Source organism: Microbispora oryzae, from assembly GCF_017896165.1.
Classification (GTDB): domain Bacteria; phylum Actinomycetota; class Actinomycetes; order Streptosporangiales; family Streptosporangiaceae; genus Microbispora; species Microbispora oryzae.
This window is the reverse complement of the sequence record NZ_JAFCNB010000002.1, coordinates 455416-570758: the sequence shown is the minus strand read 5'-3', so window position 1 is coordinate 570758 and position 115343 is coordinate 455416. Positions and strand designations below refer to the sequence as shown.

Genomic DNA, 115343 nt, shown 5'->3' with positions numbered 1-115343 from the left:
ACCATCGAGGAGCAGCTCGCCCTGGTCGCCGAGCGTCCCGAGGTGTTCGAGCCGCAGTTCACCGCCGGACGGTTCGGCTGGGTCGTGGTCCGTCTCGCCGGGATCGACGCCGACGAGCTGCTTGAGCTGGTCACCGAGGCCTGGTGCCTGACGGCGCCCAGTGATCTCGTCGAGGCCCACGAGGCCCGGGTCTGGCCGGGCATCCGGGGCGTCGCCGGCTGAGCGGGCCGCCCCGGGATCGGGCCGCCCGGGAGATGGGGCCGCCCGGGAGATGGGGCCCGCTCACAGCACCCGGCGCAGCCACTCCTCGACGTCGGCGATGTGGACGGTGGCCCACGAGCGGGCGACGTCCGGGCGGCGGGCCGCGATGGCCTCGTAGATCGCGATGTGCTGTTCCCTCGTCCGGCCCTGCGAGCCCTCCTGGGTGAGACCCCGCCACACCCGCGCCCGGGCCGTCGGCCCAGACAGGCCCTCGATCAGCGAGCGGAGCACGGGATTGCCCGACCCGGCGGCGATGCGCTGATGGAACTCCAGGTCGTTGGCCATGAGCTCCTCGGCGCTCGGCTCCTCCGGCAGGGAGTCGAGGATCTTGCGGAGGTCCTCGATGTCGTCGTCGGTCATGGTGGTGGCCGCCATGGCCGTGGCGGCCGGTTCGAGGATCCGCCGCACCTCGAAGAAGTGCAGGACGCTGTCGTCCCGGTGGAAGTCCACCACGAACGACAGCGCGTCGAGCAGGAGGTGGGGCTCCAGACTGGTGACGTAGGTGCCGTCGCCCTGCCGTACGTCCAGGACGTTGATCAGGGCGAGGGCCCTGACGGCCTCACGGAGCGAGTTGCGGGACAACCCCAGCCGCTCGGCGAGGTCGGCCTCCTTGGGCAGGCGGGCGCCGGGGCCGAGCTCGCCCGAGATGATCATCTCTTTGATCTTGTCGATCGCCGCGTCCGTGACCGCCACGCATGCACTCCCAGATTCCGCCGCTGACAGGGATAGCCCGGCCGTCTCGGCTCGTACATCGGATGTTCACGAGTCTACGGCGACTGGTCCTCGGGAGCTCATCCCGCGGGTGAGCGATCTCGTGCCGACTGCCCGGCGGCACGGCGCGGGCCCCCGGCTCCCCGCCGGAACACAGCCGGAGCACGCCCCGGAACGCGCCCCTGAAACGGGACGCGGAATGCGGGCGGGAGCACCGCCCGGAATGCGGGGCGGAAGGAACTGTAATCGGTTCTCGTCAGATGCCCGGCGGTCCTTCCCTGTCCCGTGGCGGATGGGGCTGCGGCCGTACCGGACGGTGGCGCGAAAGGCGGCGCGCCCGGTGAGCGGGAGGAAACAGCCCGATCAGAAATCGGCGAGCAGCCGGGAGGCCGCCAGCTCGATCCGGCGCTGGATCTGATCGTAGGTCCGGCGGCCGTGCAGCATTTCGAGCAGCTCCTGCACCCACACCCCGGACAGCGAGCTTGCCAGCCCGAACTGCTCCTCCGAGGCGTTCTCGACCATGAGTCCGCCGCCCGCGACCCGCAGCAGCAACCCCGCCATGCGGTCCCCGAAGGGGGCCTCGACCTCGGACATGACCAGGGATCGGATCAGGGCGTCGGCCAGTTCCGGCTCGCGCATCAGGCCGCGGGTGGCCCGCATCAGCACGTCGACGGCCCGGCCGGCCGGGGTGGCGGCACCGGGCGGGCGCCGCTCGATGCTCGCCTCAAGCAGGTCGATCTCCTCGCTCACGACCGCCACCACCAGGTCCATCTTGGACGGGAAGTAGCGGTAGAGCGTGCCGAGCGCGACGCCCGCGCGCTCGGCGACGGTGCGCATCTGCATGGCCTCGACGCCGCCACGCGACGCGAGCGCGGCGGCCGCCTGGAGGATGCGCCGCCGCCGCTGGCGCTGGCTCCTGGTGCGCACGACGGGGGCGCCCGGCGGGCCTGAGGCGGGGGATGCGGCAGGGTTCGGATCGGGGGCCGGGGCCGGGCCCGCGGGCGGGACGGCGTCCCCGTCGGAACGCTCCCGCGGCAGTGACGCGGGGAGGTCGGCGACGCCGTGTGAGCTGGGCATGGGAACACGCTATCCGATGCCCGCCCCCGACCGGTTCGTTACTCACCGGTCGGAAATAGGGGCACGTCGGCGTTTTCGTGGTTTCGCCGCGCCGCCAATGCCACGCCGTCAATGGTGTGTGGCCGGGGTATCGGCGGGAATCGGTATTGGAACGCGTTCTAGTTGAGGTGAAGCGGTTCTCAGTGGCTGACGATCGTGGGTACGGCGAAGAACACGATGAGCGCGATGGCCAGGCAGATGAGGAACCCGAGCAGCTCCCACACCCAGTCGTAGTGCCGGTCTTTCCCGCGGTGGCCCGGCTTCCTGGCCGTGGCGGCCGACGCCGCGGACGCTCCCGGCGCGACCGGTGTGGCCTGGCTCGGTGAGCCCTGCCCATTTGGCCCCTGACGCGGCGGCGTGCTCCGGCGCGGCGAGCCCTGGCCCGTCGTCCCCTTGACGGCCGCGCCCTTGCCCGCTGTCCCCTTCGCCCGGTGCGCGGCTCCGGTCGCCCGGCCCCGCTTCCCGCCGGCCGTCCTGTCCCCGGCCGTCCCGCCGCCGGGAGTGCCCGGCGCGACGGGCGGGGGCGTGAGGGGCGTGGGTGAGGGAGACGCGAGGGGTTCGGCGAACGAGCCGGCGGGCGGAGCCGAGAGCGGCATCCCGCCGCCGATCGCCGGGAACGTCTCGGTGTCCCGGCCGCTCTCGCCGCCGTCCAGCGGACTCCTGACGTCCGTGTCGGCGGCCCGGCTGCCGGCGGTGCGGCTGCCGGCGGGCCGGAACAGGTCGGAGGCGCTGAACGCGTCGGGCTGCCTGACCGGTTCGGAGGCGCTGAACGCGTCGGGCTGCCTGACCGGTTCGGAGGCGCTGAACGCGTCGGGCTGCCTGACCGGTTCGAAGGGGCTGAACGCGTCGGCCTGCCTGACCGGGTCGGAGGGGCTCACCGGGTCCGAGGCGCTGACCGGGTCAGGCGTCCGGAAGGGGTCGGACGTCCGGAACGGGTCGGCGGGCCGGAACGCGTCGAACACGTCGGTCGTGGGCTCCGGCGCCGGCTCGGCCGAGCCCTGGCCGGCCGGAGGCGTCGCGCCCGGTGCGCCCGCCGCACCGGTGGTCATGGCCGCGCCTGCCGTGGGACCGGCCGCTCCGGCTGACGTCGAACCGGCTGCCGCGGCTCCCGCTGTCGTGGGACCGGCCGCCGCGGGTGACGTGGATCCGGCGGGCGACGGCCTGGCCGGTCGCTTGCGCCGGGGGAGGCTCTCGCCGAGCGCGCTGAGCACCGAGCCCCGGAGCTTGGGCAGGGGCTCGGTCGCGGCCTCGTGCCGCGCCCTGCGCCGCCGGTCGGAGGAGCCGTCCGAGGTGGTCCCGCGACCTTTTATGACGTCGGCCTTGACCACGATCGTGTTGCTGACCTGATTGGGGTCGCTCAGCGGCAGGGGCCAGGTGGGCGAGGTCGGCCAGAGCTTCCGGTCGGCGCCGCCGGGGCCCGTGGCCGTGCCCTGACCCTCGTACGGCAGCGCGGACAGGACGCGGTCGCGCACCGAGGCGGCGGGGCGGCGCCAGGGCAGCCGGGCCAGCACGTCGTCGACGGGCGCGACGTTGATCGCGTCGTAGACCTCGGCGACCTCGGGCGTCATGTACGGCGCGGACCGCGCCGCGGCGACCGCCGTCTCCAGGGTCTGGGCGAAGCGGCGGCGGGCGCCGTACGTCAGCTCCTCGGCCGTGTCGCGGGCGACGTCGAGCACCGCCGACAGCTCGGCGGTCTCCAGGCCGCACACCGCCGACAGCAGCAGCACCTCACGCTGGTGCGGCCGGATGTCGCGGAACACCCGCTCGATCAGGGCGGTCGCGGGATCGGCGACCGAGTCGACCGCGGGCAGGGCGTAGCTCACGTCGCGGCGGTAGATCTCGCGGCGGGCCAGCGTGTACAGGGCGGCCCGCGACGGCGGCTCCGCCGGCGGGGCGGAGGTGAAGACGGCGACCACGGCGTCACCGGCCGAGGAGGTCTCGCCGAGCTGGTCGTGGCAGTACGCGAACAGCCCTGCGGCGTGACGCTCGTAGAGCTCTGCGATCAACTCGCTCCGGGAGCGCTGACCGGTGAGTGGTGCAGTCACGACCGGCTCCTGGGGTTGGTGACGAAGGGTGTAGTGAGACGTGAGGCCCATCATGCCAAGACAACAGGTGGCAGCGCACCACTGGATGCCCTTTTGATAGATATTCGGGCCTGACTTCGCGCAGCGTACGCCCTGCTTGGTGTCGGGGCGCTGCGGACAGAAGGGATGTTCCCCCCGTAGGCTGGCGGGCGAATCGTCCGGCCCGCAAGGGGGAGGCGAAGGGGTAGGCGCGGCCGTTCGGGGAAGCTGCGGGACGCTCGCGTCGTTCGCACATCCGCCGGAATTCGAGAACGAGGATCCCTTTGATCACATTCGAAGGCGTCACCAAGCGCTACCGCGACGGGACCGTGGCGGTCGACGACCTCGACCTCGAGGTGCCCACGGGAGCGATCACCGTGTTCGTCGGACCGTCGGGGTGCGGCAAGACCACCTCGCTGCGGATGATCAACCGCATGCTCGACCCCACCTCGGGGCGGATCACCCTGGACGGCCGGGACGTGCGGGAGATCGACCCGCCCACGCTCCGGCGCGGCATGGGGTACGTGATCCAGCAGGCCGGGCTGTTCCCGCACCGCAAGATCGTCGACAACGTGGCCACGGTCCCCTACCTGCTGGGCTGGGACCGGAAACGGGCCCGCGCGCGGGCCATGGAGCTGCTCGAACGCGTCGGTCTCGACCCCAAGCTCGCCGGGCGGTACCCGTTCCAGCTCTCCGGGGGTCAGCAGCAGCGGGTCGGGGTGGCCCGGGCGCTCGCCGCGGACCCGCCGGTGCTGCTCATGGACGAGCCGTTCAGCGCCGTCGACCCGGTCGTCCGGACGAGCCTGCAGGACGAACTGCTCCGCCTGCAGGCCGAACTCCGCAAGACGATCGTGTTCGTCACCCACGACATCGATGAGGCGATCAAGCTGGGGGACACCGTGGCCGTCCTGCGCGTCGGCGGGCGGCTGGCCCAGGTGGCCGGGCCCGCCACGCTGCTCGCCGAGCCCGCCGACGAGTTCGTCCGCGGCTTCCTCGGCCGCGACCGGGGCATCAGGAGGCTGTCGTTCATCTCGGCCAAGGAGGTGCGGCTCGGCCCGGTGCCGCCCGATCTGGTCCTCGACGAGGACGGCCGTCCCCTCGGCTGGCGCTCCGGCGGCGGGCTCGCGCCGTACGGGACGTTCGATCCGGAGACCGACTCGCTGCGCGCGGCGCTCGACGCGGCGCTGCTGGCGCCGAACGGGATGGCGATCGCCGTGGACGGCGAAGGCCGTGCCCGCGGAGTGGCAGGACGCGACGCGCTCGACGAGCTGTTCGCGGCGTACGCGGGCGGAGCGTCCGGGCCTCGCGCCGACGGGGACGCGGAGCGGGCGGACGCGTGAACGGAGAGCCAATCGTCCGCTGGGACTGGGTCGCGCGCAACTGGGCCAACGGGAGCCCCTCGGCCATCAGCGCCCTGCTCGGCGGGCATGTGGTGATGGCCTTCCTGCCGGTGGTGCTCGGCCTGGCCGTGGCCCTTCCGCTGGGGCTGGCCTGCGTCCGGTGGCCCCGGCTCTACCAGCCGACCGCCGCCCTGATGAACGTGACCTACTCGCTCCCGTCGCTCGTGCTCTTCTCGATCTTCCTGTCGGTCACCGGTCTGACGCAGGCCACCGTCGTGATCCCGCTCACCTTCTTCGCGCTCGCCGTGCTGATCCCGGCGGTCGTGGACGGGCTGACGTCGGTGCCCGAGCACGTGCGGCAGTCCGCCGTCGCGATGGGTTTCCGGCCCGTACGGCGGCTGCTGCTGGTGGAGCTGCCGGTGGCGGTGCCCGTAGTGCTGGCCGGGTTGCGCGTGGCGACGGTGTCGAGCATCAGCCTCGTCAGCCTCGGCGCGCTGATCGGCCAGGGTGGCCTCGGCAACCTGTTCATCGACGGCTGGCAGCGGCAGTTTCCCACCCCCATCGTCGTGGGCATCTCACTCGTCCTGCTGCTCGCCGTGGCCTCCGACGGAGTGCTCGTGCTCGCGCAGCGGCTGCTCACCCCCTGGTCCCGGGCACGGAGGTCGGCGTGAACTGGCTGTCCGGCTTCTTCGGCGATCCCGCCAACTGGTCGGGGCCCGACGGCATCCCGGCGCGGCTGCTCGAACACCTGGAGTTCTCCGCCGCCGCCTTCCTGATCGCCGCGCTGATCGCGGTGCCGCTGGGCATGCTCGTCGGCCACACGGGGCGGGGCGCCCTCCTCGTCGTGGTCTCGGCGAACGCGGCCCGCGCGCTGCCCACGCTGGGCCTCCTCGTGCTCGTGGTGCTGCTCATCGGCGTCGGCACGGTGCTCCCGGTCCTGGTCCCGCTGGTGGTGCTTGCCGTCCCGCCGATCCTGGTCAACACCTACGAGGGCGTGCGCGGTGTCGACCCCGACCTGCGCGACGCCGCGTACGGCATGGGCCTGCGCGGCCGTCAGGTGCTGCTCAGGACCTCGGTCCCGGTCGCGCTGCCGCTGATCCTGCTCGGCCTGCGGCTCGCCGCCATCCAGGTGGTCGCGACGGCGACCGTGGCGGCGTTCGTCGGCCTCGGCGGGCTGGGCCGGTTCATCATCGACGGCCTGGCCACCAAGGAATACCCCAGCGTCATCGGGGGAGCGGTTCTGGTCGCGGCACTCGCCCTGGCCGTCCAGTTCGCCTTCACGGCGATCGACCGGATCGCCGTGTCCCCCGGTGTCCGGGCGCGTCCCGGCCGGGACACGGAGATCGCGCGTTAGGAAATCCCAGCCGGGCCGCCGTGGTTGGGCCTTACCGTGTCCGGCTCCGGCCACATGTCCGGGTTCTGTCGGTCCCGTGTGTTAGTTCTGGGGGGCCGGCAAGGCATGGCCGTGTGAAGCGGCCAAGGGGTGAAGAGGAGGTGGGCCGGGATGGGTCCGCTAATCTCCTATTTGTCCCCAAGAAATGAAGGGAACATGATGAGACGCTTCATCGGCGCCGCGGCGGTCTTCCTGACCGCGGCGCTCGCGCTATCCGCGTGCGGCGGGGGCTCCGACCCGCTGTCCGCCACTCCGTCCTCCGCTCCGGCGAGCTCGGGCGGGGCCTCCGCCAAGGTCGTCGTGGGCTCCTTCAACTTCCCCGAGAGCGTGCTGCTCGGCTCGATCTACGCGCAGGCCCTGACCGCCAAGGGCGTGCAGGTCGAGGAGAAGCCCAACATCGGCAGCCGCGAGGTCGTCTACGACCAGATCAAGAGCGGCGGCCTGACCGTGCTGCCGGAGTACATCGGCTCACTGCTGGCCTTCCTCGACAAGAACAGCACGGCGAAGACCAAGGAGGAGATCCTCGCCGGGCTCACGGCCAAGCTCCCCCCGGAGCTCGAGGTCCTCGACCCGGCCGAGGCGCAGGACAACAACTCCCTGACGGTCACCAAGGAGACCGCCGGCAAGTACGGGCTGAGCACGATCAGCGGCCTGGTCAAGGTGGCCAAGGACTTCACGGTCGGCGGCCCGCCGGAGTTCAAGAAGCGCCAGGAGGAGAACTTCAAGCAGGTCTACGGCCTGGAGTTCAAGGAGTGGAAGTCCACCGGCGACACCACGGCAGACGCGATCAAGAGCGGCACCGTCCAGGTGGGCAACGTCTTCACGACCGACCCCAAGATCGTCCTGGACGACCTGGTGGCGCTGCAGGACGACAAGAACGCCTTCGGCTCCGACAACATCACCCCGATCGTCTACAAGCCGGGAGTGAACGACACCGTCGTCTCCACGCTCAATGCGATCTCCGCCAAGCTCGACACGGCGACCCTGCTGTCGCTGATGAAGCGGATCTCCGTCGACAAGGACGACCCGCCGGCGGTGGCCAAGGACTGGCTCACCCAGAACGGCCTCGTCTGATCGCCGCCGGGGGCGGGGGCGCGCGGCGCCCCCGCCCCCGGGCGCGATCTCCCCGTCCCGCCGCGCGGCGGGACGGCCCGCTACGGTCGGGTGGGAGGCCTCGGAGCGGACGGCGGCTGTGGCAGGACGAGGGCCGCGGCGGGACGAGGGCCTGACAAGGCGAGGGCGTGAGGCGGAGTGACCGGTCTTTTCACGGAGGCGATGGGTCAGCTGGCGGCCGGGGTGGCCGTGGTCACGGTCAGGGACGACCGCGACGACGTCGGAACGACGGTCGCGACCCTGATGTCGGTGTCGCTCGACCCGCCCCTGGTGCTGGTCAGCCTCGCCTCGTCGGGCTATCTGGCCGAGGTGCTCCTCCGCCGCGACCGCTGGGCCGCGAGCCTGCTCGCCGACGGCCAGCAGACGGTCGCCTCACGGTTCGCGACCCCCGGCCGTCCCAGCGCCCGGCTGCTGCTCGCGGGCGTGCCGCACCATCGCGGGGCGCACAGCGACGCCCTCGTCGTGGACGGCGGGACGGCGGCGATCGAGGCGGAGACCACCCAGGTCGTCCCCGCCGGCGACCACACCCTCTTCGTCGGGCGACTGCTCGCCGTCGACTACGTCGACGCGGCCCGGCGCCCGATCGTGCGGCTGCGCTCCCGCTACCGCCCGGTCCCCTGAGCTCCGGGAGCTTCTAGCGGATGGTCCAGGTGCCGGGGAGCACGAGCGGTCCGTGGGAGGGCAGCCCGAGCTCGGCGGCCAGGCGGGCGAGCGGGCCCCACGCCTCCAGGCGCAGCCGCGCGGCGGCCGAGCGGTCCTCGCTCGACTCCGGCGGGCGCAGCCGCTCCAGCGGATGCATCCGGGGGTGGCTCCGCACGGGCGTGCCGGCCGGGAGCCCCGCCTTCTTGCGGGCCAGGACCAGGGCGTCCTCCAGGCCGCCGAGCTCGTCGACGAGGCCGGCCTCGGCGGCGTCCGCGCCGGTCCAGACCCGGCCCCGGGCCAGCTCGTGGGCCCGTTCGCGGCTCAGCCCCCGCCCGTCGGCCACCTTGCCGACGAAGTCGTCGTAGACGCGGTCGAGCCAGGCGTTGACCCGCTCCCACTCCTCGGCGGAGAACGCCCGCGCCGGGGAGAACATGCCGGCGTTCGCGCCCTCGGACACCGACTCCGTCACCACGCCGAGCTTGCCGAGCAGCTCACCGACGACCGGCTTGCCGCCGAACACGCCGATCGATCCGGTCAGCGTTCCCGGCTGGGCCACGATCGCGTCCGCGGCCATCGCGACGAAGTATCCGCCGGACGCGGCGAGGTCGCCCATCGAGACGACCACGGGCTTGCCGGCCCGGCGTGCCAGCACGACCTCCCGCCAGATGGCGTCGGAGGCGACGTACGACCCGCCGGGGCTGTCCACCCGGAAGACGATCGCCTTGACCCGCTCGTCCCTGCGGGCCGACCGCAGCGCGGCGCCGATCGTGTCGGAGCCCATCGCGTCGCCGCCGCCCAGCGGCGAGCGGCCGCTGCGGCCGAGACGGATCATTCCGGTGCCGTGGACCAGCGCGACGACGTCGCCGCCGGGGCGCGGCAACCGCCTGGTCCTGGCCGTCTTGGCGTACCGGGAGACGTAGAGCAGGTGCGTCCCCTCGCCGGCGGTCTCCGCGTAGACCTCGTCGCGATACTTCAGCGCGTCCACGAGCCCCGCCTCGACCGCCTCCGGGCCGATGAACGGCCCCTGGTCGATCAGCTCGCGCACCCGGCCGGGATCGAGCGACCGCCCCTCGGCGATGCCGGCCGTGATCTGCTCGGTCACCGACTCGGCGATCCGCGCGGTGGACTCCCGGTGCGGCTCGGTCATGTGGTTCTGGGTGAACGTGTTCGCGGCCGTCTTGTACTCGTGCCGCTGGCCGAGCTGATACTCCACGCCCGCCTTCGCCAGCGCGTCGCGGAGGAACCGCTGCTCAAGGGTCACGCCGGTGAGGCCGACGTCGCCGGACGGCTGCAGGTAGACCCGCTCGAAGACGCTGGCGAGGTAGTACGGCACGGTGCCGGCGCCGAACTCGCCGAACGTCTCCGCGTACGCGACCGTCCGCTTGCCGGCCGCCCGCAGCCGCAACACGGCGGCGCGCAGCTCCTGCACCATGCCGAGGCCGATCGGGTGGCCGCCGATCCGGACGATCAGGGCGACGACCCGGGGATCCTGCCGGGCCCGCCGGAGACCGGACAGCACGTCGGCGAGGCGCGGCTTGCGCATCGACAGCAGCGCGCCGACCGGGTCGGCCGGCGGTCCCTCCGCCAGGCCCTCGGTGAGATCGAGCTCCAGCACGAGCGGAGCGGTACGGCGCTGCCGCAGCTTGTCGACGGTCTCCACGATCGTCCTCGTCGCGTCCATGAATGCCACCATAAGCGACGGTTTCCGGGGTGCCGCTCGTCAGACGGGTTCTGCCACCCCCTCGTCGTCTCCCCGGACGATCTCCAGCGGGGTGGGGGCCCCGGCCTCGGTCTCCTGTTCGATCTCCTCCACCAGCTCTTCCACCAGCATGCTGGTCGGCTCGTCGGCGAGCTCGGCCGGCGGCTCCACCCGCGAGCGCAGCCACACCGCGCCCAGCGGGGGCACCCGCAACCGCGCCGAGTACGGCAGGCCGTGGTGGGGGACCCCGGCGGCCTCCACGCCGCCCATGTTGCCCACCCCGCTGCCCGCGTACTCGTACGCGTCGGTGTTGAGCACCTCCTCCCAGTGCCCGCCGACGGGCAGGCCCACGTGGTAGTCCTCGTGCGGGGCGCCGGAGAAGTTGGCGACGCAGGCGAGCACCGAGCCGTCCGTGCCGTACCTGAGGAACGAGAAGGTGTTGCCGGGGGCGTCGTCGGCGTCGATCCAGCGGAAGCCGTCGGGCGTGAAGTCCTGCGAGTAGAGGGCGGGCGTCTCCCGGTAGATCCGGTTGAGGTCCTTCACCAGGCGCCGGACGCCCTGGTGGAAGTCGAAGTCGAGCACCCACCAGTCGAGGCCGTTCGCCTCCGACCACTCCGAGCCCTGGCCGAACTCGCCGCCCATGAAGAGCAGCTGCTTGCCGGGGTGCGCCCACATGAACGCGTAGAGGCACCGCAGGCCGGCGAAGCGCTGCCACTCGTCGCCGGGCATCTTCCCGAGCAGCGACCCCTTCAGGTGGACGACCTCGTCGTGCGACAGCGGCAGCACGAAGTTCTCCGAGAAGGCGTACATCAGCGAGAACGTCAGCTGGTGATGGTGGTACTGCCGGAAGATCGGCTCGTGGGCCAGGTAGGCCAGGGTGTCGTGCATCCAGCCCATGTTCCACTTGAACCCGAACCCGAGGCCGCCGAGATGCACCGGCCGAGAGACGCCGGGCCAGGCGGTCGACTCCTCCGCGATCGTCACGATCCCGGGCGCCTCCCGGTAGACGACGCTGTTCATCTCCTTGAGGAACTCGATGGCGTCGAGGTTCTCCCGCCCGCCGTACTCGTTGGGGGCCCACTCGCCCGCGCGCCGCGAGTAGTCGAGGTAGAGCATGGACGCGACGGCGTCGACCCGCAGGCCGTCGACGTGAAACTCGGTGAGCCAGTAGAGCGCGTTGGCCACCAGGAAGTTGCGCACCTCCTTGCGACCGAAGTCGAAGACGTAGGTGCCCCAGTCGGGGTGGGTGCCCCGGCGAGGGTCGCCGTGCTCGTAGAGGGGCGTGCCGTCGAAGCGGGCCAGGGCCCACTCGTCCATCGGGAAGTGGGCGGGCACCCAGTCGACGATCACCGCGATGCCCGCGCGGTGCAGCTCGTCCACCAGGTGGCGGAAGTCGTCGGGGGAGCCGAAGCGCGAGGTCGGGGCGTAGTAGGAGGTCACCTGGTAGCCCCAGGACCCGCCGAACGGGTGCTCGGCCACCGGCAGGAACTCCACGTGGGTGAAGCCCATCTCCTTCACGTAGCCGACCAGCTCGGTCGCGAGCTCCCGGTACGACAGGCCGGGCCGCCACGACCCCAGGTGGACCTCGTAGGTGCTCATCGGCTCGTCGAGGGCGTTCCGCCTGGCCCGCGCCTCCATCCACTCCGCGTCGCGCCACTCGTAATCCGAGATCTCCACGATGGACGCCGTGGCCGGGGGCACCTCGGTGCGGCGGGCCATCGGGTCGGCCTTCTCCCGCCACACCCCGTCGAGCCCGAGGATCTGGAACTTGTAGCGGGTGCCCGCCGCGACGCCGGGGATGAAGAGCTCCCACACCCCCGACCTGCCGAGCGAGCGCATGGGGTGGGCCGCGCCGTTCCAGTGGTTGAAGTCGCCGATCACCCGCACGCCCTGGGCGTTCGGCGCCCAGACGGCGAAGGCCGTGCCGTCCACGTCCTCATGGCTGAGCGCCCGCGCCCCGAGCACGTCCCACAGCCGCTCGTGCCGCCCCTCGCCGATCAGGTGCAGGTCGAGCTCGCCCAGAGTCGGCCAGTGCCGGTACGGATCGCCCGTCTCGTACGGCGGAGACTGGGGATAGGTGATCCGGAGCCGGTAGTCGGGGATCTTGTCGACCCCGGGGAGCCGGGTCTCGAAGACGCCGAAGGCGAGGTGTTCCATCTCGTGGGCCGAGCCATCGATCAGCGCCTCGACCTTGTCCGCGAAGGGTCGCAACGCTCTTATGGTCACTCCGTCGGGCCCCATGTGGGCGCCGAGGATCGAGTGGGGGTCGTGGTGCGCGCCGCCTGCAAGCCGGTCCAGATCCATTTTCCAACCCTGCCCTAGAACCATCCCACAACCCAACAGAACCCGTCCGACAGGACAATGCCCCGGAACCCGGCGGCGTCACCCCCGAAGACGCGATGAGCGCCGGAACACCCTCGTGTCCCGGCGCCCCCGCTGGGTCGTCAGCCCTCGTCGCCGAAGGCGGCGAGGGGGATCGGCAGCCACGAGGGCCGGTTGCGGGCCTCGTAGACCACCTCGTAGACGGCCTTGCTCAGCTCCAGGGCGCGCAGCAGGACCGCGTCCGCGCCCCGGATGTGGCCGCCGCCCTCGGAGTAGCCCGCCAGGAACGCCGCCTTGTTGCGGGCCGCCCACTCCCGGGCCCGGCCTTCCAGCCGTTCGGCGCCGGGCCGGTCGGCCAGCAGGTGCCGGGCCGCGTAGTCGAACGACCGGAGCATGCCGGCCACGTCGCGCAGCGGCGAGTCGAGCGCCCGGCGCTCCGCGAGCGGCTGCCCCGGCTCGCCCTCGAAGTCGAGCACCACCCAGTCGCCCGTGGTCCGCATGACCTGGCCGAGGTGATAGTCGCCGTGCACCCGCTGGACCGTGATCTCGTGCTCGAGGTCGGCCATCCGGTCGTACGCCCGGGCGGCGACCTCCGCGTGCCGGGCGAGCGGCGGCACCTCGGCCACCGCCCGGTCGAGGCGGCGGCGGAACCGCTCGGTCATCCGCTTGATCTCCGGCGGTTCGACGACCCCGGTGGGGAACGACTCCGCCAGCTCGCGGTGGACCTGGGCGGTGGCCTGGCCGAGGCGGCCGGCCTCCGCGGCGAAGTCGCCGCCCGCATCCTCGGCCGGCATGGCGTCCGGGCAGGCGTACAGGTCCCTGACGCTGGTCAGCGCCATGGTCCAGCCGTCGTTGGCGTTCGGCAGGTACTCCTGCATGATCGCCAGCGTGGTCGGCTCGCCGTCGAGTCCGGTCTCGATCCAGCCGTACGGCCGGGCCACGTGGGCCGACCCCGCCCCGGCCAGCGCCGTGATGATCTCCAGCTCCGGATTGACGCCCGCGTTGAGCTGCCGGAAGAGCTTGAGGATGTACGCGTCGCCGTAGACGAGCGAGGTGTTCGACTGCTCGGCCGTGAGCACCAGGCTCCGCTGCGTGGTGTCGATGGACACCCCCGCGACGCGGTGGAAGGCGACGCCGTTCACCCGCCGGTCGGCGTCCATCCCGCGCAGCAGGTGCTCGGTCAGCGACGCGTCGTGCATGGCGTCGTAGACGTGGCGCTCGCGGCCGCCCCACTCACAGGTCCCGATGCCGACGTGTTTCAGCCGGTCGGGCAGGTGGTCGCGGAGGCCGGCCAGGATCTGGTAGCGCGTCCTGCGCTCCTCCTGTCGTACGGACACGATCAGGTGGACCAGCCCCGGATCTCCCGCGACGATCTCGGTCAGGGTCTCGACGGACAGGTCATCGATGGCGCGGCCCTTGCCGGCGAACCACCGCTGTCCGGTGATCCAGCCGGCGAGGAGCCCGTGAAGTGAAGTGATTACTCCTCCTTCGTGCCGGCCGTCCTGCTGTGCGTGACGGGCAAGGTGAACCAGTAGAACCCATGCCCGGGGAGCGTCAAAAGATACGGAAGCTCGCCGATCGCCGGGAAGGGAACTCCGCCCATGCACTCCACCGGCGTCGATCCCTCGAACCTGCGCAGGTCGAGCTCCACCGGCTGGGGGAAGCGCGACAGGTTGTTGACGCACAGGACGCGGTCGTCGCCCAGCTCCCGGACGAACGCGAGGACGCTGGGGTTGGAGGAGTTGAGCTCGGTGAAGTCGCCGAGCCCGAACACCGGGTGGCGCTTGCGGATCTCGATCATCCGCTTGGTGAAGTGGAGCAGGGAGCCCGCGCTCTTCTGCTGCGCCTCGACGTTGATCGCCTGGTAGCCGTAGATCGGGTCCATGATCACTGGCAGGTAGAGGCGGCCGGGGTCGCAGGAGGAGAAGCCAGCGTTGCGGTCGGGCATCCACTGCATGGGAGTCCGGACGCCGTCCCGGTCGCCGAGCCAGATGTTGTCACCCATGCCGATCTCGTCGCCGTAGTAGAGGACGGGAGAGCCGGGCAGGCTGAGCAGCAGCGCGGTGAACAGCTCGATCTGGTTCCTGTCGTTGTCGAGCAGCGGGGCGAGGCGGCGGCGGATGCCCACGTTGGCACGCATCCGGGGGTCCTTGGCGTACTCGGAGTACATGTAGTCGCGCTCTTCGTCGGTGACCATCTCAAGGGTCAGCTCGTCGTGGTTGCGCAGGAAGATGCCCCACTGGCAGTTCTCCGGGATCTTGGGGGTCTGGGCCAGGATCTCGGAGATCGGGTAGCGCGACTCCCGGCGGACCGCCATGAAGATGCGCGGCATGAGCGGGAAGTGGAAGGCCATGTGGCACTCGTCGCCGCCGGTGACGGGGTCGCCGAAGTACTCGACCACGTCGGCGGGCCACTGGTTCGCCTCGGCCAGCAGCACCCGGTCCGGGTAGAGGCGGTCGACCTCGGCCCGGACCCGCTTCAGGTACTCGTGGGTCCTCGGCAGGTTCTCGCAGTTGGTGTCCTCCTGCTCGAACAGGTACGGGATGGCGTCCATGCGGAAGCCGTCGATGCCGAGGTCGAGCCAGAAGCGCAGCACCTCCAGCATCGCCTCCCGCACGGCCGGGTTCTCGTAGTTGAGGTCCGGCTGGTGGTGGAAGAAGCGGTGCCAGTAGTACTGCCCCCGAACCGGGTCATAGGTCCAGTTGGACGACTCGGTGTCGACGAAGATGATCCGGGCGTCGGTGTACTTCTCGTCGGTGTCGCTCCAGACGTAGAAGTCGCCGTACGGGCCGTCGGGGTCGCTCCGCGAGGCCTGGAACCAGGGGTGCTGGTCGCTGGTGTGGTTCATGACCAGGTCGGCGATCACGCGGATGCCCCGCTTGTGCGCCTCCTCGACCAACCTCACGAAGTCCCCCAGGTCGCCGAACTCCGGGAGGATCTTCATGAAGTCGGATATGTCGTATCCGCCGTCCCGGAGAGGGGACTCGTACAGGGGCAGCAGCCAGAGACAGTCGACCCCCAGCCACTGGACGTAGTCGAGCTTGTCGATGAGGCCACGGATGTCGCCGGTGCCGTCGCCGTTGGAGTCGGCGAAGCCACGGATCAGCACCTCGTAGAAGACGGCCCGCTTGTACCAGTACTGGTCCCGCGGCTTCTCGTGCGTGAAGGTGTTCGGGATGGGCTGGATGTGGCTGGGCTGCGGCGTCGAGCTCACCTGTGGACTCCCCGGGTGTGCGGAGCTGCGCTCACGGGCGGTGCGCTGACCCGTGGCGGAGCGTGAATACGTGTGCGGGATTGATGTGCGGATCGAGGCGAACGTAGTTGGCCTGCCCCCAGCGGTACGACTCGCCCGACAGTTGGTCGTCCACGACGAACTCGGCTTGCCAGTCGAGACCGAGGGCGGGCATGTCCAGCCGGACCGTCGCCTCGTGAGTGTTGTGCGGATCAAGATTGACGACGGCCAGCACGACATCGCCTAGGCCGTGCCGTCGTGAGGCCGTGTCGTAGGCACCGGGCAGCCGCTTCGAGAAGCAGATCAAATCCGGCTGGTCGACGTTGTGAAACCGTAGGTTACGCAATTCCTGGAGCGCCGGGTGGGCTCTTCGCAACAAATTGAGATGCGTGATGAAGGGGGCCAGGCTCCGGCCCTCACTCTCCGCGGCGGCCCAGTCACGCGGCCTGTACTGGTATTTCTCGCTATCGAGGTACTCCTCGCTGCCCGGCCGGACCGGCACGTTCTCGGCCAGCTCGTACCCCGAGTAAACGCCCCAGGTCGGTGCCATCAGGGCGGCGAGCACGGCGCGGATCTTGAACGCCGGCACCCCCCCGTGCTGCAGATACTCGTGCAGGATGTCGGGCGTGTTGACGAAGAGGTTCGGCCGCAGGAAGTGGGAGGTCTCCCGGGACAGCTCGGTGAGATACTCCTCCACCTCGGCCTTGGAGTTCCGCCAGGTGAAGTAGGTGTACGACTGGTGGAAGCCGATCTTGGCCAGTGCCTGGAGCATCGCGGGCCGGGTGAACGCCTCGGCCAGGAACAGCACGTCGGGGTCGGTGGCGGCGATGTCGCCGATCAGCCGCTCCCAGAACCGCACCGGCTTGGTGTGCGGGTTGTCCACCCGGAAGATCCGCACCCCGTGGTCCATCCAGTGCCGGACGACCCGGCTGATCTCCCGGTAGAGCCCTTCGGGGTCCTTGTCGAAGTTGAGCGGGTAGATGTCCTGGTATTTCTTGGGCGGGTTCTCGGCGTACGCGATCGTGCCGTCGGCCCGGATGTTGAACCACTCGGGGTGCTCCTTCACCCACGGGTGATCGGGGGAGCACTGCAGCGCGAGGTCGAGGGCCACCTCCATGCCCAGCTCGCGGGCACGCGCCACGAACGCGTCGAAGTCATCGAGGGTCCCCAGATCGGGGTGGATCGCGTCGTGGCCGCCCTCCTCCGAGCCGATGGCCCACGGGGACCCCGGGTCGTCCTGGTCGGGCGTCAGCGTGTTGTTGCGGCCCTTGCGGAACTGCGTCCCGATCGGGTGGATCGGGGGCAGGTAGACCACGTCGAAGCCCATCTGGGCGATGGCGGGCAGGCGCTGCGCAGCAGTCCGGAAATTTCCGGACTTGGCGCCGACGCCCTCCTGGACCTCCGCCCCTTCCGAGCGGGGGAAGAACTCGTACCAGGAGCCGAACAGGGCCCGGCGCCGGTCGACCACGACCTGCTGCCGCGCGGAGCGGGTGAGCAGGTCGCGCAGGGGATGCGCGGAGACCAGGGCGGTGGTCTCCGGGAGTCGCGCGACGGCGAAGCGGGCCCGGGGGTCGATGTTCTCGTCCCGCAGGCGTGCGGCGACGGCCTGCAGCGCCGCCCGGTGGCCGCAGGCGCCCTCGTCCGCCGGGCAGTCCGCGGCCCGCACCGCCTTCGCGGCGCGGTCGAACAGCCGGGCGCCCTCCTCGCACATCAGGTCGGCGTCGATGCCGCGGGGGATCTTGATCTCGGCGTCGTGCAGCCACGTGGCGATCGGATCACCCCACGCCTCGACCCGGAAGTGCCACGTGCCCTCGGCGGGCAGCGACACCTCGACGCTCCACCGGTCGGTGCCGGGGGCGATCTCCCGCATGGGCAGCAGGCGCCCGGGCGCTCCGGCCGGGTCGACGAGCACCACCCCGGCGGCCACCGCGTCGTGTCCCTCCCGGAACACGGTGGCGCTGATCTCGAAGGTCTCGCCCGCCGCCGCCCTCGCGGGCCACTGCCCGCAGTCGACAAGGGGATGGATGTCCTGTATGGGAATTCGTCCGATCATCGTCACTCAACTCGGGGTCGGCACACCGGGTGCGACCGGGTTCGCGGGGCCAGCACACTGATCTTTGCGTGTTCACACGGCTGTTCGGTACTGCGGATCCTGCTCAGGCGGGAGCACAAGGGAGGACCGGCGAGGGTCCGCTCGTGTCACTACTGGGGTTGCCCCAATAGTCCACGCTTACCCCTGCCAATGAAAGTGCGCCAGGTGTGTTTGGCGTGTCCGCCCGGGGAGATCGATCATTGCGGGCGCGGGCCCATGGCTTGCCCTCCGCATCACCGCGGGCAGGGTAGTTTTGTGAGGTTTGAGCCGGTTTGCTGGAGGTGAAAGCGCTTATGCGGGATCCGGAAGGATCATCGATCGGTGGACGTGCCCAGGAGGGACGAGAGTGTTCAAGAGTGTTTCGGTCGCGCGTCGTGGCGCTGAGTAACTAGGGTCTGGCCTCGTGAGAGCTATCCGCAGGTTCACCGTCCGAACCGTTCTTCCGCCCCAGCTCGCACCACTCGGGGAGCTGGTCCAGAATCTCCGGTGGTCGTGGCACCCGGAGACGATGGACCTGTTCGCCGAGGTGGACCCCGAGGTCTGGGAGCGTGTCGACCACGATCCGGTCGCGCTGCTCGGCGCTGTGGAGGCCGAGCGGCTGCGCGAGCTCGCGCAGGATCGGCGTTTCCTCCGCAGGCTGGCCGACGCCGCCGACGACCTGCGCGAGTACATGACCGCGCCGCGGTGGTACCAGTCGCTCGACGGCGCCCCCGCCGCGATCGGCTACTTCTCCCCCGAATACGGCATCGCCGCCGCGCTCCCGCAGTACTCCGGCGGTCTGGGCATCCTCGCGGGCGACCACCTGAAGGCCGCGAGCGACCTCGGCGTGCCGATCCTGGGCGTCGGCCTGCTCTACCGCCACGGTTACTTCACCCAGTCGCTGTCGCCCGAGGGATGGCAGCTGGAGCACTACCCCTCGCTCGACCCCGGGGGCCTGCCGCTGACGCTCCTCAAGGAGGAGGACGGCTCGCCCGCGCGGATCAGGATCAATCTGCCCGGCGCCCGGACCTTGCACGCCCAGGTCTGGGTGGCCCAGGTCGGCCGGGTCCCGCTGCTGCTGCTCGACTCCGACGTCGCCGAGAACGACGCGGCCGCCCGCGACGTGACCGACCGCCTCTACGGCGGGGGCGGCGACCACCGGCTCGTGCAGGAACTGCTGCTCGGCATCGGCGGAGTCCGGGCCATCCGGGCCTACTGCCGGATCACCGGCCACCCCGAGCCGGAGGTCTTCCACACCAACGAGGGCCACGCGGGCTTCCTCGGCCTGGAGCGCATCCGCGAGCTGACCGAGGCGCGGCTGTCGTTCGAGGAGGCGCTGGAGGCCGTCCGCGCCGGCACCGTCTTCACGACGCACACCCCGGTGCCCGCGGGCATCGACAGGTTCCCGATCGACATGATCGCCCGGCAGTTCGGCGGCTCCAACGCCTGGCCCACGGTGGCGGTCGACCGCATCCTGGAGCTCGGGGCGGAGCCGGACGGTCCCGACAAGGACCCGTCGGTCTTCAACATGGCCGTCATGGGCATGCGCCTGGCCCAGCGCGTCAACGGGGTCTCCGAGCTGCACGGCCGGGTCAGCCGGGAGATGTTCCAGGGCCTGTGGCCGGGCTTCGACGTGGACGAGGTGCCGATCGGGTCCATCACCAACGGCGTCCACGCGCCCACCTGGGTGGGGCGCGAGATGATGGAGCTGGCCGGCGGCGAGCTGAGCTCGATGATCGACATGGCCCAGGGCTGGGACAGCGTGCAGAAGCTGTCGGAGGCCGACATCTGGCGCATCCGGGGCCAGCTCCGCACCCGCCTCGTGGAGGAGGCGCGCGAGCGGATGAAGCGGTCCTGGCGGCAGCGCGGCGCCAGCGACGCCGAGCTGACCTGGGTGGACGAGGCGCTCGACCCCGATGTCCTGACGATCGGCTTCGCCCGCCGGGTGCCGTCGTACAAGCGGCTGACCCTCATGCTCTCCGACCCTGACCGGCTGCGCAGGCTGCTGCTCGATCCGGACAAGCCCGTCCAGATCGTGATCGCCGGCAAGGCCCATCCGGCCGACGAGGGCGGCAAGAAGTTCATCCAGCAGATCGTCCGCTTCGCCGACTCCGAGGACGTCCGGCACCGCATCGTCTTCCTGCCCGACTACGACATGGCGCTCGGCCGGCTCATGGTCACCGGCTCGGACGTGTGGATGAACAACCCGCTGCGCCCGCTGGAGGCGTGCGGCACGTCCGGCATGAAGGCGGCACTCAACGGCGGCCTCAACCTCTCCATCCGGGACGGATGGTGGGACGAGTGGTACGACGGCAACAACGGCTGGGCGATCCCGACCGCCGACGGCGTCGACGACCCCGGGCGCCGCGACGAGCTGGAGGCGAACGCCCTCTACGACCTGATCGAGCGCGAGGTCGCCGACCGGTTCTACGACCGGGCGCCCGACGGGCTGCCCCGGCGGTGGCTGGAGATGGTCAGGCACACGCTCAGCTCACTCGGGCCCAAGGTCCTCGCCGGCCGGATGCTGCACGACTACGTGGTCCAGCTCTACACCCCGGCCGCCGGCTCCGCCCGGGCCCTCGTGGGCGACGGCTACGAGAACGCGAAGCTGTTCGCCGCGTGGAAGCTGCGGGTCGCCAGGGCGTGGCCGGGCGTGCGGGTGGAGCACGTGGAGGCCACCGGGATCGGCGACACGCCCGAGCTCGGCGCCCGGCTCGAACTGCGGGCCACGATCGCGCTCGGCGACCTGTCGCCCGAGGATCTGCAGGTCCAGGCGGCGTACGGCCGGGTGGGCGCGCAGGACGAGCTGATCGCCCCCAGCCATGTGACGCTGAAGGCCGACTCCGTCGACGACGACGGCCGGGCCCACTACACCGGCGTGGTGCCGCTCGACCGCACCGGGGCCTTCGGATACACGGTCCGGGCCGTTCCGAGCCACCCGCTGATGGCCTCGCCGGCGGAGCTCGGGCTGATCGCCGTGCCCGAGGAGCCGGTCGGGATGACCAACGGCACGCTGCGCTGACCGTCTGAGGGCCGGGAACGACCGGCGGCCGGGCTGTTCCGCCCGGCCGCCTGTTCCGCCCGGCCGCCGATCAGGCCTCGTCCGCGCCTTGATCACGCCTATGGTGTTACCGACCGGCCCAGGGGAAGGACGACGGTGTCATGGGTGAATTCGTCAGCGTGGAGATCGCGGACCACATCGCGACGATCCGGCTCGACCGGCCGAAGATGAACGCGCTCAGCCGCCAGGTGCAGCTGGAGATCGCCGAGGCGGCGGCCCTGGTGGACGCCGACGCGGAGGTGCACGCCGTCATCCTGTACGGCGGCGAGCGGGTGTTCGCCGCCGGAGCCGACATCAAGGAGATGGCCGGCATGTCGTACGCCGACATGGCCGTCCACTCCCGGACTCTCCAGGACTGCTTCACCGCGGTCGCCAGGATCGGCAAGCCGGTCATCGCCGCGATCACCGGGTACGCCCTCGGCGGCGGCTGCGAGCTGGCGCTGTGCGCGGACTTCCGGGTCGCGGGCGAGAGCGCCCGGCTCGGGCAGCCGGAGATCACGCTCGGGATCATCCCGGGGGCGGGCGGCACGCAGCGCCTGCCCCGGCTCGTGGGGCCGGCGCGGGCGAAGGACCTGATCTTCACGGGCCGGCACGTGACGGCCGCCGAGGCGCTCGCGATCGGGCTGGCCGACCAGGTCGTGCCCGACCCGGAGGTCTACACGGCGGCGCTTGAGCTCGCCGCCACCTTCGTCGGCGGCCCCGCCGCCGCCGTCCGGGCGGCGAAGCAGGCCGTGGACCGGGGGCTGGAGACCGACCTCGACACGGGGCTGGAGATCGAGCGGCTGCAGTTCGCCGGCCTGTTCGCCACCGACGACGCGCGGGAGGGCATGACGGCCTTCGCCGAGAAGCGCCGCCCGACGTTCACCGGGCGCTGAGCTCCTGGTCAACGGTGGTCGCGGGTCCTGACATGAAATGTCGTGGATTCGTCCATTACGGCTATCGTGGCCGTTCATGATGCGCTTCGTCGTCCGTCTTCTGGCCCGGGACCGGTTCCGCCGGGCTCTGTGGTCCCGGCTCGACGCCCGGTATGTCGGCAAGGCCGGTCACCGGCAGGACATCAAGGACACCCTGTGGGAGATCCAGATGCTCCGCCGCGAGGTCGTGGCGCTGCGCGACGAGCTCGACCGGCTGCGCCGTACGACGGACCCCACGGGCGCGTCGCGGGGATGGGGCCGGGGCGCGTAAGTGGCACGATCGGTCTGAGGGGCCGGGAAGGGGTGTGCCGGGCGACCGGGGGGACAGCATGAAGATCTACCTGTCGATGGACATGGAGGGCGTCACGGGGCTGACCGACCCCGAGGAGATGCACGCGGGCGGCCGGGGATACGAGCGCGGCTGCGAGCTGATGACGGCCGACGCCAACGCGATCGTCGAGGGCGCGTTCGACGCGGGCGCGCGGGCGGTGCTGGTCAACGACGCCCACGGCTCGACCAAGAACCTCCGGATCGACCTGCTCGACTCACGGGCGACGCTGGTGCGGGGGCCGGGCAAGCCGTACCGCATGGGGCAGGGCCTGACCGCCGACTTCGCGGCGGCCTGTTTCGGCGGCTACCACGCGCGGGCGGGCGTGCGGGACGGCGTGCTCAACCACACGTGGATGGGGCGGGAGATCCACAACGTCTACCTCAACGGTGAGATCTGCGGCGAGACCAGGCTGGTCGCGGGGTTCGCCGGCTCGCTCGGCGTGCCCGTCGCGCTCGTGGCCGGCGACGAGGCCGTCTGCGAGGAGGCGCGAGACCTGCTCGGCGACGTCGAGACCGTCGCGGTCAAGAAGGGCATCGACCGGTTCTCCGCGGAGCTGCTGCCGCCGAGCGTCGCCCACCGGCGGCTCCGCCAGGGTGCCACGCGGGCCCTCGGCCGCCTGGCCGGTCTGCGGCCCTACGTGGTGCCGCCGCCGTACACGCTGGGGGTCGAGTGGAGCTCCACGGCCATCGCGTCGGCCTGCGCCGTGGTGCCGGGGGTCAGGCTGACGGGACCGAGACACACCGAGTTCGCCACGGACGACTACCACGAGATCATGGCGCTGTTCGGGATCTTCTCCATGATCGGCGGCCAGGTGGCCTGCGGCAGCGGGGCCTACGGCTGATTCCCTTAGGGTGGTGATCCCAAGGGTGGTGGTCCCACCCGCCGACCTCGCGATGGAGGGCCGATGACTCTCGACTGGGAGCCCGCCGCCGGACGCCCCGACCTGCTCGCCGACCCCGTCGCCGAGGCGATCCTGAAGGGGGGCCTCACGGGAGGTCCGGAGGGCGGCCGGAAAGTGGACGTCGCGGCCATCGACCCCACCCTCTCCGACACCGCCGCCTTCTGCGAGCGGTACGGCGTGGCCCCGGAGGACTCGGCGAACTGTGTGATCGTCGCCGCCAAGCGGGGCGGCGAGGTGCGCTACGCCGCCGTCATGGTCCTCGCCGTGCACCGGGCGGACGTCAACGGCGTGATCCGCCGCCACCTGGACGCCCGCAAGGCGTCCTTCGCCTCCCAGGCGGAGGCCGTGGAGCTGACCGGCATGGAGTATGGCGGCATCACCCCGATCGGCCTTCCCGCGGACTGGCCGGTGCTGGTTGACGAAAATGTGACCAGGCGGCCCTTCATCGTGATCGGCAGCGGCGTCCGCCGTTCCAAGCTGGCACTTTCCGGCGAGGCCCTGGTGGCCGTCACCGGCGGACAGGTCCTGGCCCTCACCGTTTGACCTGTTTGCGGGAAACCTCGCATCGTTCCCCGACGTTGAGCCGAGCAGGAATGTGGCGTGAGGGTTCAGACATGGGCGATGTTTTAGTCGGTATGGTGCTTACGCGATGAATCACGACGACCGACTGGGCCCCTACCGGCTGCTGAGGCGGCTCGGCGAGGGCGGCATGGGCGTGGTCCACCTCGCTCTCGATCCCCAGGGCAGGCAGGTGGCGGTCAAGGTCCTGCGGTCCGAGGTGACCGGGGACGACGTCGCCCGCAGGCGGCTGTCGCGCGAGGTCGAGACGATGCGCCGGGTCCGCAACCCGCACATCGCCGAGGTCGTCGACGCCGACGTCACCGGCCGGCGTCCCTACATCGTCACGCGCTACGTCCCCGGGCGGTCGCTCGACGAGATCGTCAAGCAGGACGGCCCGCTGCCGCTCGACGCCCAGCTCAAGGTGGCCCGCGGCGTCGCCGAGGCGCTGGCCGCCGTCCACGCGACCGGGGTGATCCACCGCGACCTCAAGCCGGGCAACGTCCTCATGCTGGACGGGCAGCCCGTGCTCATCGACTTCGGCATCGCCCAGGCGGTCGACGCCACCCGGCTGACCCAGACGGGCATGTTCATCGGGACGCCCGGCTACCTCGCCCCCGAGATCATCGAGGGCCATGAGGCCGGCCCCGCCGTCGACGTGCACGCCTGGGCCGGGACGCTCCTGTACGCCGCCACGGGCCTGCCGCCGTTCGGCAAGGGCACGCTGGAGATGATCTTCTACAACATCACCTCCGGCCGGGCCAACATCGAGGGCGCGCCCGAGCCCCTCCGGCCCGTGCTGCGGGCCGCGTTCCACCGCGACCCGGTCCGCCGGCCGACGGCGGCCGACCTCGTCCGCATGGTCGGGCAGCTCATGCCGGGGCACCGGCGGCCGCGGGTGCCCGACGAGATCACCACGGTCCCCAACGTCGACGACCCGTCGGGCGGGTCGGCCCGGCCGGCGACACAGCCCGGGACCCCGCCCGTCACACAGGCCGGGACCTCGTACGGGGCCCCGCCCGTGCCGGGCCCGGCGACTCCTGTGGTGCCCGCGACGCCGTCGACGCCCCTCGTCACGCCGCCGGTCGCCCCCGTGGCGCCGCCCCCCGTCCCCGGGTCGCGGCCGTCCGCGGAGGAGTACGTCTCCCTGCTCGGGGACGGCCCGGCGCCCGGCCAGCAGGGCGACCCGTTCCCGACCGTGCGCGTCACCGGAGAGGACCTGCGCCGGGCCGGGCTCGGGTCCGCCGCACCGGCGCAGGGACCGGCGCAGGGACCCGCGGAGGGCGACATCCCCACGTGGATGGCGCCACCGCAGTCGGCCCAGTCGTCGCCGCAGCAGTTACCGCAGCAATCGCCGCACTCTCCTCTTCCGGGGCAGGCCCCGCCCGGTGGGTCCGGTTCCCACTGGCCGGCCCCCATGCCACGGCCGGAGGGCGACGTGCCGACCCGCCGGGTGTCGCCCGAGGAGCTCCGCCAGGCCGTGCCCCAGGCGTTCTTCGAGCAGGGTTCGGAGATCTACGAGAAGACGCCGCATGTGCACCAGGCACCCCCGTCGCCGTTCATGCCGACGGTGCGGGTGCCCCCGCCGACGGCCCAGTCGCCGCTCCCGGCGGGCGCGCTGCAGCGTCCCAAGACGTACGGCCTGATCAGCGTGCTGCTGCTCGTCGTGATGACCTGCCTGACGGTGATCGCGCCCCTGCTGGTCTGCGTGGTCGCGATCCCGGCGGTCGTGCTGCTGCGGGCCGCCGACATCGCGCAGCCCTACCTCGCTCCCCGCCGTCCGGCGGCGGTGGCCGCGGGCGACGTGATCCGCGTGCTCGGCCGCCCTGACGCCATTGTGAAGTCGATCGCCGTCACGATCGCGCTCGTGCCGTACGCGCTGGTGCTCGGCCTTCCGGTGACGCTGCTGCTGACCGTCCTGGTGGCGTCGATGCCCCCGCTCGCCGCGTTGAGCTGGGGAATCGCGGTCGCGCTGTGGACGATCTGCGCGGGCCCCGGAGTGGAGGGGCCGAGCCGGCAGGCGCGCCGGACGCTGGCGTCGCTGCTCCCCGGCAGCGCCGCCCAGACCGCCGCCGTGGCGGTCGGCGCCCTCGCCGTGCTCGTCGCCGCCATCGCTTTGGGTAGCGTCGTGGGTAGACAGACAGCAGGGCACTTCTGGGGCCCCATCGACGTTCTGTCTGTTGTGCAACGCCTGAGTGATTTGCGAGTCCAGGCGGGAACTCAGTGACGGGGGACGACATGTCGGCTACCGAGGCTCCGGAGAGGATCGGCCCCTACCGGTTGCTCCGGCGGCTGGGGGAGGGCGGCATGGGTGTCGTCCACCTCGGCCTCGACGGCGAGGGGCGGGAGGTGGCCGTCAAGATCCTCCACCCCCACGTGGCCACCGACCTCAAGGCGCGCGACCGGCTCACCCGCGAGGTCGAGACCATGCGGCGGGTCCGCAGCACGCGGGTCGCCGAGGTCCTCGACGCCGACCTGACGAGCGCGGCGCCGTACATCGTGACCAGGTACGCGCCGGGCCGGACGCTGGAACAGACCGTCCTCGATGACGGGCCGCTGGGCCCGCACGACGTGATCCGCCTGGCCCGGGGGCTGTGCGAGGCGCTGGTGGCGATCCACGCCGCCGACGTGGTGCATCGCGATCTCAAGCCCGCCAACGTGATGCTCGTCGGCGGCGAGCCGCTCGTCATCGACTTCGGCATCGCCCACCTGGTGAACGCCACGCGGCTCACCCAGACCGGCATGTTCGTCGGCACCCCCGGCTACCTGGCCCCCGAGATCATCAGGGACACCGAGATCACCCAGGCCGCCGACGTGCACGCGCTGGCGGCCACGGTGTTCTTCGCGGCCACCGGCCAGCCGCCGTTCGGCTCGGGCACGTTCGAATCGGTCTGTTACAACATCCTCGAAGGCAAGGCGCGGATCGACGTGGCGCCGCTGTGGCTGCGGGGGTGGCTGGGGCTCGCGCTCGCCTCCGACGCGGCGGCCCGGCCCACCGCCGCCTCGCTGCTCAAACTGGCGCGGGCGCTCGACCCGTCCGTGACCACGCTGCGGGAGAGCCCGCAGGACGGCGGCACCCGGGTCCTCGACGCGTCCTCCGTGAACGGATCCCGCAACGGGACGTCGGGCCACGGGGAGACCCGGGTCCTGGACGACGCCGCCGCCCCGGCGGGCGTCAGCCGCGACGGCACCTCCGTGCTGCCCGCCGACCACAACGGCTACGCCGACCTGCTCCCTCCGGTGAACTACGTCGAGCCGGAGCGCCCCCGGCGGGAGCCCCGCGCGCCCCGGTCGCGGCGGCCGGTGTCCGCCCCGCCGCCCGCCCATCCGTCCGCCCCCGCGTACGGCGAGGCGGGGTACGGCGCGGCCGGATACGCCCCTCCGCCGCCGTACCAGACGGGGTTAGGCCCGCCCCATCCCGATCAGCGGGTCGCCGGCTACCCCGCGCCTCAGGCCGCCACCCCACCCCACATCATGGCCCGGCCCGACGCGCCGCCGGTGGAGGGCGACCCGTACGCGGCCCGGCCCCACGAGGCCGACCGGCCGCGCTACCGCACCCGGCACCCCGTGCTCGGGGCCCTGCTCCTCATCACGCTGGTGGCGCTGGCGTGCCTGCTCCCCGTGATCGTCGGGCTGTTCGCCGTGGTGGCGGCGCTGTGCCTGCGGGTGGGCCACTACCTGCTGGCCGACCTCTCCGAGCGCAGGTCGGTCCGGGGCAGCAGCGGCGCCGACCCGATCCTCGCCGTTCTCGGCACGCCTTGGGCCTTGATCAAGGCGGTCCTCGCGACCGTGCTGCAGGTGCCGCTCGCGGCGATGTTCGGGATGTGCGTGTGGGGCGGCCTCGTCTACGTGGGCAAGTTACCGACCGACCCCGCCGCCGCGTACGCCGCGGGCGCGTTCGCGGGCGGCCTGTTCGTGCTGCCGGGCGGCGGCGCGCCGCGCAAGGCCGTGGCGCGGGCGCTCAGCTCGGCGATCCGCAGTCCCGGCGCCGGCATGATCGTGACGATCGCGGTCGCGACGGTGGCTCTGTTCGCGGTGATGACCGCGCTTTCGGCCGGCGCGTCGTGGACGCCGTGGGACCCGCCGCACGTGGCCGTCAACCACATCGTCACCGACCTGCGACACAAGGGTCAGGACACCGTCATGAACCTCGTGGGCGGCGTCGTGGGCGACATCATGGACAGGATCGGTCTGGGCTTTCTGACCTTCTGGACCTGATCGGGCCGCCGACGGCGACGACGCGAGGAGGAGCGGATGGGTCCGCCGGAGCACCTGGGTTCCTACCGCCTGCTCTCCTCCCTCGGCGCCGGCGGCTTCGGCGCGGTGTATCTGGCGCTCGACCCCGGCGGCCGCACCGTCGCCGTCAAGGTGCTCCACCCCCACGTGGCGGCCGACGCCGTCGCGATCGCCCGGCTGGCCCGCGAGGTCGAGACCATGCGCCTGGTGCGCGGGCGTCACGTGGCCGAGGTGCTCGACGCGTCGCTCACGGGGGAGCGGCCGTACATCGTGACCCGGTACGTCCAGGGACGGCCGTTGAACGCCGTCCTGTCCGCCGACGGGCCGCTCGCGGGCGACGACCTGGTCCGCCTGGCCCGGGGCCTGGCCGAGGCGCTGGAGTCGATCCACGCGGCCGGTGTGGTGCATCGCGACCTCAAGCCGGCGAACGTGATCGTCTCCGACGGCGAGCCGTACGTCATCGACTTCGGCATCGCGTGCGCGCTGGAGTCCGCGTCGGTCACCGCCTCGGGCGCGGTCGTCGGGACGCCCGGCTATCTGGCGCCCGAGGTGCTGGAGGGGCGCGACGCCGGGCCGGCGGCCGACGTCTTCGCCTGGGCGGCCACTGTGGCGTTCGCCGCCTCGGGCAGACAGCCGTACGGCACGGGCCCCGCGACGGCCGTCGCCTTCCGCGTCGTCCACCGGGAGCCCGACCTGTCCGGCACGCCGTCCTGGCTCGCCCCACTGCTCGCCGAGTGCCTGCGCTCCGATCCGGCGCTCCGGCCGTCCGCGACGGACCTGATCAACCGCCTCGACCTCACCCGGCCGCCCGGGGATCGGCCGGGCCGGCGCGACGCCGACCGGCCGTGGGCGGCCGCCGTCACCTCGGAGGCCGCCTCAGGGTCCGCTGCGGGGACTACTTCAGGGGCCGCCCCTGCGGTCACCCCGGCGGGCGGCCATCAGGGCGGCCATCCAGGTGCGGATGCGGGTGACGAAGCGGTCACCCGCGCATGGCGGCCGGGCGACCCCAGGAGGTCGGTGGACGACCTGCGGGCGCGGCACCGGCGGAAACTCCACCGGCGGTGGGTCGCCGGGTCGGCCGTCGTCGTCGGCCTTTTCGCCGCGGCCGCCCGCGACAACCTGCCCGAGGTGTCGCTCCTGCTGCTCGTCCTGTACGGCATCGGGCTCCTCGTCGACGCCGGGTTCGGGCTGGCGGCGAGATCCCGGGAGAGACCCGCCCTCGACGCGGCCGGCGGCGTCGGCGCGGTCGCCGTGTGGGCCCTGCTCAGCAGCCTGTTCAGCACGGGAACGCTCCTGCTCGCCGTCGGCACCGTGGTGATCATCCTGCTCATGCTCGTCTTCGCGAGCTGACGCCTCCCCGGGGGGCGCCCGGGCCGCCGGCGTCGAGATCGGCCGGGTGGGAAGCCGGCGGAGTGCCAGTGAGTAAAGTGCTCAATACACCTGAAAACATGGCAAATGGGAGAACACCCTCTCTCCCTGGCTGAACGCGCGAACGGGAGATCCCCATGACGGAACGCGGCCAGGCCGCGGGCGTCCACCTGGACGTCCTCGACGAGATCCAGCGGCGGGTGTTGTGGCTCGCGACGCGGATCGTCGACGCTGCCAACCACGACCGGGACACCGGCGACGGGGTCAAGGTCGGGGGGCACCAGGCGTCCAGCGCGTCGCTGGTGACCGCGATGACCGCGCTGTGGTTCGCGCACCTGCGCGCGGAGGACCGGGTCGCGGTCAAGCCGCACGCCTCGCCCGTCTTCCACGCGATCAAGTACCTCCTCGGCGACCTGGACCGCTCGTATCTCACCCGGCTGCGGGCCCGCGGCGGCCTCCAGTCATACCCTTCCCGCACGAAGGACCCGGACGAGGTCGACTTCTCGACCGGATCGGTCGGGCTCGGCGCGGCGGCCCTGCTGTTCGCGGCGGTGACCCGGCGCTACGTCGACGCCCACTTCGGCGCCCGGCCCGGCTCGCGCTTCGTGGCCATCCTCGGCGACGCCGAGCTGGACGAGGGCAACATCTGGGAGGCGGTCGCCGACCCGGCCACGAGCGGGCTGGGCAACGTCATGTGGATCGTCGACTTCAACCGGCAGTCGCTCGACCGCGTCGTCCCCGGCGTGCGGATCGACCAGTGGCGCGGTCAGTTCACGGCGGCCGGATGGCACGTCGTCGAGGTCAAGTACGGCCGGCGGCTCGAGGAGGCGTACGCGCGCCCGGGCGGCGATCATCTGCGGGCCTGGATCGACGCCATGCCCAACGAGCAGTACCAGTCGCTGTTCGGCCTGTCCGGCGCCGACCTGCGCAAGCGGTTCCTGGACGGCGCGCCGGCGGAGGTGGAGGCGTTCGTCGCCGAGGTGTCCGACGACGACCTGGCCCCGCTCGTGACCGACCTCGGCGGCCACGACCTGTCCGCCATGCTCGACGCCTACGCCCAGTGCGACGCGGTGACCGACCGTCCGAGCGTGGTCTTCGCCTACACGGTCAAGGGCTGGGGGCTGCCGGTCGCGGGCAACCCCCGCAACCACTCCGCCCTGCTCACCGCCGAGCAGGTGGACGGCCTCCGCGGGGCGATGGGCCTCGACCTCGACACCGAGTGGGACCGGCTCGATCCGGCCACCGAGGCGGGCACCTGGGCGGCCGCCCGCCGCGACGCCCTCGCCCGCCCGGCCCGCAGCAGGACACTGCCGATCACCGTGCCCGAGGCCACGGGCGTCCGCACGGCCAAGCCCGTCTCCACCCAGGAGATCTTCGGCCGGGTCCTCGTGGAGCTGAGCCGCGACCCGCAGGTCGCGCCGTACCTCGTCACCACCGCGCCGGACGTCGCCACCTCCACCAACCTGGCCGGTTTCATCAACCGGACCGGGGTGTTCGCCCCGGAGGACCGCCGTTCGTGGAACGAGGACCGGGTGCTGCGCTGGGCCGAGAGCCCCTCGGGCCAGCACATCGAGCTCGGCATCTCCGAGATGAACCTCTTCCTGCTCCTGGGCCAGCTCGGCCTGGCGTGGGACCTGTCCGGCCAGCCGCTGCTGCCGATCGGCACGGTCTACGACCCCTTCGTCCTGCGGGGCCTGGACGCCTTCCTCTACGGGACGTACTCCGGGTCGCGCTTCGTCGTCGCGGGCACCCCGTCCGGGATCACCCTCGCCCCGGAGGGCGGTGCGCACCAATCGACGATCACGCCGTCGGTGGGCCTGGAGCTGCCCGGGGTCACGCTGGTCGAGCCCGCCTACGGGGCCGTCCTCGACTGGCTGCTGTGCGACGCCCTGTCGCGCATCGCGGCGGGCGCGGGGGGAGCGGCCGACCGTGAGGGCGCGTACTACTTCCGCCTGACCACCCGCCCCATCGACCAGGCCCCGTTCCAGGCCGCGCGGGAACGGCTCGGGGACGCGGTGCTGCGCGCCCAGGCGCTCGCGGGCGCCTACCGGCTGGTCGACGCGCACCAGGCGCACCCGGAGCTGCGGCGGCAGGGCGCGCCGGTCGTCCACCTGGCGGCGTCCGGCGCCGTGCTGCCCGAGGTGCTCGAGGCCGCGGCCGAGCTCGCTGGGGAGGGCGTCGCCGCCCACGTGGTCGACGTCACCTCGCTCGACCGTCTCTACGCGGCGTGGCGGGGCGCGCTCGCCGAGGGCGTCCGCACGGCGAGCGTCCCGGCCCTGCCCGGCAGCCTGCGCGCCTCCTTCCGCGACCGCGCCCCGATCGTCACCGTCCACGACGCCGCCTCCCACGCCATGTCGTGGCTCGGCTCCGCGCTGGGCGTGCCCTGCGTCCCGCTCGGCGTCGACCGGTTCGGCGAGTCGGGCAGCGTGCGGGAGCTGTACGAGGCGCACGAGATCCTCCCCGGCCACATCGTGAACGCGGCCCTCGCGGCCCTGTCGCTGGCCTGAGGACCGGAGCCCGGGAGGGCGCCGGCTCAGGCGCCCTCCCGCGGCAGCTCCACGGTGACGGTGAGCCCGCCCTCCTCGCGAGGGGTGGCGGCGACGGCGCCCCCATGGGCCTCGGCCACCACCCGCACGATCGAGAGGCCGAGGCCGCTGCCGCGGTTCGACCGCAGCCGGTCACCGTGCAGCCGCCGGAACGGTTCGAAGATCGTCTCGATCTCGTACGGCGGCACGGGCAGCCCGCTGTTGGCGACGACCAGTTCCACCCTGTCGGCCCGCTGCCGGGTGGACACCCAGACCTGGCCGTCGGCCTGGTTGTGCCGGACGGCGTTCTCGACGAGGTTCTGCACCAGACGCTCGACCAGGACCGGCTCTCCCGCCGTCGGCGCCGGATCCAGCAGCCGGTGCACGGTGACCCGCTGCTCGTCCGCCTCCTGCGCGGCCAGGTCGAGCACGTGCTCGACCACGTCGGACAGGTCGAAGGGGCGGGGGTCGAGCACGGCCTGCTCGCCCTCGGCCAGGGCGAGCAGCCCGTCGATCAGCCGCTCGTGCCTGGTGTTCACCACCAGCAGCGACTCGCCGAGCCGCCTGACGTCCTCGCTCGCGTCCGGCCGGCGTACGGCCACGTCGACGAGCGTGCGGTTGATGGTGAGCGGCGTACGCAACTCGTGGGAGGCGTTGGCGATGAACCGGCGCTGGCCGTCGAACGACCGGGCGAGCCGGCCCAGGATGGCGTCGACGGTGTCGGCGAGCTCCCTCACCTCCTCGTCGCGTCCCTCGTAGGAGATGCGTCCGGTGAGGTCGTGTGTCTGGGCGATCCGCCGCGCGCTCGCGGTCATTGGGCGCAGGGGGAGCAGGGTCCATCGGGCGGCCCGCCAGCCGCAGCCGGCCGCGACCACGGTCCCGCCGGCGAGAGCCGCCGCTCCCACGGTGAGCACGTTCTTCACGGCGTCGGCCTGGTAGACGCGCCTCACCTGCGCGACCCGGTTCTGGGCCACCTTGTACTCATGCTGCCACGGCATGTACGGCCCGCCGCCGACGCCGATGAACCCGGGCTGCTGCAGTCCGCTGCGGGGTTCCAGAGTCTGACGGACGATGAGGGCGACGACCGCGAGCAGCAGGCCCCCGGTCAGGAGGAACACCACGCCGCAGGCGACGGCGAAGCGCAGCCGAACGCTGATCTTCACGAGATCCGGTACCCCACTCCGGTGACGGTCTCGATCGGCGGAGGATCGCCCAGCTTGCGGCGGAGTTTCATCATCGTCGTGCGCACCGTGTTGGTGAACGGGTCGATGTGCTCGTCCCACACCTTCTCCAGCAGGGTCTCGGCGGAGACGACCGCCCCGCCCGCCCGCAGCAGCTCGGCCAGCACGCCGAACTCCTTGCGCGACAGGGGCACGTACCGCCCGTCCCGGAACACCTGACGGTGCGCCGTGTCCATGCGGATGCCGGCCCGCTCCAGCATCGGCGGGTCGGCCGGCCGGGTCCGCCGGCCGAGCGCGTGCACCCGGGCGACCAGTTCCTCGAAGGCGAACGGCTTGGGCAGGTAGTCGTCGGCGCCCAGGAACAGACCCTCCACCCGGGAGCGCACGTCGCTCGCCGCGGTGAGCATCAGGATCCGCACGGCGCTCCCCCCGGCGACCATCGCCCGGCACACCTCGTCCCCGTGCACGCCGGGCAGGTCCCGGTCGAGCACCAGCACGTCGTAGTCGTGGAGCGCGAGCCGCTCCAGCGCCGCCTCGCCGTCGCCCGCCACGTCGACGGCGAACGCCTCCTGACGGAGGCCCTCGGCGACGGAGTCGGCGAGCATCCGCTCGTCCTCGGCGACCAGTACGCGCACGGTCCCTCCCCGGATGTGAGATCGCGTCAGGATTCCAGATAGGCCATAACCCTCGCATAACCGATTGCGGTGACGAAGGGGTTAGCCGCCGACGGGTGGACTGCTCCGGACCGCGCCGGCGCCCCGCCGGCGCCCCGGCCCAGGGATCCGCATGCTCACCTCACCCGGCGGCGTCCAGGCCCCGGCCGCGCGTTCGCGTGGCTCCCGGCCGTCCGCCACGCGCCGCCTGCTGTGCACCGGCCACGTCCTGTTCGCCCTCGCCGCCCTCCTCGCGGCCGTGCTGCGCGGGCTCGTCATGCTCGGCTACGACACCGCCCAGCTCTACTGGTACGACTCGTTCACCTACCTCGACACGGCCCTCCACCTCCAGCCGTCCGGGTCGTTCCACCCCGCCGGATACCCCTTCTTCCTGCGCCTGCTCGCGCCGTTCCACAGCGTCGAGCTCGTCGTCGCGGTGCAGCACGTGATGGGCCTGGGCATCGGGCTGACGGTCTATCTGCTGCTGCGCCGCGCGGGGCTGCCGGCGTGGGGCGCCACGGCCGCCACCCTTCCCGTGCTCTTCGACCCGTCGTTCGTCCGGCTGGAGCACGCCGTGCTGTCCGAGACGCAGGTCACGTTCCTCGTCATGGCCGCTCTCGCGGTCCTGGCGCGGCGGGGGAGGCCGTCCGCGAAGGCGGCGGCCGCGGCGGGCCTGCTGCTGGCTCTGGCCGCGCTGACGCGGACCGCCGCGACCCCGCTGCTCGGCCTCGCCCTGGTCTGGGTGATCGTCATACGCGCCGGCTGGCGCCCGGTGCTCGCCCTGCTCCTGGCGGGGACGCTGCCGCTGGCGGCTTACGCGGGCTGGTACCGGGCCCACCACGGGCGTTTCGCGCTGAGCGGCTCCGACGGGGTGGCCCTGTGGGCGCGCACCATGACGTTCGCGGACTGCTCCCGCATCCAGCCGCCTCCCGAGGAGGCGAGGCTCTGCCCGAACGGGACCGTCGTGGACGCCGCGTCCGAGTACGTGTGGGCTCCGGGCGCTTCGCTCAACAGGCTGCCGGGAGACCAGCTCTCCCACAACGACCTCGCCCGGTCCTTCGCGCTGCGGGCCGTCGCCGCGCAGCCGCTCGACTACCTCCGCGACGTCGCCGCCGACGCCGCGCTGGCCTTCGCCTCGCCTCCCGTCCGCCACCCGCTGCGGGTCGTCCCCACCTTGACGTTCCCTCGCGGGTCCTGGGTCCTGCCGGCGTTCCCACTGATCGCCAAGGTGCGCGCCGAGTACGACCCGGCGATCAGGGGGCTGTCGTCCGTGGAGCCGTACGCCGGTGTGCTCGCCGCCTACCGTTACCCGTCGGTCCTGCACGGCCTGCTGTTCGGTCTGGCCCTGCTGCTCGGCGGCATCGGTGCCGTCCTACGGCCGCGCCGGGCCATGCTGCCCTGGGCGACGGCCATGTGCCTGTTCCTCGGTCCCATCGCGGCGCTGGACTTCGATCACCGATACGTGCTGCCCGCCGTGCCGGCGGCATGTCTGGCGGCGGCGCTGGGCGCGGCCGGTCTGTGCCGCCTGCTGCGGCGGGCCCGCGTGCCGTCCCTTCGCCGCCCGGCTTCCCCTCGGCTCTGACCGCGTCGTGAGCCTGACCGGGCGGCCGGAACAAAGCTCGGTATTGTGAGGAACGCGTGCGGGTAGGGAAGGTCCGCCGCGCCGCTCACCCAGGCGTCCGGGACGTGGGGGTTTGCGGTCAAGCTACTCATGGGTAACATGGCGTGCGGGTGGACGGGAACGATCCGGCCCGCTGCCGTCCCGTTCCGCGGGATCCCCGGCAGTGTCCAGCACGTGGGCGTACCCCACGCCACGTCCGCAGAACCGCGGCGTCAGCCGTACGGAAAGGGGAGGTCGGCCACCGGCCATGAACATCGTCGTCTGCGTGAAGCAGGTCCCCGACACGGCGACCGAGCGCAAGCTGAGGTCCGATGACAAGACGCTCGACCGCGACGCCGCCGACGGCGTCGTGAACGAGCTCGACGAGTACGCGGTCGAGGAGGCGCTGCGGCTCAAGGAGGCCCACGGGGGTGAGGTCACCGTCCTCAGCATGGGCCCCGCGAAGGCGACCGAGACGATCCGCAAGGCCCTGGCCATGGGCGCGGACAAGGCCGTCCACCTCCACGACGACGCGCTGCACGGCTCCGACGCGCTGTCCACCTCCTACGCGATCGCCCAGACGCTGAAGAAGATCGGCTTTGACCTGGTCATCCTCGGCTCGGAGTCGACCGACGCCCGCACCGGCGTGCTCGCCGCGATGCTGGCCGAGCGGCTGGGCGCAGCCCAGCTCACGCTGGCGAGCAAGGTGGAGATCGACAAGACGGTCGTCACCGTCGAGCGGGTGACCGACTACGGGCACGACCGCGTGGAGGCGACCCTGCCCGCCGTCGTGTCCGTGGTCGAGAAGATCAACGAGCCGCGCTACCCGTCGTTCAAGGGCATCATGGCCGCCAAGAAGAAGCCGGTCGAGACGCTGGCCGCCGCCGATGCCGAGATCGCTCTCGACCAGGTGGGCCTCGCCAACGCGTGGAGCGAGGTCGTCGACTTCGCCCCGGCGCCCCCGCGCGCCGCCGGCACCGTCATCAAGGACGAGGGCGACGGCGGCGCCAAGGTCGCCGAGTTCCTCGCGTCGAAGAAGTTCGTGTGAGGGGCTTGGGATGAGTGAGGTTCTGGTTCTCGTCGACCACGTCGAGGGTGAGATCAAGAAGGTCACCCTCGAACTGCTGACGCTGGCCCGGTCGCTGGGTGCGCCGTCGGCCGTGTGGGCGGGCCCCGGCTACTCCGACGCGGCCCGGGCCCGGCTCGCCGAGTTCGGCGCGGAGAAGATCTACGTCGCGGACGCCGAGGAGATCGCCCAGTACGTCGTGGCGCCCAGGGCCGAGCTGCTGGCGCGGCTCGTCGCCGACAGGTCGCCCGCCGGTGTGCTCGTCGCCGCGACCGGCGAGGGCAAGGAGATCGCCGGCCGGCTTGCCGTCAAGACCGACTCCGGCGTGATCACCGACGCCGTCGGCGTCGGTGACGGCTTCGTCGCCGATCTGTCCATCTTCGGCGGCGGGGTCAACGTGCGCAGCCGCGTGACCAGGGGCACCCCGATCATCGCGGTCCGCCCGAACGCCACACCGCCGGTCGCGGCGCCCGCCGCGGGCACCGAGGAGAAGGTGGCGCTGGTCCTGTCGGACTCCGCCCGCGCCGCGCGCGTCGTCGAGCGGGTCACCCAGGAGAAGGGCGGCCGCCCCGAGCTGACCGAGGCCGCGATCGTCGTCTCCGGTGGCCGCGGCGTCGGTTCCGCCGACAACTTCGCCATCATCGAGGAGCTCGCCGACTCGCTGGGCGCGGCCGTCGGCGCGTCCCGGGCGGCCACCGACGCCGGGTGGTATCCCCACCAGTTCCAGGTCGGCCAGACCGGCAAGACGGTCTCGCCGCAGCTCTACATCGCGGCCGGCATCTCGGGGGCGATCCAGCACCGCGCCGGCATGCAGACGTCCAAGACGATCGTCGTGATCAACAAGGACGCCGAGGCGCCGCTCTTCGAGATCGCCGACTTCGGCGTGGTGGGCGACCTCCACCAGGTCGTGCCGCGGCTCACCGAGGAGATCCGCAAGCGCGGGTAGCGCCGGTCGCCGCAGGCGCCGCGTCCCCACCGGGGCGCGGCGCCGCCCGTCGCGCCGCCCCTCGCGCCCTCGGCTCCGGCCTGCGCCGTGTCCCCGGCTTTCGCCGGCGTGACCAGTGGCACGGGACACCGGCCCGGGAGCCGGCAGGAGGCGGGCCAGCAGCGCGATGAGCACGCCAAGCACCACCGCGGTCAGCATGGCGGCCCGCAGGGACGTCGCCGCGGACAGAAAGCCCATGACCACCGGGCCGAGCAGCAGGCCCGCGTAGCCCATCGCCCCCGTCTGGGCGATCGCCGGGCCCGGATCGCGGGTCGCCGTACCGGCCAGGGAGAGCGTCATCGGCGAGATCGTGGCGACCGACAGCCCGATGAGGAACATGACGGCCACGGCGGAGGCCGCGGACGGCGCCGCGATCATCCCGAGGAAGGCGGCCGCGGTCGCGGCCCCGGAGAACCCGACCAGCGCGCGGGCGCCGTACCGGTCGCGCAGCCGGTCGCCGCACAGGCGGGCGACCAGCATCCCGCCCTCGAAGACCGGATAGCCGAGCGCCGCCAGCGCCTCGGGGGCGCCGAGCGTGCCGAGCAGGTAGAGGCCGTTCCAGTCGGCGACGACGCCCTCGACCATGAACGCGGCGAAGGTGACGACGCCGAGCAGGTAGACCACCCGGGGCAGCCTGTCGCGCCGAGACCCGCCCTCCGGGCGGGAGGCGGCGGCGGAGCCGGGCAGGTAGGTCCGGCTCAGGGCGAACGAGGCGGGCAGCGACACCGCGGCGACCAGCAGCAGGTGGGTCGTGAAGGACAGCCCCGCCGCGATGGCCGCCGTGCCGAGCAGGCCGGCGGAGATCGCGCCGACGCACCATCCCGCGTGCATGCCGCTCATGATGGACCGGCCGAACGCCCGCTCGACCGTGGCGCCCTGCGCGTTGACGGCGACGTCCACCGCGCCGAAGACCGCGCCGAACAGCGCGGCGGCGGCCAGCAGCGGCGGGAACGACGGCGCGACGGCCACGAGCGCCAGCGTCGCCGCGCTGAGCGGCGTGGCGACACCCAGGACGGCCCGGCTGCCCACCCTCGCCATGACGACCCGCATGGACTGCATGGTCAGCAGCGCGCCGACCCCCCACGCCAGCAGGACGAGCCCGACCGACGATTCGGATAACCCGAGCCGTGCCGACAGCGCGGGCATGCGCACCGTGAACGTTCCACACAGCAAACCGGCCAGGGCAAAAGTGAGGATCGTCCCATAACGGGCGGTCCTCAGGGCGCGGGTCATCACAGCTGCCTTTCGAGATCGTGAGAAGGGGTTTCCGGGCCCGGGGGAGCGGGCACACCTCATCAGGTCGCCCTTACGGCCTTGCGCCGGAAGGGCGACCGCCATGTGCGGGGGGGTAAGAGAAGGGGGCCGCGGCCGCAGGGCCGTCGGGGCGGCATCAGAGCCGCGTCAAGGCGGCGCCGGAGCGGTGGCGGAACGGCCTGGGGGCCGGTGCCAGAGCGGCGTCAGAGTGGTGGCGTGGTGGTGGCGTGGCAGAGCGGCGTCAGAGCGGCGTCAGAGCAGTTCGAGCAGCCGGCGGTGGACGGTGGCGTAGTCGACCGCCGCGGGACACTGGGTGGCGACCTCCCAGACCCCCTCACAGGCCAGCCGGACGACCTGTGACGTAGGGGGGTCGGGCTCGTCCCGCAGTCCCTCCCGGTGCCAGCGCGCCAGTGCCTCACGCAGGGGGGCCAGCAGCTCCGGGTCACCGGCCGCGCCGGTCACCACCGCCCAGCGCCGCAGCCGGCCGCTCTCCACGGCCTCGAACGTGGCGGCGAGGTAGGCCCGGGTGAAGGTCGTCTCCCGCTGGGACTCGATGAGGGCGTCGAACTCCGCGATCAGGCGCTCGACCATGCCCTTGACCAGCGCGTCCTTGCTGGCGAAGTGGTAGAGGAGGCCGCCCTTGCTGACTCCGGCGCGCTCCGCGACGGCCGACAGCGTCAGAGCGTGGGAACCCTGCTCCTGCAGCAGGCATTCGGCCGCGTCCAGCAGTTCGTCCCTCCTCATGACGGTTACTGTACCGGCTGGACGGTTAAGTGGCAAACGAAAGGGGGCTGGCCGGGATCGGACATCCGGATACGCTTGGTGGGCTGAGGGTGCGTCTTGGAGGTGCCGTGGGAACTGCCTATCTGGATCATGCGGCGACCACGCCGATGCTTCCGGAGGCCATCGAGGCGATGACCGCGCAGCTCGCGGAGGTCGGCAATCCGTCCTCGCTGCACGCGGCCGGCCGCCGGGCGCGCCGGGTCGTGGAGGAGTCGCGTGAGACCGTCGCGGGCGCGCTGGGCGCGCGGCCGAGCGAGGTCGTGTTCACCGCCGGCGGCACCGAGGCCGACAACCTGGCGATCAAGGGACTGTTCTGGGCCAGGCGGCGGCCCCGCGTCCTGATCGGGGCGGTCGAGCACCACGCCGTGCTCGACCCGGCCAGGTGGCTGGGCGACCACCACGGCGCCGACGTCGAGCTGCTGGACGTCGACGGCCAGGGCCGCGTCCACCCGGAGACGCTGCGCGCCGCGATCGCCCGCGACCCGGAGAACGTCGCCCTCGTCAGCGTCATGTGGGCGAACAACGAGGTCGGGACCGTGCAGCCGATCGCCGAGCTGGCCGAGGTGGCCCACGAGCACGGGATCCCGTTCCACACCGACGCCGTGCAGGCCGTCGGCCAGCTCCCGGTCTCGTTCGCCGAGTCGGGCGTCGACGCCATGACCGTCTCCGGGCACAAGCTGGGCGGGCCGATCGGCGTGGGCGCCCTGCTGCTGGCACGCGGGGTCGATCCGGTGCCCGTGCTCCACGGCGGCGGCCAGGAGCGCGACATCAGGTCGGGGACGCTGGCCGCGCCCGCCATCGCCGCCTTCGCGGCCGCCGTGGAGGCCGCCGTACGGCGCCGGGCGGAGACCGCGGAGCGGCTCGCGGCGCTGCGCGACGACCTGATCCACCGGGTGCGGCAGGCCGTGCCCGACGTCATCCTGAACGGCGACCCGGTCCTGCGGCTGCCGGGGAACGCCCACTTCTCGTTCCCCGGCTGCGAGGGCGACGCCCTGCTGATGCTGCTCGACGCCAAGGGAGTGGAGTGCTCCACCGGGTCGGCCTGCTCGGCGGGCGTGGCGCAGCCCTCACACGTCCTGCTGGCGATGGGGCAGGACGTCTCCCGCGCCCGTGGATCGCTGCGCTTCTCGCTCGGCCACACCTCCACCGAGGCCGACGTGGACCGGGTGGCCGAGGTCATCGCAGTCGTCGTCGAGCGCGCCCGCAGGGCCGGGCTCGGCTGAGCCGGGCGCCGGCCGGTCGGCTCCGGTCGAGCCCGGCTCAGGGCGGGCTCAGGGCGGGCTCAGGGCGGGCTCAGGGCGGGCTCAGGGCCGGGTCAGGTGAGGAAGTGCGCGACGGCGCTCCAGGAGGGGTCGTCGGACACCTCGACCTGGGCGCGGCCCTCCTCCCAGGTGGCGGCCAGCTCGCGGACGGCCTCGGCGGCGTCGCCCGCCGGATCGGCGTAGACGTGCAGCACCCGGCTCCGGTCGGCGCTGAGGTGGGCCGCCAGCACGGCCGAGCCGAGCGCGCGCAGACGCTCGCCCAGCGCCTCCTCCAGGTCGCGCAGCGTCGCGAGAGAGGTCCCCGCGGGCAGCCCGTCGTCGTCCGCCTGCCGGTACGGCAGGGTGATCGCGATGTGCTGGTCAAAGAGCGGGTGGTCGACCGGCCGGAGGGGATACCGGGCGACGGCGGCCAGCCGGCCCCCCGTCGCCGTGCGGCCTTCGAGCAGCGCCCACTGCTCGTCCTTGAAGCCGTCGGCCACGTCGGCGACGACGGCGGGCAGGTGGATCGCCGGGATGGCGTCGATGGGTTCGAACTCGGCCGCGACGATCTCGCCGACCCAGCGGGCGACCTCGTCCTCGCCCAGGAGCCAGTCGAGGGCCAGCATGGTGGCCTCCAGCCGGCTGTCGTCATCGATATCCGGAAATATCGGGTGGAAGGCGGAGAGGTCCACGCGTGGCGTGCCCGGCGGCACGCGCAGGCCCATGACCATCCGGTCGAGCCCGAACTCACGGCCGCCGACCTCGGCCGTCAGCTCCGCCGGCCGGGAGGCGGGCTGCACGGACGGGTGGAACTCCCACCGGTCGTCCGCAGGGGGCGCCGCCAGAGCCCACCGGTGGGCGAAGGGCCGCAGCTCGGGGTCGCCCGAGGCGCTGACCACCAGTGCGTGCCCCGCCGTACGGCCGGGGACGATCTCCCAGACCAGCGCCTCCCGCATCGCGGTCACCGCGGGCCCGACCAGGTCGGCCAGCGCCTCGGCCTCATCCGCCTCGACCAGCTCGTCCACCCGGGGGCGGTTCTGCCCCCACCACTCCCAGAAGTCCGCGATGGCCTCGGCCGGCTCGGCCGGCCCGCCCTTGCGCCCGAACAGTCGCATGACCCCGCATCCTCGCAGCCCGGCCCGTGCCGTGCCAACGCGGCGCGGTCGCCCCGTCCCACCGGTCGCAGGCGACACCGGACGAGCCGCCGCGCGGGTAATCTCGAAGTGTTATGGGTCCCACACCACGGCTCCGGGTGCTCGCCGCCATGTCGGGCGGCGTCGACTCCGCCGTCGCCGCCGCCAGGATCGCCGATGCCGGCCACGACGTCACCGGCATCCATCTCGCCCTCTCCGCCAACCCCCAGTCGTACCGGACGGGTGCGCGGGGATGCTGCACGCTGGAGGACGCCCGCGACGCCCGCAGGGCCGCCGACGTCATCGGCATCCCCTTCTACATCTGGGACATGGCGGAGCGGTTCCACCGCGACGTCGTCGAGGACTTCGTCAGCGAGTACGCCGCGGGCCGCACGCCCAACCCGTGCCTGCGCTGCAACGAGAAGATCAAGTTCGAGGCGGTGCTCGACCGGGCGCTCGCGCTCGGCTTCGACGCCGTGGCGACCGGTCACCACGCGCGGCTGGAGGGCGGGGTGCTGCGCCGCAGCGTCGACTCCGGCAAGGACCAGTCGTACGTGCTCGGTGTGCTCACCCGCGAGCAGCTCGCGCACGCGATCTTCCCGCTGGGCGGATCGACGAAGGCCGAAGTGCGTGCGGAGGCGGCCCGCCGGGGGCTGACCGTCGCGGACAAGCCGGACAGCCACGACATCTGCTTCATCGCCGACGGAGACACACGGGCGTTCCTCGCCGACCGTCTCGGCGCCGAGGAGGGGCCGGTCGTCGACGCGCTCACCGGCCGGGTCGTGGGCACCCACCAGGGGGCGTTCGGTTTCACCGTCGGCCAGCGCAAGGGACTGAACATCGACCGCCCGGCGCCCGACGGCCGGCCGAGATATGTGCTGTCGATCGAGCCGGTGTCCAACACCGTGACCGTCGGCCCGCGCGGCTCGCTCGAGGTGCGGAGCGTGGTAGGCGAGCGCCCGGTGTGGAACGGGCCGGCGCCCGAGCCGCGGGAGCCGATCGCGTGCGCGGTGCAGCTGCGCGCCCACGGAGAGGTGTACGGCTGCCGCGCCCAGATGTCCGGGGGCGAGCTGCACATCGAGCTCGGCTCCCCGGCCACGGGCGTCGCCGCCGGGCAGGGGGCGGTGCTCTACGACGGCGACGTCGTCATCGGCTCCGCCACGATCGCGTCGGCGTCCTGACGCGACCGGGACCCGGACGACCCCGGAGTCCCACAGGACTCGCGGGGACCTACGGCAGCTCGACCGACTCGCCCACCGGCACCCGGCGGAAGTCGGCCCGCTGCCGTCCGGCCTCGCCCGCGAGGACGTTGTCGATCAGGCCGAGCCCGATCTCGTTGAGCAGCCCGTCGTGGGTGGAGTAGGCACGGGCGGGCCGCACCTCACGCAGGTAGAGGATCGTCTCGGCCAGCCTCATCCACGGCGCGTTGGTCGGCACGAGCAGCGTCGGCACCTCGGCGCCCGGCGGGGTGAACGCGTCGCCGGGGTAGAAGACCTCCTCGTCGACGAGGAAGCCGACGTTCTGCACCTGCGGCACGTCGGGCAGGAGCTTGGCGTGCGTCTCGCCGACGGCCCTCACCTGAAACCCGCCCGCCTCGAACCGGTCGCCGTCCCGCACCACGTGCACCGTGCCGGGAACGCCGGCGAGGACGTCGGCGACCGCCTGGCAGGTCCACACCTCCAGGCCGGGACCGGCCCCCCGCAGCAGCTCGGCGTCGACGTGATCGAAGTGCTCGTGGGTGATCAGCACGGCGTCGGCGCCGTCGAGCAGCGACTCGCCGCTGAAGCTCCCGGGGTCGATGACCAGCGTCGATCCGTCCTTCTCCAGCCGCCAGCACGCGTGCCCGAGTTTGGTGAGTTTCATAATCCCTAAGCTAGTCCCCGTGAACGAGTACCCATGGGGCGAGGCCACGGCCACCGGGGTGGGGTCGTACCCGGGCGACGACCATATGGAGGCGCTCAGAACGGCCTTCGGCGAGCTTCCCATGCCCTACCTCCCCGAGCTTCCCGCCAGGGGCGTCGGCGCCGACATGATCGGCCGGACGGCAGGCCTGCTGGTCGAGCTGCCCGTGGAGGTGCAGCCGTCCGGGTGGCGGGTCTCCGACCGGCCCGGCCGGGACCTCCAGCGCGCCCTCGACCACCTCAGGCGCGACCTGGACGGCCTGGAGGAGGTCGCCCAGGGATACACGGGCCCGCTGAAGATCCAGGCGTGCGGCCCGTGGACGCTCGCCGGCGCCGTCGAGCTCCGGCACGGCGACAAGCTGCTCTCCGACCCGGGAGCCGTACGCGACCTCACCGAGTCGCTGGCCGAGGGGCTGAGCCGCCACGTCGCCGACGTCCGGCGCCGGGTCCCCGGGGCAGAGCCGGTCGTCCAGCTCGACGAACCGGGGCTGCCCGGCGTGCTGGCGGGCACCGTCCGGACCGCCTCCGGCTTCGGCCGGCTGCCCGCCGTCGACCCCCAGGTCGCGCGAGAACGCCTGCGTACGGTGATCGACGCGCTCGCGCCCGCGTTCCCGATCGTGCACTGCTGCGCGCCCGGCCTGCCCTTCGACGTCGTCCGTACGGCCGGGGCGCGGGGCGTCTCCGTGGACGCCGCCATGCTGCGGCGCCGCGACGAGGACCACCTGGGCGAGGCCGTCGAGGCCGGGACCGCCCTTTTCCTGGGCGTGGTGCCGGGCACCGACACCCGCCTCCCGGACGTCGGGGTGGTGGCCAAGCCCGCCGTCGAGCTGTGGCGGCGTCTCGGCTTCGCCCCGGCGCGCCTGGCCGCCCAGGTCGTGCTGACCCCCGCCTGCGGGCTGGCCGGGGCGTCGCCCGCGTACGCCAGGGCGGCGCTGGCCCGCTGCCGCGAGGCGGCCCGCGTGCTGCGGGAGGACCCCGGGGAGTGACCGCGGCCTCCGCCGGACCCCAGCGCGGACCGGGCGCGGAACCCGGTGCGAACCCGGAGCGAACCCCGGCGGAAAACGCGGTGAAAGTCGGTGAAGCGCCGTCTACCGTAGTGCGTGATTCCTTCTCTACGGGGATCCGCGATGGTCTGGAGCGGGTCTCGGGTGGATCGGATCGGCGGGAGCCGCCCACGTCCTCGGCGCGGCTCCCGCACCGTCTCCGGCCGCGGGGAGGCGAACTGTCGGTCGCCGGAGATACGGTTTCCCTGGGTCGTTGACGAGGGGAGACGGGCGACGTGACCGATCACCTGAACGAGGCGGAGGGCGCTCCATCGCAGGCGCGGGAGCGGCACGCCGTTCTCGCCGAGCTGCTGGACGAGGCCAACTGGCGCTACTACGTGCTCGACTCGCCGACGGTGAGCGACGCGCAGTACGACCTGTGGATGCGGGAGATCCTGGAGCTGGAGGAGGCGCATCCCGACCTGCGCACTCCCGACTCGCCCACCCAGCGGGTGGGGGCGCCGATCTCCACGGAGTTCGCCCCGGTGGCTCACCTGCAGCGGATGGAGAGCCTGGACAACGCGTTCAACCACGACGACCTGGCCGGCTGGCAGGCCCGCGCGGAGCGGCTGATCGAGGCCGACCCCGGGCCCTACCTGTGCGAGCTCAAGATCGACGGTCTGGCGGTGGCGATCGTCTACGAGAAGGGGCGCCTGGTCCGCGGCGCGACGCGCGGCGACGGGCGCACGGGCGACGACATCACCCCCAACATCCGCACGCTTGGCGATGTCCCCGCCCGGCTGACCGGCGACGACGTGCCCGACCTGATCGAGGTGCGCGGGGAGGTCTTCCTGCCCGTCGAGGGTTTCCGCAAGCTGAACGAACAGCTCATGGACGCGGGCCGGCCCCCGTTCGCCAACCCGCGCAACTCCGCGGCCGGCTCCCTGCGGCAGAAGGACCCCCGGATCACGGCCCAGCGACCACTCCGGCTGATCGTCCACGGCGTCGGCAAGTGGGAGGGCGCCGAGGCGCCCAAGACGCAGTCGGAGATGTACGACCGGCTCAAGGGCTTCGGGCTCCCGGTGAGCGACCGCTACAAGGTGGTCGGCACCCTCGACGAGATCCGCGGGTTCATCGACTACTACAACGACCATCGCCACGACCCCGAGTACGAGATCGACGGCGTGGTGGTGAAGGTCGACCGCATTCCGGTGCAGCGGCAGCTCGGGTCCACCAGCAGGGCCCCCCGGTGGGCCGTCGCGTACAAATATCCGCCCGAGGAGGTCACCACCGCGCTCCTGGACATCCAGGTGGGCGTCGGCCGCACCGGCCGGGTCACGCCGTTCGGGGTGATGCGGCCGATCGTGGTGGCCGGCTCGACCGTGGAGCGGGCCACCCTCCACAACGCCTCCGAGGTGGAGCGCAAGGGCGTGCTCATCGGCGACACGGTGGTGCTTCGCAAGGCGGGCGACGTCATCCCCGAGATCGTGGGCCCGGTGACCGACCTGCGGGACGGTTCCGAGCGGGCCTTCGTCATGCCGACCCACTGCCCGGAGTGCGGCACGGAGCTGGCCTACGAGCGGGAGGGCGACGCCGACCTGCGCTGTCCCAACGCCCGGGCCTGCCCCGCCCAGCTCCGCGAGCGGATCTACTTCGCCGCCGGGCGCAACGCGTTCGACATCGAGGGCCTGGGATACGTCGCCGCCACCGCCCTGACGCAGCCGCTGCCGCCGCAGGAGCCGCCGCTGCGGACCGAGGCCGACCTGTTCGACCTCACGATGGAGCAGTTGCTGCCGATCAGGTCGGTCGTCCGCGATCCCGAGACGGGCCTGCCGAAGACCGACCCCGAGACCGGCGAGCAGAAGATCGTCTCCTTCTTCGCCACCATCTCCGGAGCTCCCAGCAAGAACGCCGAGAAGATGCTGGAGGAGCTGGAGCGGAAGAAGAAGGAGCAGCCGCTCTGGCGGGTGCTGGTGGCGCTGTCCATCCGGCACATCGGGCCGCCGACCGCCCGCGCCATCGCCACCGAGTTCCGCTCCATCGACGCCATCGCCGCCGCCTCGGAGGAGGAGCTCGCCGCGGTCGAGGGAATCGGCCCGCGCGTCGCCGCCACGATCAAGGAGTGGTTCGAGGTCGACTGGCATCGGGAGATCGTCGACCGGTGGCGGGCGGCGGGCGTCCGGATGGCCGACGAGACCCCGGCCGACGAAGGGCCGCGCACCCTGGAGGGGCTGACGTTCGTCGTCACCGGGACGCTCGCCGCGTTCAGCCGCGACGAGGCCGCCGAGGCGATCACCCGCCTGGGTGGCAAGGTGAGCGGCTCTGTGTCGAAGAAGACCGGCTTCGTGATCGTGGGGGAGAACCCGGGCTCCAAGCACGACAAGGCCGTCACGCTCGGCGTCCCGATCCTCGACGAGGAGGGCTTCCGCACGCTGCTGCGCGAGGGCCCCGAGGCGGCCCGCGCGGTCGCCGTCACCCCTGAGGAGTGACAGCGCGCCCCGGCGTCCCCGGCCCGGCCACATGAAAGGGCGTGCCGCACGGCACGGGGCCGTGCGGCACGCCTGAACTACCCTGAACTACCTACCCTGAACTACACGATGATCAGGATGCGGAGCAGGCCACCGAGGGGGTCCCCGGGGTTCCGCTGGAGTTGCCGAGGAAGCCGAACGTCGTGCTCGCGTTGGGCGCGAGGTTGCCGTTCCAGTTCAGGTTCGTGGCCGTGACGCTGGTGCTGCCGGTGAGGTTGGCGTTCCACGACTGGGTGATCGACTGGCCGCCGGGCATCGTCCAGTTCACGGTCCAGCCGCTGATCGCCGAGGAGCCCGTGTTGGTCACGGCGATCTCACCCTGGAATCCGCCCTGCCACTGGCTGACGATCCGGTAGGTCGCGGCGCACGACTTCGCGCCGCCGGGGGTCGGCGAGGTCGAGGGGCTGGCCGATGGACTGGCCGAAGGGCTGGCCGAGGGACTGGCCGAGGGACTGGGGCTGGGCGAGGGGGAGCGGCTCGGGCTCGGCGAGGGAGACGGGCTGGGCGAGTTGGTGGGCGGCGGCGCCGCGATCGCCAGATCGTAGGCCCGCTGCGGGACGAACTGGCCGGCCGGCGCGATGCAGCCGTCCGACTCACCCGGAGGCTTGACCCACAGGTAGGCGGCGATCGCCGAGTCGCCGGTGTTCGTGGTGCTCCAGGTGCCGGTGGCGCGGCCGCTCGGGTCGCACCACTCGGTGCCGACCGGGCCGTTGCCGTTGCGGCTGGTGTCGATCACGGCCTTCAGCCAGGACGCGCCGGTGGCCGAGAGGACGCTCTTGGCATAGGAGACCGCGCCGGAGGTGTACCGGTAGTTGGAGACGTTGAGCGAGATGCCGTCCGCGCTGTTGGCGATGTCGGCGCCCCGCAACCGGTTGCCCATGTCGGAGGCGCCCACCCAGGCGTCGTTGCCCGCGTCGAAGTAGACCTTGACGTTCGAGGAGGTGGCCCTGAACTTCTTTCCGGCGTACGCCATGGAGGCCTGGACCTCGGCCTGCTGGGAGGAGTTCATGCAGTTCGGCATGATCGCGAGCGCGTCGGGCTCAAGGATGATCGTCGCCGGACGGCCGCCGAGACCGGCCGCGATCTGGTCGATCCAGGCGCGGTAGGACGCGTGGTCGGGCGCGCCGCCCGCGCTCGCGCCGCCGCAGTCGCGGTTGGGCATGTCGTAGACGACCATGATCGGAATCTTCTGCGCGGCCGCGGCGGCTCCGACGTACGCGTCGACCTGCGAGCGGACCGTGCTGGGGTTGTAGCTCGCGAACCACCGGCCCTGCGGCACGGCGGCGATGCGGTCCCGGATCACCGGGGTCCGGCTGTCGCCGGGGTTGGCCGCCACCCACTTCGCCGCGTTCGTCTGCGGATCCACGTAGAACGGGGAGTCGGCGGCCTGCGCGGCGGAGGATGCGAAGACGACCGATCCCGCCGCGGCGGTGGCCGCCAGAGCGAGAAGGGACGCCCACAGGGGCCTTCTGCGAGACATGGAATACTCCGTCCGAGTAGTGTGGGAGCGCTCCCATCATTGCCTCGGATCGTAGGAAGCCCCTCGGGGTCTCCATAGGGCACCCCTGGATAAGTTGGGCAACCAAACGTAATAGGCGCTGCTAGGTGGGCTTATGCCTCGTGGCGCTTAGTGAAACTTTCACCGCAAACTGTGAGATCGGGGATCTCGCACGCCATTGACGAAAAATTGGCGGTAACGGACTGTGCCCAACCGGTTCCGCGAAGTGGTCCAGAGGTCGTACTCTCCCATAGTGACCTCTTGGGGGGTTTCTTACCTATGACGATTACACGCGGCCACCTGCCGCTCACCGGGCTTCCGCGCGCCCTGCTGCCCGCCGCGGACGCCGCCCTGGCCGTGCCGATAGACACGCGCGACACCGGGCCGCGGCCGGGTACGCCCCTGTGGGCCTACCTCACCGCGGTCATCGCCGCGGGCGGCACCGCCCTCGCGGTCGCGCTGGTGCGGTTCGGCGACGGTGAGCTGGCCCTGGTGGTCCGCGCCCCCCTGTTCTGGATGCTCGCCGTCCTGGTGGTCCTGGGCGAGCTGCGGCCCGTCATGGTCAGTTCCTCCACCCTCGTGGGCGGCACCCCGGCTTCGACGATGTTCACGTTCGCCGTGCTCATGCACCACGGCCTGCCCGAGGCGGCGCTGCTCCAGGCCGCCGCCGTCGTCGTCAGCGGCCTCCTCAACCGCAGGGCGTGGCACCGCGTCGCGTTCAACCTGGCGCAGGTGACGCTCGCCTGCACCGCCGCGGCCGTGACGTTCGGCCTGTTCGGCGTCCGCGCCCGGCCCGACGCGCCGTGGACGCCGGACGGGATGGACATCCCGGCCATCCTGATCGCCGGCACCGCCTACTTCGCCGTCCGGGCGGCGCTGGTCTGCGGGGCCGTGGCCCTGCACGAGCGCCGGCCGGTCAGCCGGGTGCTGCGGGCCTCAGTGGGGCCGCAGGCCCTCGTCTACACCGCGCTGCTCGGGCTCGCCCCGCTCGTCGTCGTGGTGATGGCGCACTCGCCGGCCCTGGTTCCGCTGTTCATCGCGCCCCTGGCCGCCGTCTACTTCACCGCCACGCTCTCGCTGCGCCGCGACCACCAGGCCACCCACGACGGCCTCACCGGTCTGCCCAACCGCAAGATGCTGATCCTCCGTACGGAGGAGGCGCTGGCCGAGGCGCGGGGCGACGAGCGGGTGGGTCTGCTGCTGCTCGACCTCGACCGGTTCAAGGAGGTCAACGACACCCTTGGCCATCCGGTCGGGGACCGGCTGCTGCAGCTGGTGGCGCACCGCCTCACGCACAGCGTGCGCCCCGGAGACGTGGTCGCCCGGCTCGGCGGCGACGAGTTCGCCGTGCTCCTGCCGTCGATCAGGGACGCCCACGCGGCCAAGGAGGTCGCGTCGCGCCTGCGGGTGGCGCTCACTGAGCCGGTCCGTCTGGAGGGGATGACCTTCGACCTGGACGCCTCGATCGGCATCGCGCTCTACCCCGACCACGCGCCCGACTTCGAGCTGCTGTTGCAGCGGTCCGACGTGGCCATGTATCTGGCGAAGGAGGGCCGCACCGGGGTGGAGTTCTACCTCCCGGCGAAGGACCGCAACTCGCCGGAGCGGCTGAGCCTGCTCGGTGATCTGCGGCGGGCGATCGACGCCGACGAGCTCGATCTCCACTACCAGCCCAAGGTCAGCCTGGAGGACGGCCGGGTGGAGAGCGTGGAGGCGCTGCTGCGCTGGTGCCACGCGACGCGCGGGCCGGTGTCGCCGGTGGACTTCATCCCGCTCGCCGAGCAGTCGTACCTGATGCGCGAGCTCACCCGGCACGTCATCCAGCGGGCGCTGCGGCAGGCGGCGCGGTGGTGGCACGCGGGGATCAGGGTGCCGATCTCGGTGAACATCTCGGCCCGCGACCTGCTCGACTCCGGCCTGCGCGATCAGCTGGAGACGGGGCTGGCGCGGCTGGAACTGCCCGCGGAGGCCATTCAGCTGGAGGTCACCGAGCGCATCCTGATGACCGACCAGGCCTACAGCGCGGACACCATCCGGACGCTCGCCGGGCTCGGCATCCAGCTCTCGCTCGACGACTTCGGCACCGGCTACTCGTCGCTGGTCCGGCTCCAGCGGCTCCCGGTGGCCGAGGTCAAGATCGACGCTTCGTTCGTACGGCGGCTGGTGGAGTCGTCCGACGACGAGCGGATCGTGCGGTCGATCATCGATCTGGTCCGGTCGCTCGGGCTGCGCTCGGTGGCCGAGGGGGTCGAGTCGCACGAGATCGCGACGCGCCTGCGCGAGATGGGCTGCCACGCCGGCCAGGGGTGGTGGCTGGCCATGCCCATGCCGGCGGACGAGGCGACCACGTGGCTGCGCGGCCGGCTCAGCCGCGCCTTCCGCGACCGCGACACCGGCGGCGCCGTCGCCGGCGCGAGCTCGTTCTGACGGTTGCGGCGGATTCCGTTGACTATCGGTTTGGCGGCCGCTGATCCTGACTATATGAGTGTCTCCTTGTATCGATCTCTGTGAGGACCATGCGGCGTTGATCGAGATGCGCAGTGAGGACCTGCCTGCCGCGGAGCGGTTTCCGTGGTGGTGCGACCTGACCGCGCGGCAGATGTACCCCACCCTGCTCAGCAGCGATCACGCCGGCGATTACCGGGCCGCGGTCAAAGTCGTCGAGCTGGGGCCGGTGACGGTGACGGCGCCGGAGTTCGACTGCATGAGAGCGGTCCGTACGCAGCGGCTCATCCGTCGTTCCGATCCGGAAGTGTGGACGCTGACGCTTATCAGCGGCGGGTCGTTGTGGATCGAGCAGGATCGCGACCGCCATGAGCTCAATATCGGCGACCTGGTGCTGCAGGATCCCTCGCGGCCCTTCCGGTCCGAGGCGCTGGAGGCCGGCGGCCTGGCGCGCACCGTCCAGCTGGATCTGACCCGCAGCACGTTTCCGCTGCCCGAACAACTCCTGCGCCGCCACGCGGCGCGTCCGCTGCCGTCGCGCCGAGGCGTGGGAGTCCTGCTCGCCCGGATGCTGGAAGATGTGGTGGATCAGGCGGACAGCCTGGCCCCCGTGGAGTGCGCCCCTCTCGGCGCCGCGTTGATCGACCTGGCCACCGCCTTCCTCGCCGGGACGATCGACCGGGCCCGCACGGTGCCGGTGGAGACGCGGCAGCGCGTGCTGACGCGGGAGATCAAGGCGTTCGTGCAGCGGCATCTCGGCCGGGCGGACCTGTCACCGTCGTCGATCGCCGCGGCCCATCACATCTCCGTCCGCTACCTGCACCGTCTTTTCCAGCAGGACGGGCTGACCGTGGGCGGGCACATCCGGCGGGAGCGGCTGGAGCGGTGCCGCGCCGATCTCACCGACGGCCGGCTGGCCCGGCAGAGCGTCGAGCGGATCGCGGCGCGGTGGGGGTTCGCCGACGCCGCCTCCTTCAGCCGGACGTTCAAAGCGGCCTACGGGATGCCCCCGGGCGCGTACCGGCGAGCGTTCGCCGAAGCGGAACAGGACGCCCACGGTCAATAAGGCTGCACCGCGGATCAACGACAGGCGCCCGCCGGACGCCGGATGCTGATGAGAAGCGCCGGCGGCCGCCCGTCTCCACCACGGCACACGTCGGCGACGCGGAGGACTCGTTCCCCCGTTCCCCCGGAACAGCAGGAAGGTGATGACCGTGACGAGTGTGACGCTCCGAGAGGCAGGTCTGTTCACGGCGGCCCTGGGAATCGCGGTGGTGTGCGTCCCCGCGCCCGCGCACGCCGCCTCCACCGGCCGGCTCTCCGGGCCCACCTGCCGCCACACGACCAGTTCGATCTCCGGTGCGAGCGCCCGCGGCACGCTGTGCTGGCAGAAGCTGCCGGGCGAGATACGGTTCACCGTCGACGGGCGGCTCACCGACAGCGCGGGGGACGGCAGGTACGCCGTCTTCCGGATCCATTACCGTCTGCGCACCGCCTTCGGCTGGGGCACGCACACGAAGGACATCCGGACCACCAAGGGCCGCAGCGCCCCGGTGAGCCTCTACGTGGACTGGCGCGGCTCCGCGGACCGGGGTCTCAAGGACTTCTGGATGCAGGTGTGCAAGCAGGGCAGCGGCAAGCGGACCTGCGACAGCCACTGGCACTGAACCCGCCCGGCCGGCCCGCCTCGTCGGACTGCCCGGCCGAAGGAGGAGCCGCCTCACGCCGTATTAAGAGCGTGTGACGCGGCGTCGCGGGTCGGCCGTGCCCGGCGACGAGCCCTAGGATGGGAAGGTCCAGTCTCCATTCCATGAAACGGGTTCGACGACTCATGTCCGCCATAACCCGCGATGAGGTCGCTCATCTCGCCCGGCTGTCCCGGCTGGCGCTGGCCGACGACGAGCTCGACCACTTCGCCGCCCAGCTCGACCAGATCGTCGGCGCGGTCGCCCGTGTCGCGGAGGTCGCCGCCGACGACATCCCGCCGTCCTCGCACGCGCTGCCGCTGACGAACGTGTTCCGCCCCGACGAGGTGCGGCCGTGCCTCACGCCGGAGGAGGCCCTTTCGGGCGCCCCCGCCGTGGAGGACGACCGGTTCCGCGTGCCGCGGATCCTGGGGGAGGAAGCATGAGCCTGATCCACAAGACCGCCGCCGAGCTCGGCCGGCTCGTCGCCGCCCGCGAGGTGTCCGCCGTCGAGGTGGCCCAGGCCCACCTGGACCGCGTCGCCGAGGTGGACAAGCAGATCAACGCGTTCCTGCACGTCGACGTCGAGGGCACGCTCGCCCAGGCCCGCCGGGTCGACGAGCGCCTCGCGGCGGGCGAGGCCCTGGGCCCGCTGGCCGGTGTGCCGATCGCGCACAAGGACGTCTTCGCCACCCGCGACATGCCGACGACCGCCGGTTCGAAGATCCTGGAGAACTGGCGCCCGCCGTACGACGCGACTGTCACGCGCCGCCTGCGCGAGGCCGGCCTGGTGATCCTCGGGAAGACCAACCTCGACGAGTTCGCGATGGGCTCCTCGACGGAGAACTCGGCGTACGGCCCGACGCACAACCCGTGGGACCTGACCCGCATCCCGGGCGGCTCCTCCGGCGGTTCGTCGGCGGCCGTGTCGGCGTACGAGGCGCCGCTGTCCACGGGCACCGACACCGGCGGCTCGATCCGCCAGCCCGCCGCCGTCACCGGCATCGTCGGCATGAAGCCGACCTACGGCGGCTCGTCCCGGTACGGCCTGATCGCGTTCGCGTCGTCGCTCGACACTCCGGGGCCGTTCGCCCGCAATGTGCTCGACGCCGCGCTGCTGCACGAGGCGTTCTCCGGGCACGACCCCCTCGACTCAACGTCGATCGACCAGGCCGTGCCGCCGGTCGTCGACGCCGCCCGGCAGGCCGACGTCGCCGGAATGCGGATCGGCGTGGTCAAGGAGTTCGGCGGGGAGGGCTACCAGCCCGGCGTCCTCGCCCGCTTCCACGAGGCCGTCGAGCTGCTGGAGTCGCTCGGCGCCAAGGTCGTCGAGGTCTCCTGCGCGGCCTTCGAGTACGCCCTGCCGGCCTACTACCTCATCGCCCCGTCGGAGTGCTCGTCCAACCTGGCCCGCTTCGACGCCATGCGATACGGACTGCGGGTCGGCGACGACGGCACCCGCAGCGCCGAGGAGGTCATGGCGCTGACCCGGGCCGCCGGGTTCGGGCCGGAGGTCAAGCGGCGCATCATGCTCGGCACGTACGCGCTCTCGTCGGGCTACTACGACGCCTACTACGGTCAGGCGCAGAAGGTCCGCACGCTGATCATGCGTGACTTCGAGGCGGCCTTCCACCAGGTCGACGTTCTCGTGTCGCCGACGACGCCGACCACGGCGTTCCCGATCGGCGAGCGGGCCGACGACCCGATGGCCATGTATCTGGCCGACCTGTGCACGATCCCCAGCAACCTGGCCGGCAACGCGGCGATCTCGGTGCCGTGCGGCCTGGCCGACGAGGACGGCCTGCCGGTCGGGCTGCAGATCATGGCCCCGGTCCTGGGCGACGACCGCTGCTACCGGGTGGGCGCCGCCGTGGAGAAGGCCTTCGAGAGCCGGTGGGGCGGCCCGCTGCTGGCCAAGGCTCCCGCGATCTAGTCGCGGAGGGGAGGGGAACGGCGGCATGATCACCCGCATCGAGATCGACGGCTTCAAGTCCTTCCTGGACTTCCAGCTCGACGTCCCGCCGTTCCTCGCTCTCGTCGGCCCCAATTCCAGCGGCAAGTCCAACCTCTTCGACGCTTTGGATTACCTGAGCCTTGCCGGCTGGGAATTCAAGGATCCGCTCCTGGCATCCCGACGTGGACGGCCTCACGAGTTGTTCCACCGGGTCAGCAAAGGGCAACCGGTGGCTCGGTTCGATATCCGGGCTCGCGTTCTGGGACAGTTTGGACACGGCCTCTTCGTAGAAGCATTCGAGAGCGGTGCTGAACTAGACGACGACGGTGTACCGGAAGCGCGCGGGTTTCTCGCGACCCCCGGAGGTGCTTCTGCCGGACTGCCGGGCTGGGTGAACAACCAGCTGGCCGAGGGGCAAGAAGCGAGGGTCCAGGCGTTGCAGGCCCTCGCGGGGGAGAAAACCGACGTTCCGCGCTACATGAAGTTGTTGAACAGGGAACTCGGCGGTTGGCGTCTGCACCGGCCCGACCCGGATCGCCTCCGCTCCTGGTCGTCGGCGGCGGATCATGGACCGCTGCGGGCGGACGGAAGCAACCTCGCCACTGTCCTCGGACGACTCAAGGCGGAGGGAGCGATCGAGGAGCTCCTCGTCGACATGGTGGCGCTGATCCCGGATATCACCGGGATCGAGCCGATTCTGGACGACCGGCGTCAGGAGTGGACGTTCGACGTCGTCGTGGACGGTCAGGGGGCGATACCCAGCACGCTGTTGTCCGATGGCACGCTCAGGGTCATCGCGTTGCTGGCCGCACTGCACGATCCTGACCACGCCGGGGTGCTGCTCATCGAGGAGATCGAGAACGGACTGCACCCCAGCCGCCTCGCGGAACTGCTCCGCAGGATCCAGGGCAGGGTCACCGATCTCAGCGACCCGGAGTGCGTCAACCGGCCGTTGCGGCAGGTGATCCTCACCACGCACTCGCCGGTGATCGTCTCCGAGCTGTACCGCCTCAGGCCGGACGCGCTGGTCTTCCTCGACACCGCCATACGCGTCGATCCCGAAAGGGACAGGATCTCCAGGGTCACGGTCGCTAAGCCGGTGCGGGCGGAGGGAGAGCCCGGCACGTTCGTTTCTCCGCGCCAGGTGCGTAAGTATCTGAGCGCGGTGGGCGAGGTCCCATGAGCAGGCCGCTGGTGCCCGGACTGATCGCCGAGGGGGAGACCGACGAGGTCTTCCTCGGTGTGGTGATCTCGCGGCAGCTTCGTGAGCTAACCGCGCAGTCCTCTCGGTGCGCGGTCGATGTAGAGAGCACCGAGATCGGCACCTGCCGATCGATCTACGACCACGGCAGGACGACCGACGCGCTGCGCGAGCTGGCGAGCGACTGCCACCTGCTCTTCGTGCACAACGACCACAGGGAGCGGGATAAGGCGGACCGGGTCGTGCGCGACTCGGGATTGCCCACACCGGTGATCGCGCTGGTGCCGGTTCAGGAGACCGAGGCGTGGCTCCTCGCGGACGCCGGCGTATGGCGCCGGTTGAGCGGCAGTGACCAGGGACGGCTGCCCGCCCGGCCGCGGGACGTCGAGAAGATCTTAGATCCCAAGCGGGTCCTCGCCGAGGTGGCGCCACGCCGCGGCAAACCCGTTCGTGACTACTTCGAATACATCGCTCGTAACATCGACCTCGACGTTCTCGCCCAGGTGCCCGCGTACGCGGACTGGGTCTCCGACGCGAGGAACGCATTGAAGGGACTGGGTTACCTGTGAGCAGCACTGTGACGCTCATGCCGTACGACGAGGCGCTGGAGCGCTTCGAGCCGGTGCTGGGGCTGGAGACGCACGTCGAGCTGGGCACCGCCTCGAAGATGTTCTGCGGCTGCTCGACCACGTTCGGGGCGCCGCCGAACACCCATGTCTGCCCGGTGTGCCTGGCTTTGCCCGGCTCGCTGCCGGTGGCGAACGAGAAGGCGATCGAGTCGACGATCCGGATCGGCCTGGCGCTGAACTGCACGATCGCCACGTGGTGCCGCTTCGCCCGGAAGAACTACTTCTATCCGGACATGCCGAAGAACTACCAGATCAGCCAGTACGACGAGCCGCTGTGCACGGACGGCTACCTGGACGTCGAGGTGGACGGCGCGACGGTCCGCATCGGGATCGAGCGGGTCCACCTGGAGGAGGACACCGGCAAGTCGACGCACGTCGGCGGGGCGACCGGGCGGATCCACGGCGCCGACTACTCGATCGTCGACTACAACCGGGCCGGCATCCCGCTGGTCGAGATCGTCACCAAGCCGATCCCCGGCACCGACCGGATGGCCCCCGAGATCGCCAAGGCGTACGTCACCGAGCTGCGCGAGGTGATGCGGTCCCTCGGCGTCTCCGACGTCCGGATGGAGCAGGGCTCGCTGCGGTGCGACGTGAACGTCTCGCTGATGCCGCGCGGCTCGTCCGAGTGGGGCACCCGCACCGAGACCAAGAACGTCAACTCGCTCCGCAGCGTCGAGCGGGCGGTCCGGGGTGAGATCGAGCGGCAGGCGGCGGTCCTCGCCTCCGGCGGCCGGATCATCCAGGAGACCCGCCACTTCCACGAGGACACGGGGCTGACCACGTCGGGACGGTCCAAGGAGGAGGCGCAGGACTACCGCTACTTCCCCGAGCCCGACCTGCTGCCGATGGCGCCGGACCCCGAGTGGGTCGCCTCGCTGAAGGCGGCGCTGCCCGAGCTGCCGACGGTCCGGCGCCGGCGCCTGCAGCAGGAGTGGGGCGTCTCCGACCTCGACATGGCCGCCATGCACAACGCCGACGCGATCGACCTGGTGGAGGCCACGGTCGCGGCGGGAGCTCCGGCGGCTGACGCGCGGAAGTGGTGGATGGGCGAGCTGGCCCGCCGGGCGAACGAGTCCGGCGCCGCGCTCGCCGACCTGCCGATCACGCCCGCTCAGGTCGCGAAGGTGACCGAACTGGTCGCCTCGGGCGCCCTGAACGACAAGCTGGCCCGTCAGGTGCTCGAAGGGGTGCTCGCGGGCGAGGGCGGCCCGGAGGAGGTCGTCGAGAAGCGGGGCCTGCGGATCGTCAACGACGAGGGCGAGCTGGCCGCGCTGATCGACCAGGTGCTCGCGGCGAACGCCGACGCGGCGGACAAGGTCCGCTCGGGCAAGATCGCGGCGGTGGGCGCGCTGGTCGGCGGCGTGATGAAGGCCAGCCGCGGCAAGGCCGACGCGGGCCGCGCGCGTGAGCTCATCCTGGAGAGGCTCGGCGTCCAGGAGTAGCCCCGGATAACGCGTGAGGGCCCGCCTCCCGCCGGAGCGGGCCCTTTCCGGTCGCTCGTGTGGCCGTCCTGCGCGAAAGATCCAAATCTGTGGGGAAGGTCGCGCCTTTCCGGCATATACAGCTGAGGGTGCTTTACGGTTGACTGAACGGAGTTTCAGCCCGAGCCGGAGGAGACCCAGGCGTGCGGAACGCCGGAGCGTCCACAGATCCGCCGCCGGAACCGTCCGCGGCGGCGTCTGAGGCCGTCCCGTCTCCTCCCGCCTCCTCGACCCACCGGCATCCGGTGCGCCGCGGATCCGGCTCGTTGCCGCGCGGGGTGTCGGCCGACATCTTCGCCGAGCGCCCGCCCCACCCGGCGCCCGCCCCGAAGCCCCGTAAGAGCGTCCTGCCGCCGGCGCGGCCGGTGGAGCCCTGGCCGGTCGCCGAGACGGTGATCCGGGAGGAGCCGCAGGTCGCGCTCCTGACGCCGGAGCACGAGCCACGCGGACATCTGCTCCGCTACGGGTTGATCGGCCTGTTCTCGCTGCTCCTGCTCACCTACCTCGTGCCCGCCGTGTCGATGGCGGGCCGGATCCTTCCCGGGACCATGATCCTCGGCGTCGACGTGGGCGGGCAGAACGAGGCCGAGGCGGCCCAGACGCTCCGGGAACGGTTGTACGCCCTGACCCGCACACCCGTCATACTCCGGCAGGGCACCCGCCGGCTCACGGTCGACCCCCAGGCCGCCGGCCTCTCCCTCGACGTCGAGGCGACCGTACGGCGGGCGGTGACGGCCTTCCCCAATCCGGTCGCGGTCTGGGGGGCGCTGACCGGCACCCGGGAGGCCGCCCCGGTGGTGTCGGTCGACGAGGCCAAACTGGCCGCCGCCGTGCGCGCGTACGTCGCCGGACCGGTGGAGGAGCCGGACCAGGAGGGCGGCGTCACGTTCAAGGGACTCGTCCCGGTGCCCGTCTATCCCAGAGCGGGCCGCAGGATCGACCGCGCCGCCGTGGCGGCGCGGATCCGGGACGCCTACCTCAGCCCGGACCGCGTCGTGCCGGTGACCGTGATCAGGGAGCAGCCCACAGTGCCCCGCATGGAGGTGAGGCGCGCCGTGGAGTGGGCGCGGAAGGCCGTGTCGGCCCCGATCACCCTGACCACGGGGTCGGCGTCGGCCACCATGTCGCCCACGGTCATCGCGCGTCACCTGACCTTCGACCCGCGGGGGGTCGACCTGCGTCCCCGGTTCGACGCCGCCGACGCGGTGGCCGATCTGGAATCCCAGCTGGTTGGCCCGGACCGCGCCGCCAGGAACGCGTCGTTCACGGTGTCCGGCGGCCGGCCGGTCCTGGTCCACGGGCGACCGGGACTCATGATCGACACCGATCGCCTGGCGGCCGACGTCGTCCGGGCCCTCGACGACGGGCGCGGCCTGGTTCCCGTGGCGGTCGTCGACGGCCCGCCCAGGATCTCGGACGCGGACGCGCTGCGCATGGGGGTCACCGAGCGGGTCGGCGCGTTCTCCACGTCCTACGCGTGCTGCCCGCCGGTCGCGCGGAACATCGAGACCGCCGCCCGGCTGCTCGACGGCCGTCTCGTCCCGCCGGGGCGGACGTTCTCCCTCAACGCCGATCTCGGCAGGCGTGACCCCTCCCGTGGGTTCACCGGCATGGCGGCGACCACGATCCGGGGGGTCGCCGGTTCGGACGTCCCGGGCATGTCGCAGTTCGCGACCACGCTGCTGAACGCGCTGCTGCGCGCCGGGTTCGAGGGAGTGGACTTCACCCGGCCGGACAGCCCGGTCGCGGGCAGCATGGACGCCGCCGTCAGCTATCCGGAGCCCGATCTCGTCTGGAAGAACGACTCGTCCCACGGCGTCCTGATCCAGGCCGTCGCCGCCAACGGCACGCTGACCGTGACGCTGTGGAGCACCAGGCGGCAGGAGACGGCGCCGCGAACCTCCGTGGCACACCCGGCGAAGCGGAGCACGGCGGTTCCGGATGGCGGCGCCGCCGGCGCCCGGCCGACCGCCCGAGCGGAGGGGCGCTCGGCCGTCCAGCCGCGGGGAAGTTCCGCCCAGGCGAGGGGGCGTTCGACAGGCCACGCGAGGGCACGGTCGGCCGATCACGCGAGGGGACGTTCCGTGGAGGCGCGGCGGGGGCACGGGAATCCGCAGAAGCAGCGTCCCACCGCCGTGCCCTAAGTTGTCCTCGTGCACATCTGGGTCGCCTCACAGGACATCGCGGACGGGCTGTCGGACCTGCCGGACGGGCTGCCCCCGCTGCGGTGCTCGGTCTACGACGGGACCGGCCCGCTCCCCGGCCCGCCAGAAGAGGTCGAGGTGTGGGTGCCGCCGCTGATCCCGGTGCCCGACCTGCCGGGACTGCTACGCCGGATGAGCGGGCTCCGGCTGGTCCAGACCGTGACCGCCGGGGTGGAGCCGTACCTGCCGCATATGCCCGGGCACGCCGTCCTGTGCAACGCCAGGGGCGTCCACGACGCGGGCACCGCCGAGTGGGCCGCAGGGGCGATGATCGCGGTCCTGCGCGAGTTCCCCGGCTTCGCCGCGGCGCAGGCGCGCGGCGAGTGGACCTACCACCACACCGGCGTGCTGGCCGACTCCACCGTCCTGATCGTCGGATACGGCTCGATCGGAGAGGCGCTGGAGAGGCGCCTGGAGGGGTTCGAGGTGGAGATCGTCCGGGTGGCCCGCGCCGCCCGGCCGGGCGTGCACGGCCAGGACGAGCTGCCCGCCCTCCTGCCGGCCGCCGACGTGGTGGTCCTGCTCGTGCCCGCGACCCCCGACACGGCCGGCCTGGTCGACGCGGAGTTCCTGGCCGCGATGAAGGACGGCGCCCTGCTGGTGAACGCCGCCCGCGGCTCGGTGGTGGACGCGGACGCGCTGGTCGCCGAGCTCGGGACCGGCCGGCTGCGGGCCGCGCTGGACGTGGCGCCGGTCGAGCCGCTGCCTCCCGGTCATCCGCTGTGGACGGCGCCGGGCGTCTTCATCACCCCGCACGTCGCGGGCAGCACGCCCGCCTCCGTACGGAGGATCAGGAAGATGGTCCGCGAGCAGGTCATCCGTTATCTCGCCGGGGAAAGCCTGGCTAACATGATCACCGGGCACTACTGACCGCTCCGCGAAGGATTCCGGAACGTGGCTGCCCCGTGACCTGGGGTGCGTACGGTGATGCTCATCGGGCGCTGCTCCTTATCGGATCGGTGACGACTCGGCGGTTGTCCCCCTCTCGATCAGCGGCAGTGCGCACACTGGCCATGTGACAGGGAGAGTAAAGCCGAGTCGAGGACGGGAGGGGCAGTGCCATCACACCCCACCGGACGCGACGACGCCGACGCGACTCCACCCCGCGCCGTGGAGGCGGCGGGCACGGTGGCGACGAACGCGGAGGCGGGGCGGGTGAGAAGAGGCAGGCGCGGCCCGCGGGTCCCGCTCACCGCCGCGGCCGGTCTGGGCGCGGCGGCGGTGGCCGCCGTCCTGATCGCCGGTGCCTCGTCCGCCGTAGTCGTGGCCGTCGCGGGCGTCGTCACGGGTCTCCTCGCCGCCGTCTCGCTCCTCCTCGCAGCCTCCCGCGTGGCACCCGCCCACCGGCGGCAGCCGGTCGCCTGGCGCTGGCTCTCCGCCGGCTCGGCCACCTGGGTCCTCGGCGTCGGCCTGCGCCCGGTCGCCGACGGCACGCCGTTCGTCCTCACGTTCGCCGACCTGCTCATGCTGGGGGGTTCGGTGTTGCTGGCCGTCGGCTCCGGCCTGTCGGTCCAGCCTCCGGCCTACGGCAGGGGACCGGTCCGCCAGGCCGTCGACGCCTACGTCGGCGCCGCCGCCATCTTCGCGGTGACCTGGGTCGCCGTGCTCGGCCCCGCGTTCCGCAAGGCCGACGAGCCGGGGGCGTTCTTCTCCACACTGGCCATTCCCGTGGTCTGTCTCCTCGCGGTCTGCGCGGTGGCGCCCGCGGTGATCGCGTCCCGGGCCGGAAACCGTCTTGTGGGGCTCAGCGGTGTCGGTGTGCTCGCCGCGATCACGATCGGCGAGTTCGCGACCGCGCTGTCCCGGATGAAGGGCGACGAGCCGCCGTTGCCCGCGGGTCTCGTCGCGCCGGTCGCGTTCCTGGCCATCGCCGTGACGCCGTGGATCGCCCGCGACCGTCCCGGCCGGATACTGCCGGTCGCACTGACAACGGCGGCGCCGCTCGCGCTCGCGGGGGTCGCGACGATCGCCGTGGCGCTGTACGCCGTCGGCCGTGACGCCACGCTGACCGTCGTGGCCGCCTCGGCCGTGCTCATCCTGCTCGGCCGGCTGTTCGTCCTGCTCGCGGAGACGGCGGGGATGCGCCGCCTGGTCGACGTCGGGGAACAGCAGTTGCGCCAGCTCGCCGAGAACACCGGCGACGTGGTGCTCGTGGTCGACGTCGACGGGGTGATCCAGGAGATCGGGCCCGGCGTCGAGGAGACGTACGGCTACCCGCCGGACGAGCTGACCCAGCGTCCGATCTTCGACTACATGCACCCGGAGGACGTGCCCGGCATCCAGGCGCTGCTGCGCCGGATGGCGGACGACGACGGGACGGAACCGCACGGCAGTTGCCGGATCTCCTGCCGCGTCCGGGCGTCGGACGGCACCTGGAGGCCCACCGAGTCCGTCGCCACCCGGCACGTCAGGGGCGACGGGCTCATCCTGGTGACCGTGCGCGACCTGACCGACCAGGTGGCGCTGCGCAACCAGGTCACCCACCTGACCTTCCACGACGGCGTCACCGGGTTGCCTAACCGGGCCTACTTCGAGGAGCGCGCCCGCGACGTGCTCAGCCGCCGGGCCGGCGGCACCGCCGTGATCTTCCTGGACCTCGACGGCTTCACCGCGGTCAACGACTCGGTGGGCCACGCGAGCGGCGACTACCTGCTCGGCCAGGCCGGCCGCAGGCTCCGCTCCGCCGTACGGGCCGACGACACGCTGGCCCGGTGGGGCGGCGACGAGTTCGCGATCCTGCTTGAGGGCGGCGGGTCCGCGGGCTCGGACGCCCAGACCGCGATCGACCTCGCCGAGCGGCTCGTCCGGGCGGTGTCGACCGATCCGTTCCGCGTGGCCGACAGGGACATCGCGCTCACGGCGAGCGTGGGCGTCGCCTTCGCGGAGGACGGCCTGCCCGCGGGCGACCTGCTGCGCAACGCCGATGTCGCGATGTCGCGCGCCAAGGAGCTGGGCGGGCGCCGGGTGGAGGTCTTCGCGACCCACATGCACGCCGACGTCGTACGCCGCCTGGAGATCGCCACCGATCTCCAGCGCGCCCTCCACGAGAACCAGTTCGCGGTCGAGTACCAGCCGGTGGTCGACCTGGCCACGTCCCGCGTCACGGCGGTGGAGGCCCTGGTGCGCTGGTGGCGGGGGAGCACGTTCGTCCCGCCCGAGCAGTTCCTCGGCGCGGCCGAGGACACCGGGATCATCGTGCCGCTGAGCGAGTGGATCCTGCGCGAGGCGTGCCGTGAGGTGGCCGCGTGGCGGGCCTCCTCGTGGGACATCGGGCTGTCGCTGAACCTGTCCGCCCGCCAGATCACCGCCCCGAGGTTCGTCGAGAGCGTCTCCGAGGCGCTGGCCGAGAGCGGCCTGCCCGCCAGCGCGCTGACGCTGGAGGTCATCGAGGAGATGCTCGTCGAGGACGCCGACGACACCATCACCAAGCTGTCGGAGCTGCGCGCGCTCGGGGTGCGGCTGGCGATCGACGACTTCGGCACGGGCTACGCCTCGCTCGCGTTCCTGCGCCAGCTGCCCGTCGACATGATCAAGATCGATCCGTCGTTCGTCTCCGGGCTGGGGCGCGACGAGACGCTGACCCTGCTGACCCGCACGATCGTCCGGCTCGGGCACGACCTCGGGCTGATCGTCGTGGCGGAGGGCATCGAACGGCCCGAGCAGCTCGAACTGCTGCGGGAGATGGGCTGCACCCGGGGTCAGGGCTACCTGGTCGCGCGTCCCATGACGGCCAGGAGCGTCGACTCCCTCATGCGAACGACCCTCCAGAACACGGCCTGACCCACGCGTCACCCGTTTCGCCCGGTTTCAGAGTGTGAGATGGGCGTCCCACATGATTTGACGCGGGGGCGGTCGATCGGACATGGTGTAGGCATGCACAGCGGTGGGATCCTCGTAGTACTTCGCAGGCGCGCAGCCTGAACGAAGCACTCGGTCCTGCGCGCGCCCCAGCTCCGCCTCGGCGGGTGGGGCGTTTTTTATGTCAGCAGACAGCTCCAGCCACACCAGCCACAGCCGCTCAGCCACAAGGAACGAGCCGATGACCGAACAGATGACAGGTGCCCAGGCCCTCGTGAGGGCACTGGAGCAGGTCGGGGTCGACACGGTGTTCGGGATCCCCGGCGGGGCCATTCTCCCCGCCTACGATCCCCTCTACGACTCGACCAAGGTGCGGCACGTGCTTGTACGGCACGAGCAGGGCGCCGGCCACGCGGCCGAGGGGTACGCGCAGGCCACCGGCCGGGTCGGTGTCTGCATGGCGACGAGCGGCCCCGGGGCGACGAACCTGGTGACCCCGATCGCGGACGCGTACATGGACTCGGTGCCGATGGTGGCGATCACGGGCCAGGTCTCCAGCCCGCTGATCGGGACCGACGCCTTCCAGGAGGCGGACATCTCCGGCATCACCATGCCGATCACCAAGCACAACTTCCTGGTCACCGACGCGGACGACATCCCGAGGACGATCGCCGAGGCGTTCCACATCGCCTCGACGGGCCGTCCGGGGCCGGTGCTGGTCGACATCGCCAAGGACGCGTTGCAGGCCATGACCACGTTCTCCTGGCCGCCCGTCATGCAGCTGCCGGGCTACCGGCCGGTGACCCGCCCCCACTCGAAGCAGATCCGCGAGGCGGCCCGGCTGATGACCGACGCGCACCGCCCGGTCCTGTACGTCGGCGGCGGCGTGCACAAGGCCGGGGCGTCGGCAGAGCTGCGCGAGCTGGCCGAGCTGACCGGAATCCCGGTGGTCACGACGCTGATGGCGCGGGGCACGTTCCCCGACAGCCACCCCCAGCACATGGGCATGCCGGGCATGCACGGCAGCGTGTCCGCCGTGGGCGCGCTGCAGCGGTCCGACCTGCTGATCGCGCTCGGCACCCGGTTCGACGACCGGGTCACCGGCCAGCTGGCGAGCTTCGCGCCGCACGCCAAGGTCATCCACGCGGACATCGACCCCGCGGAGATCTCCAAGAACCGCCACGCCGACGTCCCCATCGTGGGCGACTGCCGCGAGGTGATCGGCGACCTGATCAAGGCCGTGCGCAACGAGATCAACGAGGGCCGCAAGGGCGACTACGCCGACTGGTGGAAGATCCTCAACGGGTACAAGCAGACCTACCCGCTGGGGTACGAGGAGTTCGCCGACGGCTCACTCGCCCCGCAGTACGTCATGGAGCGGCTGAGCGACATCGTCGGCCCGGACGCCTTCTACGTCGCGGGTGTGGGCCAGCACCAGATGTGGGCGGCGCAGTTCATCGGCTACGAGCGGCCCGGCACCTTCATCAACTCCGGCGGCGCGGGCACGATGGGCTTCGCGGTCCCCGCCGCGATGGGCGCCAAGATGGGCCGCCCGGACGCGACGGTGTGGGCGATCGACGGCGACGGCTGCTTCCAGATGACCAACCAGGAGCTGGCGACCTGCGCCATCGAGGGTGTGCCGATCAAGGTGGCGGTCATCAACAACGGCAACCTCGGCATGGTGCGTCAGTGGCAGACGCTCTTCTACGACGAGCGCTACTCCAACACGGACCTGCAGAGGACCAGGCGGATTCCGGACTTCGTGAAGCTGGCGGACGCGTACGGTTGTGTGGGCCTGCGCTGCGAGCGGCCCGGCGACGTCGACGCGACCATCCGGAAGGCCATGGAGATCAACGACGTGCCGGTCGTGGTGGACTTCGTCGTGCACCAGGACGCCATGGTGTGGCCGATGGTGGCCGCCGGCACCAGCAACGACGACATCAAGTACGCCCGCGACATGGCGCCCAAGTGGGAGAACGAGGAATGACCGAGAACCGGACCCGTGCCGGCGGGACGGGCCGTCACGTGAGTGAACGGCCCGAGCGACCGACGGGCGCGCACGCGGAGGTGGGGGCATGAGCCGGCACACGCTGTCCGTCCTGGTGGAGAACAAGCCGGGCGTGCTGGCCCGCGTCGCCGCGCTGTTCAGCCGGCGCGGCTTCAACATCGACTCGCTCGCGGTCGGGCCGACGGAGCACAGCGACATCTCCCGCATGACGATCGTGGTGAACGTGGAGGAGCTCCCGCTGGAGCAGGTGACCAAGCAGCTCAACAAGCTGGTCAACGTCATCAAGATCGTCGAACTCGACAACGATCAGTCCGTGCAGCGTGAGCTGATGCTGATCAAGGTGCGGACCGACTCCGAGAGCCGGTCCCACGTTCTGGAGTTGGTCAACCTGTTCCGGGCGCGCTGCGTCGACGTGGCTCCGGACGCGGTGACGATCGAGGTCACCGGCACGACCGACAAGCTGGGGGCGTTCGTGCGGGTGCTTGAGCCGTACGGTATCAAGGAACTCGTACAGTCCGGCATGGTGGCGATCGGCCGCGGCGCCCGCTCCATCACCGACCGCTCGCTTCGCGCCATCGAGCGCAGCGCATAGCCGTACGACGTCGAGAACGTACGGCCGGACCACAACCTGTGAAAGGTAAGCATGTGACTGAGATCTTCTACGACGACGACGCCGACCTGTCGATCATCCAGGGGCGTCACGTCGCCGTCCTCGGCTACGGCAGCCAGGGCCACGCGCACGCCCTGAGCCTGCGGGACTCCGGGGTGGACGTGCGGGTCGGCCTGCCCGAGGGGTCCAAGAGCCGGGAGAAGGTCGAGGCCGACGGGCTGCGCGTGCTGTCGCCGTCCGAGGCCGTCGAAGAGGCCGACCTCACCATGATCCTCGCGCCCGACCACGTCCAGCGCCACCTCTACGCCGAGCACGTCGCGCCCAACCTGGTCGAGGGCGACGCGCTCTTCTTCGGTCACGGCCTCAACATCCGGTACGGCCTGATCGAGGCGCCGGAGGGCGTCGACGTCGCCATGGTGGCGCCGAAGGGCCCGGGTCACCTCGTCCGCCGCCAGTACGCCGCCGGCCGCGGCGTACCGTGCCTGGTCGCCGTCGAGCGTGACGCCACGGGCGGCGCCTGGCCGCTCGTCCTCTCGTACGCCAAGGGCATCGGGGGCACCCGGGCCGGCGCGCTGAAGACGACCTTCACCGAGGAGACCGAGACCGACCTGTTCGGCGAGCAGGCCGTGCTCTGCGGCGGCGTGTCCGAGCTGATCAAGGCGGGCTTCGAGACGCTGATCGAGGCCGGCTACCAGCCCGAGGTCGCCTACTTCGAGTGCCTCCACGAGATGAAGCTGATCGTCGACCTCATGTACGAGGGCGGCGTCTCCAAGATGTACTGGTCGGTCTCCGACACCGCGGAGTACGGCGGCTACACCCGCGGCCCGCGCGTGGTCAACGAGGAGACCAAGAAGGAGATGCGGCGCATCCTGGGCGAGATCCAGGACGGCAGCTTCGCCCGTGAGCTGGTCCAGGAGTTCGACTCCGGCCAGGAGAACTTCACGAAGTACCGCGAGCAGCTCGCCGGCCACCCGATCGAGGAGACCGGCGCCAAGCTCCGCCCGATGATGAGCTGGCTGAAGAACGCCGACTGATCCCGAAGGGGTCATGCACGGCCCGGACCGGCGCTGCCGGTCCGGGCCGTCGTGTTTGTGCCGCCCTCATACAGGCCCGCCTTCATACAGCCGGCTCTGATACGGCCCGCTTCTACGGGGTGGAGTCTCAGCTTCCGGGAGCCGTCAGGAGGAAGACGCAGTCGCCGAAGGCGATCTCGTCGCCCGTCCGGACGGTGGCCGGGCCGACCAGCCGCCAGCCGTTCAGCCGGGTGCCGTTCATCGAGCCGAGATCGGTGAGCACCCAGTGGTCGTCGTCCCGCCGGAGCTCGGCGTGGAGCCGGGAGACCGTGACGTCCGACAGCACGAGGTCGCAGGCCGACGCCCGGCCCACGACGTAGCGGACGCGGCCGTCGCCGGGCAGGGCCAGGCGGGGCAGCCGGGGGCGGCGCCAGGCGGACTCGATCCGCCGCGTGAGGTCCGACACCGACGAGACGGCCTCGGTGATCCGCCTGCGCATGCGCCCACGGTGCGGGAGATCGGCGATCAGCTCGTCCAGCTCGGTACGGCTGCGCGCGCGCAGAGCCATGTCGACGCGGCCGACGAAGGTGTCCATCGACAGATGGCCGTCGGCGGCGCGTTGACGGAGCTCGTTGAGCGCGCGGTCGCGATCCCCGTCCGATGCGCGAACCGGGGGAGAGCTCATGGTTGGAGTATCCGCCGGAGTGGTGCGAAGTGTCCAGACGACCGCCGTTTTCCAGCTCCTGACGGGAGCGGGAACGGCGGGCGGCGGGGGCGGACGCCTCAAAGGCCTCTGCGCCCCCGCCGATGACCCGGCTCAGTGCTTGCCGAAGTCCTGCGTCCAGTAGGGGCCGCCTGCTGCGGAGTAGCCGACCCCGATGTCGGTGTAGGCGCAGTTGAGGATGTTCTGCCGGTGACCGGAGCTGTTCATCCAGCCCTGCACCACCGCCTGGGCGTTCGTGTAGCCCTTCGCGATGTTCTCCGCGGCCGCGGTGAAGGTGTAGCCGGCGTTCTTGATCCGATCGGCGAAGGAACGGCCGTCCTTCGACGTGTGATCGAAGTAGTTCTGCGCGGACATGTCGGCTGAGTGGCCGAGCGCGGCGGTGTGGAGCTTGGCGTCGTGCCTGAGGGGGCCGCAGCCGGCCTTCGCCCGTTCGACGTTGGTCAGGCGCACCACCTCGTTCTCGACCGCGGTCCCCACGGCCGCCGAACCACCGGAGGAGGACGGGGTCGCGGATGGCACCGGGCTCGCGGGGGGTGTCGCCGCGGCGGAGGCGGACGGCACGGGGGAGGGCGCGGGCGTGCAGCTGGTCAGCCGCACCGGCTTCGACCGGGCGGTGTGCCCCCGGTAGTCGGTGACGTAGGTGTAGTAGACGCCGGGCACGCAGGGGACGGTCAGGGTGACCCGTCCGTTCCGCACCACTTTGGCGCCGCTCTTCGCCACGCGGTCGGGGCCGGGCTGCGCGCGCAGGACGCGGACCCTGAACCGTGCGGGCACCTGGCAGCCGGCCCGCGAGCCCGCCGCGCGGATCTTGCCATCCTCGCCGACGTGCGGTTTCGCGGTGGCCACCCGGCAGCCCGCCTGCAGGGCCTGCGTCGCGGCCTGGGCGGGGACGGCGGACGCACCGAGCGCCACGACGCTTCCGAGGCACAGAACCGCTCCGAGCGCTCTGTTCACGATCTTTCCTCCAGTGGGGGTTAGACGCTGGACGGAAGTCGTCATTATGGTGCGTCTCAACCCCTCTTGTCCGAAAAAATCACCCCAATCTCTAAAATATCTACCTACGCATACGTCACATCTGTACCTTTTATCCCGTTCCAGATGTCATGGTTTGGAGGGATATGCGCAGGTCGGCGCGTTCCAGGCAACCCGGACGAGGCGCGGATGAGGCGCGGGGCGCTGCGGGGCGACGTGGGCCGGCCGGAGGCTCAGGATTCCGGTGACGCGGGAGCCCCCGGAGCCGCGGTGGTCCCTGTGGAGGGCCCCGCGTCGGTCTCCACACCGTTCCCATCCGTGGTCCCTGGGGCGGTCCCCGCGGTGGCCGCAGCGAGGCGGGCGGGGGTGAGGTCGTACTTGAGCGTCATCAGCACGCCGGCGAGCGTGATTACCGCCGGCACCAGCGACAGGCCGACGACGATGGCCACATGGGCGCTCTCCGGCTGGCTCACCGGGTGCTCCGGGTCGGAGGAGACGAACCCGCCGGCGGCGAGCACCCAGCCGTAGAGGGTGGCGCCGAGGGCGGCGACCGCGCTCTCCACCGCGGTCCACAGGCCGGTGAGCACGCCGCCCCTGCGTTCCCCGCTCACCGCCCCGTCGTAGGCGATGACGTCGGCGAGCATCGAGAACTGCAGGATCTGCAGGCCGGCATAGCCGATGCCCATGACCATCACGACCAGGTGCGCGTACAGGGAGCCGAACGCGGGGGCGGCGGCGAGGAGCACGGCGCCGGCCGTGAACAGGCCGCCCGACAGGAGCATCGCGCCGCGCTTGTCGAGCCTGCGCGACACCCAGGTCCACGGATGCATCGTGATCAGCATCGGCCCGACGAGCGCCGCGAAGAGTGTGCTGGTCGCGTCGGGGTCGCCCAGGGTGTACGCGGCGAAGTAGGGGGCTCCGGCGAGCAGGACGCCCGAGGCGAGGGTCTGCGCCGAGCTCAGGCCCAGCAGCCACATGAACGGCTTGCTGCCGCGCGCGGCGGCGAGCTGGGCCCGCAGGGTGCCCTTCGACTGCTGCTGGCCGGTGAACGGAGCCCGCGCCGTGCCGAAGAACGACGCCAGCATGGCGAGGAGGAAGATCGAGGCGAAGGTGATCCCCATGAGCCGGTAGCCGTCCACCGATTCGTCCGCGAGGATCGGGGCGAGGATGCCGCTCATCCCGATGGCGATCGCGATGAAGATCATGCGCCACTGCAGCAGCGAGGTCCGCTCGTGATAGTCGCGGGTCATCTCCGCGGGCATCGCCTTGTACGGCACCTCGTAGAGGGCGAAGCCGGTGGCCGCGACCAGGAACGTCACGCCGACGTAGACCGAGGCGCCGACACCGGTGAGCGGAGGACCGGCGAACATCAGGGCGAACGACACCGGCAGCACGGCGGCTCCGGCGAGCAGCCAGGGCCGGCGGGGGCCCCACCGCGAACTGGTCCGGTCGGACCACCGGCCTACCAGCGGGTTGAGGATCAGATCCCACGCCTTGGGCAGGAACAGCACGGTGCCCGCGAGCGCCGCGGGCACCGCCAGGGTGTTCGTCATGTAGTAGAGCAGGAGCAGGCCGGGGATCGTGGTGAAGTTGCCCGTGCAGAACGAGCCGACGGCGTAACCGAGTCGTGAACCGAGGGAGACCGGCCTTGAGGGCGCCGCCGTTGAGACCATGGCGACATTCAATCCGAGCAAGCGCCCGTTTTGGAACCCTTCTGCGGACCGTGATCGCTTCGATGCCGGCCGGTCTCTGCTAGGTCCGCTAGTCCCGCACATCGGCGCACACGACGTGCGCGCCGATCTCGATCATCCGGCGTTCGCTGTGCGCGTCCGTCACCCGGGCCATGAGCACGGGCGCCTCGCTGGCCGCGAGCTGCGGGAGCCGGGCGCGGACCCGGCGGTGCAGGTCGCGGACGATGTCGTCGGCCGACCGCGTGTGCACCTTGACGTGCAGCATGATCCCCCACGAGCCGGAGACGGTCCGCGCCTCGGAGATCCACACATGGTGCACCAGCGGGTAGTCGCGCAGCAGCTCGCCGATCGCCACACGCATGGCGGGCAAAATCGGATGCGAGGTCTTGCGATAGCCGGGATCGACCACCTGCATCGCCCCGGACAGATGCTGGCGCGGCGCGGGAACCCACTGCGGTGGCGCCGCGGGCGTGGGTGTGTGCGCGGCCGGGCGCGCCTCCGGAGGGGCGGGCGGATGCACGGGGGCGTCCGCCGGATGGGGTGGCGGTGCGCCGTACGCCAGCTGCGCCCGGGTGACCGTCGCCATCGCGCCCGTGGCGTACGCCGTTGGGGTGATGGCGGGGGAGCCGAGGGCGGACAGCGCGTGCGTCGGTCCGGTCCGGGTCTCCCGGAGGTGCCGTCTGAGATCGTCGATGGGGACGGCGGCGGCCGCCGGGCCGGCCGCGTCGATCACGATCTCACGCACGCCGGTGACGCGCTGGATGTCGAGGATGGTGTCGGCGTCGCACGCCGACAGGGAGTGGCTGCCACGGTGACGGGCGTAGGTCGCCGGTCCCGTATATCCGAGCAGCACGCGTTCGCCGCTCTGGGTCGTGCCGAGCACCACTGAACGGTCGGGGCGGACCGCCACCAGGATGCCCCATTCCGCGAGAGCCGCCAGCAGTTGTCGTGGACTGCCGTGCCGCGCGAGAAGGTCGCCCAGGGAGGGGTTCCCGATGCTCATAGCCTGAACGATAGGGACTGGACCATGGCGAATCAGGCTAATCGCGAAGATTGGGTCGGATCAATACCAACTTGGCGGTCAAGAGGATGGGATCGCTCCAAACGGGTACGGAATGCCGCCGGTCAGGCACGCAGCGGAACCGCGTCGTATCCCTCTGTGATGTCAGCACGATGCCGGCCTGACGTCGTCACGATGCCGGTGCGACGCCGGTGCGACGCGGGCCCGGAAACCCGCGGGCTCGGCACGGCTCGCGGGGGACCCGCGTCTCGGATGCCGGATCGCTCGTGAGAGCTTTCACAAGCGCCGGATAGACTCACGCTGTCCGTGCCGTCGCACTTCACAAAGGACTCACCAGTGAACAAGCCCGTCGTCCTTGTCGCAGAAGAGCTCTCCGAAGCGGGCCTCGCCGTGCTCGGCGCGGACTTCGAGGTCCGGCACACCGACGGAGCCGATCGCTCCCAGCTGCTGCCCGCCCTCGCCGACGTCGACGCGCTGATCGTCCGCAGCGCCACCCAGGTGGACGCCGAGGCCATCGCGGCCGCGCCCAAGCTGCGGGTCGTGGCCCGCGCGGGCGTCGGGCTCGACAACGTCGACGTCGAGGCGGCGACCAAGGCCGGGGTCATGGTCGTCAACGCCCCCACCTCCAACATCACCAGCGCGGCCGAGCACACGGTCGCCCTGATCCTCGCCAGCGCCAGGAACGTGGCGCAGGCCCACTCCGCCCTGAAGGACGGCGAGTGGAAGCGCTCCAAGTACACCGGCGTCGAGCTCGACGAGAAGGTCGTCGGCGTCCTCGGCCTTGGCAAGATCGGCCAGCTGGTCGCCCAGCGGCTCCAGCCGTTCGGCGTCGAGATCATCGCGTACGACCCCTACCTGCAGCCGGCCCGGGCCGCGCAGATGGGTGTCCGGCTGGTGACGCTGGAGGAGCTGCTCCAGCAGGCCGACTTCATCACCGTCCACCTGCCGAAGTCGAAGGAGACCATCGGTCTCATCGGTGACCGGGAGCTCCACCTGGTCAAGCCCAGCGTGCGGCTGGTGAACGTGGCGCGCGGCGGCATCATCGACGAGAACGCCCTCTACTCCGCCCTCAAAGAGGGCCGGGTGGCCGGCGCGGGTATCGACGTCTTCGCCAAGGAGCCGTGCACCGACAGCCCGCTGTTCGAGTTCGACCAGGTCGTGGTGACCCCGCACCTCGGCGCGTCCACCCACGAGGCGCAGGAGAAGGCCGGCACCCAGGTCGCGCGGAGCGTCAAGCTCGCGCTGGCCGGTGAGTTCGTGCCCGACGCGGTGAACGTCCAGGGCGGCGCCGTGGCCGAGGACGTCAAGCCGGGCCTGCCGCTCACCGAGAAGCTGGGCCGCATCTTCACCGCCCTGGCCGGCGAGGTCGCGGCCCGCCTCGACGTCGAGGTCCGCGGCGAGATCGCCGCCGAGGACGTCCGCGTACTGGAGCTCGCGGCGCTCAAGGGCGTGTTCACCGATGTGGTCGAGGACGCGGTCACCTACGTCAACGCCCCGCTGCTCGCCAAGGACCGGGGCACGGTCGTCGAGCTCGTCACGAGCGCGGAGAGCCCCGACTGGCGCAACGTCGTGACCGTCCGCGGCGTGCTGGCCGACGGGCGCACCGTGTCGGTCTCCGGCACGCTGTCCGGGCCCCGGCAGATCACCAAGATCGTCGAGGTCAACGGCTACGCGATGGAGATCGAGCCCACCGAGCACCTCGCGTTCTTCACCTACACCGACCGGCCCGGCATCGTGGGCATCGTCGGCCGGCTGCTCGGCGAGCACGGGATCAACATCGCCTCGATGCAGGTCTCGCGGGACGTCAAGGGCGGCAAGGCCCTGATCGCGCTGACCGTCGACTCGGCGATCCCGTCCGAGGTGGTTGAGCAGATCGGCGGCGAGATCGGCGCCGACAGCGGCCGTACGGTCGACTTGGAGGACTGATCTCACTGGACATCACTGAACGTCACTGGCCTCGCTGAGGTCACGGAAGTCACTGAACGTCACTGACGTCATGGGTGTCCGACCCGTCTGGCCCCGCCGCCCCTCGTGGACGGCGGGGCTTCTTGCGTCCCGGGTCTCTTTCTCCCGCGCCTCTTTGCCGCCGGTCCCCGGGGGCCGGCCGCCCGGCCCCGCCCCCGTCCGGTGAACCCGTTGTCTCAGAATGCAAGATACTAGGTCGTCCTAAGAGATTCTGAGGTAGTGTCGTGGGTAACGAAACCGCAGGTGTCCGTACGTGCGACGGCCTGTGGTGACGCCTGATCAGGCAGGGGCAGGCCCGCCGCCGCGCGCGGCTCGGGGCTGTCGGCTCGGTGTTCCGCGACGCGCGATCCGCGTCCGAACCGGAGCCGGACCATCGGGGTTCGCCATCCGAACCCGTCCCACGGAATCCCTTCTGTCGAGATGAGACCCGCCATGTACGAGATGTATCCGTGGAACCGTGCCGACGAGCATGAGGACGAGGCCGCGGCGGCGCTGCAGATCGCCCTCGACCGCCGTGACAACGGCGGCATCCCCCAGCGTTGACCGAGCCCGTGGCGACCGAATAGTGAGACCGGTGCTCAAGCACCGAGACAACGGGTAAGGTACTCGCATGGAGTCGAGCAACATCCGCCTGGCGGTCATCCCTGGCGACGGAATCGGGACCGAGGTCGTGACCGAGGGCCTCAAGGTGCTGAACGCCGTGGGCGTCAAGGTCGAGACGACCGAATACGACCTCGGTGCGAGGCGCTACAACCTGAGCGGCGAGACGCTTCCCGACGACGTGCTCGACGAGCTGCGAGGATACGACGCCATCCTGCTCGGCGCTGTCGGTCACCCGAGCGTCCCGCCGGGGGTGCTGGAGCGTGACCTGCTGCTCAAGCTCAGGTTCGAGCTCGACCACTACGTGAACCTCCGCCCGGTCAAGCTCTTCCCCGGCGTCGCCACCCCGCTCGGGGGCGTCAGCCCCGAGGACATCGACATGATCGTCGTCCGCGAGGGCACCGAGGGCCCGTACGCCGGAGCGGGTGGCGTGATGCGCCGCGGCACCGAGCACGAGATCGCCACGCAGGAGTCGCTGAACACCGCCTACGGGGTTGAGCGTGTCGTCCGCTACGCGTTCGAGAAGGCGCTCAGCCGGCCCCGCCGGAAGCTGACGCTCGTGCACAAGACCAACGTGCTGACCTACGCCGGTGACCTGTGGGCCCGTACGGTCGACCGCCTCAGCCTGGAATACCCCGAGGTGGAGACCGACTACTGCCACGTCGACGCGGCCTCGATGTTCTTCGTCAACCAGCCCGCCAGGTTCGACGTGATCGTGACCGACAACCTGTTCGGCGACATCCTCACGGACATCGGCGCGGCGGTCGCGGGTGGCATCGGACTCGCGGCCAGCGGCAACGTCAACCCGGAGCGGACGGCGCCCTCCATGTTCGAGCCCGTCCACGGCAGCGCCCCCGACATCGCGGGCCAGGGTAAGGCCGACCCGACCGCCACCATCCTCTCGGTCGCCATGCTCCTCGACCACCTCGGCCTGTCCGAGGCGGCGGAACGAGTTGAGCAGGCCGTCGCCGACGACCTCCTGGAGCGCCAGAGCGGTTGGAGCGGACGGACCACCCGGGAGATCGGCGACGACATCACCGCCCGAGTAGCCGGCTGATCCGGGCCGCTACTCACCTACCACAGCGCATGGCGGCCCATCACGGGCCGCCATGCGCTTTTTCATACCTGTCGAATGCCCTAGTTTTCCCATAGCACATTCGTCGCACAATGACTGTGACGACGTAGAAAGAAGGATGCTCGCGATGACCACCCACCTCAGCTTCGATGTGCACCTCAACGAGCGGGCCCGCAGCGCGGCCGAGCGGGAGCAGGTGCTGGCGAGCCCCGGTTTCGGGCAGACCTTCACCGATCACATGATCGCCGTCGACTGGACCGAGGGACGCGGCTGGCACGACGCGCGCCTTGAGCCGTACGCCCCGCTGGTCCTCGACCCCGCGACGGCCGTCTTCCACTACGCGCAGGAGCTGTTCGAGGGCCTCAAGGCGTACCGGCAGACCAACGGGTCGATCGTCTCGTTCCGGCCGCACGCCAACGCGGCGAGGTTCAACCAGTCCGCGGCGCGGATGGCCATGCCCGAGTTGCCCGAGGACGTGTTCGTGGAGTCGCTCGACCTGCTTGTCCGCACCGATCGTGACTGGGTGCCGACGACGGAGGGACACAGCCTCTACCTGCGGCCCTTCATGATCGCCACCCAGGTCGGGCTGGGGGTGAACCACCCCTCGGGCACCTACCGCTACATGGTCATCGCCTCGCCCGCCGCGTCGTACTTCACCAGCGGGCTGAAGCCGGTCACGGTCTGGCTGTCCACCGAGTACACCCGTGCGGCGCCCGGCGGCACCGGCTTCGCCAAGTGCGGCGGCAACTACGCGGCGGCCTTCGTCGCGCAGCGCCAGGCCGTGGAGCAGGGCTGCGACCAGGTGGTCTGGCTCGACGCCTTCGAGCACCGCTGGGTGGAGGAGATGGGCGGCATGAACCTCTTCTTCGTCTTCGGTGATCGTCTCCTCACCCCGGCGCTCACCGGGACGCTGCTGCCCGGCATCACCCGGGACTCGATCCTCAGCCTGGCCGAGGAACTCGGCCTGCGGGCGGAAGAGGGGAAGATCTCGATCGAGGAGTGGCAGGCCGGTTGTGAGACGGGTGAGCTGACGGAAGTCTTCGCCTGCGGCACCGCGGCGGTCGTGACGCCGGTGGGCGCGGTCAAGGGCTCCGACCGCGAGTGGGTCGTCGGCGACGGCGGCACCGGCCCGGTCACCCGCAGGATCAGGGAGGAACTCGTCGGTATCCAGTACGGCGCCCGTCCCGACACGCACAACTGGGTGCACAAGGTCTGCTAGTTCCGACGGGACCGGGGCCAGAGAAAAGACCCCTTGGGATCAGCCGTCCAAGGGGTCTCAGGTCCGCCGTCCACGGTTCCGGCAGGCAGTGGGCGCGCTCAGTTCTTCCGGATGAGCGTCAGGCCGTCGGCGAAGGGGAGCAGGACCGTGGTCACCCGCGAGTCGGCCGCCACGAGATCGTTGAACGCCCGCATCGCCGGCACGTTTCCCTCGGCGGAGGGGTCGGCGATCCGCCCGCTCTGCAGGGTGTTGTCCACCGTGATCAGTCCGCCGGGGGCGAGCCGCCGGAGGATCTCCTCGTAGTAGACGGGGTACGCCGGCTTGTCGGCGTCGATGAAGGCGAAGTCGAAGAGCTCCTCCTCGGGAAGCGCCCGAAGGGTGTCCGCCGCGGGGCCCAGGCGGAGCTCGATCTTCCCGGTCAGGCCGGCCTTGTCCCAGTAGCGGCGGGCGATCGAGGTCCACTCCTCGCTGACGTCGCAGGCCAGCAGGCGGCCGTCTTCCGGGAGTCCTCTGGCGACGCAGATCGAGGAGTATCCGGTGAAGGTGCCGACCTCCACGGCCCGCCGCGCGCCCGCGAGCTGGACGAGCATCGTGAGCAGGACGCCCTGTTCCGGGATGATCTGCATGCCGGAGCGGTCTCCGGTCTGCCTCCGCGTCTCCTCCGCGAGGCTCGCCAGGAGGTCGTCGGGCGGAGTGGTGTGGGCGGAGGCGTATTCGGCCACGTCGTGAGCGATGAAAGCACCCTTCATGGGGTCCACCTTAGATCGGCTCTCCCAGGTTCGCGGGCCTCGCCGGGCGGCACGCCGCATCTCGGATTCCGAGATCGATGTGCCAGATGGTGGAGTGATGTGGCAGACTGCGTGTCACCATGCTTTACGGTCTGCTCATTATCGGCAGGCGCGTCGGCTGAAGGACATCGCCGACGCGCAGACCTCTCACGTCCGTGAGGGGTCTTTTTATTTGGGCTGATGGGCGCGCGGCGATACCGATATCCGCGAAGGAGACTCACAAATGGGCGACGACGGCTTTCACGTGTACGACACCACGCTCCGCGACGGGGCGCAGCAGGAGGGGCTCAACCTCTCCGTGGCCGACAAGCTGGCCATCGCCCGTCACCTGGACGGACTCGGCGTCGGCTTCATCGAGGGCGGATGGCCGGGCGCCAATCCCAAGGACACCGAGTTCTTCCGGCGGGCCCGTACCGAGCTCGACCTGAAGCACGCGCAGCTCGCCGCGTTCGGCGCGACCCGCCGGGCCGGGGTGAAGGCCGCCGACGATCCGCTGGTGGCCGCCCTGCGCGACTCGGGTGCGCCGGTCGTGACCCTTGTGGCCAAAAGCCACGACCGGCACGTGGAGCTGGCCCTCCGCACCACACTGGAGGAGAACCTCGCGATGATCCGCGACACGGTCTCCCACCTGCGTGCGGAGGGCCAGCGAGTCTTCCTCGACGCCGAGCACTTCTTCGATGGCTACCGCTCCAATCCGGCGTACGCCCTGGAGGTCATCCGTACGGCGACGGAGGCGGGCGCCTCGGTGATCGCGCTCTGCGACACCAACGGGGGCATGCTCCCCGACGAGCTGGCCGAGGTCGTGCACGCGGCGGTCGGCACGCAGGCCAGGATCGGCATCCACTGCCACGACGACACGGGCTGCGCGGTGGCGAACACGCTCGCCGCGGTCACCGCGGGCGCGACCCACGTGCAGGGATGCGCCAACGGGTACGGCGAGCGCTCGGGCAATGCCAATCTCTTCACGGTGGTGGCGAACCTCCAGCTGAAGCGGGGCTTCGACCTCGTTCCCACGCACGCCCTGCGGGAGATGACCCGGGTCGCGCACGCGATCACCGAGGTCACCAACGTCACACCCAACTCCCACCAGCCTTATGTCGGGACGTCGGCGTTCGCGCACAAGGCCGGGCTGCACGCCTCCGCGATCAAGGTGGACCCGAACCTCTACCAGCACATCGACCCCGCTCAGGTGGGGAACGACATGCGGATGCTGGTCTCCGACATGGCCGGGCGGGCGTCCGTGGAGCTCAAGGGCCGCGAGCTGGGCTACGACCTCACGGCCGAGCAGTCCCGGGAACTGGTCGAGCGGGTCAAGGAGCTGGAGTCCCGGGGGTACACGTTCGACGCCGCGGACGCCTCCTTCGAGCTGCTGCTGCGTGACATGGTCGGAGGGGAGAGCCGCCGGCACTTCTCGGTCGAGTCGTGGCGGGTGATCGTCGAGCGCCGGCCCGGAGGCGACGTGGTCAGCGAGGCCACGGTGAAGCTCCACGCCAAGGGCGAGCGGATCGTGGCGACCGGTGAGGGGAACGGCCCGGTCAACGCCCTCGACAAGGCCGTACGCGTGGCCCTGGAGAAGCTCTACCCCGAGCTGGCCGAGGTGGAGCTCATCGACTTCAAGGTCCGCATCCTTGAGGGGACCCACGGAACGGACGCCGTCACCCGGGTGCTCATCACGTCCAGCGACGCCACCGGCGAATGGGCCACTGTGGGTGTCGACGAGAACATCATCCAGGCGTCCTGGGGCGCGCTGGAGCAGGCCGTCACGTACGGGCTGCTGCGCGCGGGGCACGGCGCCTGACCCGCCGGGCCCCGCTGACAGGCCCACTGACAGGCCCACTGACAGGTCCCCGAGAACCCGCCGAGGACCCCGGTTTCTTCGCCGCCCGCCCCCTCCGACGTACGGGAACGATCCGTACGACGGAGGGGGCGGGCGGCGGCGTCTTCGGAGAAAAAAGACTTACGGAATACCTGGGGTTTCTTAGACAGAGGGTGTAATTGGTGCTTAGATAGGCGGAGCTCCGAGAGACCGACGGCGTACCAGGGTCCTGGCGCGGTCCGCGGGTCTCGGTATTCGTTCTGGCTCGGCGGAGGGTGACGGAAGAACGACGCACCTGTACGCGTCCCGCGCCTTTCGCGGGGTGCGCCGGACCGCCGTCCTCCGAGCCGCGGCCGGGCCGGATTTTGATCGCAATGAGCCATCACTCCCGCATGCCCGACGTCGTGACGGAACGCAGTTGGAGATCTTTCCCCCCACTGTCAATAGCACGGCGCGGCGCATGCCTGATGAGGAGGGTCTGTGACAACCTCGCCGTCCTATTACGACCAGATCGGTGGCGCGCCGGTCGTCCGCGACGTCGTGGATCGCTTTTACACGCTCGTGCTCGCGGACGGCGATCTGGCGCCGTACTTCACCGATGTGAACATTCCTCAGCTCAAGCGGCACATGGTCATGCTGCTGTGCTCCGTCCTCGGCGGCTCCGAGACGTACGAGGGCCGCGACCTGGGGGCGGCGCACGCGGGCCTCGGCATCACCGCCCAGCACTACGCGAAGGTCGGCGACATCCTCCTCACCCTGCTGCGGGACGGTGGTGTCGGCGACGAGATCCTGCAGCACGTGGCGCTCACCCTGAGCACGGTGCAGTCGTCCATCGTCGCCGAGCCCGTCGAGGCGGCCGACTAAGTTGGACGTCCAAGCACTGAAGGACAGCTGGCACCTGGTAACCCGGTCGGGCGATCAGGTGCCGCTGTACTTCTACTCGGCCCTGTTCCTGGTGAATCCCGAGACCCGGGACCTGTTCCCGGTCTCGATGGCCCGCCAGCGCGACCGGCTCGTGGGCGCGCTCGGGCACATCGTCAGCAACGTCGACCGAGTGGAGGAACTGGTCCCGTTCCTCCAGCAGCTCGGTCGCGACCACCGTAAGTTCGCCGTCACGGCCGACCACTACCCGGCGGTCGGCCGGGCGCTGCTCGCCACTCTCGAACACTTCCTGGGCGAGGGCTGGACCCCCGCCCTCGCCCACGACTGGGCGCAGGCGTACAACCTGGTGGCCCAGGTCATGACGGAGGCGGCCAACGAGTCGTCGAAGACCGCGCCCCCCTGGTGGGAGGGCGAGATCGTCAACCACGAGATCCGCGCGCTGGGGGTCGCCGTCATCCGGGTGCGGCTCAACTACCAGTACCCCTTCCTTCCGGGGCAGTCGGCGTCCGTCTCCTACGCGAGGCGCCCGCGGATCTGGCGGTACTACTCCTTCGCCAACGCTCCGCGTCAGGACAACACCGTCGACCTGCATGTGCGGGTCGTGGACGGCGGCACGCTCAGCACGGCCCTCGTCCACGGCGCGCGGCACGGGGACATCCTCCGGGTCGGCGCACCGGTGGGCGACCGGCTCACCCTCTCCAAGGACAGCCGGAACAACCTGCTCCTCGTCGCCGGCGGCACCGGCCTCGCCCCGCTCAAGGCACTGGTCGAACAGGTGATGTACGACGGCCCCCCGCGTACGGTCGACCTTGTGGTGGGCGCCAGGAGCGGCCGTGAGCTGTACGACATGGAGGCCCTGGCCAAGATGGACGCCGAGCATCCCTGGCTCAATCTGTATCCCGTCGCCTCACATGATCCCCTCTATCGGGGCACCCGGGCCTACGCGGTGGACGCCGCCCTGCAGGCGTGGCGCGGCCAGGACGTCTTCGTGTGCGGCTCCGAGCAGATGGTGCAGGCCACCGTCGCGCGGCTGCTGGACGCAGGCGTGCCGCCCGAGCAGATCCACTTCGACGAGTTCACGAGCGACAGAGGTCGGGAGTCATGACGACAGAGGTCCCCTGGGGAGACCGCCCACTGCGCGACCGCCAGCCGCTCACCCCGGACCGGGTGCGGAAGCAGGACTTCTCCCGCACCAGCTTCGGGAAGCGCGGCTACAACGAGGACGAGGTGCGGACGTTCCTCTACCGCCTCGCCGAGGACATCGCGGCCGGTGACCGGGAGAAGGCCGAACTGCGCGCGAGCGTCGACCGGATGAAGCAGTGGTACAAGGAACACGGCGTCAACATGGACAACGCCGGCGCGCCGCAGGCGCACCTCAGCGTCGACGCCATCAACATCCTGTCCCGCGCCCAGCAGACGGCGGACGCCCAGATCGCGGAGGCGGAAGACTACGCCAGGCGGATCGTCGGGGAGGCCCGCCAGCAGTACGAGCAGATCCTCCAGGAGGCGCAGCGCCAGGCGGAGGAGGCCGCCAACCAGGCGGTCGGCGCCTACCGGTCCGGGCCCGGCGTGCAGTCGGCCGAGGCCGAAGAGCTGGAGCGGCGCATCGCCTACCTGCGGACCTTCGCCGACGTCACCCAGGTGCAGTTGCGCGCCGTCCTCGAAGGGCTCGCGCAGGAGGTGGACAAGCTCGGCGCGCTGCCCGACAAGGGCCACCAGATGGTCAACGGCTCGACGTCCGTCCTCCACTGACTCCAGTGACGTCCCCGGCGTCACTGATGTCACTGATGTCACTGATTCTCTGACGCCACAGACTCCGCTGACCGGGCCCGGCCTCCCGCACCGGGCCCGCAGCCGGAACGGCCGCCCCGATCACGGGGAGGCCGAACCGGCAGTGGGATCTCCGGTCCGCTAGCTGAGGCTGCCCGAGGCGCTCGTGTGCAGGGTGACGGGGCCGCCGGGGGAGTGGACCGTGACGGTGTGGCCCGAACAGGTGACGGCCGGATCGTCCGTGCCCGGCACGACGATGGTGAGCAGCGCCTTCGCCGTGGGAGAGACGACGGCGGGCGCGGCCGTCTTCCGCATGTAGCCGGGGGAGATCCACCCCTGGTAGGGGCCGGTCCGCCCACTGACCACCTGCTGGCCGCGGGCGGGGGCGCACGTGGCCGGTGACAGCTGGACGAGCGTGGCCCGCCAGTCGCCGTCCGCGACGACGATCGTGCCCTTGGCGTTGGAGACCACCTTCAGCGAGGGGTCGAAGTGCCACAGGTCGCGCAGCGGGGCGGCGGCGGTGTCGAGCACCGCCATCACGTCCCGATGGTGGTTGACCAGCACCGACCGCGTCCTGCGCACGCCGTACGCCCGGTCGGTCAGGGTGAACGTCTGCCGGTCCTTGTGGATCGACTCGCGGGTGAGGGCCGTGGCGGTGTGCGGGCGGAGCCTCCGCCCGACGATCACCGGCACGTTGTGCGCCTCGGGGGTGAGCGTCCACCGCCGGTACGGGGTGTTCTCGTAGGAGTGGAAGCCGGCCTCGGTCAGGATCGAGCGGCCCTGCGCGTAATAGGTGACGCCCAGGTGGTCTTCGTGGCCGTGGAACTTCTGACCGGGCCCGAAGCGGATCGAGTAGTAGGCCGACTGGGCGTCACCCCAGGCCGTCCGCCCGAACACGTAACCGCCGTCGAAGACCTGCACCGTCCTGTCGCTGTGCGGGAAGCTGGCGGGCTGCACGTCGGCCGGGCCGTCGCCGAGGGGCACCATGTAGCCGTTGGGCTGGGTCGCGGCGCTGATGTGCTCGGGCAGATGCCTCCACCGGGTGGCGAGATCGGCGGGCACCGCGCGCCCGCAGTCCTTGATCGTGTCGACCGCCACCCCGAGCCGGTCGTACACGTACATCGCGTAACGGGGGGCCTGCTCGCGCAGCGCGCCCTGAGCGTCGATGTCCAGCTTGGCCGACTTCACCATGCGGCTCAGCGCCAGGTTCTGCCAGCCCTTGTTGTGATACCTGCAGCCGATGCGGAGCAGGCCGATGTCCTGGTCGAGGCCGTGGTTGTGCCCGGCCTCGTACTTGCGCGGATCCGACAGCAGCTTCGCGTGCAGGGCGAGGCTTCTGGTCAGCCAGTCGGCGGACACGTGCCGGCTCAGGCACACGAGAGCCGGGGCGCGCAGCGCGATCGGGTGCTCCGCCCACGCGTACTTGCTGGTGGTGCGCCCGCCGAGCGGGTTGTCGGCGACCCAGTCGTGGGCGATCTCCACGGCCCGGTCGAGGTAGGCGTCCTTGCCCGTCGACTCGTAGTCGGCGACCAGGCGGCCCATCCAGCGCAGCGACTGGAACACCATCTCCCAGGACCTGTTCTTGTACGGATCCATCCGCCAGTTGACGTTCTTGCCGACGGTGACCGCCGGAAGCCCCAGGAACGACAGCTTGCCGTCCATGACGTCGGGGGACGTGGGCGTGGCCGGGAGCCAGTCACCCTGGCACTCGGGCGTGTGGACGGGGCCGGTGGCGGCCCGCGCGGGGGCGCTGAACAGCTCGGTCAGCAGCAGGACGGCCAGCAGACCGAGAGCGGAGGTGCGGCGGCGCACGCCGGTTCCTTTCGAACCATGATTCAGGGGGCGGGACATGCTGCCGGAATCACGCTGATCCCGTCAAGTCCCGCATGTCACCCTGGTCACTCGCGCGGCCCCACGGACTCCACGACCTCGAACGACCACAGCTCGGAGCCCGAGGCGGCCGGGCCGCCGTGCCCGTGCCCCTGGCCATGTCCCTGCCCCTGGCCGTGTCCGTGGCCGGTCCCCTGGGCGGCCCCTTCGGCGGCCTGGGCGTGACCGGCCTGGAACGCCTGGCTCCGCTGCCAGCGCTGGAAGTCCTCCTCGCTGCGCCAGCGGGTGTAGACGAGGTAGCGGTCGGTCCCCTCCACCGGCCGCAGCAGCTCGAACCACTCGAACCCGTCGGACGACTCGACCATCCCGGCCCGGTTGGCGAAGCGCCGCTCCAGTTCCTGGCGCATCTGCTCGGGCACCGCAAGCACGTTGATCTTCACGATCGAAGGCACATGGACTCCCGCACGACTCGCTCACCGGCGTGACCGGACGGCCACCACGACCCACCTTACGGCGGACCTGCGCCGGATCCCCGGTAGGCGCCGCGCCGCGTTGTCCACAGGCGGCCCGGGCGAACGCGAACACGGGGCCGTCCCGGCTAGGCTCGTCACGTGCGTATCGCGAGGTTCTCGAAGGGCGACGGGGTCGCGTTCGGGGCGGTTGAAGACGGCGGCGAGGTCATCGCCAGGATCGACGGTCACCCCTTCGGCGGGGTGGAGGTCACCGGTGAGCGGTTCCCGGTGGCGGAGGTCCGGATGCTCGCCCCCATGCTGCCCAGCAAGATCGTGTGTATCGGCAAGAACTACGCCGACCACGCGAGGGAGATGGGCGGCGAGCCGCCGGAGGAGCCGACCATCTTCCTCAAGCCGAGCACATCGGTGATCGGGCCGGGCGAGCCCATCGCCTATCCGGAGAAGCTGTCCAGCCGGGTGGACTTCGAAGGAGAGCTGGCCGTGGTCATCGGCCGGCTGTGCCGCGACGTGCCGGTCGAGCGCGCGCACGATGTGATCTTCGGCTACACCTGCGCCAACGATGTCACCGCCCGCGACGTGCAGCAGAAGGACGTGCAGTGGACCAGGGGCAAGAGCTTTGACACGTTCTGCCCGCTCGGGCCCTGGATCGAGACGTCGCTCGACCCCGCCGACCTCGCCATCACCACGACGCTGAACGGGGAGCTCAGGCAGAGCGCCCGCACCTCCCTGTTGCTCCACGGCGTCCCCGAGCTCGTGGCGTACATCAGCGCGGTCATGACGCTGCTGCCGGGGGACGTCATCCTGACCGGCACGCCCGCCGGGGTCGGGCCCATGCAGGTGGGCGACGAGGTCGGCGTCGGCATCGAAGGAATCGGAACTCTTACTAACCGGGTGATCTCACGTGATTAGGGTGCGCTTCGCCCCTTCGCCCACCGGCATGTTCCATGTCGGCGGCGCTCGCTCCGCGCTGTTCAACTGGGCCGTCGCCGAACAGTCCGGCGGCACGTTCGTGCTGCGCATCGAAGACACGGACGCGGCGCGCAACCGGCCGGAGTGGACCGAGGGCATCATCTCGGCCCTGGCCTGGATCGGCATCGACGGTGCCTCCCCTCACTTCGAGGGGCCCTACTTCCAGTCGGCCTACGAGCAGCAGCACCGCGAGGCGGCGGCCAAACTGATCAAGGACGGCCGGGCCTACCACTGCACGTGCACCAGGGACGACGTGAAGACCCGGACGGGCTCCGAATACCAGGGCTACGACGGCCACTGCCGTGATCTCGGGCTCTCCGAGGGCGCCATCCGCTTCCGCACCCCGGACGAGGGCGTGACGGTCGTGGACGACAGGGTCCGCGGCCGGGTGGAGTTCCCCAACTCCGCGATGGAAGACTTCGTCATCGTCCGTGCCGACGGCTCGCCGCTGTTCATCCTCGCGAACGTGGTCGACGACATGGAGATGCGGATCACCCACGTGATCCGGGCCGAGGAGCACCTCTCCAACACGCCCAAGCAGCAGCTGCTGTGGGAGGCGCTGGACACCCGTCCTCCGGTGTGGGCCCACGTGCCGGTGATCGTCAACGAGAAGCGGCAGAAGCTGTCCAAGCGCCGCGACAAGGTGGCGCTGGAGTCCTATCGCGAGGAGGGCTACCTCCCGGAGGCGATGGTCAACTACCTCATGCTCCTCGGCTGGGGCCCCGGCGACGACCGGGAGATCATGCCGTGGGCGGAGATGATGCCGCTGTTCCGGCTGGAGGACGTGAACCCGTCCCCCGCCTTCTTCGACGAGAAGAAGCTGCGGGCCTTCAACGGCGAGTACATCAGGGCCCTGCCGCCGGAGGTCTTCGTCGCGCGCTGCGAGTCCTGGCTCGACCCCGCCTGGGACCGGGAGGTGTTCGGCCGGGTGGCCGGGCTCGTCCAGACCCGGATCGCCGTGCTGTCCGAGGTGCGGGCCAACGTCGACTTCCTCTTCCTCGACCAGCCCGTCTTCGACCAGCCTTCCTGGGACAAGGCGATGAAGCCGGGCGCCGCCGACATCCTCAGCGGGTACGCCGATCGGCTGGCGACCGTGAGCTGGGATCCGGAGTCGCTGAAGGAGGCTCTGGAGGAGGTCGGGGCCGCACACGGGCTCAAGCTGGGCAAGGCGCAGGCCCCCGTCCGGGTGGCGATCACCGGCCGGACCGTCGGCCTGCCGCTGTTCGAGTCGATCGAGGTCCTCGGGCGCGAGCGTTCCCTCGACCGGGTCCGTACGGCTCTCGCCAAGCTCGGCTGACCGGCCGGGAGGCGCGGCCCCCGCCGTCACGAGGCGCAATCAGGGGCGCCGAGGCGGGGGCCGGGCCGAGCCCGCGCGGGCCGCCGTGTGAGCGGCCGCCTGGGCAGTTGTGCGGGCAGTTGTGCGGCGGCTGTGCGGGCAGCCGTGTCGGCGGCCCTTCGGGCGGCCGAGCAGACCGGTCGCCCTACAGCAGGCCGCGGCGCGCGAGCAACGGCGTGATCTCCGGCTCCCCGCCCCGGAACTCCCGGAACGCGGCCATCGCGTCCACACTGCCGCCCTTCGACAGCAGTTCCCGGCGGAAACGGTCACCGTTCTCCCGGCGCAGGCCGCCGTTCTCGCCGAACCACTCGACCGTGTCGGCGTCGAGGACCTCGCTCCAGATGTAGGAGTAGTAGCCGGCGCTGTAGCCGCCCGCCCAGATGTGGGCGAAGTAGCCGCTGCGGTAGCGGGGCGGGATGGCGGGCAGATCCACCCCGGCCTCCTTGAGCGCCGTCCGCTCGAACTCCTCGGGGTCCTCACCCGCGTAGGTCGTGTGCCAGGCCCAGTCGAGCAGCGTGGCCGCCAGATACTCCACCGTGGCGAAACCCTGGTTGAACTTCTCGGCCTCCAGCATGCGGTCGACGAGCTCCTGCGGCATCGGCTCGCCGGTCTCGTGATGCCGCGCGTAGTTCGCCAGGATCTCCGGATGGGTCGCCCACATCTCGTTGACCTGGGACGGATACTCGACGAAGTCGCGGGGCACCGCCGTACCGGAGAAGCGCGGGTAGCGGACGTCGGAGAACAGCCCGTGCAGGGCGTGGCCGAACTCGTGGAACATGGTGTTGACCTCGTCGAAGGTCAACAGGGTCGGGTCGCCCTTGACGATGTTGAGATTGTTGACCACGACCGGGCGGGTGCCCTCCAGCGCCGACTGCTTGACCAGGCTGTTCATCCAGGCCCCGCCCCGCTTCGACGCGCGGGCGTGGTAGTCGCCGACGAACAGGCCGAGCGGCGTGCCGTCCTCCTCGAACACCTCGAAGACCCGCGCGTCAGGGTGATGGGCGCGCAGGTCCGGCCGTTCGGTGAAGGTGATGCCGTAGAGGCGGGTCGCGGCGTGGAAAACGCCCTTCTCCAGCACCGTGTTCAGCTCGAAGTAGGGCCGCAGGAGGGCGCCGTCGACGTCGAAACGCTCCCTTCGCACCCGCTCCGCGTAGAACGCCCAGTCCCAGGGTTGTACGGCGTGGCCGGCGAGCGCCTCCAGGTCGGCCTGCTCCTTGCCGGCGTTCGCCACGGCCGCCGGCACCAGCCGGTTGAGCATCTCGGTCACCGCCGCCGTGGTGCCCGCCGTCTGGTCGGCCAGGACGTACTCCGCGTGGTTCGCGTACCCCAGCAGCCGCGCCCTTTCGCGCCGCAGAACGGCCATCTCCCTGATCAGGCCGGCGTTGTCCGCCCCGCGGCCCGTCGACGCCGTGTGGACGCGCTCCCGCAGCGAACGGCTTTCCAGCTGGGCGAGCACCGGCTGGGCCGTGGGGAGCACCAGAGTGATGAGGTGTCTGCCCTCCTGCAGGCCGCGCTCCCTGGCCGTGTCCGCGAGGGCCCGTACCGCGTCCTCCGGCAGACCGGTGAGCTCGGCGGCGTCGTCCACCTCGACCGCGCGGGCGTTCGTGTCGGAGAGGAGCCGTTGCTGAAAGTCCGTCCCGAGCGCCGAGAGCCGCTCGTTGATCTCCCTCAGGCGCTCCTGGTCCGCCGGGCCCAGCTCCGCCCCGGCCCGGACGAAGTCCGTCAGGTAGCGGTCGAGCAGCCACCGCTGCTCCTCGCCGGCCGCCTCCACCGCCTTGATCCGGGCGAACAGCGCGGGATTGAGACGGACGGCGTCGGAGTGCGCGGCCAGCTTCGGGGTGACCTCCTTCTGGATCTCCTGGATGGCCGGAGTCGTGTCGGAGGACGCCTGGTTGAAGAACACGGTCGCCACCCGCTCCAGCAGCGCTCCAGACCGTTCCAGGGCCTCGATCGTGTTCTCGAACGTCGGCGGCTCGGGATCGCCGGCTATCGCCTCGATCTCGGCCAGATGCTCGGCCATGCCACGCTCGAAGGCCGGCCCGTAGTGCTCGTCCTCGATCTCCGCGAAGGCGGGGAGCCCGTACGGCAGGGTGCTGGGGCTGAAGAAGGGATTGCGGGGCGAAACCATGTCACGAGGCTCCTCACCTGGTGCGGGGGCTCGTCACAGCGTCGCACAGACAAGACCGTCCGAGCAGATTCCGGGGGCACGCGGCAATCGTTTTGGTGGTGGGTCCCAAGCTGGGCTATCCTTTCCGAAGTCGCGAGCGAGACCGACGGGTCCCGCAAGCAGATGGGGTATGGGGTAATTGGCAGCCCGACGGATTCTGGCTCCGTTAGTCTAGGTTCGAGTCCTGGTACCCCAGCTGGATCCCCCCCAAGGGATTCTGCTGGATAGCAACATCACGCAGTGCATGGTCCCGTCGTCTAGTGGCCTAGGACGCCGCCCTCTCAAGGCGGTAACGGCGGTTCGAATCCGCTCGGGACTACCACACTGCACTCGGCTCCGTCGTCTAGTGGCCTAGGACGCCGCCCTCTCAAGGCGGTAGCGCCGGTTCGAATCCGGTCGGGGCTACAAGTAGATCCTCAAAGAACCCTCGGCCCCCAGGTCCGGGGGTTCTCGCCGTTACGGGACGCCGCGCCCTGTTCATGGCCCGCCGCGCGGGCGGGAATCCGGCCGGTTTGCAAGATCCGCGAGGAACCCTCGGCCCCCAGGTCCGGGGGTTCTCGCCGTTACGGGACGCCGCGCCCTGTTCATGGCCCGCCGCGCGGGCGGGAATCCGGCCGGTTTGCAAGATCCGCGAGGAACCTTCGGCCCCCCAGGTCCGGGGGTTCTCGCCGTTACGGGACGCCGCGCCCTGTTCATGGCCCGCCGCGCGGGCGGGAATCCGGCCCAGCCCCCGCGCTTGACTTCAAGCGCTTGAGGTGTGGTCTGCTGCCTGGCATGACAGCCTTCACCATCCAGGACATATCCCGGCGCATTGGGCTGAGCGAGCCGACGCTGCGCTACTACGAACAGATCGGGCTGGTCGGCCCGATCGACCGCGACGAACGCAGCGGGCATCGCCGTTACCACGCGGACGACCTTCATACTCTTGGGGCGCTGGCCTGCCTGCGCGCGGTCGGCGTCGGCATCGACGACATGCGCGCCTACCTCGCCAATCGCGCGCGCGGCCGGGCGGCGGCGGCCGAGCAGCGCGATCTGCTGCTGCGTCACGCGGAGCGCATCGAGGCCGAGATCGTCGCCCAGCGGGCGCGGCTCGCCTACCTGCGCGAGAAGGCGGCGCTGTGGGACGCCCGCGACCGCGGCGACAGCGCCGCGGAGGCCGAGGCCACGCGGCGGATCGAGGACGCGATCGAGCGACTGGGGGAGCTTCGATGAGTCAGGTTCTGGTCACCGGTGGATCGGGCTACGTGGGAACGCAGCTGATCGCCGCGCTGCTGCGGGGAGGGCGGCAGGTGCGCGCCACCTTGCGCTCGACGGCCGGTGCGGCCGATCTGCGCGCGGCGGTGCGTCGCGGCGGAGCCGACGACGCCGGACTGGAGATCGTCGCCGCGGATCTGACGTCCGACGACGGCTGGGCCGCCGCGGCAGCCGGCTGTGACGAGGTCCATCACGTCGCCTCACCCATCCCGGCCGTCCAGCCCACGGATCCCGACGAGCTGATCGTCCCCGCTCGGGAGGGCACGCTGCGCGTCCTGCGGGCCGCGCGCGACGCGGGCGCCCGGCGCGTCGTGCTCACCTCGTCGTTCGCCGCGGTCGGATACACGCCCAAGCCGGGCAGCGAGTTCACCGAGGACGACTGGACCGATCCCGACACACCGGGGCTGGAGCCCTACCCGCGCTCCAAGGCGATCGCCGAACGAGCCGCGTGGGACCTGATGGAGCGCGACGGCGGCGGTACGGAACTCGTCGTGGTCAACCCGACGTTCATCCTCGGGCCCACCCTGACGACAGCGCTGCGCTCCTCGACGCAGCTGATCAAGGCGATGCTCGACGGAACGATGAGCGTCGTGCCCCGCCGCCGTTTCGGAGTCGTCGACGTGCGTGACGTGGCCGATCTGCACATCCGCGCCATGGCCGCGCCCGAGGCCGCGGGCAGGCGCTTCCTGGCCGTCGCCGACAGCCCGGCGCTGAGCTTCCTGGAGGTGGCCGAGACCCTGAGCCGGCGGCTCGGGCCGCTCGCGGCGCGCGTTCCCACGAGGCAGGCCACGGGCGACGACCCGCCGCGACCGATCATCCACAACGACAGGGCCCGCGAGTGGCTCGGGTGGCGTCCGCGCCCCGTCGATACGACGATCGTGCAGACGGCGGAGAGCCTGCTGGCCCTCGGCCTGCTGGAGGCGGAACGCTGAGATCGCCCGAGGCGCGGGGACGCCGCCGCGCCAGTTCCAACGAGCCGGAGTCCCGGCCATTCCCCTGGAGGAATTGCCGTCAGCGGCGCCGTTCATGAGCATCGGCCGGCATGGACATCGGTGTGCTTCTACCGACCGGAACCGCCCAGTGGGGCGCCGACGGCGATCCCCGTGAGCTCGTCGCCTTCGGCCGCCGGGCCGAGGCCGCGGGTTTCTCCTCGCTCTTCGTCAACGACTCCCTGATCAGCCCTCGTATCGAGGCGCTGACCATGCTGGCGGCGCTCGCCCCGGCGACCGAGTACGTCACCCTGGGGACCGGCGCGCTCCTTCCGTTCCTGCGCCGCCCGATCCAGGCCGCGCAGGCGCTCGCGTCGATCGACCTGCTCAGCGGCGGCCGGCTCGCGGTCGCGGTCGGCGCCGGATTCCCGGGCCGGTTCGGACGGCCGTTCTACACGCTGTCGGAGGTGCCGTGGGAACGGCGCTTCGCCCGTCTGGACGAGACGGTGGCGCTCTGGCGCGCCCTGTGGAAGGGCGAGACCTCCTTCCACGGCGAGATCCTGCATTTCGATGACGTTCCGCCCGCCACCCGGCCGTACCGGCCCGGCGGCCCGCCGATCTGGCTCGGCGGCGCCACACCTGCCGCGCTGGTCCGCACCGGGCGGCACTACGACGGCTGGCTGCCCTATCCGCCCGACCCGGCCGACTACGCGGCCGGTCTCCTCGGCGTACGGCAGGCGGCGGCCGAGGCGGGCAGGCGAGCCGAGGACGTCACCCCGGCCCTGTTCGTGTCCGTACGGATCGACGACGGCCCCGAAGGCGGCCGGCGGGCGCTCGACGCGTACGCGCGGACCACCTACGGCATGCCGCTGGAGGAGCTGGAGCGGATCCAGGCGGTCGTCACCGGCACGGCCGAGCAGGTGCTCGCGGGCCTTCGGCGTTACGTCGCGGCCGGGGCGCGCCACATCGTCGTCCGCCTGGGCGCACTCGACCTGCGGGAGCAGCGCGACCAGCTCGACCGGGTCGCGGAGCTGATCCGGCCGCTCGGCACGAGTGACCGCTGAACAGGCGAACGGCCGCCCCGCGTGGAGGCGGGGCGGCCGTACGGGGCCATACAGGGCTATCCATACAAGGGCGGCTGTACAGGGCGGTACGAACGGGCGGCTACCGCCCCGACCGGGCCTTGAACAGGGCCCGCTTGGCGGCCTTGACGACCTGCTTGTCCGGATGCTGCTCCGAGATGGCCTCGAGAAGCTCCTCCAGATGCGGGTGGTGGACCTTCCAGATCACGTCGAGGAGCCCGATGAGCGTCTGCGCCGGGCCGATGTCGTACAGGCTGCTCACGAACTCCTGATTGCCGAGCCCCGCCGAGATCGTCCACATGTCGAGGATCAGCCAGTGGGTGTCCGCCTGGGTCGGCTCGGGGGCGTCCTCGACCTCGAGCTGGGTCAGGTGGGTCGCCGCGTACGGCCGCAGCGACGGCTCCTTCAGCGCCTCCAGCCACGCGGGCACGGCAGCCTCGCCGAGCGAGCCCACCAGGCTGGCCGCCTGGACCCGCACCAGCGCGTCGGACTCCTCCTCCGCGGCGGCCTCCAGCAGCTCCACGGCCGCCTTGGAGGGCTCGCGCTGCGCGAGCCACGCGGCGAACTCCTCGTCCGCCTCCTCCTCCGACATGTCCGCGCTGAACGACAGCAGGTCGAAGGCGGTCATCGCGTCGATGGCCGGGCGGGCGTCCACCTCGATGTCAAGATCGTCGAGCAGGTGGACGAGCCCCTCGGTGCCGAGCGGCGTGAGCGACACGACGTCGCCCGCGACGGTGACCATGCCGTATCCGGTCAGCCAGGCGGTCACGGGGGCCAGCGGGTCGCCCGCCGCGGCCCAGGCGTCCGTACCGAGATCGTCATATTCGGCCACCGCCTCGGCCAGCTCGTCACGCAGCTCCGCGAGCGACCGCGAGCCGCCGGCGAGCAGCAGGCGGATGAGCAGCGCGCGGGTGAGGCCGGACAGCGCCAGCGTGAGATCGTCGTCGTCGAGCTCGGGGTCGCCGTAGTCGATCGAGTGAAGGCCGAGCATCCAGACGTCCAGCACGTCCTCGTCGTCGTCGTACGGCCAGGCGGCGGTGTCGGCGTCGACGCTGACGGTGTCCGACCCGTCGGGCGCGAGGAACTCCAGGTCGATGGCGAGGTTCCAGAGATTCCAGATGTTGCCGGCGTCGGGCAGGCCGAGCGCCCGCACCGCGTCGGCCACCTCGTCGTCGCTGAGGAGCGTCTGCTCCCCGACCTTGCGTCCCGTGCCCACCCAGACGGAGAGGTCGCGCGCCTGGGCGATCAGCGTCGTCTGCCTGGCGGCGTCGGCGAGCTCGGCGTCGGGGCGCAGCCGGATCGTCGGCAGAGCGGCGATCTCGTCGGCGAACGGCTCGAAGTCGCCGAGGCTGTCGCCCTCGTCCTCCTCGTCGTCGAGCTCGTCCTCCTCGTCCCACTCGCGTTCGGTGATGATGTCGTCCATCGCGTCGAGGAAGTCGTCCTCGATCTCGTCGAGCTCGGCGAGGAGCCGGGGGAGCGGGTCGGAGCCGGGCGACAGCCGTCCGGTCGACGACAGGAACGTCAGATACGCCCGGACGGCGGCCACCATCCCCTCGGCGGCGGCCTCGGCGTCCTCCACGACCTGCGGTATGCGCTCCAGCAGCACGGTACGCAGATCGCCGCGCTTCCACAGCCCGACGTCGGTACGGGCGATCAGGCGGTGCCACAGGGCGACCGGGCCCACCAGATCGGGATCGCCGCCGGATGCGTTCTCCGGCGCCCAGAGGATGAATTCTTGGAGCAGAGGACGCAGCTCAGCGGCGGCCGTGTCGATGCGATCTGTCACCCCGCCAGCCTAGGGCTAATGGGACACAGCCTCTAATCAGTTACGCCAGCTGTGCGTCCGGGATTCTTCCGTCTTCACCCCCAGGTGAGGAACGTTTCATCCTCAGTTGGCCCGGCGCATGGCCTCCGTGATCCGCTCCGCCGCCGCGACCACCGGCGCGGCGTGCATCCGGCCGGGCGTACGGGTGAGCCGCTCGATGGGGCCGGAGACCGAGACGGCAGCGATGACCTTGCCGCCCGTGCCCCGTATCGGGGCGGAGACGCTGGCCACCCCCTGCTCGCGCTCGCCGACGCTGTGCGCCCAGCCCCTCCTGCGCACGCTCGCCAGGGTCGCGGCGGTGAACTTCGCGCCCCGCAGGCCGCGGTGCAGGCGGTCCGGTTCCTCCCAGGCGAGCAGGATCTGCGCCGCCGAGCCCGCGGTCATGGGCAGGGCGGAGCCGACCGGGACGGTGTCCCGCAGGCCGCTGGCCCGCTCCGCGGCGGCCACGCACACCCGCTCGTCCCCCTGCCTCCGGTAGAGCTGGGCGCTCTCCCCGGTGAGGTCGCGGAGCTGGATGAGGACCGGACCGGCCACGGCGAGCAGCCGGTCCTCTCCGGCGGCGGTGGACAGCTCCGACAGCCGCGGTCCCAGAATGAAACGTCCCTGGGTGTCACGGGAGACGATGCGGTGATGCTCCAGCGCCACCGCCAGCCGATGGGCCGTCGGCCTGGCCAGACCGGTCGCCTGAACGAGCTGTGCCAGGGAAGCGGGGCCCGCCTCCAGGGCGTTGAGTACGAGAACCGCCTTGTCGAGTACTCCGACCCCGCTAGAGTTGTCCATAGGCCGATACTGCCGTCTCGCAATGCGAGATGCAAACGCAAACCGGTAATCAGGCAAGTACAGTGTCCATATCCCGATATTCCTGTCTCATGATGAGAGACATCCGGGGGTCGAACGCAAGGAGGCGTCACACCGATGGGTCGCACACTGGCAGAGAAAGTCTGGGAGCAGCACGTCGTACGCCGTGCCGAGGGCGAGCCCGACCTGCTCTACATCGACCTGCACCTCATCCATGAGGTGACGAGCCCGCAGGCGTTCGACGGCCTGCGTCTCAGCGGCCGGACGGTGCGGCGTCCCGACCTCACCATCGCCACCGAGGATCACAACGTCCCGACCGTGCTCGGCCCGATCTCCGACCCGGTCTCGCGCGCGCAGGTCGAGACCCTGCGCAAGAACGCCGCGGAGTTCGGCGTCCGGCTGCACCCGATGGGCGACGCCGGACAGGGCGTGGTGCACATCATCGGCCCGCAGTTCGGGCTGACGCAGCCCGGCATGACGATCGTCTGCGGCGACTCGCACACCTCGACGCACGGCGCGTTCGGCGGCATCGCCTTCGGCATCGGCACCTCCGAGGTCGAGCACGTGCTCGCCACCCAGACCCTGCCGGCGTACCGGCCGAAGACGATGGCGATCGAGGTCGAGGGCGAGCTGCCGGTCGGCGTCACGGCGAAGGACCTGATCCTGGCCATCATCGCCAAGATCGGCACGGGCGGCGGCCAGGGTCACATCGTGGAGTACCGCGGCGAGGCGATCCGCAAGCTCTCCATGGAGGGCCGGATGACCGTCTGCAACATGTCGATCGAAGCCGGCGCCCGCGCCGGAATGATCGCGCCGGACGAGACCACCTTCGAATACCTGCGCGGCCGGCCGCACGCGCCCACGGGCGCCGCCTGGGACCAGGCCGTGGAGTACTGGAAGAGCCTGCGCACCGACGACGACGCCGAGTTCGACACCGTCGTGACGATCGACGCCTCGACCCTGACGCCGTTCGTGACCTGGGGCACGAACCCGGGCCAGGGCGCGCCGCTGGGCTCCGTCGTGCCGTCCCCCGGGGACTTCGCGGACCCGGTGCAGCGGTCGGCCGCCGAGCGGGCCCTGGAATACATGGGCCTGACCGCGGGCACACCGCTCCGGGACATCCAGGTGGACACCGTGTTCGTCGGCTCGTGCACCAACGGCCGCCTGGAGGACCTGCGTGCCGCGGCCGAGATCGTGCGGGGGCGCAAGGTGGTCACCCGCACCCTCGTCGTGCCGGGGTCGATGCAGGTCAAGAAGGCCGCCGAGGCCGAGGGCCTGCACGAGGTGTTCAAGGCCGCCGGGGCCGAGTGGCGCGAGGCGGGGTGCTCGATGTGCCTCGGCATGAACCCGGACACGCTCAAGCCCGGCGAGCGCAGCGCCTCGACCTCCAACCGCAATTTCGAGGGCCGCCAGGGCAAGGGCGGCCGCACCCATCTGGTGTCCCCGCAGGTCGCGGCGGCGACCGCCGTCACCGGCAGGCTGACCGCTCCCGCCGATCTGTGACCCGAACCGACCTGTCCGAGGGAAAAATCATCATGGATGCCTTCACCACTCACACCGGCCGCGCGGTGCCGCTGCGCCGCAGCAACGTGGACACCGACCAGATCATCCCGGCCGTCTGGCTCAAGCAGGTCAGCCGCACCGGCTTCGAGCGGGGCCTGTTCGCCGCCTGGCGCGAGGACCCGTCCTTCGTCCTGAACGACCCCGCCTACGCCGGGGCGACGATCCTCGTCTCCGGCCCCGACTTCGGCACCGGCTCGTCCCGTGAGCACGCCGTCTGGGCGCTCCAGCAGTACGGCTTCCGCGTCGTGATCTCCTCGCGGTTCGGCGACATCTTCCGCAACAACTCCACGAAGATGGGCCTGCTGCCGGTCGTGCTTCCGGAGGAGGTCGTCGAGCGGCTGCAGTCCGCCGCCGAGTCCGACCCCGCTCTGGAGATCACCGTCGACCTGGAGAGCCGGCAGGTCCGGGCCGGTGACATCGAGGTCTCGTTCGAGATCGACGACTACACCCGGTGGCGGCTGCTGGAGGGCCTCGACGACATCGGGCTGACCCTGCGTCACGCCGACGCGATCGGCGAGTACGAGAATGGGCGGCAGCCATGGCTGCCGACGACTGTCTGAACGAAGATCAGATCCTGGATGTCCTGCTGGCGCGGCGACTGCGTGATGCGCATCGCCGCGTCAGGGCGTTAGCCTTACCACAGGAGGAGCGAGTTCGCCTGACGCGCCGGCTGCTCGCCATCTCTGACGTGGCAAAGCGGGACATAGCCCATGCGGCCGCCCGGCTGGACACCTTCATCGCCTGTCTGGACGGCACATCCGACACGCCGAGCAGGCGAAACATGCCCCCCGGTGATTGAGTCCCGCGACCTCGTCCCCTAATTTCAAGCGCGTAAGGGGGAGGAAACCAAATGAACAAGAAGGAACTCGTCGACGCGATCGCGGACCGTGTCGGAGACAGGAAGACGGCCACGGAGGCGGTCAACGCCGTGCTGGACGCCATCCAGGGCGCGGTCGCCAGCGGCGACAAGGTCTCGATAACCGGATTCGGCGCCTTTGAGATGGTGCACAAGCCCGCCCGTACTGCTCGCAACCCTTCGACCGGCGACCCGATCAAGGTGGCGGAGAGCTGGGCGCCCAGGTTCCGGCCGGGCGCGGATTTCAAGGAGCAGGTGAACGCGGGCGGCAAGGCGTCCGCGCGGAAGAAGTAGACACCTGGACCACCGCTTCAGACGGGAACGGCGTTCGGACCTTCGTCCGGACGCCGTTCGCATTGCCGCCCCAGGGTAGGCGCCCTCAGGGCACGGGGAACGTGGACAGCGTCACGTAGGTCACCCGGCCGCCGGTCAGCGCGATGTTCACCCGCTGCCCGGAGCGCAGGAGCAGCAGCGGACCGGCGTCGAACGCCGCCGCGCCGAACGGGATCTCCGTCCCGTCGTCGAGGAACAGCGACCCCGCCCGGGTCTCCGGGTCGAAGGTCTTCACGGTCGCCTGCACGTGTCGAGGGTACCCGTGCCCTCCCTTTCCGCCTCCGGGCGCGCGCGTCACTTCTCGCCGACGTACGAGGCGAGACCGCGGATGATGATCTCCATCCCGAGCTCGAACCGGTAGTCGTTCGACTCGTCCGCCATCAGGCCGGCGACCGCCACGAGGTTGGGGAACCGGTCGGGGGGCAGCGACGCGAAATACTCCTGGATCTCCGAGCGCATGGCGTTCCAGGACTCCTCGTCCATGTCGCGGTAGCGCTCCTGCCAGATCGACTCCTCAAGGGTGAACCCCTCCATGAACACCGACAGGAGATCGCCGGCGAGCGCCGCGACCCGGTCGGGCAGACCGGCGCTCCGGATGATCGCCAGCAGTTGCTCCACGTGGGGGAGCAACTCGGCCGTGAACGGCACCTGGCTCATGGAGATCCGCGCCATGTCGCGGTGTTCCCGCAGCCGGGCCCGTCCGGCGCGCATGTAGTCCTTGACCTGCTCCTGCCACCTGGCCGGGTCGGGCGCCGGCAGCTCGACGCCCTCGAAGAGGCGGTGATACATCAGCTCCAGCAGCTCGTCCTTGCCGCTCACGTGGGCGTACAGGGCCGAGACGGCGACATCGAGCTCCGCGGCCACCTGGCGCATGCTCAGCCCGTCGTAGCCCTCCCGGTCGAGCACCGTGAAGGCGGCGTCGACGATGCGGTCGCGGGTCAGCGGATGCCGCACCGGCACCGGCCGCTTCCTCGGGCGCCCCCACGGCGATGGGGGAATGTCCGGCTGGCTCATCAGGACCTCCCGCGGTTCGCCGTCCATTGTAGTGAACAGTGCTTCCCTCAGCGAACGCTGCTCGTTCAACGAGATATATCTTGTGCGGCCCTCGAACGAGATATATCGTATGAACACCGCACTTCTCGAAGAACACTGATCGATGGTAGAACGCTGCTCACTTTATCGTGAACAGTGTTCAGAAGGAGAGAGAGATGTCGAGCACCGTGCAGACGACCGCGTCCCCGCCGGACGCGGAGGCGGCGCCCTACCGGTGGCGGTGGGCGGCGCTCATGGTGATCCTCGCGGCGGAGATCATGGATCTCCTCGACGCGATGGTCACCAACATCGCCGCGCCCGCCATGCGGGCCGATCTCGGCGGATCCGCGGCCACCATCCAGTGGATGGGCGCGGCCTACACCCTGTCCATGGCCGTCGGCCTGATCACCGGAGGGCGCCTCGGCGACATCTTCGGGCGCAAGCGGATGTTCCTGATCGGCGCGGCGGGATTCACCCTCGGATCGCTGCTGTGCGCGGTCGCGCAGTCGCCCGAGACGCTCATCGGCGCCCGCGTCCTCCAGGGACTCTTCGGCGCGGTCATGCTGCCCCAGGGCCTCGGCATGATCAAGGAGATCTTCCCGCCCAAGGAGATGCAGTCCGCCTTCGGCATGTTCGGGCCGATCATGGGCCTGTCCGCCGTCGGCGGCCCGATCCTCGCCGGATGGCTCGTGGACTCCGACTTCTTCGGCACCGGATGGCGGATGATCTTCCTGATCAACCTGCCGCTGGGCCTGGCCGCCCTGGTCGCCGGCATGGTCTTCCTGCTGGAATCCCGCTCGGCGCATCCGCTCCGGCTCGACGTGCCCGGAGTGATCCTCGCCTCGCTCGGCGGCTTCCTGGTGATCTATCCGCTGGTCCAGGGCCGCGAGCACGACTGGCCCGCCTGGGCGTTCGTCATGCTGGCCGCGTCGGTCGTCGTCTTCGCCGTGTTCGGCCTGCTCCAGTCGCGCAAGAGCCGCGGCGGCGGCGATCCGCTGATCGTGCCGAGCCTGTTCCGCAAGCGCGCCTTCACCGGCGGCCTGCTCACCGGCATGGTGTTCTTCTCCGGCATGGCGGGCTTCATGCTGGCCTTCAACCTGTACACCCAGCTCGGCCTGCACTACTCCACGCTCAAGGCGGGCCTGGCGATGGTGCCCTGGTCGGCCGGCATGATCGTCGGCTTCGGCGTCGCCCAGGCCGTGCAGAAGTTCGGCCGGAAGGTGCTGCACGGCGGCACGGCGCTCATGACGCTGGGCGTGCTCGCCACGCTGTTCACCATCGACTCGGCCGGGCTGCAGGTCACCCCGTGGCAGCTGACCCCGGCCCTGGTCGTGAGCGGCATCGGGATGGGCCTGCTCATGGCGCCGTTCTTCGACATCGTGCTCGCCGGGGTCGAGCAGCACGAGACCGGCTCGGCGTCCGGCACCCTCACAGCCGTCCAGCAACTCGGCAACGCCTTCGGGGTGGCCCTCCTCGGCACGATCTTCTTCAACCTGCTGGGGACGGTCCCCACTCCGGCGAGTTTCGGCGACGCCATGAAGATCACGCTGTGGGTCGTGGCCGGCATGCTGGTCACGACGTTCGCGGTGGCCTTCCTGCTGCCGAAGCGGGCGCGCGAGGAGCACCCCGAGGAGGCCGGGAGCCTGGCCGCGTGACGCCCCCTCCGGGCCCGCTCAGCCGAGCCCGATGAGGGGGGCGACCGCCGCGGTGGCCGGGCCCACCCCCAGCGCGAGGGCCTCGCGCAGATCCTCCACGGTGTCGACGTCCCGACGCACCGACGCGACGCCCTCCAAGACGAGCTCCTTCGCCCCGCCCGACAGGTGCCGGGCCCGCGACTCGCCGCCGAATCCCGGCCGGAACGGCACTCCCGGCAGCACCCCGTAGAACGTCGTCCCGACGTCGGCCGCGTCGGGGACGAACGACTGCTCGTGCTGCGCGGCCGCGAGCAGGACCGTCTCCAGCTCGGCCGGGCGCAGCGCGGGCAGATCCGCCTGGAGCGCGCCGATCGCGTCGCCGGGCGCGATCCGCACCGCCTCTGCGGCGCCCGCGCGCAGCGCCGCGTTGAGCCCGCGATCGGGGTCGCGCACGACGTGGGCGCCCAGGGCCGCCAGCCGCTCCGCGGGCAGCGGGTCGGCCGTGACCACGATCACCCGGGCCACCGGCCGGCCGGACAGGGCCGCCGTCACCGTGTCGCTCGCCACCGCCACCGCCAGATCGGTCCGGTACGGCCCTGCCGCGCCGGCCAGGCGGGTCTTTGCCCGGATCAGAGTCTTGACGGGGATGACAATGGACCATCGCGCCAGGTGCATACCTGTAGCATCCCGCCTCGACATCCTGCGGGGACAACCGGGAGACTTGTCCCGCATCCGGTGATTTTGGAGATCCAGTGACCCATCCCAGTGAGCCAGTGCCCGGCGCGGAGGAACGATCCTCAGGCGTCCCCGCCGAGACGGCCCCCGCCGATCCGCCCGCCGTTCCGGCCGCCCCCGCGACGCGGGGGAACTCCGCCCGGCCCGTCGGCCGCAGGGCCGGGCGTCCGCCGCGCTTCTGGGAGTACCTGATCGCCGCCATCGTCAAGCCGCTGTCGCGGTTGCTGATGAGGCACCGGTGGGGCGGCGGGGAGAACCTGCCGCGCACCGGCGGCGTGATCCTCGCGGTCAACCACCTCTCGTGGTCCGACCCGGTGCTGCTCTCGCACTACCTCTACAACAACGGGCGCTGGCCCACGATCCTCGCCAAGGCGGGGCTGTTCAGAATTCCCGTCCTCGGCCACGCCATCGCCCAATGGCAGGCGATCCCGGTCGAGCGGGGCAGCACGGAGGCGACGCAGTCGCTGAAGACCGCCGAGGAGCGGTTGCGGAACGGCGCGGCCATCCTGTTCTACCCCGAGGGCACGATCACCCGTGACCCGGCCAAGTGGCCCATGGCCGGCAAGACCGGCGTCGCCCGGCTGGCCCTCGCCACCGGCGTCCCCGTGATCCCCATCGCCCACTGGGGCGCGCAGGACTTCCTGCCGTACGGGGAGACGAAGCCGCGGCTGTTCCCCCGCACCACCTTCCACGTGCTGGCCGGGCCGCCGGTCGACCTGTCCAAGTACGCCGGGAAGCCCATGCGGGCCTCGGTCCTGCGGGAGGCCACGGCGGACATCATGGCGGCCATCACCGACCTGCTGGCGCAGATCCGGGACGAGAAGGCGCCGGAGACTCCGTACGACCCTCGCGACGCCGCGGGCCGCTGAGAGGGACGTACGGTGAAGGGCGGGGCCCGATGTCGGGCCCCGGAGAACGACAGGAGTGGGTGCGACCTGTGAGCAGTGCGGTCGTTTTCGGTACGGGCTCGTGGGGCACCACGTTCGCGATGATCCTGGCGGAGGCGGGCACCCGCACCACCCTGTGGGGACGCCGGGCGGCGGTCGTGGACGCGATCAACAGTGGGCACGAGAACCCGGAGTATCTCCCCGGGGTGGCCCTGCCCGAGACGCTGCGGGCGACGACCGACCCGGTCGCCGCGATGGAGGGCGCCGACTTCGTGGTCCTCGCCGTCCCGGCGCAGACCCTCCGGGCCAACCTTCTCACCTGGCGGCACGCGGTCCCGGACGACGCCGTGCTGGTCAGCCTGATGAAGGGCGTCGAGCTGGGCACCTGCAAGCGGATGAGCGAGGTCATCTGCGAGGTGGCCGACGTCCCGGAGAGCCGGGTGGCCGTCGTCTCCGGCCCCAACCTGGTGGGCGAGCTGGCCCAGCGGCAGCCGGCCGCGGCCGTGGTCGCCTGCCGGGACGAGGCGGTGGCGGCCAGGCTGCAGGAGGCCTGCCACCTGCCGTGGTTCCGCACGTACACCAATCCGGACGTGATCGGCGTCGAGCTGGGCGGCGCGGTCAAGAACGTCATCGCCCTGGCCGTCGGCGTGTCGGCCGGCATGGGCCTGGGCGACAACGTCCGCGCGACGCTCATGACGCGCGGGCTCGCCGAGATCGCCCGCCTGGGCGCCGCGCTGGGAGCCGACCAGCACACCTTCGCCGGCCTGGCCGGAATGGGGGATCTCATAGCGACTTGTACATCTCCGTTGTCGCGCAACCGCACCTTCGGCGAGAATCTGGGACGCGGGATGACCCTGGCGGAGGTCGTCGCGGCGACCAGGCAGACGGCCGAAGGGGTCAAGTCCTGCGAGTCCGTGCTCGAACTGGCCAGGAAGCACGACGTGGAGATGCCCATCACCGAAGTGGTCGTCGGTGTCGTGCACGACGGCATGACCCCCAGCGAGGCCGCGATGCTGCTGATGTCACGGACCCCCAAACCCGAGCGCTACGGCGTGTGACCACGGTGAGCCACAGATGAGCCACAGGCGAGCCAGATGAGCCGCAGATGAGGCGCAGCCGCAGGAAACTCGGGGAGAACTCGCGGTCGGTCCGGCTGCCCTCTCCGCCGCTGCCCCGCCAGGTGCCGATCGGGCAGCCCGTGTGGCGCTCGGCCGCCTGGGGCTTCGAGAGCTCCGCCGAGTACGGCGACGTGCTCGCGGGCCGCCGTCCCGGCTTCGCCTACGGCCGCCACGACAACCCGACCGTCGCGGCCTTCGCGGCGGCGGTGGCCGCGCTGGAAGGGGCCGCGGCGCCCGAAGACGTCGCGGGCGAGGCCTTCTCCTCCGGGATGGCGGCGGTGAACGCCGTCTTCATGACCTTCCTTCGGGCGGGGGCGCACGTGGTGGCGCCCGCGCCCCTCTACGGCGGGACGTACTCGCTGCTGAGCAGCGTGCTCGCCAGGTTCGGGGTGACCTCCGACTTCGTCGACTACTCCGACCTGCGCCGGGTGCGCGCGGCCGTCCGGTCGTCCACCAAGATCGTGTACGCCGAGACCCTGGCCAACCCGGCGATGACGGTGGCCGACATCCGGGGGCTCTACCAGATCGCCCGGGAGGCCGGCGCCCTCCTGGTCGTCGACTCCACCGCCGCCACGCCGGTCGTGTGCCGGCCGCTTGAGCACGGCGCCGACCTCGTCGTCCACTCGGCCACCAAATACCTCGGCGGTCACGACGACTGCACGGGGGGAGTGGTGGTGGGCCGTCCCGACCTGGTGGCGCAGCTCCGGGAGACCCGTATCGACACCGGGGCCTCGCTCTCCCCGGACGACGCCTTCCTGCTGCGGCGCGGCCTGGAGACGCTGACCCTCCGGGTCCGCAGGATGTGTTCGACCGCGATGGAGTTCGCCGCGGCGGTCGCCAAGCATCCGGCCGTGCGCCACGTGGACTATCCGGGGCTGCCCGCCCACCCCGGCCACCAGCTCGCCCGCATGCTGTTCGACTTCGGTCCCGAGGGCACCCGCTTCGGCGCGTGCGTCACGGTCATCCCGCACGGCGGCTACGAGGCGGGCGCGGCGCTCGTGAACAAGCTGCGGCTGATCGGCATCGCGTCGTCCATGGGCGGCACGTACACCCGGGCCACCCACCTCGCCTCCGCGGTCCGTTCGGACGAGGCGCTCTCCGGCGTCGACGCGGGCGCCGTGCGCTTCTCCATCGGCCTGGAGGACGGGGACGATCTCGTCCTCGACGTGACGCAGGCGCTCGACACGTTGGGCGCCACGAGTCCGGCGCGCGGCTGACAAGCCGTTATGCCCGGCGAACACGGTAGATTCGGGCATCATGAACGAGGAACGCGAGTCTCCCTCGCGCGTGCGCGTGGCAGTCGTCTTCGGTGGCCGCAATTCCGAGCACGCCGTCTCCCTCATGGGCGCGGGGAGTGTCCTGGAGGCCATCGACCGGACGAAATACGAGGTCGTCCCCATCGGAATCGCCCGCGACGGGCGCTGGGTGCTGGCCACGGACAACCAGACGTACGCCATCGAGTCGGGGCGGCTCCCGGAGGTCGACGACAGCGGCGCGGCTCTCGCGCTCCCGTCAGAAACGGGGTCGCTGATCGCGCTCAAGCCCGGTGACATCCCCAGCTCGCTCGGTCGCGTCGACGTCGTCTTCCCGGTCATGCACGGCCCTTTCGGCGAGGACGGCACCATCCAGGGACTGCTGGAGATGGCCGGTGTCCGCTACGTCGGCTCCGGCGTGCTGGCCAGCGCGGTCGGCATGGACAAGGCGTACATGAAGCTCGTGCTGCGGGCGGCGGGGCTGCCCGTGGGCCCGTTCGTGGTGATCCGCGACCGTGACTGGCGGCTCGACCGCAGCCGGGTGCTCAAGGAGATCGAGCAACTGGGCTGGCCCGTCTTCGTCAAGCCGGCCCGCGCCGGCTCCTCCCAGGGCATCAGCAAGGCCCACGACCAGGAGTCGCTGGAGGCCGCCGTGGAGGCGGCGCGTGAGCACGACCCGAAGGTGCTGGTCGAGGCCGCCATCGTGGGCCGGGAGATCGAGTGCGCCGTGCTGCAGTCGCTCGGGGACACCGGCCCGGAGGCCAGCCTGCCCGGAGAGGTGCTCGTGCGGGGTGAGCACGAGTTCTTCGACTTCGAGGCGAAGTACTACCCCGACCAGATGGCGCTCGACGCGCCCGCCCGCATCCCCGAGGCGGCGACCGAGACCCTGCGCGCGATGGCGGTGCGGGCGTTCGAGGCGCTCGACTGTGAGGGGCTCGCCCGGGTCGACTTCTTCTACACGCCCTCGGGCGAACTGATCGTCAACGAGATCAACACGATGCCGGGGTTCACCTCGCTGTCGGTCGCGCCGCAGCTGTGGGCCGTGACGGGCCTGCCGTACGCGGACCTCGTCGACCGGCTCATCCAGCTCGCGCTCGCCCGGCCGGCCGGGCTCCGCTAGCCCTCCGGGACCTTCGCCTTGATCGGGGTGGCCAGGTCGACCAGGACGTCTCCCGGCGCGTGTGCCCGGGAGACGGTCACCTCGACGTACGCCACCCGGTTGACGGCCGTGAACAGCGTGGGGACGCGGGGGTCCTGGAACCAGCCGACCCCGTTGATGTCGGAGACCTCCGCGGTGGGGGCCATCGTGGCGGGCCGGTCGACCCCGCACCGCAGGGCGATCTCCCCCTCACCCCACACCGCCACGTACGGGGAGGGGGGCTCGGTGGCGACCCGGTCGAGGCCGTCGACGGTCCGGGGGAGGGCCGCGTCGAGCGCCCGGCAGGCGGCGGCCGCGTCGCCCGTGGGGCGGGGCGGCTCCACCCGGACGGTCGACGAGCACCCGGCGACCGTGGTCAGGAGCGCCGTGGCAAGAAGCCCGGCGGTCAGGAGCACGGCCGGCCGCGCCACGACGATCATTGCCCGCATCGCTTCCCCGTTCGGCTCCGCCCGCCCCGCGACCTCAGGTCAGATGTGGACGATCGGGCAGGTCAGCGTGCGGGTGATGCCCTCCACGCCCTGGATCTTGGCCACCACGAGCTTGCCCAGCTCGTCGACGTTGCGCGCCTCGGCCCGGACGATCACGTCGTACGGGCCGGTGACATCCTCGGCCTGCGTGACGCCGGGTATCCCGGAGATCTGCCCGGCCACATTGGCCGCCTTGCCGACCTCGGTCTGGATGAGGATGTAGGCCTGCACCATGATGCCCTCCGGGTAGAGATCAGTGCCGGAGCGTAACCGTACCTCGAATGCACAAGGGGTGTGCCATCACAGTCGGAGATCTCGGCGAATTCGGAGCAATCCAGCGTATTTCAGGACGACTTCCGCAAGGAGCGGCCGTACTGCTCGGCCCCGGCGACGACGCCGCGGTCCTCAGGGCCCCCGACGGACGAGTGGTGGTGAGTACGGATCTGCTGATCGAGGGTAGGCACTTCCGCCGCGATTGGTCCAGTGGGTATGACATCGGGAGCAAAGCCGCCGCACAGAACCTTGCCGACATCGTTGCCATGGGCGCGGACCCGACGGCCCTGGTGGTCGGTCTCGGGCTGCCCGGTGACGTGGACACAGGCTGGCTCGACGCGCTGACCGACGGGTTCAGGGACGAGTGCGACCTGGTCGGCGCGTCGGTCGCCGGAGGGGACATCGCCCGATCCGACGTCGTCGTGCTCGGGGTCACGGCGCTCGGCGACCTCGGCGGCCGGTCTCCGGTTCGCCGCGGCGGGGCCGCGCCGGGCCAGACCGTCGCGGTCGCCGGCCGTCTCGGGCACGCGGCCGCGGGGCTCGCGCTGCTGCAGGCGGGCCGCGGGGCCGTGGACGGCCTCGACGAGCTGGTCGGCGCCCACCGCCGGCCCCGGCCGCCGTACGCGTGCGGGCCGGAGGCGGCCCGTCTCGGTGCGACGGCCATGCTGGACGTGAGCGACGGGCTGGTCCAGGACCTCGGCCACATCGCGGACGCGAGCGGCGTGGGGATCGTCGTCGATCCCGCCGCGCTGCCGATCCCGCCGCTGCTGGCGCGGGCGGCGGGGCTCCTCGGAGCCGATCCGGTCGAGTGGGCGCTGACCGGTGGCGAGGATCACGCCCTCGCCGCGGTCTTTCCCGCGGGCGTGTCACTGCCGCCCGAATGGACCGTGATAGGCGACGTCGTCGCAGGTGAGGGGGTACGCGTGCGAGGGCGCACCCTGAAAGAGGGGGGTTGGGATCACTTTCGTGATTGATGTGAAGCTTGTGACAAAGGTGTATTAGATCTGTTATTAAGTATGGCGGTCGCCGACAGGAAGGACCGCCATGGGGCGTCACAAGGCAGGACGACAGGCCGACGAGGGGCCGCTCCCGCAAGGGGGCGCCGAATGGTCCGCGTCCGACGACGACGGTGCGCGGACCCTGGGCTTCGAGGAACTGTCGCCTGAGCGGCTGGAGGCCGAGGACGCGTCGCGCCGCGGCTTCCTCGGCTCGGCCTGGAGCGACCCGGCGAAGGCGACCGGCCGCGGGACCCGCGCCGGTTTCCACGGCTCCGCCTCGCGGGAGGCGCCCGAGCCGTCCAGGCGGATGCGCCGGATGGCGCTCGTCTCCGCCATGTCCGTGTTCCTGGCCGTCGGCGTGACCGTCGGCGGGGTCCGCCTGATGGCCGGGCGGACGACCCTGACGCTCGAACCTCCAGCGGGCACCGCCTCGCACGGGCTCCTGGCACGTGGCGGCGCGGCTGCGACCCCGTCCGCCGCCGCGGGCGGATCGGACGCGAACGACCAGAACGCGGCGAGCCCCGAGGGCGCTCCCACCCCCTCGGCGTCCCCGGCCCGTTCGACCGGTCACCGTGACGGCGCCGGGACGGGCGCCGTGAAGCCGCCCGCGGGCGGGGCCGAAGGCACCCGGGACGCGTCCTCCGATGACACCCGGCCGCTCGGCGAGCAGCACTCCACGTCCCGTACGTCCGTCCCGCACGGCGGGGACACAGCGAACGGCGCGAACGGCGGGGACGTGGGAGACGCCGTCTCGGAGAACTCCACCGGCCCGTCCCAGTCGCAGGATCAGAGCCAGTCGCAGGGCCAGTCGCAGGGGCAGGGACGCGATCACATGAAGGGGCAGATCGGCGGGAACGCCCAGGCCCCGGGCAGTGGACAGGACAGCGATCAGGCCGGTGACCAGGGCGGCGGCGGCGCCGACCGGCCCACGCAGGCGGACGCGTCCGCCGGACCGGGAGTCCACGTGGACCTCTCGGTGTCGTCCCGGGGACGGAACGGATACTCGGCCAGCCTGTCGGTGCGCAACGAGGCGGCCAGGCTCGGCTCCTGGTCGGTCCGGCTTCCCGTGGGCGGCCGCGTGCTGAGCCTCGCGGGCGCGCAGTGGCGGCAGCAGGGAGACACGCTCGTCATCAGCTCGCCCCGGCCGCTCGGGGAAGGTGAGTCGCTGCGGGTGTCGTTCGTCGCCGAGGGTGACCCCGGCACGCCGGACCGGTGCACGCTTGACCAGGGCGAGTGCAGCGTCACGACGGACGACCGCCGCGGCTGGTGAGGCGGCCCCGGTTCGGGGCCTGATTGGATGGGTGCATGACCATCACCCCTCCACGCGTCCTGACGATCGCCGGTTCCGACTCGGGCGGCGGCGCCGGCATCCAGGCCGATCTGAAGACGATGCTCGCCCTAGGGGTGCACGGCATGAGCGTGATCGCGGCGGTGACCGCGCAGAACTCCGTCGGCGTGCAGGGCTACTGGGAGCTTCCTCCGGAGGCCGTCCGGGCCCAGCTCGACTCGGTGCTGGGCGACATCGGGGCACAGGCCGTCAAGACCGGCATGCTGGCCTCGCCCGTCCTCGTGGAGACCGTCGCCGAGGTGCTGTCAGGGGTGACCGTGCCCGTCGTGGTCGACCCTGTGGGCGTGTCGAAGCACGGAGACAGCCTGCTTGAGCCCGCCGCCGTGTCGACGGTGAAGTCGCTGCTGCTGCCGGCGGCCACCGTGGTCACCCCCAATCTCTGGGAGGTCGAGCAACTCACCGGCGTCAAGGTCGAAGACGAGGACGACCTGCTCCGGGCGGCGGAGGCCGTGCTGGCCCTCGGCCCCCGCTGGGCGCTGATCAAGGGCGGCCATCTGCCGGGTGATCCGGTCGACCTGCTCACGGACGGGACGAGCGAGCACCGCTTCCGGTCCGAGCGCCACGACAACCGGCACACGCACGGCACCGGCTGCACGCTGGCCTCCGCCGTCGCCTCCTGCCTCGCCCTGGGGGACGACGTTCCGGAGGCGGTACGGCGGGCGAAGGAGTACGTCACGGGGGCCATCGAGCACGGCTTCCCGCTGGGCGCCGGCATCGGCCCCGTCGACCACGGCTGGCGCCTGCGCCGGTCCTGATCGAGCCGTCCTCCCGGGACGAGCCGGGAACGACGAGCCTGGGGAAGACGAGCGGCAGGCACGCGAAAGCCCGCCACCGGTCGGTGGCGGGCTCAGCGAGTGTGAGGCGTCAGCGCGAGACCTTGCCCGCCTTGATGCACGAGGTGCACACGTTCATCCGCTTCGGCGTCCCGTTGACCACCGCGCGCACGGTCTGGATGTTCGGGTTCCAGCGGCGGCGGGTGCGGCGGTGCGAGTGGGAGACGTTGTTGCCGAAAATCGGCTTCTTGGCGCAGACGTCGCAGACGGAAGCCACGGTAATCGCTCCTTTAGATCAGTCGATCGGCCCGGCGCCGGTACAGCGGCTCATCCGAGCAATGCCGGGACAACCGGCTGGCCGTACGAGGATATCCGATGTCCACCGGTCCACGCCAAATGGGGATCGCGGTGAACGGCGATAATCTCGTCCGGCCAACGCTAGCGCATGCCGGGCCCGGACGCACCGGGAGGGAAGGACGGGGCCGATGCTGAAGGTGCTCGACGGCCCCGCGGTCCGGCGGTGGGCCCGGCGCTGCGCCGAGGCGCTGGGGCGGGCCCGGACGGAGATCGACGCTCTCAACGTGTTCCCCGTGCCGGACGGCGACACGGGCACCAACCTCCACCGCACGCTTCTGGCCGCCGCCGAGGCGCTGGACGAGGTGCCCGCGGACGCCGGTGCCGACCGGGTCTGGCCGGCGCTGGCGCGCGGCGCGCTGATCGGCGCGAGGGGCAACTCCGGAGTGATCGTCAGCCAGGCGATCGGCGGCCTGGCCGAGGTGCTCGGGGAGGCGGAGGGCGGCGGGGCCGACCTGCGCGAGGCGTTCCGCCACGCGTCGGAGCTGGCCAGGGCCGCGGTGGCCCGCCCGGTCGAGGGCACCGTCCTCACCGTGCTGGCGGCGGTCGCCCGCGCGGTGGAGGAGGCCTCCGGCGACCTCGTCGACGTGACGGGGCGCGCGGCCGCGGAGGCGCGCCGCGCGCTGCGGAGCACGACCGGGCAGCTCGACGTGCTGGCCCACAACGGCGTGGTCGACGCGGGCGCGGCGGGTCTCGTCATCATGCTGGAGAGCCTCGCCGAGGTGGTGTCGGAGGCGTACAGCGACCGGCACGAGGTGCCCGCGCCCACCGAGAAGATCGTCGCGGAGCCGGACGACGGCCCCGGATACGAGGTCATGTACCTCCTCGACGCCGGTCCCGGGCAGGTGGAGCGCCTGCGGGCCGAACTGGACGCCCTGGGCGACAGCCTCGTGATCGTCGGCGGCGACGGGCTCTGGAATGTGCACGTCCACGTCGACGACGCCGGAGCGGCGATCGAGGCGGGGCTCGCCGCCGGCCGGCCGTACCGCATCCGGGTGACCTACCTGGGCGGACACGGGACGGGGACGGGAGGCGGTCACAGTAGGCGGGGCGGGCACAGTACGCCGGGCGGGCGCGGCGTGGTCGCCGTCGCGGCGGGCGACGGGCTCGCCGCGCTGTTCCGCGAGGCGGGAGCCGTGGTCGTCCGGCGCGAGCCAGGCGCCACGCCGTCCCTCGCGGCGCTGCTCGGAGCTGTTCGCGAGGCCGGAGCGGAGGTCGCCGTGCTGCCGAACGACGAGGCGGTCCACGCCGTCGCGGTGGCCGCGGCGGAGATCGCCCGGGAGGGCGGCGCCACCGTCAGCGTGCTGCCGACCCGGGCGTCCGTCCAGGGCCTGGCCGCCCTCGCCGTACACGATCCGCTGCGCCGCTTCGACGACGACGTGGTGGCCATGACCGACGTGGCCGGGCACACCCGCCACGGTCACGTGTGGGTGGCCGACCGCGAGGCGGTGACCAGCGCGGGGATCTGCCGGCCCGGCGACGTGCTGGGCGTGGTCGACGGCGAGGTCGCGCTGATCGGCGGCGGCCTCGCCGCGACCGCCGTCGAGATCGCCGGCCGGCTGGTCTCCGGCGGCAGCGAGATGGTCACCCTCGTGACCGGTCTGGACGCCCCGCCCGCCCTGCTTGACGCCGTGCGCGGCCACCTGGAACGGACCCGGCCGGACATCGAGATCGTCGTGTACGAGGGCGGGCAGGGCGGTTATCCGTTGCTCATCGGCGTCGAGTGAGCCGGAATGTCGGCGTGCCGGGGTACTAATGGGTGTCGTGACGAGCTTCGACGAGCCGCTGCGGAAGGCGGTGGGCCGCACGGCGGCGCCGCTGGAGAGCGCGCTGGGCATCACGACGGTCGGCGAGCTGCTGCGCCACTACCCCCGGCGCTACGCGCGGCGCGGTGAGCTGACGCCCATCGCCTCCCTTGAGCACGACGAGCACGTCACCGTCGTCGGCAAGGTCTCCTCGGCGGTGCGGCGCCCGATGAAGAACCGGCAGGGCACCTGGCTCGACGTCGAGGTCACCGACGGCAAGGACCGGCTCCACCTCGCCTTCTTCGGCAAGGGGGCCTTCGTGGCCGAGCAGCGGCTGAAGCCGGGAGCGGAGGCGATGTTCTCGGGGAAGGTCAACGTCTTCTCCACGGCCAGGACCAGGCGCGTCTCGCTCACCCACCCGGAGTACGAGTCGTTCGACGAGTCGGCGGAGACCGCGGCGGAGTTCGCCTCCGCCCTGGTGCCCATCTATCCGTCGGCCCAGGGGCTGGCCAGCTGGAAGATCCGCAGAGCCGTGCAGACCGTCCTCGACGTCCTCAGCCTGGACGACCCCGTCCCCGCCGCCGTGCGCGACCGGCTCGGGCTGACCGCGATCGAGGACGCGCTGCGCGGCATCCACCGGCCGAGGGACCCCGGCGACCTCGCCAGGTCCCGGGCCAGGCTCGCCTTCGACGAGGCGTTCGTGCTGCAGGCGGTGCTCGTGCGGCGGCGCATGGCGGCGTCCGCCTGGCTGGCGCGGCCCCGCCCCGGCTGTGAGGACGGCCTGCTGGGCCAGTTCGACAAGAGGTTGCCGTTCCAGCTCACGGAGGGCCAGCGGCAGGTGGGCGACGAGATCGCGGCCGATCTCGCCCGCGAGCACCCCATGCACCGGCTGCTGCAGGGGGAGGTCGGCGCGGGCAAGACCGTGGTGGCGCTGCGGGCCATGCTCCAGGTCGTCGACTCGGGCGGGCAGGCGGTGCTGCTCGCCCCCACCGAGGTGCTGGCGCAGCAGCATCACCGGTCGATCGTCGGCATGCTGGGCGACCTCGCCACCGGCGGCATGTTCGGCGGCACCGTCGTCGCCCTGCTCACCGGCTCCATGGGCGCGGCGGCCCGCAGGGCCGCGCTGCTCGACGCGGCGTCCGGCGCGGCCGGGATCGTGATCGGCACCCACGCGGTGCTGCAGGAGCGCGTGCAGTTCGCCGACCTGGGCCTCGTCGTGGTGGACGAGCAGCACAGGTTCGGGGTCGAGCAGCGCGACGCGCTACGGGAGAAGGGCGGCGGCGGGCGGCCGCACGTGCTCGTCATGACCGCCACGCCCATTCCCCGCACGGTGGCCATGACCGTGTTCGGCGACCTCGAGGTGTCCACGCTCTCCCAGCTGCCGTCGGGGCGCGCTCCCATCACCACCCATGTGGTGCCCGTCTCCGACAAGCCGCACTTCCTCGACCGCGCCTGGCAGCGGGTGCGTGAGGAGGTCGCCCTCGGCCGCCAGGCATACGTGGTGTGCCCGCGCATCGGCGACCAGGAGGGCGACGAGGGAGATCTGAACGCAGACGTGGATCTGGACGGGGACGGCGCCGGGGACACGGACGCCGGGGAGCGTCGCCCACCGCTGGCCGTGCTCGACGTGGCGCAGCTGCTCGCCGAGGGGCCGCTCCACGGGCTGCGGGTCGGCGTGCTGCACGGCAAGCTGCCCCCGGAGGAGAAGGACGCCGTGATGCGGGCCTTCGCCGGGGGCGAGATCGACGTCGTGGTGGCGACGACGGTGATCGAGGTCGGGGTGGACGTGCCCAACTCGTCCGTCATGGTGATCATGGATGCCGACCGGTTCGGTGTCTCGCAACTGCACCAGTTGCGCGGCCGGGTGGGCCGGGGCGGACTGCCGGGGCTGTGCCTGCTGGTCAGCGAGGCGCCCGAAGGCACCCCCGCCCGGCGGCGGCTCGACGCGGTGGCCGAGACGCTGGACGGATTCGCGTTGTCCCGGGTCGACCTGGAGCAGCGCAGGGAGGGCGACGTGCTGGGTGCGGCCCAGTCGGGCCGGAAGTCGTCGCTGAAGCTGCTCCAGTTGCTGCGCGACGAGGATGTGATCGAGACGGCCCGGACGGAGGCCACGGCGCTGCTGGCGGCCGATCCGGAGCTGGCCGCCCATCCCGCCCTGCGCGCCGAGCTCGACGTCGTGGTGGGCGGCGAACGCGCGGAGTTCCTGGAGAAGGCCTGAGGCCGCCGGGGGTCTGAATGAGCCTCAGCAGGGCCTCTGGGCCGAGGGCCACGGGAACGGCTCCTCAAATGACCCAGGGCCCAGCCCTGGGACGGCCTCCCCCCGAATGCCGTCCCAGGGCTGGGCCCACCCTCGGGTCAGGTCGCCGAGGGCGCCGACGTGCGGAAGGGCTCACGATCACGCCGACCGGCCTTCCCCTGGGTCACCTCGAAGGCCGCAGAACTCATCATGCGGATCGGGGCGGTCCCGCGATACCGGTCTTACTCATTCCTCGCCGCCGCTTGCCCACTCTTGACTGTGATCGATTTTGCCGCTCCCCGGCGCGCACGGGCGAGGCACAGACGGCGACAGAGACGGCGGCGCAGAGGACGGCACGGACGGCGGGACAATGGACGGGTGACGCGGGTGATCGCAGGGACGGCCGGGGGACGCAGGCTCGCCGTCCCGCCGGGAAGATCGACCAGGCCGACCAGCGACCGCACCAGGGAGGGGCTGTTCGCCACGGTCGGCTCGGCGCTCGGCGCGCTCGACGGCGCCCGGGTCCTCGACCTGTACGCGGGCTCCGGAGCGGTGGGCCTGGAGGCGCTCAGCAGGGGCGCGGCGCACGCCCTGCTCGTCGAATCGGAGGCGAGGGCCGCCCGGACGATCAGGGACAACATCGCGGCGCTCGGGCTGCCGGGGGCGGCGCTCCGCGCCGAGAAGGTCGAACGCGTGGTCGCCAGGCCGTGCGAGGAGCCGTACGACTTCGTCTTCGCCGACCCTCCGTACGCGGTCGCGGACGAGGCGGTGACACGGGTGCTGGAGGCGCTGCGCGACAACGGCTGGCTCGCGGACGGGGCGCTGGTGGCGGTGGAACGCGAGTCGCGGGGTAAGGACCTGGTGTGGCCGCCGGGTTTCGCGGAAGACAGGGTCCGCCGGTACGGCGAAGCGTCCGTTTGGTACGGTCGCGCAGCCGGGAACCCGTGAATCGTGGGGGTGCGTCTTGCGCCGAGTCGTCTGCCCTGGATCGTTCGACCCCGTGACCAACGGGCATCTGGACATCATCGGCAGGACATCGCGCCTGTACGACGAGGTCGTCGTGGCCGTGCTCATCAACATCGAGAAGCGGAGCCTGTTCACCGTCGACGAGCGCATCGAGATGCTGCAGGCGGTGACGAAGGAGTACGGCAACATCAGGGTCGAGAAGTTTCACGGGCTGCTGGTCGACTTCTGCCGGCAGCAGAGCATCCCGACGATCGTCAAGGGCCTGCGCGCGGTCAGCGACTTCGACTACGAGTTGCAGATGGCGCAGCTCAACTATCGGATGTCCGGTGTGGAGACGCTCTTCATGTCCACCAACCCGGAGTATTCGTTCCTCTCCTCCAGCCGGCTGAAGGAGATCGCGCGGTACGGAGGTGACGTGTCGGGCCTGGTCCCCGACCTCGTGCACGACCTCCTCGTCGAGCGGCTCAGGGGCTGAGCCGGGGCTGGTATTGTTGCCTTTCAGCCTTGCACGACGGCGGTGATTCGCCATGCCTAATGAGAGCAGGATGACTCTGCACAGCCTCGATCCCCGAGCCCCGTGGGTTCTTTCCACCCATGATCTGGGCCGACGACCGGGATCGATGCGCAGGATCAGCCCGGTTCTCCCGGCACCGGCGGACCTCGCGGTCGGAATGATCGGCGTCCCCAAGGGCGCCGACGTCGAGCTGGACATCCGGCTCGAGGCGGTGATGGA

General features: G+C 71.5%; 95 protein-coding genes, 3 tRNA genes and 1 pseudogene (2 of these 99 only partly in view). 68 read left to right on the top strand and 31 right to left on the bottom strand.

The window, feature by feature from the left end:
* Positions 1 to 222, top strand: partial view of an MmcQ/YjbR family DNA-binding protein gene (locus JOL79_RS06065; protein WP_210154633.1) — the 3' portion only. It extends 150 nt beyond the left edge of the window; only the last 222 of its 372 coding nucleotides appear in the window; the start codon falls outside the window, past its left edge; it ends in the stop codon at positions 220 to 222.
* 60 nt (positions 223 to 282) lie between these two features.
* Here JOL79_RS06065 and JOL79_RS06060 read toward each other — a convergent pair whose 3' ends face one another.
* The 3 genes from JOL79_RS06060 to JOL79_RS06050 all read right to left on the bottom strand — a co-directional run bounded on the left by JOL79_RS06060 (position 283) and on the right by JOL79_RS06050 (position 4133).
* A complete protein-coding gene (locus tag JOL79_RS06060; RefSeq protein ID WP_210154632.1) occupies positions 283 to 954 on the bottom strand; it encodes a FadR/GntR family transcriptional regulator in 672 nt (223 codons plus the stop codon).
* 381 nt (positions 955 to 1335) lie between these two features.
* Entirely contained in the window at positions 1336 to 1899 is a 564-nt protein-coding gene (locus JOL79_RS06055; RefSeq protein WP_372446726.1) for a TetR family transcriptional regulator, read from the bottom strand.
* A 329-nt stretch (positions 1900 to 2228) separates the two neighbouring features.
* The gene (locus JOL79_RS06050) at positions 2229 to 4133 is read right to left on the bottom strand and encodes an RNA polymerase sigma factor (protein ID WP_210154630.1); all 1905 of its coding nucleotides are present in this window, start codon (positions 4131 to 4133) and stop codon (positions 2229 to 2231) included.
* 302 nt (positions 4134 to 4435) lie between these two features.
* Here JOL79_RS06050 and JOL79_RS06045 point away from each other — a divergent pair, with 302 nt between their 5' ends.
* From JOL79_RS06045 to JOL79_RS06025, 5 genes are all read left to right on the top strand, one after another.
* Complete coding sequence (locus tag JOL79_RS06045; RefSeq protein ID WP_210154629.1) at positions 4436 to 5491, top strand: ABC transporter ATP-binding protein; 1056 nt, start codon at positions 4436 to 4438, stop codon at positions 5489 to 5491.
* Entirely contained in the window at positions 5488 to 6162 is a 675-nt protein-coding gene (locus JOL79_RS06040) for an ABC transporter permease (RefSeq protein ID WP_210154628.1), read from the top strand. Before JOL79_RS06045 ends, JOL79_RS06040 begins: the two co-directional genes overlap by 4 nt.
* Positions 6159 to 6845, top strand: a complete 687-nt coding sequence (locus JOL79_RS06035; protein ID WP_210154627.1) for an ABC transporter permease — start codon at positions 6159 to 6161, stop codon at positions 6843 to 6845. Before JOL79_RS06040 ends, JOL79_RS06035 begins: the two co-directional genes overlap by 4 nt.
* A 195-nt stretch (positions 6846 to 7040) precedes the next feature.
* Complete coding sequence (locus tag JOL79_RS06030) at positions 7041 to 7958, top strand: ABC transporter substrate-binding protein (protein WP_230984247.1); 918 nt, start codon at positions 7041 to 7043, stop codon at positions 7956 to 7958.
* Positions 7959 to 8135: 177 nt separating this feature from the next.
* Positions 8136 to 8618, top strand: coding sequence for a flavin reductase family protein (locus tag JOL79_RS06025; protein ID WP_307848347.1), 483 nt, complete (start codon positions 8136 to 8138; stop codon positions 8616 to 8618).
* A 13-nt stretch (positions 8619 to 8631) separates the two neighbouring features.
* Here JOL79_RS06025 and sppA read toward each other — a convergent pair whose 3' ends face one another.
* From sppA to JOL79_RS06000, 5 genes are all read right to left on the bottom strand, one after another.
* On the bottom strand, positions 8632 to 10320 hold the full coding sequence (gene sppA / locus JOL79_RS06020; RefSeq protein ID WP_210154626.1) for a signal peptide peptidase SppA: 1689 nt from the start codon (positions 10318 to 10320) through the stop codon (positions 8632 to 8634).
* Between the two features lie 39 nt (positions 10321 to 10359).
* Complete coding sequence (glgB, locus tag JOL79_RS06015; RefSeq protein ID WP_210154625.1) at positions 10360 to 12642, bottom strand: 1,4-alpha-glucan branching protein GlgB; 2283 nt, start codon at positions 12640 to 12642, stop codon at positions 10360 to 10362.
* 140 nt (positions 12643 to 12782) lie between these two features.
* Positions 12783 to 14105: a maltokinase N-terminal cap-like domain-containing protein gene (locus JOL79_RS06010; protein WP_307848356.1), complete on the bottom strand. Its 1323-nt coding sequence runs from the start codon at positions 14103 to 14105 to the stop codon at positions 12783 to 12785.
* Between the two features lie 32 nt (positions 14106 to 14137).
* Positions 14138 to 15874 carry a maltose alpha-D-glucosyltransferase gene (gene treS, locus JOL79_RS06005; RefSeq protein ID WP_210154624.1) on the bottom strand — a complete coding sequence of 579 codons (1737 nt, stop codon included), beginning with the start codon at positions 15872 to 15874 and terminating at the stop codon, positions 14138 to 14140.
* A 31-nt stretch (positions 15875 to 15905) separates the two neighbouring features.
* A complete protein-coding gene (locus tag JOL79_RS06000) occupies positions 15906 to 17945 on the bottom strand; it encodes an alpha-1,4-glucan--maltose-1-phosphate maltosyltransferase (RefSeq protein ID WP_210154623.1) in 2040 nt (679 codons plus the stop codon).
* A gap of 442 nt (positions 17946 to 18387) precedes the next feature.
* Here JOL79_RS06000 and glgP point away from each other — a divergent pair, with 442 nt between their 5' ends.
* From glgP to JOL79_RS05955, 9 genes are all read left to right on the top strand, one after another.
* Complete coding sequence (gene glgP / locus JOL79_RS05995; protein ID WP_210154622.1) at positions 18388 to 20985, top strand: alpha-glucan family phosphorylase; 2598 nt, start codon at positions 18388 to 18390, stop codon at positions 20983 to 20985.
* Positions 20986 to 21125: 140 nt separating this feature from the next.
* Positions 21126 to 21899 (top strand): enoyl-CoA hydratase/isomerase family protein, encoded by a 774-nt coding sequence (locus tag JOL79_RS05990; RefSeq protein WP_210154621.1) that lies wholly within the window; start codon positions 21126 to 21128, stop codon positions 21897 to 21899.
* 76 nt (positions 21900 to 21975) lie between these two features.
* Positions 21976 to 22209 (top strand): hypothetical protein, encoded by a 234-nt coding sequence (locus tag JOL79_RS05985; protein ID WP_210154620.1) that lies wholly within the window; start codon positions 21976 to 21978, stop codon positions 22207 to 22209.
* Between the two features lie 58 nt (positions 22210 to 22267).
* On the top strand, positions 22268 to 23110 hold the full coding sequence (locus JOL79_RS05980; RefSeq protein WP_210154619.1) for a M55 family metallopeptidase: 843 nt from the start codon (positions 22268 to 22270) through the stop codon (positions 23108 to 23110).
* 63 nt (positions 23111 to 23173) lie between these two features.
* Positions 23174 to 23713, top strand: a complete 540-nt coding sequence (locus JOL79_RS05975) for a YbaK/EbsC family protein (protein ID WP_210154618.1) — start codon at positions 23174 to 23176, stop codon at positions 23711 to 23713.
* Positions 23714 to 23819: 106 nt separating this feature from the next.
* On the top strand, positions 23820 to 25955 hold the full coding sequence (locus JOL79_RS33790) for a serine/threonine-protein kinase (protein WP_230984246.1): 2136 nt from the start codon (positions 23820 to 23822) through the stop codon (positions 25953 to 25955).
* Positions 25956 to 25966: 11 nt separating this feature from the next.
* The gene (locus tag JOL79_RS05965) at positions 25967 to 27946 is read left to right on the top strand and encodes a serine/threonine-protein kinase (protein ID WP_210154617.1); all 1980 of its coding nucleotides are present in this window, start codon (positions 25967 to 25969) and stop codon (positions 27944 to 27946) included.
* 36 nt (positions 27947 to 27982) lie between these two features.
* Positions 27983 to 29314, top strand: a complete 1332-nt coding sequence (locus tag JOL79_RS05960; protein ID WP_210154616.1) for a serine/threonine-protein kinase — start codon at positions 27983 to 27985, stop codon at positions 29312 to 29314.
* A gap of 155 nt (positions 29315 to 29469) precedes the next feature.
* A complete protein-coding gene (locus JOL79_RS05955) occupies positions 29470 to 31839 on the top strand; it encodes a thiamine pyrophosphate-binding protein (RefSeq protein WP_210154615.1) in 2370 nt (789 codons plus the stop codon).
* A 26-nt stretch (positions 31840 to 31865) separates the two neighbouring features.
* Here the strand turns inward: JOL79_RS05955 and JOL79_RS05950 are convergent, their stop codons facing one another.
* The gene (locus JOL79_RS05950; protein ID WP_210154614.1) at positions 31866 to 33020 is read right to left on the bottom strand and encodes a sensor histidine kinase; all 1155 of its coding nucleotides are present in this window, start codon (positions 33018 to 33020) and stop codon (positions 31866 to 31868) included.
* Positions 33017 to 33673: a response regulator transcription factor gene (locus JOL79_RS05945; RefSeq protein WP_210154613.1), complete on the bottom strand. Its 657-nt coding sequence runs from the start codon at positions 33671 to 33673 to the stop codon at positions 33017 to 33019. Before JOL79_RS05945 ends, JOL79_RS05950 begins: the two co-directional genes overlap by 4 nt.
* A 151-nt stretch (positions 33674 to 33824) precedes the next feature.
* Between JOL79_RS05945 and JOL79_RS05940 the strand changes: the two genes are divergently transcribed.
* The 3 genes from JOL79_RS05940 (at position 33825) to JOL79_RS05930 (ending at position 37303) form a co-directional block, all read left to right on the top strand.
* Positions 33825 to 35273: a hypothetical protein gene (locus JOL79_RS05940; RefSeq protein WP_210154612.1), complete on the top strand. Its 1449-nt coding sequence runs from the start codon at positions 33825 to 33827 to the stop codon at positions 35271 to 35273.
* 286 nt (positions 35274 to 35559) lie between these two features.
* Positions 35560 to 36339, top strand: coding sequence for an electron transfer flavoprotein subunit beta/FixA family protein (locus JOL79_RS05935; RefSeq protein ID WP_210154611.1), 780 nt, complete (start codon positions 35560 to 35562; stop codon positions 36337 to 36339).
* A gap of 10 nt (positions 36340 to 36349) precedes the next feature.
* The gene (locus JOL79_RS05930) at positions 36350 to 37303 is read left to right on the top strand and encodes an electron transfer flavoprotein subunit alpha/FixB family protein (protein WP_210154610.1); all 954 of its coding nucleotides are present in this window, start codon (positions 36350 to 36352) and stop codon (positions 37301 to 37303) included.
* Between the two features lie 99 nt (positions 37304 to 37402).
* Here JOL79_RS05930 and JOL79_RS05925 read toward each other — a convergent pair.
* Together JOL79_RS05925 and JOL79_RS05920 are read right to left on the bottom strand one after the other, a co-directional pair.
* A pseudogene (locus JOL79_RS05925) lies at positions 37403 to 38488 on the bottom strand (MFS transporter); the annotation flags it as partial.
* Positions 38489 to 38848: 360 nt separating this feature from the next.
* The gene (locus tag JOL79_RS05920) at positions 38849 to 39340 is read right to left on the bottom strand and encodes a TetR/AcrR family transcriptional regulator (RefSeq protein WP_210154609.1); all 492 of its coding nucleotides are present in this window, start codon (positions 39338 to 39340) and stop codon (positions 38849 to 38851) included.
* A 107-nt stretch (positions 39341 to 39447) separates the two neighbouring features.
* Here JOL79_RS05920 and JOL79_RS05915 point away from each other — a divergent pair, with 107 nt between their 5' ends.
* Positions 39448 to 40602, top strand: coding sequence for a cysteine desulfurase family protein (locus JOL79_RS05915; RefSeq protein ID WP_210154608.1), 1155 nt, complete (start codon positions 39448 to 39450; stop codon positions 40600 to 40602).
* A gap of 92 nt (positions 40603 to 40694) precedes the next feature.
* Here the strand turns inward: JOL79_RS05915 and JOL79_RS05910 are convergent, their stop codons facing one another.
* On the bottom strand, positions 40695 to 41735 hold the full coding sequence (locus JOL79_RS05910; protein ID WP_210154607.1) for a DUF695 domain-containing protein: 1041 nt from the start codon (positions 41733 to 41735) through the stop codon (positions 40695 to 40697).
* A 113-nt stretch (positions 41736 to 41848) separates the two neighbouring features.
* Between JOL79_RS05910 and mnmA the strand changes: the two genes are divergently transcribed.
* A complete protein-coding gene (gene mnmA / locus JOL79_RS05905) occupies positions 41849 to 42934 on the top strand; it encodes a tRNA 2-thiouridine(34) synthase MnmA (RefSeq protein WP_269143719.1) in 1086 nt (361 codons plus the stop codon).
* A gap of 49 nt (positions 42935 to 42983) precedes the next feature.
* On the opposite strand, the gene JOL79_RS05900 is transcribed toward mnmA, so the two are convergent.
* Positions 42984 to 43616, bottom strand: coding sequence for an MBL fold metallo-hydrolase (locus JOL79_RS05900; RefSeq protein ID WP_210154606.1), 633 nt, complete (start codon positions 43614 to 43616; stop codon positions 42984 to 42986).
* A gap of 19 nt (positions 43617 to 43635) precedes the next feature.
* Between JOL79_RS05900 and JOL79_RS05895 the strand changes: the two genes are divergently transcribed.
* Together JOL79_RS05895 and ligA are read left to right on the top strand one after the other, a co-directional pair.
* Positions 43636 to 44640, top strand: a complete 1005-nt coding sequence (locus JOL79_RS05895; RefSeq protein WP_307848344.1) for a methionine synthase — start codon at positions 43636 to 43638, stop codon at positions 44638 to 44640.
* 293 nt (positions 44641 to 44933) lie between these two features.
* A complete protein-coding gene (gene ligA, locus JOL79_RS05890; protein ID WP_307848343.1) occupies positions 44934 to 47126 on the top strand; it encodes an NAD-dependent DNA ligase LigA in 2193 nt (730 codons plus the stop codon).
* Positions 47127 to 47238: 112 nt separating this feature from the next.
* Here the strand turns inward: ligA and JOL79_RS05885 are convergent, their stop codons facing one another.
* Positions 47239 to 48645: a glycoside hydrolase family 6 protein gene (locus JOL79_RS05885; protein WP_210154604.1), complete on the bottom strand. Its 1407-nt coding sequence runs from the start codon at positions 48643 to 48645 to the stop codon at positions 47239 to 47241.
* Positions 48646 to 49014: 369 nt separating this feature from the next.
* Here JOL79_RS05885 and JOL79_RS05880 point away from each other — a divergent pair, with 369 nt between their 5' ends.
* The 14 genes from JOL79_RS05880 (at position 49015) to ilvC (ending at position 67715) form a co-directional block, all read left to right on the top strand.
* On the top strand, positions 49015 to 51090 hold the full coding sequence (locus JOL79_RS05880; RefSeq protein ID WP_372446725.1) for a putative bifunctional diguanylate cyclase/phosphodiesterase: 2076 nt from the start codon (positions 49015 to 49017) through the stop codon (positions 51088 to 51090).
* A gap of 106 nt (positions 51091 to 51196) precedes the next feature.
* Positions 51197 to 52174, top strand: coding sequence for a helix-turn-helix domain-containing protein (locus JOL79_RS05875; protein WP_230984359.1), 978 nt, complete (start codon positions 51197 to 51199; stop codon positions 52172 to 52174).
* Between the two features lie 148 nt (positions 52175 to 52322).
* On the top strand, positions 52323 to 52775 hold the full coding sequence (locus JOL79_RS05870; protein ID WP_210154601.1) for a hypothetical protein: 453 nt from the start codon (positions 52323 to 52325) through the stop codon (positions 52773 to 52775).
* A gap of 164 nt (positions 52776 to 52939) precedes the next feature.
* Positions 52940 to 53239, top strand: a complete 300-nt coding sequence (gatC, locus tag JOL79_RS05865) for an Asp-tRNA(Asn)/Glu-tRNA(Gln) amidotransferase subunit GatC (RefSeq protein WP_210154600.1) — start codon at positions 52940 to 52942, stop codon at positions 53237 to 53239.
* Positions 53236 to 54726: an Asp-tRNA(Asn)/Glu-tRNA(Gln) amidotransferase subunit GatA gene (gene gatA, locus JOL79_RS05860; RefSeq protein ID WP_210154599.1), complete on the top strand. Its 1491-nt coding sequence runs from the start codon at positions 53236 to 53238 to the stop codon at positions 54724 to 54726. Before gatC ends, gatA begins: the two co-directional genes overlap by 4 nt.
* Before the next feature lie 25 nt (positions 54727 to 54751).
* Positions 54752 to 55930 carry an AAA family ATPase gene (locus tag JOL79_RS05855; protein WP_210154598.1) on the top strand — a complete coding sequence of 393 codons (1179 nt, stop codon included), beginning with the start codon at positions 54752 to 54754 and terminating at the stop codon, positions 55928 to 55930.
* Positions 55927 to 56517, top strand: a complete 591-nt coding sequence (locus JOL79_RS05850) for a DUF4276 family protein (protein WP_210154597.1) — start codon at positions 55927 to 55929, stop codon at positions 56515 to 56517. Before JOL79_RS05855 ends, JOL79_RS05850 begins: the two co-directional genes overlap by 4 nt.
* Before the next feature lie 17 nt (positions 56518 to 56534).
* Positions 56535 to 58022, top strand: a complete 1488-nt coding sequence (gene gatB, locus JOL79_RS05845; RefSeq protein WP_210154748.1) for an Asp-tRNA(Asn)/Glu-tRNA(Gln) amidotransferase subunit GatB — start codon at positions 56535 to 56537, stop codon at positions 58020 to 58022.
* A gap of 182 nt (positions 58023 to 58204) precedes the next feature.
* Entirely contained in the window at positions 58205 to 60205 is a 2001-nt protein-coding gene (locus JOL79_RS35345; RefSeq protein ID WP_210154596.1) for a VanW family protein, read from the top strand.
* A gap of 9 nt (positions 60206 to 60214) precedes the next feature.
* Positions 60215 to 61135 (top strand): 2-hydroxyacid dehydrogenase, encoded by a 921-nt coding sequence (locus JOL79_RS05835; protein WP_210154595.1) that lies wholly within the window; start codon positions 60215 to 60217, stop codon positions 61133 to 61135.
* Between the two features lie 186 nt (positions 61136 to 61321).
* Positions 61322 to 64045, top strand: a complete 2724-nt coding sequence (locus JOL79_RS05830) for a putative bifunctional diguanylate cyclase/phosphodiesterase (protein WP_307848341.1) — start codon at positions 61322 to 61324, stop codon at positions 64043 to 64045.
* A gap of 199 nt (positions 64046 to 64244) precedes the next feature.
* Positions 64245 to 66050 carry an acetolactate synthase large subunit gene (locus tag JOL79_RS05825; RefSeq protein ID WP_210154594.1) on the top strand — a complete coding sequence of 602 codons (1806 nt, stop codon included), beginning with the start codon at positions 64245 to 64247 and terminating at the stop codon, positions 66048 to 66050.
* Positions 66051 to 66138: 88 nt separating this feature from the next.
* Complete coding sequence (gene ilvN, locus JOL79_RS05820; protein ID WP_210154593.1) at positions 66139 to 66663, top strand: acetolactate synthase small subunit; 525 nt, start codon at positions 66139 to 66141, stop codon at positions 66661 to 66663.
* A gap of 62 nt (positions 66664 to 66725) precedes the next feature.
* Positions 66726 to 67715: a ketol-acid reductoisomerase gene (gene ilvC, locus JOL79_RS05815; protein WP_210154746.1), complete on the top strand. Its 990-nt coding sequence runs from the start codon at positions 66726 to 66728 to the stop codon at positions 67713 to 67715.
* A 127-nt stretch (positions 67716 to 67842) separates the two neighbouring features.
* Here the strand turns inward: ilvC and JOL79_RS05810 are convergent, their stop codons facing one another.
* The 4 genes from JOL79_RS05810 to JOL79_RS05795 form a co-directional block, all read right to left on the bottom strand.
* Positions 67843 to 68379 carry an FHA domain-containing protein gene (locus tag JOL79_RS05810; RefSeq protein WP_210154592.1) on the bottom strand — a complete coding sequence of 179 codons (537 nt, stop codon included), beginning with the start codon at positions 68377 to 68379 and terminating at the stop codon, positions 67843 to 67845.
* Positions 68380 to 68511: 132 nt separating this feature from the next.
* Positions 68512 to 69372: a CAP domain-containing protein gene (locus JOL79_RS05805; protein WP_210154591.1), complete on the bottom strand. Its 861-nt coding sequence runs from the start codon at positions 69370 to 69372 to the stop codon at positions 68512 to 68514.
* A gap of 251 nt (positions 69373 to 69623) precedes the next feature.
* Positions 69624 to 71063: an MFS transporter gene (locus JOL79_RS05800; protein WP_210154590.1), complete on the bottom strand. Its 1440-nt coding sequence runs from the start codon at positions 71061 to 71063 to the stop codon at positions 69624 to 69626.
* An 88-nt stretch (positions 71064 to 71151) separates the two neighbouring features.
* Positions 71152 to 72084 carry a hypothetical protein gene (locus JOL79_RS05795; RefSeq protein WP_210154589.1) on the bottom strand — a complete coding sequence of 311 codons (933 nt, stop codon included), beginning with the start codon at positions 72082 to 72084 and terminating at the stop codon, positions 71152 to 71154.
* Between the two features lie 354 nt (positions 72085 to 72438).
* On the opposite strand from JOL79_RS05795, the gene serA reads away from it, so the two are divergent.
* The 3 genes from serA to JOL79_RS05780 all read left to right on the top strand — a co-directional run bounded on the left by serA (position 72439) and on the right by JOL79_RS05780 (position 76961).
* Positions 72439 to 74028: a phosphoglycerate dehydrogenase gene (serA, locus tag JOL79_RS05790; protein ID WP_210154588.1), complete on the top strand. Its 1590-nt coding sequence runs from the start codon at positions 72439 to 72441 to the stop codon at positions 74026 to 74028.
* A gap of 649 nt (positions 74029 to 74677) precedes the next feature.
* Positions 74678 to 75724: a 3-isopropylmalate dehydrogenase gene (locus JOL79_RS05785; protein WP_210154587.1), complete on the top strand. Its 1047-nt coding sequence runs from the start codon at positions 74678 to 74680 to the stop codon at positions 75722 to 75724.
* A 145-nt stretch (positions 75725 to 75869) separates the two neighbouring features.
* Positions 75870 to 76961, top strand: coding sequence for a branched-chain amino acid aminotransferase (locus tag JOL79_RS05780; protein ID WP_210154586.1), 1092 nt, complete (start codon positions 75870 to 75872; stop codon positions 76959 to 76961).
* A 98-nt stretch (positions 76962 to 77059) separates the two neighbouring features.
* Here the strand turns inward: JOL79_RS05780 and JOL79_RS05775 are convergent, their stop codons facing one another.
* Complete coding sequence (locus JOL79_RS05775) at positions 77060 to 77710, bottom strand: O-methyltransferase (RefSeq protein WP_210154585.1); 651 nt, start codon at positions 77708 to 77710, stop codon at positions 77060 to 77062.
* Positions 77711 to 77972: 262 nt separating this feature from the next.
* Here JOL79_RS05775 and cimA point away from each other — a divergent pair, with 262 nt between their 5' ends.
* From cimA to JOL79_RS05755, 4 genes are all read left to right on the top strand, one after another.
* The gene (gene cimA / locus JOL79_RS05770; RefSeq protein ID WP_210154584.1) at positions 77973 to 79547 is read left to right on the top strand and encodes a citramalate synthase; all 1575 of its coding nucleotides are present in this window, start codon (positions 77973 to 77975) and stop codon (positions 79545 to 79547) included.
* Between the two features lie 498 nt (positions 79548 to 80045).
* Complete coding sequence (locus tag JOL79_RS05765; RefSeq protein WP_210154583.1) at positions 80046 to 80429, top strand: group I truncated hemoglobin; 384 nt, start codon at positions 80046 to 80048, stop codon at positions 80427 to 80429.
* A 1-nt stretch (position 80430) separates the two neighbouring features.
* Positions 80431 to 81552 carry a globin domain-containing protein gene (locus tag JOL79_RS05760; protein WP_210154582.1) on the top strand — a complete coding sequence of 374 codons (1122 nt, stop codon included), beginning with the start codon at positions 80431 to 80433 and terminating at the stop codon, positions 81550 to 81552.
* Complete coding sequence (locus tag JOL79_RS05755) at positions 81549 to 82199, top strand: DivIVA domain-containing protein (protein WP_210154581.1); 651 nt, start codon at positions 81549 to 81551, stop codon at positions 82197 to 82199. The genes JOL79_RS05760 and JOL79_RS05755 overlap by 4 nt, the downstream gene beginning before the upstream one ends.
* Before the next feature lie 159 nt (positions 82200 to 82358).
* On the opposite strand, the gene JOL79_RS05750 is transcribed toward JOL79_RS05755, so the two are convergent.
* Both JOL79_RS05750 and JOL79_RS05745 read right to left on the bottom strand, forming a co-directional pair.
* A complete protein-coding gene (locus tag JOL79_RS05750) occupies positions 82359 to 84029 on the bottom strand; it encodes a heparinase II/III domain-containing protein (protein WP_210154580.1) in 1671 nt (556 codons plus the stop codon).
* Positions 84030 to 84115: 86 nt separating this feature from the next.
* Positions 84116 to 84499, bottom strand: a complete 384-nt coding sequence (locus JOL79_RS05745; RefSeq protein ID WP_210154579.1) for an antibiotic biosynthesis monooxygenase family protein — start codon at positions 84497 to 84499, stop codon at positions 84116 to 84118.
* 159 nt (positions 84500 to 84658) lie between these two features.
* On the opposite strand from JOL79_RS05745, the gene JOL79_RS05740 reads away from it, so the two are divergent.
* Together JOL79_RS05740 and gltX are read left to right on the top strand one after the other, a co-directional pair.
* Positions 84659 to 85429: a fumarylacetoacetate hydrolase family protein gene (locus JOL79_RS05740; RefSeq protein ID WP_210154578.1), complete on the top strand. Its 771-nt coding sequence runs from the start codon at positions 84659 to 84661 to the stop codon at positions 85427 to 85429.
* 28 nt (positions 85430 to 85457) lie between these two features.
* Positions 85458 to 86786 carry a glutamate--tRNA ligase gene (gltX, locus tag JOL79_RS05735; protein ID WP_230984352.1) on the top strand — a complete coding sequence of 443 codons (1329 nt, stop codon included), beginning with the start codon at positions 85458 to 85460 and terminating at the stop codon, positions 86784 to 86786.
* 184 nt (positions 86787 to 86970) lie between these two features.
* Here the strand turns inward: gltX and JOL79_RS05730 are convergent, their stop codons facing one another.
* Positions 86971 to 88953 (bottom strand): M3 family metallopeptidase, encoded by a 1983-nt coding sequence (locus tag JOL79_RS05730; protein ID WP_210154576.1) that lies wholly within the window; start codon positions 88951 to 88953, stop codon positions 86971 to 86973.
* A 163-nt stretch (positions 88954 to 89116) separates the two neighbouring features.
* Between JOL79_RS05730 and JOL79_RS05725 the strand changes: the two genes are divergently transcribed.
* From JOL79_RS05725 to JOL79_RS05700, 6 genes are all read left to right on the top strand, one after another.
* Positions 89117 to 89188, top strand: a tRNA-Gln gene (locus JOL79_RS05725).
* 50 nt (positions 89189 to 89238) lie between these two features.
* A tRNA-Glu gene (locus tag JOL79_RS05720) sits at positions 89239 to 89314 on the top strand.
* A 10-nt stretch (positions 89315 to 89324) separates the two neighbouring features.
* Positions 89325 to 89397 (top strand) — tRNA-Glu (locus JOL79_RS05715).
* Between the two features lie 369 nt (positions 89398 to 89766).
* On the top strand, positions 89767 to 90204 hold the full coding sequence (locus tag JOL79_RS05710) for a MerR family transcriptional regulator (protein ID WP_210154575.1): 438 nt from the start codon (positions 89767 to 89769) through the stop codon (positions 90202 to 90204).
* On the top strand, positions 90201 to 91178 hold the full coding sequence (locus tag JOL79_RS05705; protein WP_210154574.1) for an NAD-dependent epimerase/dehydratase family protein: 978 nt from the start codon (positions 90201 to 90203) through the stop codon (positions 91176 to 91178). Before JOL79_RS05710 ends, JOL79_RS05705 begins: the two co-directional genes overlap by 4 nt.
* Positions 91179 to 91288: 110 nt before the next feature.
* Complete coding sequence (locus tag JOL79_RS05700) at positions 91289 to 92239, top strand: LLM class flavin-dependent oxidoreductase (RefSeq protein ID WP_210154573.1); 951 nt, start codon at positions 91289 to 91291, stop codon at positions 92237 to 92239.
* Positions 92240 to 92339: 100 nt separating this feature from the next.
* Here JOL79_RS05700 and JOL79_RS05695 read toward each other — a convergent pair whose 3' ends face one another.
* Together JOL79_RS05695 and JOL79_RS05690 are read right to left on the bottom strand one after the other, a co-directional pair.
* Positions 92340 to 94043, bottom strand: a complete 1704-nt coding sequence (locus JOL79_RS05695; RefSeq protein WP_210154572.1) for a hypothetical protein — start codon at positions 94041 to 94043, stop codon at positions 92340 to 92342.
* A 102-nt stretch (positions 94044 to 94145) separates the two neighbouring features.
* On the bottom strand, positions 94146 to 94862 hold the full coding sequence (locus tag JOL79_RS05690; RefSeq protein ID WP_210154571.1) for an IclR family transcriptional regulator: 717 nt from the start codon (positions 94860 to 94862) through the stop codon (positions 94146 to 94148).
* A gap of 135 nt (positions 94863 to 94997) precedes the next feature.
* Between JOL79_RS05690 and leuC the strand changes: the two genes are divergently transcribed.
* The 4 genes from leuC to JOL79_RS05670 are packed head-to-tail and all read left to right on the top strand — an operon-like array spanning position 94998 to position 97593.
* On the top strand, positions 94998 to 96383 hold the full coding sequence (gene leuC, locus JOL79_RS05685; protein WP_210154570.1) for a 3-isopropylmalate dehydratase large subunit: 1386 nt from the start codon (positions 94998 to 95000) through the stop codon (positions 96381 to 96383).
* 32 nt (positions 96384 to 96415) lie between these two features.
* Positions 96416 to 97003 (top strand): 3-isopropylmalate dehydratase small subunit, encoded by a 588-nt coding sequence (leuD, locus tag JOL79_RS05680; RefSeq protein ID WP_210154569.1) that lies wholly within the window; start codon positions 96416 to 96418, stop codon positions 97001 to 97003.
* Positions 96982 to 97242 carry an SCO5555 family protein gene (locus JOL79_RS05675; protein WP_210154568.1) on the top strand — a complete coding sequence of 87 codons (261 nt, stop codon included), beginning with the start codon at positions 96982 to 96984 and terminating at the stop codon, positions 97240 to 97242. Before leuD ends, JOL79_RS05675 begins: the two co-directional genes overlap by 22 nt.
* A 51-nt stretch (positions 97243 to 97293) precedes the next feature.
* Complete coding sequence (locus JOL79_RS05670; protein ID WP_210154567.1) at positions 97294 to 97593, top strand: HU family DNA-binding protein; 300 nt, start codon at positions 97294 to 97296, stop codon at positions 97591 to 97593.
* 85 nt (positions 97594 to 97678) lie between these two features.
* Here JOL79_RS05670 and JOL79_RS05665 read toward each other — a convergent pair whose 3' ends face one another.
* Complete coding sequence (locus tag JOL79_RS05665; RefSeq protein WP_210154566.1) at positions 97679 to 97879, bottom strand: hypothetical protein; 201 nt, start codon at positions 97877 to 97879, stop codon at positions 97679 to 97681.
* Positions 97880 to 97926: 47 nt separating this feature from the next.
* A complete protein-coding gene (locus JOL79_RS05660; protein ID WP_307848338.1) occupies positions 97927 to 98592 on the bottom strand; it encodes a TetR/AcrR family transcriptional regulator in 666 nt (221 codons plus the stop codon).
* A gap of 248 nt (positions 98593 to 98840) precedes the next feature.
* Between JOL79_RS05660 and JOL79_RS05655 the strand changes: the two genes are divergently transcribed.
* Positions 98841 to 100319 (top strand): MFS transporter, encoded by a 1479-nt coding sequence (locus JOL79_RS05655; RefSeq protein ID WP_210154564.1) that lies wholly within the window; start codon positions 98841 to 98843, stop codon positions 100317 to 100319.
* A gap of 18 nt (positions 100320 to 100337) precedes the next feature.
* Here the strand turns inward: JOL79_RS05655 and cofC are convergent, their stop codons facing one another.
* Positions 100338 to 100973 carry a 2-phospho-L-lactate guanylyltransferase gene (gene cofC, locus JOL79_RS05650; RefSeq protein WP_210154563.1) on the bottom strand — a complete coding sequence of 212 codons (636 nt, stop codon included), beginning with the start codon at positions 100971 to 100973 and terminating at the stop codon, positions 100338 to 100340.
* A 77-nt stretch (positions 100974 to 101050) separates the two neighbouring features.
* Here cofC and JOL79_RS05645 point away from each other — a divergent pair, with 77 nt between their 5' ends.
* The 4 genes from JOL79_RS05645 (at position 101051) to JOL79_RS05630 (ending at position 105411) form a co-directional block, all read left to right on the top strand.
* A complete protein-coding gene (locus JOL79_RS05645) occupies positions 101051 to 101902 on the top strand; it encodes a lysophospholipid acyltransferase family protein (protein ID WP_307848337.1) in 852 nt (283 codons plus the stop codon).
* 68 nt (positions 101903 to 101970) lie between these two features.
* Positions 101971 to 102978, top strand: a complete 1008-nt coding sequence (locus JOL79_RS05640) for an NAD(P)H-dependent glycerol-3-phosphate dehydrogenase (protein ID WP_210154562.1) — start codon at positions 101971 to 101973, stop codon at positions 102976 to 102978.
* A 47-nt stretch (positions 102979 to 103025) separates the two neighbouring features.
* Positions 103026 to 104255, top strand: a complete 1230-nt coding sequence (locus JOL79_RS05635; protein ID WP_210154561.1) for a trans-sulfuration enzyme family protein — start codon at positions 103026 to 103028, stop codon at positions 104253 to 104255.
* A 40-nt stretch (positions 104256 to 104295) separates the two neighbouring features.
* Positions 104296 to 105411, top strand: coding sequence for a D-alanine--D-alanine ligase family protein (locus JOL79_RS05630; protein WP_210154560.1), 1116 nt, complete (start codon positions 104296 to 104298; stop codon positions 105409 to 105411).
* Here the strand turns inward: JOL79_RS05630 and JOL79_RS05625 are convergent.
* The gene (locus tag JOL79_RS05625) at positions 105408 to 105878 is read right to left on the bottom strand and encodes a DUF3515 family protein (RefSeq protein WP_230984243.1); all 471 of its coding nucleotides are present in this window, start codon (positions 105876 to 105878) and stop codon (positions 105408 to 105410) included. The two genes, JOL79_RS05630 and JOL79_RS05625, sit on opposite strands and share 4 nt — an antisense overlap.
* A gap of 39 nt (positions 105879 to 105917) precedes the next feature.
* Positions 105918 to 106151, bottom strand: a complete 234-nt coding sequence (locus JOL79_RS05620; RefSeq protein WP_210154559.1) for an Lrp/AsnC family transcriptional regulator — start codon at positions 106149 to 106151, stop codon at positions 105918 to 105920.
* 47 nt (positions 106152 to 106198) lie between these two features.
* On the opposite strand from JOL79_RS05620, the gene JOL79_RS05615 reads away from it, so the two are divergent.
* The 3 genes from JOL79_RS05615 (at position 106199) to thiD (ending at position 109291) form a co-directional block, all read left to right on the top strand.
* Entirely contained in the window at positions 106199 to 107164 is a 966-nt protein-coding gene (locus JOL79_RS05615) for a thiamine-phosphate kinase (protein WP_210154558.1), read from the top strand.
* Between the two features lie 70 nt (positions 107165 to 107234).
* Entirely contained in the window at positions 107235 to 108458 is a 1224-nt protein-coding gene (locus JOL79_RS05610) for a hypothetical protein (protein WP_210154557.1), read from the top strand.
* Between the two features lie 35 nt (positions 108459 to 108493).
* Positions 108494 to 109291: a bifunctional hydroxymethylpyrimidine kinase/phosphomethylpyrimidine kinase gene (gene thiD, locus JOL79_RS05605; RefSeq protein WP_210154556.1), complete on the top strand. Its 798-nt coding sequence runs from the start codon at positions 108494 to 108496 to the stop codon at positions 109289 to 109291.
* 109 nt (positions 109292 to 109400) lie between these two features.
* On the opposite strand, the gene rpmB is transcribed toward thiD, so the two are convergent.
* Complete coding sequence (gene rpmB / locus JOL79_RS05600) at positions 109401 to 109586, bottom strand: 50S ribosomal protein L28 (RefSeq protein WP_036331350.1); 186 nt, start codon at positions 109584 to 109586, stop codon at positions 109401 to 109403.
* Between the two features lie 208 nt (positions 109587 to 109794).
* Between rpmB and JOL79_RS05595 the strand changes: the two genes are divergently transcribed.
* The 5 genes from JOL79_RS05595 to JOL79_RS05575 all read left to right on the top strand — a co-directional run.
* A complete protein-coding gene (locus JOL79_RS05595; protein ID WP_210154555.1) occupies positions 109795 to 111390 on the top strand; it encodes a DAK2 domain-containing protein in 1596 nt (531 codons plus the stop codon).
* 37 nt (positions 111391 to 111427) lie between these two features.
* Complete coding sequence (gene recG / locus JOL79_RS05590; protein WP_210154554.1) at positions 111428 to 113626, top strand: ATP-dependent DNA helicase RecG; 2199 nt, start codon at positions 111428 to 111430, stop codon at positions 113624 to 113626.
* A gap of 396 nt (positions 113627 to 114022) precedes the next feature.
* Entirely contained in the window at positions 114023 to 114592 is a 570-nt protein-coding gene (rsmD, locus tag JOL79_RS05585) for a 16S rRNA (guanine(966)-N(2))-methyltransferase RsmD (RefSeq protein ID WP_210154553.1), read from the top strand.
* A 16-nt stretch (positions 114593 to 114608) separates the two neighbouring features.
* Positions 114609 to 115085, top strand: coding sequence for a pantetheine-phosphate adenylyltransferase (coaD, locus tag JOL79_RS05580; RefSeq protein WP_210154552.1), 477 nt, complete (start codon positions 114609 to 114611; stop codon positions 115083 to 115085).
* Between the two features lie 70 nt (positions 115086 to 115155).
* Positions 115156 to 115343 carry the 5' end (the start) of a YceD family protein gene (locus JOL79_RS05575; protein WP_210154551.1) on the top strand. The gene runs 367 nt beyond the window's last position, so the window shows 188 of its 555 coding nt (coding positions 1-188); the start codon lies at positions 115156 to 115158; its stop codon lies beyond the right edge, outside the window.

What these genes read in the sequence shown, in the direction of transcription:
- JOL79_RS05965 (WP_210154617.1), top strand. Translation starts at nt 25,967, where the DNA reads ATGTCGGCTACCGAGGCTCCGGAGAGGATCGGCCCCTACCGGTTGCTC.
- JOL79_RS33790 (WP_230984246.1), top strand. Translation starts at nt 23,820, where the DNA reads ATGAATCACGACGACCGACTGGGCCCCTACCGGCTGCTGAGGCGGCTC.
- JOL79_RS05855 (WP_210154598.1), top strand. Translation starts at nt 54,752, where the DNA reads ATGATCACCCGCATCGAGATCGACGGCTTCAAGTCCTTCCTGGACTTC.
- thiD (WP_210154556.1), top strand. Translation starts at nt 108,494, where the DNA reads ATGACCATCACCCCTCCACGCGTCCTGACGATCGCCGGTTCCGACTCG.
- JOL79_RS05755 (WP_210154581.1), top strand. Translation starts at nt 81,549, where the DNA reads ATGACGACAGAGGTCCCCTGGGGAGACCGCCCACTGCGCGACCGCCAG.
- JOL79_RS05730 (WP_210154576.1), bottom strand. Translation starts at nt 88,953, where the DNA reads ATGGTTTCGCCCCGCAATCCCTTCTTCAGCCCCAGCACCCTGCCGTAC.
- sppA (WP_210154626.1), bottom strand. Translation starts at nt 10,320, where the DNA reads ATGGACGCGACGAGGACGATCGTGGAGACCGTCGACAAGCTGCGGCAG.
- JOL79_RS05825 (WP_210154594.1), top strand. Translation starts at nt 64,245, where the DNA reads ATGTCAGCAGACAGCTCCAGCCACACCAGCCACAGCCGCTCAGCCACA.
- JOL79_RS05700 (WP_210154573.1), top strand. Translation starts at nt 91,289, where the DNA reads ATGGACATCGGTGTGCTTCTACCGACCGGAACCGCCCAGTGGGGCGCC.
- JOL79_RS05885 (WP_210154604.1), bottom strand. Translation starts at nt 48,645, where the DNA reads ATGTCTCGCAGAAGGCCCCTGTGGGCGTCCCTTCTCGCTCTGGCGGCC.
- JOL79_RS05705 (WP_210154574.1), top strand. Translation starts at nt 90,201, where the DNA reads ATGAGTCAGGTTCTGGTCACCGGTGGATCGGGCTACGTGGGAACGCAG.
- leuD (WP_210154569.1), top strand. Translation starts at nt 96,416, where the DNA reads ATGGATGCCTTCACCACTCACACCGGCCGCGCGGTGCCGCTGCGCCGC.
- JOL79_RS05920 (WP_210154609.1), bottom strand. Translation starts at nt 39,340, where the DNA reads ATGAGGAGGGACGAACTGCTGGACGCGGCCGAATGCCTGCTGCAGGAG.
- JOL79_RS05985 (WP_210154620.1), top strand. Translation starts at nt 21,976, where the DNA reads ATGATGCGCTTCGTCGTCCGTCTTCTGGCCCGGGACCGGTTCCGCCGG.
- gatC (WP_210154600.1), top strand. Translation starts at nt 52,940, where the DNA reads ATGTCCGCCATAACCCGCGATGAGGTCGCTCATCTCGCCCGGCTGTCC.
- JOL79_RS05875 (WP_230984359.1), top strand. Translation starts at nt 51,197, where the DNA reads ATGCGCAGTGAGGACCTGCCTGCCGCGGAGCGGTTTCCGTGGTGGTGC.
- JOL79_RS05940 (WP_210154612.1), top strand. Translation starts at nt 33,825, where the DNA reads ATGCTCACCTCACCCGGCGGCGTCCAGGCCCCGGCCGCGCGTTCGCGT.
- mnmA (WP_269143719.1), top strand. Translation starts at nt 41,849, where the DNA reads ATGGGTCCCACACCACGGCTCCGGGTGCTCGCCGCCATGTCGGGCGGC.
- JOL79_RS05620 (WP_210154559.1), bottom strand. Translation starts at nt 106,151, where the DNA reads ATGGTGCAGGCCTACATCCTCATCCAGACCGAGGTCGGCAAGGCGGCC.
- JOL79_RS05780 (WP_210154586.1), top strand. Translation starts at nt 75,870, where the DNA reads ATGACCACCCACCTCAGCTTCGATGTGCACCTCAACGAGCGGGCCCGC.
- gatB (WP_210154748.1), top strand. Translation starts at nt 56,535, where the DNA reads ATGCCGTACGACGAGGCGCTGGAGCGCTTCGAGCCGGTGCTGGGGCTG.
- JOL79_RS05930 (WP_210154610.1), top strand. Translation starts at nt 36,350, where the DNA reads ATGAGTGAGGTTCTGGTTCTCGTCGACCACGTCGAGGGTGAGATCAAG.
- JOL79_RS05595 (WP_210154555.1), top strand. Translation starts at nt 109,795, where the DNA reads ATGCTGAAGGTGCTCGACGGCCCCGCGGTCCGGCGGTGGGCCCGGCGC.
- JOL79_RS05810 (WP_210154592.1), bottom strand. Translation starts at nt 68,379, where the DNA reads ATGAGCTCTCCCCCGGTTCGCGCATCGGACGGGGATCGCGACCGCGCG.
- JOL79_RS05610 (WP_210154557.1), top strand. Translation starts at nt 107,235, where the DNA reads ATGGGGCGTCACAAGGCAGGACGACAGGCCGACGAGGGGCCGCTCCCG.
- glgB (WP_210154625.1), bottom strand. Translation starts at nt 12,642, where the DNA reads ATGGATCTGGACCGGCTTGCAGGCGGCGCGCACCACGACCCCCACTCG.
- JOL79_RS05785 (WP_210154587.1), top strand. Translation starts at nt 74,678, where the DNA reads ATGGAGTCGAGCAACATCCGCCTGGCGGTCATCCCTGGCGACGGAATC.
- JOL79_RS05850 (WP_210154597.1), top strand. Translation starts at nt 55,927, where the DNA reads ATGAGCAGGCCGCTGGTGCCCGGACTGATCGCCGAGGGGGAGACCGAC.
- JOL79_RS05795 (WP_210154589.1), bottom strand. Translation starts at nt 72,084, where the DNA reads ATGAGCATCGGGAACCCCTCCCTGGGCGACCTTCTCGCGCGGCACGGC.
- cimA (WP_210154584.1), top strand. Translation starts at nt 77,973, where the DNA reads ATGGGCGACGACGGCTTTCACGTGTACGACACCACGCTCCGCGACGGG.
- JOL79_RS05615 (WP_210154558.1), top strand. Translation starts at nt 106,199, where the DNA reads ATGCACAAGGGGTGTGCCATCACAGTCGGAGATCTCGGCGAATTCGGA.
- leuC (WP_210154570.1), top strand. Translation starts at nt 94,998, where the DNA reads ATGGGTCGCACACTGGCAGAGAAAGTCTGGGAGCAGCACGTCGTACGC.
- JOL79_RS05800 (WP_210154590.1), bottom strand. Translation starts at nt 71,063, where the DNA reads ATGGTCTCAACGGCGGCGCCCTCAAGGCCGGTCTCCCTCGGTTCACGA.
- JOL79_RS05980 (WP_210154619.1), top strand. Translation starts at nt 22,268, where the DNA reads ATGAAGATCTACCTGTCGATGGACATGGAGGGCGTCACGGGGCTGACC.
- JOL79_RS05900 (WP_210154606.1), bottom strand. Translation starts at nt 43,616, where the DNA reads ATGAAACTCACCAAACTCGGGCACGCGTGCTGGCGGCTGGAGAAGGAC.
- JOL79_RS05955 (WP_210154615.1), top strand. Translation starts at nt 29,470, where the DNA reads ATGACGGAACGCGGCCAGGCCGCGGGCGTCCACCTGGACGTCCTCGAC.
- JOL79_RS06030 (WP_230984247.1), top strand. Translation starts at nt 7,041, where the DNA reads ATGATGAGACGCTTCATCGGCGCCGCGGCGGTCTTCCTGACCGCGGCG.
- JOL79_RS05655 (WP_210154564.1), top strand. Translation starts at nt 98,841, where the DNA reads ATGTCGAGCACCGTGCAGACGACCGCGTCCCCGCCGGACGCGGAGGCG.
- JOL79_RS05630 (WP_210154560.1), top strand. Translation starts at nt 104,296, where the DNA reads ATGAACGAGGAACGCGAGTCTCCCTCGCGCGTGCGCGTGGCAGTCGTC.
- JOL79_RS05935 (WP_210154611.1), top strand. Translation starts at nt 35,560, where the DNA reads ATGAACATCGTCGTCTGCGTGAAGCAGGTCCCCGACACGGCGACCGAG.
- JOL79_RS05775 (WP_210154585.1), bottom strand. Translation starts at nt 77,710, where the DNA reads ATGAAGGGTGCTTTCATCGCTCACGACGTGGCCGAATACGCCTCCGCC.
- cofC (WP_210154563.1), bottom strand. Translation starts at nt 100,973, where the DNA reads ATGCACCTGGCGCGATGGTCCATTGTCATCCCCGTCAAGACTCTGATC.
- JOL79_RS05990 (WP_210154621.1), top strand. Translation starts at nt 21,126, where the DNA reads ATGGGTGAATTCGTCAGCGTGGAGATCGCGGACCACATCGCGACGATC.
- JOL79_RS05635 (WP_210154561.1), top strand. Translation starts at nt 103,026, where the DNA reads ATGAGGCGCAGCCGCAGGAAACTCGGGGAGAACTCGCGGTCGGTCCGG.
- JOL79_RS05975 (WP_210154618.1), top strand. Translation starts at nt 23,174, where the DNA reads ATGACTCTCGACTGGGAGCCCGCCGCCGGACGCCCCGACCTGCTCGCC.
- JOL79_RS05625 (WP_230984243.1), bottom strand. Translation starts at nt 105,878, where the DNA reads ATGCGGGCAATGATCGTCGTGGCGCGGCCGGCCGTGCTCCTGACCGCC.
- JOL79_RS05910 (WP_210154607.1), bottom strand. Translation starts at nt 41,735, where the DNA reads ATGCGACTGTTCGGGCGCAAGGGCGGGCCGGCCGAGCCGGCCGAGGCC.
- JOL79_RS05690 (WP_210154571.1), bottom strand. Translation starts at nt 94,862, where the DNA reads ATGGACAACTCTAGCGGGGTCGGAGTACTCGACAAGGCGGTTCTCGTA.
- JOL79_RS05710 (WP_210154575.1), top strand. Translation starts at nt 89,767, where the DNA reads ATGACAGCCTTCACCATCCAGGACATATCCCGGCGCATTGGGCTGAGC.
- ilvN (WP_210154593.1), top strand. Translation starts at nt 66,139, where the DNA reads ATGAGCCGGCACACGCTGTCCGTCCTGGTGGAGAACAAGCCGGGCGTG.
- gatA (WP_210154599.1), top strand. Translation starts at nt 53,236, where the DNA reads ATGAGCCTGATCCACAAGACCGCCGCCGAGCTCGGCCGGCTCGTCGCC.
- JOL79_RS05670 (WP_210154567.1), top strand. Translation starts at nt 97,294, where the DNA reads ATGAACAAGAAGGAACTCGTCGACGCGATCGCGGACCGTGTCGGAGAC.
- JOL79_RS05675 (WP_210154568.1), top strand. Translation starts at nt 96,982, where the DNA reads ATGGCTGCCGACGACTGTCTGAACGAAGATCAGATCCTGGATGTCCTG.
- gltX (WP_230984352.1), top strand. Translation starts at nt 85,458, where the DNA reads ATGTTCCATGTCGGCGGCGCTCGCTCCGCGCTGTTCAACTGGGCCGTC.
- JOL79_RS06000 (WP_210154623.1), bottom strand. Translation starts at nt 17,945, where the DNA reads ATGATCGGACGAATTCCCATACAGGACATCCATCCCCTTGTCGACTGC.
- JOL79_RS05960 (WP_210154616.1), top strand. Translation starts at nt 27,983, where the DNA reads ATGGGTCCGCCGGAGCACCTGGGTTCCTACCGCCTGCTCTCCTCCCTC.